The sequence below is a fragment of the Paenibacillus sp. SSG-1 genome (genome assembly GCF_002224835.1).
In the GTDB taxonomy this organism is placed as follows: domain Bacteria; phylum Bacillota; class Bacilli; order Paenibacillales; family Paenibacillaceae; genus Paenibacillus_AQ; species Paenibacillus_AQ favisporus.
This window is the reverse complement of the sequence record NZ_MBRK01000001.1, coordinates 4,530,468-4,645,810: the sequence shown is the minus strand read 5'-3', so window position 1 is coordinate 4,645,810 and position 115,343 is coordinate 4,530,468. Positions and strand designations below refer to the sequence as shown.

General features: G+C 53.9%; 109 protein-coding genes and 3 riboswitches (2 of these 112 cut by a window edge). Of the genes, 77 read left to right on the top strand and 32 right to left on the bottom strand.

All coding sequences use genetic code 11. The features are described 5' to 3' along the window. A protein-coding gene (locus BCV73_RS21555) for a potassium/proton antiporter (protein ID WP_089548475.1) crosses the window boundary here: on the top strand, positions 1-1,092 show its 3' portion. Its footprint begins 459 nt before the window's first position; 1,092 of the gene's 1,551 nt are visible here — the last part of the coding sequence; the start codon falls outside the window, past its left edge; the stop codon is at positions 1,090-1,092. 55 nt (positions 1,093-1,147) lie between these two features. Here the strand turns inward: BCV73_RS21555 and BCV73_RS21550 are convergent, their stop codons facing one another. Continuing rightward, the gene (locus BCV73_RS21550; protein WP_089548474.1) at positions 1,148-1,534 is read right to left on the bottom strand and encodes a DUF1634 domain-containing protein; all 387 of its coding nucleotides are present in this window, start codon (positions 1,532-1,534) and stop codon (positions 1,148-1,150) included. Continuing rightward, a complete protein-coding gene (locus BCV73_RS21545; protein WP_076173677.1) occupies positions 1,531-2,370 on the bottom strand; it encodes a sulfite exporter TauE/SafE family protein in 840 nt (279 codons plus the stop codon). Before BCV73_RS21545 ends, BCV73_RS21550 begins: the two co-directional genes overlap by 4 nt. A 229-nt stretch (positions 2,371-2,599) precedes the next feature. Here BCV73_RS21545 and BCV73_RS21540 point away from each other — a divergent pair, with 229 nt between their 5' ends. Both BCV73_RS21540 and BCV73_RS21535 read left to right on the top strand, forming a co-directional pair. Next, a complete protein-coding gene (locus tag BCV73_RS21540; RefSeq protein ID WP_089548473.1) occupies positions 2,600-3,055 on the top strand; it encodes an Lrp/AsnC family transcriptional regulator in 456 nt (151 codons plus the stop codon). Between the two features lie 138 nt (positions 3,056-3,193). Continuing rightward, positions 3,194-4,072, top strand: coding sequence for an EcsC family protein (locus tag BCV73_RS21535; protein WP_244169372.1), 879 nt, complete (start codon positions 3,194-3,196; stop codon positions 4,070-4,072). Between the two features lie 217 nt (positions 4,073-4,289). On the opposite strand, the gene BCV73_RS21530 is transcribed toward BCV73_RS21535, so the two are convergent. The 3 genes from BCV73_RS21530 to BCV73_RS21520 form a co-directional block, all read right to left on the bottom strand. After that, entirely contained in the window at positions 4,290-5,555 is a 1,266-nt protein-coding gene (locus BCV73_RS21530) for an MFS transporter (protein WP_076173681.1), read from the bottom strand. A gap of 113 nt (positions 5,556-5,668) precedes the next feature. After that, positions 5,669-6,295: an AIM24 family protein gene (locus tag BCV73_RS21525; protein ID WP_089550349.1), complete on the bottom strand. Its 627-nt coding sequence runs from the start codon at positions 6,293-6,295 to the stop codon at positions 5,669-5,671. Positions 6,296-6,409: 114 nt separating this feature from the next. After that, a complete protein-coding gene (locus BCV73_RS21520) occupies positions 6,410-6,832 on the bottom strand; it encodes an MreC domain-containing protein (protein WP_076173685.1) in 423 nt (140 codons plus the stop codon). 274 nt (positions 6,833-7,106) lie between these two features. Here BCV73_RS21520 and BCV73_RS35125 point away from each other — a divergent pair, with 274 nt between their 5' ends. The 8 genes from BCV73_RS35125 (at position 7,107) to BCV73_RS21480 (ending at position 17,346) form a co-directional block, all read left to right on the top strand. Continuing rightward, positions 7,107-7,265: a hypothetical protein gene (locus tag BCV73_RS35125; RefSeq protein ID WP_218828167.1), complete on the top strand. Its 159-nt coding sequence runs from the start codon at positions 7,107-7,109 to the stop codon at positions 7,263-7,265. 389 nt (positions 7,266-7,654) lie between these two features. Next, the gene (locus BCV73_RS21515; protein ID WP_089548472.1) at positions 7,655-8,353 is read left to right on the top strand and encodes a hypothetical protein; all 699 of its coding nucleotides are present in this window, start codon (positions 7,655-7,657) and stop codon (positions 8,351-8,353) included. A 175-nt stretch (positions 8,354-8,528) separates the two neighbouring features. After that, a complete protein-coding gene (locus tag BCV73_RS21510; protein ID WP_076173689.1) occupies positions 8,529-9,488 on the top strand; it encodes a helix-turn-helix transcriptional regulator in 960 nt (319 codons plus the stop codon). Between the two features lie 308 nt (positions 9,489-9,796). After that, the gene (locus BCV73_RS21500) at positions 9,797-11,851 is read left to right on the top strand and encodes a peptidoglycan D,D-transpeptidase FtsI family protein (RefSeq protein ID WP_481855798.1); all 2,055 of its coding nucleotides are present in this window, start codon (positions 9,797-9,799) and stop codon (positions 11,849-11,851) included. 254 nt (positions 11,852-12,105) lie between these two features. Beyond that, a complete protein-coding gene (locus BCV73_RS21495) occupies positions 12,106-14,157 on the top strand; it encodes a peptidoglycan D,D-transpeptidase FtsI family protein (protein WP_256992937.1) in 2,052 nt (683 codons plus the stop codon). 243 nt (positions 14,158-14,400) lie between these two features. After that, positions 14,401-15,147, top strand: coding sequence for a Cof-type HAD-IIB family hydrolase (locus tag BCV73_RS21490; protein WP_076173693.1), 747 nt, complete (start codon positions 14,401-14,403; stop codon positions 15,145-15,147). 9 nt (positions 15,148-15,156) lie between these two features. After that, positions 15,157-15,642 carry a DUF456 domain-containing protein gene (locus BCV73_RS21485; protein WP_076173695.1) on the top strand — a complete coding sequence of 162 codons (486 nt, stop codon included), beginning with the start codon at positions 15,157-15,159 and terminating at the stop codon, positions 15,640-15,642. 69 nt (positions 15,643-15,711) lie between these two features. Continuing rightward, on the top strand, positions 15,712-17,346 hold the full coding sequence (locus BCV73_RS21480; protein WP_089548470.1) for a putative polysaccharide biosynthesis protein: 1,635 nt from the start codon (positions 15,712-15,714) through the stop codon (positions 17,344-17,346). Positions 17,347-17,378: 32 nt separating this feature from the next. On the opposite strand, the gene BCV73_RS21475 is transcribed toward BCV73_RS21480, so the two are convergent. Beyond that, positions 17,379-18,755, bottom strand: a complete 1,377-nt coding sequence (locus BCV73_RS21475) for a DUF2515 family protein (protein ID WP_076173699.1) — start codon at positions 18,753-18,755, stop codon at positions 17,379-17,381. 140 nt (positions 18,756-18,895) lie between these two features. Here BCV73_RS21475 and BCV73_RS21470 point away from each other — a divergent pair, with 140 nt between their 5' ends. From BCV73_RS21470 to BCV73_RS21435, 8 genes are all read left to right on the top strand, one after another. Next, positions 18,896-19,240 (top strand): thioredoxin family protein, encoded by a 345-nt coding sequence (locus tag BCV73_RS21470; protein WP_076173701.1) that lies wholly within the window; start codon positions 18,896-18,898, stop codon positions 19,238-19,240. Positions 19,241-19,550: 310 nt separating this feature from the next. Further along, positions 19,551-20,546 carry a COX15/CtaA family protein gene (locus tag BCV73_RS21465; protein ID WP_089548469.1) on the top strand — a complete coding sequence of 332 codons (996 nt, stop codon included), beginning with the start codon at positions 19,551-19,553 and terminating at the stop codon, positions 20,544-20,546. Between the two features lie 101 nt (positions 20,547-20,647). Beyond that, complete coding sequence (locus BCV73_RS21460) at positions 20,648-22,414, top strand: UbiD family decarboxylase (protein ID WP_089548468.1); 1,767 nt, start codon at positions 20,648-20,650, stop codon at positions 22,412-22,414. A gap of 24 nt (positions 22,415-22,438) precedes the next feature. Then, positions 22,439-23,158: a Cthe_2314 family HEPN domain-containing protein gene (locus BCV73_RS21455; protein WP_076173708.1), complete on the top strand. Its 720-nt coding sequence runs from the start codon at positions 22,439-22,441 to the stop codon at positions 23,156-23,158. A gap of 89 nt (positions 23,159-23,247) precedes the next feature. After that, positions 23,248-23,383, top strand: a riboswitch (SAM riboswitch). A 153-nt stretch (positions 23,384-23,536) separates the two neighbouring features. Then, positions 23,537-24,553: a methionine ABC transporter ATP-binding protein gene (locus BCV73_RS21450; RefSeq protein ID WP_089548467.1), complete on the top strand. Its 1,017-nt coding sequence runs from the start codon at positions 23,537-23,539 to the stop codon at positions 24,551-24,553. Continuing rightward, complete coding sequence (locus BCV73_RS21445) at positions 24,553-25,221, top strand: methionine ABC transporter permease (RefSeq protein ID WP_089548466.1); 669 nt, start codon at positions 24,553-24,555, stop codon at positions 25,219-25,221. Before BCV73_RS21450 ends, BCV73_RS21445 begins: the two co-directional genes overlap by 1 nt. Before the next feature lie 138 nt (positions 25,222-25,359). Beyond that, positions 25,360-26,208 carry a MetQ/NlpA family ABC transporter substrate-binding protein gene (locus BCV73_RS21440; protein ID WP_089548465.1) on the top strand — a complete coding sequence of 283 codons (849 nt, stop codon included), beginning with the start codon at positions 25,360-25,362 and terminating at the stop codon, positions 26,206-26,208. Between the two features lie 286 nt (positions 26,209-26,494). Beyond that, positions 26,495-27,280, top strand: a complete 786-nt coding sequence (locus BCV73_RS21435) for an SDR family oxidoreductase (protein WP_089548464.1) — start codon at positions 26,495-26,497, stop codon at positions 27,278-27,280. A gap of 85 nt (positions 27,281-27,365) precedes the next feature. Here the strand turns inward: BCV73_RS21435 and BCV73_RS21430 are convergent, their stop codons facing one another. Beyond that, a complete protein-coding gene (locus tag BCV73_RS21430; protein WP_076173718.1) occupies positions 27,366-27,611 on the bottom strand; it encodes a NifU family protein in 246 nt (81 codons plus the stop codon). 162 nt (positions 27,612-27,773) lie between these two features. On the opposite strand from BCV73_RS21430, the gene BCV73_RS21425 reads away from it, so the two are divergent. Beyond that, the gene (locus tag BCV73_RS21425; protein WP_076173719.1) at positions 27,774-28,028 is read left to right on the top strand and encodes a YuzB family protein; all 255 of its coding nucleotides are present in this window, start codon (positions 27,774-27,776) and stop codon (positions 28,026-28,028) included. On the opposite strand, the gene BCV73_RS21420 is transcribed toward BCV73_RS21425, so the two are convergent. Together BCV73_RS21420 and mqnE are read right to left on the bottom strand one after the other, a co-directional pair. Then, a complete protein-coding gene (locus BCV73_RS21420) occupies positions 28,025-29,086 on the bottom strand; it encodes an NAD(P)/FAD-dependent oxidoreductase (RefSeq protein WP_089548463.1) in 1,062 nt (353 codons plus the stop codon). The genes BCV73_RS21425 and BCV73_RS21420 overlap by 4 nt on opposite strands. Positions 29,087-29,145: 59 nt before the next feature. Next, positions 29,146-30,252, bottom strand: coding sequence for an aminofutalosine synthase MqnE (gene mqnE, locus BCV73_RS21415; RefSeq protein ID WP_076173721.1), 1,107 nt, complete (start codon positions 30,250-30,252; stop codon positions 29,146-29,148). Between the two features lie 824 nt (positions 30,253-31,076). On the opposite strand from mqnE, the gene BCV73_RS21410 reads away from it, so the two are divergent. Further along, entirely contained in the window at positions 31,077-31,436 is a 360-nt protein-coding gene (locus tag BCV73_RS21410) for a HesB/IscA family protein (protein WP_076173722.1), read from the top strand. 81 nt (positions 31,437-31,517) lie between these two features. Here BCV73_RS21410 and BCV73_RS21405 read toward each other — a convergent pair whose 3' ends face one another. Beyond that, positions 31,518-31,733 carry a hypothetical protein gene (locus BCV73_RS21405; protein WP_076173723.1) on the bottom strand — a complete coding sequence of 72 codons (216 nt, stop codon included), beginning with the start codon at positions 31,731-31,733 and terminating at the stop codon, positions 31,518-31,520. Positions 31,734-31,928: 195 nt separating this feature from the next. Here BCV73_RS21405 and BCV73_RS21400 point away from each other — a divergent pair, with 195 nt between their 5' ends. Both BCV73_RS21400 and sda read left to right on the top strand, forming a co-directional pair. After that, complete coding sequence (locus BCV73_RS21400) at positions 31,929-32,591, top strand: YheC/YheD family protein (protein WP_076173724.1); 663 nt, start codon at positions 31,929-31,931, stop codon at positions 32,589-32,591. Positions 32,592-32,868: 277 nt separating this feature from the next. Continuing rightward, positions 32,869-33,012, top strand: coding sequence for a sporulation histidine kinase inhibitor Sda (gene sda, locus BCV73_RS21395; protein ID WP_089548462.1), 144 nt, complete (start codon positions 32,869-32,871; stop codon positions 33,010-33,012). Positions 33,013-33,209: 197 nt separating this feature from the next. Here the strand turns inward: sda and BCV73_RS21390 are convergent, their stop codons facing one another. Further along, positions 33,210-34,205, bottom strand: coding sequence for an NAD(P)/FAD-dependent oxidoreductase (locus BCV73_RS21390; RefSeq protein WP_076173725.1), 996 nt, complete (start codon positions 34,203-34,205; stop codon positions 33,210-33,212). A gap of 123 nt (positions 34,206-34,328) precedes the next feature. Between BCV73_RS21390 and BCV73_RS35465 the strand changes: the two genes are divergently transcribed. From BCV73_RS35465 to BCV73_RS21380, 3 genes are all read left to right on the top strand, one after another. Continuing rightward, complete coding sequence (locus BCV73_RS35465; protein ID WP_218828166.1) at positions 34,329-34,544, top strand: hypothetical protein; 216 nt, start codon at positions 34,329-34,331, stop codon at positions 34,542-34,544. A gap of 89 nt (positions 34,545-34,633) precedes the next feature. Continuing rightward, positions 34,634-35,827, top strand: a complete 1,194-nt coding sequence (locus BCV73_RS21385; protein WP_076173727.1) for an NAD(P)/FAD-dependent oxidoreductase — start codon at positions 34,634-34,636, stop codon at positions 35,825-35,827. Further along, entirely contained in the window at positions 35,827-36,084 is a 258-nt protein-coding gene (locus BCV73_RS21380; protein ID WP_076173728.1) for a hypothetical protein, read from the top strand. Before BCV73_RS21385 ends, BCV73_RS21380 begins: the two co-directional genes overlap by 1 nt. Before the next feature lie 178 nt (positions 36,085-36,262). Here the strand turns inward: BCV73_RS21380 and hemQ are convergent, their stop codons facing one another. After that, a complete protein-coding gene (hemQ, locus tag BCV73_RS21375) occupies positions 36,263-37,012 on the bottom strand; it encodes a hydrogen peroxide-dependent heme synthase (RefSeq protein ID WP_076174040.1) in 750 nt (249 codons plus the stop codon). 273 nt (positions 37,013-37,285) lie between these two features. Here hemQ and BCV73_RS21370 point away from each other — a divergent pair, with 273 nt between their 5' ends. From BCV73_RS21370 to dnaI, 4 genes are all read left to right on the top strand, one after another. After that, positions 37,286-37,582 (top strand): YuiB family protein, encoded by a 297-nt coding sequence (locus tag BCV73_RS21370; protein WP_076174042.1) that lies wholly within the window; start codon positions 37,286-37,288, stop codon positions 37,580-37,582. A gap of 95 nt (positions 37,583-37,677) precedes the next feature. Continuing rightward, positions 37,678-39,369: an alpha/beta hydrolase family protein gene (locus BCV73_RS21365; protein WP_089548461.1), complete on the top strand. Its 1,692-nt coding sequence runs from the start codon at positions 37,678-37,680 to the stop codon at positions 39,367-39,369. A gap of 36 nt (positions 39,370-39,405) precedes the next feature. Next, the gene (locus BCV73_RS21360; protein ID WP_076174045.1) at positions 39,406-40,926 is read left to right on the top strand and encodes a replication initiation and membrane attachment family protein; all 1,521 of its coding nucleotides are present in this window, start codon (positions 39,406-39,408) and stop codon (positions 40,924-40,926) included. Positions 40,927-40,957: 31 nt separating this feature from the next. Then, positions 40,958-41,914, top strand: a complete 957-nt coding sequence (gene dnaI, locus BCV73_RS21355) for a primosomal protein DnaI (RefSeq protein ID WP_089548460.1) — start codon at positions 40,958-40,960, stop codon at positions 41,912-41,914. Positions 41,915-42,051: 137 nt separating this feature from the next. On the opposite strand, the gene BCV73_RS21350 is transcribed toward dnaI, so the two are convergent. Then, complete coding sequence (locus BCV73_RS21350; RefSeq protein WP_089548459.1) at positions 42,052-42,210, bottom strand: YqzM family protein; 159 nt, start codon at positions 42,208-42,210, stop codon at positions 42,052-42,054. Positions 42,211-42,609: 399 nt separating this feature from the next. Here BCV73_RS21350 and trxA point away from each other — a divergent pair, with 399 nt between their 5' ends. Together trxA and uvrC are read left to right on the top strand one after the other, a co-directional pair. Beyond that, the gene (gene trxA, locus BCV73_RS21345) at positions 42,610-42,927 is read left to right on the top strand and encodes a thioredoxin (protein ID WP_076174051.1); all 318 of its coding nucleotides are present in this window, start codon (positions 42,610-42,612) and stop codon (positions 42,925-42,927) included. A 251-nt stretch (positions 42,928-43,178) separates the two neighbouring features. Then, on the top strand, positions 43,179-45,062 hold the full coding sequence (gene uvrC / locus BCV73_RS21340; RefSeq protein ID WP_089548458.1) for an excinuclease ABC subunit UvrC: 1,884 nt from the start codon (positions 43,179-43,181) through the stop codon (positions 45,060-45,062). On the opposite strand, the gene BCV73_RS21335 is transcribed toward uvrC, so the two are convergent. After that, complete coding sequence (locus BCV73_RS21335) at positions 45,031-46,725, bottom strand: CPBP family intramembrane glutamic endopeptidase (RefSeq protein WP_089548457.1); 1,695 nt, start codon at positions 46,723-46,725, stop codon at positions 45,031-45,033. The genes uvrC and BCV73_RS21335 overlap by 32 nt on opposite strands. 258 nt (positions 46,726-46,983) lie before the next feature. After that, positions 46,984-47,128: riboswitch (cyclic di-AMP (ydaO/yuaA leader) on the top strand. Positions 47,129-47,195: 67 nt separating this feature from the next. On the opposite strand from BCV73_RS21335, the gene BCV73_RS21330 reads away from it, so the two are divergent. From BCV73_RS21330 to BCV73_RS21320, 3 genes are all read left to right on the top strand, one after another. Next, complete coding sequence (locus BCV73_RS21330) at positions 47,196-48,536, top strand: TrkH family potassium uptake protein (RefSeq protein ID WP_256992936.1); 1,341 nt, start codon at positions 47,196-47,198, stop codon at positions 48,534-48,536. A gap of 86 nt (positions 48,537-48,622) precedes the next feature. After that, on the top strand, positions 48,623-49,294 hold the full coding sequence (locus tag BCV73_RS21325; protein WP_076174058.1) for a potassium channel family protein: 672 nt from the start codon (positions 48,623-48,625) through the stop codon (positions 49,292-49,294). A 31-nt stretch (positions 49,295-49,325) separates the two neighbouring features. Further along, on the top strand, positions 49,326-50,576 hold the full coding sequence (locus tag BCV73_RS21320; protein ID WP_256992935.1) for a cation:proton antiporter: 1,251 nt from the start codon (positions 49,326-49,328) through the stop codon (positions 50,574-50,576). Positions 50,577-50,647: 71 nt separating this feature from the next. Here BCV73_RS21320 and BCV73_RS21315 read toward each other — a convergent pair whose 3' ends face one another. Further along, entirely contained in the window at positions 50,648-51,550 is a 903-nt protein-coding gene (locus BCV73_RS21315; protein WP_089548454.1) for a LysR family transcriptional regulator, read from the bottom strand. Positions 51,551-51,902: 352 nt separating this feature from the next. Here BCV73_RS21315 and BCV73_RS21310 point away from each other — a divergent pair, with 352 nt between their 5' ends. The 6 genes from BCV73_RS21310 (at position 51,903) to BCV73_RS21285 (ending at position 57,710) form a co-directional block, all read left to right on the top strand. Continuing rightward, a complete protein-coding gene (locus BCV73_RS21310) occupies positions 51,903-52,571 on the top strand; it encodes a succinate dehydrogenase cytochrome b558 subunit (protein WP_076174065.1) in 669 nt (222 codons plus the stop codon). Positions 52,572-52,587: 16 nt separating this feature from the next. After that, complete coding sequence (gene sdhA / locus BCV73_RS21305; protein WP_076174068.1) at positions 52,588-54,333, top strand: succinate dehydrogenase flavoprotein subunit; 1,746 nt, start codon at positions 52,588-52,590, stop codon at positions 54,331-54,333. Between the two features lie 16 nt (positions 54,334-54,349). After that, positions 54,350-55,114, top strand: coding sequence for a succinate dehydrogenase iron-sulfur subunit (gene sdhB / locus BCV73_RS21300; RefSeq protein WP_076174070.1), 765 nt, complete (start codon positions 54,350-54,352; stop codon positions 55,112-55,114). A 169-nt stretch (positions 55,115-55,283) separates the two neighbouring features. Beyond that, positions 55,284-55,922, top strand: a complete 639-nt coding sequence (locus BCV73_RS21295; protein ID WP_089548453.1) for an ion channel — start codon at positions 55,284-55,286, stop codon at positions 55,920-55,922. Positions 55,923-56,105: 183 nt separating this feature from the next. Then, positions 56,106-57,020: a metallophosphoesterase gene (locus BCV73_RS21290; RefSeq protein ID WP_089548452.1), complete on the top strand. Its 915-nt coding sequence runs from the start codon at positions 56,106-56,108 to the stop codon at positions 57,018-57,020. A 60-nt stretch (positions 57,021-57,080) separates the two neighbouring features. Further along, a complete protein-coding gene (locus BCV73_RS21285) occupies positions 57,081-57,710 on the top strand; it encodes a GNAT family N-acetyltransferase (protein ID WP_076174078.1) in 630 nt (209 codons plus the stop codon). 151 nt (positions 57,711-57,861) lie between these two features. Here BCV73_RS21285 and BCV73_RS21280 read toward each other — a convergent pair whose 3' ends face one another. Beyond that, positions 57,862-58,671 carry a histidinol-phosphatase gene (locus BCV73_RS21280; RefSeq protein WP_089548451.1) on the bottom strand — a complete coding sequence of 270 codons (810 nt, stop codon included), beginning with the start codon at positions 58,669-58,671 and terminating at the stop codon, positions 57,862-57,864. A 51-nt stretch (positions 58,672-58,722) separates the two neighbouring features. Beyond that, the gene (locus BCV73_RS21275; RefSeq protein WP_076174084.1) at positions 58,723-59,625 is read right to left on the bottom strand and encodes a LysR family transcriptional regulator; all 903 of its coding nucleotides are present in this window, start codon (positions 59,623-59,625) and stop codon (positions 58,723-58,725) included. A 384-nt stretch (positions 59,626-60,009) separates the two neighbouring features. On the opposite strand from BCV73_RS21275, the gene BCV73_RS21270 reads away from it, so the two are divergent. The 5 genes from BCV73_RS21270 to BCV73_RS21250 all read left to right on the top strand — a co-directional run bounded on the left by BCV73_RS21270 (position 60,010) and on the right by BCV73_RS21250 (position 65,133). After that, entirely contained in the window at positions 60,010-60,468 is a 459-nt protein-coding gene (locus BCV73_RS21270) for a chemotaxis protein CheX (protein WP_076174086.1), read from the top strand. Positions 60,469-60,662: 194 nt separating this feature from the next. Beyond that, positions 60,663-61,436, top strand: a complete 774-nt coding sequence (locus BCV73_RS21265) for an SDR family NAD(P)-dependent oxidoreductase (RefSeq protein ID WP_089548450.1) — start codon at positions 60,663-60,665, stop codon at positions 61,434-61,436. Between the two features lie 162 nt (positions 61,437-61,598). Beyond that, positions 61,599-63,065, top strand: coding sequence for a DEAD/DEAH box helicase (locus BCV73_RS21260; protein ID WP_089548449.1), 1,467 nt, complete (start codon positions 61,599-61,601; stop codon positions 63,063-63,065). Between the two features lie 91 nt (positions 63,066-63,156). Then, the gene (locus BCV73_RS21255; protein WP_076174092.1) at positions 63,157-63,903 is read left to right on the top strand and encodes an ABC transporter ATP-binding protein; all 747 of its coding nucleotides are present in this window, start codon (positions 63,157-63,159) and stop codon (positions 63,901-63,903) included. A gap of 3 nt (positions 63,904-63,906) precedes the next feature. Beyond that, entirely contained in the window at positions 63,907-65,133 is a 1,227-nt protein-coding gene (locus BCV73_RS21250; protein ID WP_076174445.1) for an ABC transporter permease, read from the top strand. Between the two features lie 109 nt (positions 65,134-65,242). Here the strand turns inward: BCV73_RS21250 and BCV73_RS35460 are convergent, their stop codons facing one another. The 3 genes from BCV73_RS35460 to BCV73_RS21240 form a co-directional block, all read right to left on the bottom strand. Next, a complete protein-coding gene (locus tag BCV73_RS35460) occupies positions 65,243-65,371 on the bottom strand; it encodes a YjcZ family sporulation protein (protein ID WP_208629380.1) in 129 nt (42 codons plus the stop codon). A gap of 140 nt (positions 65,372-65,511) precedes the next feature. After that, the gene (locus tag BCV73_RS21245; protein ID WP_076174093.1) at positions 65,512-66,813 is read right to left on the bottom strand and encodes an aminotransferase class I/II-fold pyridoxal phosphate-dependent enzyme; all 1,302 of its coding nucleotides are present in this window, start codon (positions 66,811-66,813) and stop codon (positions 65,512-65,514) included. 164 nt (positions 66,814-66,977) lie between these two features. Beyond that, complete coding sequence (locus BCV73_RS21240) at positions 66,978-67,631, bottom strand: pyridoxamine 5'-phosphate oxidase family protein (RefSeq protein WP_089548448.1); 654 nt, start codon at positions 67,629-67,631, stop codon at positions 66,978-66,980. A gap of 206 nt (positions 67,632-67,837) precedes the next feature. Between BCV73_RS21240 and pdxR the strand changes: the two genes are divergently transcribed. The 5 genes from pdxR to BCV73_RS21220 all read left to right on the top strand — a co-directional run bounded on the left by pdxR (position 67,838) and on the right by BCV73_RS21220 (position 72,602). Next, positions 67,838-69,301, top strand: coding sequence for a MocR-like pyridoxine biosynthesis transcription factor PdxR (pdxR, locus tag BCV73_RS21235; RefSeq protein WP_089548447.1), 1,464 nt, complete (start codon positions 67,838-67,840; stop codon positions 69,299-69,301). A gap of 189 nt (positions 69,302-69,490) precedes the next feature. Beyond that, complete coding sequence (locus BCV73_RS21230; protein ID WP_076174099.1) at positions 69,491-70,276, top strand: AraC family transcriptional regulator; 786 nt, start codon at positions 69,491-69,493, stop codon at positions 70,274-70,276. A 91-nt stretch (positions 70,277-70,367) separates the two neighbouring features. Further along, on the top strand, positions 70,368-70,490 hold the full coding sequence (locus BCV73_RS35890) for a hypothetical protein (protein WP_256992934.1): 123 nt from the start codon (positions 70,368-70,370) through the stop codon (positions 70,488-70,490). 233 nt (positions 70,491-70,723) lie between these two features. Next, positions 70,724-71,719, top strand: a complete 996-nt coding sequence (locus BCV73_RS21225; protein ID WP_179232042.1) for a phosphotransferase enzyme family protein — start codon at positions 70,724-70,726, stop codon at positions 71,717-71,719. A gap of 25 nt (positions 71,720-71,744) precedes the next feature. Continuing rightward, positions 71,745-72,602 carry an SDR family oxidoreductase gene (locus BCV73_RS21220; protein ID WP_089548445.1) on the top strand — a complete coding sequence of 286 codons (858 nt, stop codon included), beginning with the start codon at positions 71,745-71,747 and terminating at the stop codon, positions 72,600-72,602. Between the two features lie 18 nt (positions 72,603-72,620). Here the strand turns inward: BCV73_RS21220 and asd are convergent, their stop codons facing one another. After that, positions 72,621-73,415, bottom strand: coding sequence for an archaetidylserine decarboxylase (asd, locus tag BCV73_RS21215; protein ID WP_089548444.1), 795 nt, complete (start codon positions 73,413-73,415; stop codon positions 72,621-72,623). Between the two features lie 280 nt (positions 73,416-73,695). After that, positions 73,696-73,809, top strand: a riboswitch (TPP riboswitch). Between the two features lie 79 nt (positions 73,810-73,888). Between asd and BCV73_RS21210 the strand changes: the two genes are divergently transcribed. From BCV73_RS21210 to BCV73_RS21200, 3 genes are read left to right on the top strand one after another with little or no spacing between them, the layout of a single operon-like run. Further along, complete coding sequence (locus tag BCV73_RS21210) at positions 73,889-74,500, top strand: ECF transporter S component (RefSeq protein ID WP_089548443.1); 612 nt, start codon at positions 73,889-73,891, stop codon at positions 74,498-74,500. Then, positions 74,493-76,103 carry an ABC transporter ATP-binding protein gene (locus BCV73_RS21205; protein WP_256992933.1) on the top strand — a complete coding sequence of 537 codons (1,611 nt, stop codon included), beginning with the start codon at positions 74,493-74,495 and terminating at the stop codon, positions 76,101-76,103. Before BCV73_RS21210 ends, BCV73_RS21205 begins: the two co-directional genes overlap by 8 nt. Next, positions 76,100-76,912: an energy-coupling factor transporter transmembrane component T family protein gene (locus BCV73_RS21200; protein ID WP_089548442.1), complete on the top strand. Its 813-nt coding sequence runs from the start codon at positions 76,100-76,102 to the stop codon at positions 76,910-76,912. Before BCV73_RS21205 ends, BCV73_RS21200 begins: the two co-directional genes overlap by 4 nt. A gap of 191 nt (positions 76,913-77,103) precedes the next feature. Here BCV73_RS21200 and BCV73_RS21195 read toward each other — a convergent pair whose 3' ends face one another. Then, positions 77,104-78,207: a YheC/YheD family endospore coat-associated protein gene (locus BCV73_RS21195; protein WP_244169395.1), complete on the bottom strand. Its 1,104-nt coding sequence runs from the start codon at positions 78,205-78,207 to the stop codon at positions 77,104-77,106. A gap of 367 nt (positions 78,208-78,574) precedes the next feature. Here BCV73_RS21195 and BCV73_RS21190 point away from each other — a divergent pair, with 367 nt between their 5' ends. The 23 genes from BCV73_RS21190 to BCV73_RS21080 all read left to right on the top strand — a co-directional run bounded on the left by BCV73_RS21190 (position 78,575) and on the right by BCV73_RS21080 (position 104,775). After that, positions 78,575-85,441 carry a WIAG-tail domain gene (locus BCV73_RS21190; RefSeq protein WP_179232041.1) on the top strand — a complete coding sequence of 2,289 codons (6,867 nt, stop codon included), beginning with the start codon at positions 78,575-78,577 and terminating at the stop codon, positions 85,439-85,441. 44 nt (positions 85,442-85,485) lie between these two features. Next, positions 85,486-85,797: a hypothetical protein gene (locus BCV73_RS35885; RefSeq protein WP_256992932.1), complete on the top strand. Its 312-nt coding sequence runs from the start codon at positions 85,486-85,488 to the stop codon at positions 85,795-85,797. Further along, positions 85,775-86,491: a glycosyltransferase family 2 protein gene (locus tag BCV73_RS21185; RefSeq protein WP_256992931.1), complete on the top strand. Its 717-nt coding sequence runs from the start codon at positions 85,775-85,777 to the stop codon at positions 86,489-86,491. The genes BCV73_RS35885 and BCV73_RS21185 overlap by 23 nt, the downstream gene beginning before the upstream one ends. A gap of 5 nt (positions 86,492-86,496) precedes the next feature. Then, a complete protein-coding gene (locus BCV73_RS21180) occupies positions 86,497-87,615 on the top strand; it encodes a glycosyltransferase (RefSeq protein ID WP_084204104.1) in 1,119 nt (372 codons plus the stop codon). Then, positions 87,615-88,367: a glycosyltransferase family 2 protein gene (locus BCV73_RS21175; protein WP_084204105.1), complete on the top strand. Its 753-nt coding sequence runs from the start codon at positions 87,615-87,617 to the stop codon at positions 88,365-88,367. Before BCV73_RS21180 ends, BCV73_RS21175 begins: the two co-directional genes overlap by 1 nt. Before the next feature lie 32 nt (positions 88,368-88,399). Next, on the top strand, positions 88,400-89,131 hold the full coding sequence (locus BCV73_RS21170) for a sugar phosphate nucleotidyltransferase (protein WP_076174117.1): 732 nt from the start codon (positions 88,400-88,402) through the stop codon (positions 89,129-89,131). Positions 89,132-89,325: 194 nt separating this feature from the next. Further along, complete coding sequence (locus BCV73_RS21165; protein ID WP_256992930.1) at positions 89,326-90,216, top strand: GT-D fold domain-containing protein; 891 nt, start codon at positions 89,326-89,328, stop codon at positions 90,214-90,216. Positions 90,217-90,269: 53 nt separating this feature from the next. Then, positions 90,270-91,649: a glycosyltransferase family 2 protein gene (locus tag BCV73_RS21160; RefSeq protein ID WP_179232040.1), complete on the top strand. Its 1,380-nt coding sequence runs from the start codon at positions 90,270-90,272 to the stop codon at positions 91,647-91,649. 152 nt (positions 91,650-91,801) lie between these two features. Continuing rightward, a complete protein-coding gene (locus tag BCV73_RS21155) occupies positions 91,802-92,089 on the top strand; it encodes a nucleoside-diphosphate sugar epimerase (RefSeq protein ID WP_076174121.1) in 288 nt (95 codons plus the stop codon). A gap of 30 nt (positions 92,090-92,119) precedes the next feature. Then, positions 92,120-92,476 (top strand): alpha-helical endospore appendage domain-containing protein, encoded by a 357-nt coding sequence (locus BCV73_RS21150; RefSeq protein WP_076174457.1) that lies wholly within the window; start codon positions 92,120-92,122, stop codon positions 92,474-92,476. Further along, the gene (locus tag BCV73_RS21145; protein ID WP_076174124.1) at positions 92,473-92,772 is read left to right on the top strand and encodes a hypothetical protein; all 300 of its coding nucleotides are present in this window, start codon (positions 92,473-92,475) and stop codon (positions 92,770-92,772) included. Before BCV73_RS21150 ends, BCV73_RS21145 begins: the two co-directional genes overlap by 4 nt. A 3-nt stretch (positions 92,773-92,775) precedes the next feature. Beyond that, the gene (locus tag BCV73_RS21140) at positions 92,776-93,102 is read left to right on the top strand and encodes a hypothetical protein (protein WP_076174127.1); all 327 of its coding nucleotides are present in this window, start codon (positions 92,776-92,778) and stop codon (positions 93,100-93,102) included. 183 nt (positions 93,103-93,285) lie between these two features. Then, a complete protein-coding gene (locus BCV73_RS21135; RefSeq protein ID WP_481855842.1) occupies positions 93,286-94,371 on the top strand; it encodes a CgeB family protein in 1,086 nt (361 codons plus the stop codon). A 32-nt stretch (positions 94,372-94,403) separates the two neighbouring features. Further along, positions 94,404-95,543: a glycosyltransferase family protein gene (locus BCV73_RS21130; protein WP_076174129.1), complete on the top strand. Its 1,140-nt coding sequence runs from the start codon at positions 94,404-94,406 to the stop codon at positions 95,541-95,543. 147 nt (positions 95,544-95,690) lie between these two features. After that, the gene (locus BCV73_RS21125; RefSeq protein WP_076174131.1) at positions 95,691-97,136 is read left to right on the top strand and encodes a glycosyltransferase family 4 protein; all 1,446 of its coding nucleotides are present in this window, start codon (positions 95,691-95,693) and stop codon (positions 97,134-97,136) included. A 17-nt stretch (positions 97,137-97,153) separates the two neighbouring features. Then, positions 97,154-98,245 (top strand): non-hydrolyzing UDP-N-acetylglucosamine 2-epimerase, encoded by a 1,092-nt coding sequence (gene wecB / locus BCV73_RS21120; protein WP_089548439.1) that lies wholly within the window; start codon positions 97,154-97,156, stop codon positions 98,243-98,245. Then, positions 98,238-99,221: a polysaccharide biosynthesis protein gene (locus tag BCV73_RS21115; protein WP_076174136.1), complete on the top strand. Its 984-nt coding sequence runs from the start codon at positions 98,238-98,240 to the stop codon at positions 99,219-99,221. The genes wecB and BCV73_RS21115 overlap by 8 nt, the downstream gene beginning before the upstream one ends. Beyond that, positions 99,221-100,072 carry a dTDP-4-dehydrorhamnose reductase family protein gene (locus BCV73_RS21110; protein ID WP_089548438.1) on the top strand — a complete coding sequence of 284 codons (852 nt, stop codon included), beginning with the start codon at positions 99,221-99,223 and terminating at the stop codon, positions 100,070-100,072. The genes BCV73_RS21115 and BCV73_RS21110 overlap by 1 nt, the downstream gene beginning before the upstream one ends. Then, on the top strand, positions 100,033-100,965 hold the full coding sequence (locus BCV73_RS21105; RefSeq protein WP_089548437.1) for an NAD-dependent epimerase/dehydratase family protein: 933 nt from the start codon (positions 100,033-100,035) through the stop codon (positions 100,963-100,965). Before BCV73_RS21110 ends, BCV73_RS21105 begins: the two co-directional genes overlap by 40 nt. Continuing rightward, on the top strand, positions 100,962-101,678 hold the full coding sequence (locus tag BCV73_RS21100) for a glycosyltransferase (protein WP_076174141.1): 717 nt from the start codon (positions 100,962-100,964) through the stop codon (positions 101,676-101,678). The genes BCV73_RS21105 and BCV73_RS21100 overlap by 4 nt, the downstream gene beginning before the upstream one ends. Before the next feature lie 153 nt (positions 101,679-101,831). Next, a complete protein-coding gene (locus BCV73_RS21095) occupies positions 101,832-103,046 on the top strand; it encodes a glycosyltransferase family 4 protein (protein WP_089548436.1) in 1,215 nt (404 codons plus the stop codon). Between the two features lie 304 nt (positions 103,047-103,350). Continuing rightward, on the top strand, positions 103,351-103,686 hold the full coding sequence (locus BCV73_RS21085) for a hypothetical protein (RefSeq protein ID WP_076174152.1): 336 nt from the start codon (positions 103,351-103,353) through the stop codon (positions 103,684-103,686). Positions 103,687-103,713: 27 nt separating this feature from the next. After that, complete coding sequence (locus BCV73_RS21080; RefSeq protein WP_076174461.1) at positions 103,714-104,775, top strand: glycosyltransferase family 4 protein; 1,062 nt, start codon at positions 103,714-103,716, stop codon at positions 104,773-104,775. Between the two features lie 140 nt (positions 104,776-104,915). Here BCV73_RS21080 and BCV73_RS35455 read toward each other — a convergent pair whose 3' ends face one another. From BCV73_RS35455 to BCV73_RS21035, 10 genes are all read right to left on the bottom strand, one after another. Then, complete coding sequence (locus BCV73_RS35455) at positions 104,916-105,125, bottom strand: hypothetical protein (protein WP_218828165.1); 210 nt, start codon at positions 105,123-105,125, stop codon at positions 104,916-104,918. A gap of 56 nt (positions 105,126-105,181) precedes the next feature. Next, positions 105,182-106,573 carry a glycosyltransferase family 4 protein gene (locus tag BCV73_RS21075; RefSeq protein WP_076174154.1) on the bottom strand — a complete coding sequence of 464 codons (1,392 nt, stop codon included), beginning with the start codon at positions 106,571-106,573 and terminating at the stop codon, positions 105,182-105,184. A gap of 284 nt (positions 106,574-106,857) precedes the next feature. Further along, the gene (locus BCV73_RS21070) at positions 106,858-107,568 is read right to left on the bottom strand and encodes a glycosyltransferase family 2 protein (RefSeq protein ID WP_076174156.1); all 711 of its coding nucleotides are present in this window, start codon (positions 107,566-107,568) and stop codon (positions 106,858-106,860) included. A 13-nt stretch (positions 107,569-107,581) separates the two neighbouring features. Next, complete coding sequence (locus tag BCV73_RS21065; RefSeq protein ID WP_089548435.1) at positions 107,582-108,700, bottom strand: DegT/DnrJ/EryC1/StrS family aminotransferase; 1,119 nt, start codon at positions 108,698-108,700, stop codon at positions 107,582-107,584. 21 nt (positions 108,701-108,721) lie between these two features. After that, positions 108,722-109,432: an N-acetyltransferase gene (locus tag BCV73_RS21060; RefSeq protein WP_256992928.1), complete on the bottom strand. Its 711-nt coding sequence runs from the start codon at positions 109,430-109,432 to the stop codon at positions 108,722-108,724. Beyond that, the gene (locus BCV73_RS21055) at positions 109,429-110,388 is read right to left on the bottom strand and encodes a Gfo/Idh/MocA family protein (protein ID WP_076174161.1); all 960 of its coding nucleotides are present in this window, start codon (positions 110,386-110,388) and stop codon (positions 109,429-109,431) included. Before BCV73_RS21055 ends, BCV73_RS21060 begins: the two co-directional genes overlap by 4 nt. A 3-nt stretch (positions 110,389-110,391) precedes the next feature. Continuing rightward, the gene (locus tag BCV73_RS21050) at positions 110,392-111,393 is read right to left on the bottom strand and encodes a glycosyltransferase family 4 protein (protein ID WP_076174164.1); all 1,002 of its coding nucleotides are present in this window, start codon (positions 111,391-111,393) and stop codon (positions 110,392-110,394) included. 14 nt (positions 111,394-111,407) lie between these two features. After that, a complete protein-coding gene (locus BCV73_RS21045) occupies positions 111,408-112,382 on the bottom strand; it encodes an NAD-dependent epimerase/dehydratase family protein (RefSeq protein WP_089548434.1) in 975 nt (324 codons plus the stop codon). Between the two features lie 687 nt (positions 112,383-113,069). Continuing rightward, a complete protein-coding gene (locus BCV73_RS21040) occupies positions 113,070-114,347 on the bottom strand; it encodes a nucleotide sugar dehydrogenase (RefSeq protein ID WP_306433710.1) in 1,278 nt (425 codons plus the stop codon). A 556-nt stretch (positions 114,348-114,903) separates the two neighbouring features. Further along, positions 114,904-115,343, bottom strand: the final stretch of a protein-coding gene (locus tag BCV73_RS21035) for an NAD-dependent epimerase/dehydratase family protein (protein ID WP_076174169.1). It continues 481 nt past the right edge of the window; only the last 440 of its 921 coding nucleotides appear in the window; its start codon lies off the right edge, out of view — the gene reads right to left on this strand; the stop codon is at positions 114,904-114,906.

Here is a 115,343-nt window from a genome sequence, read left to right as displayed (position 1 = left end):
GAGTCCGGCAGCAATGACCCGATGGCCGTCTTTCTTACCGTCTCCCTGATCGAATATGTTCAGCATCCCGAGGCGGAAATCTTCCAAATGATCCTGTCGTTTTTCTGGGAAATGGGCATCGGCCTGGTCATGGGGCTGCTCATCGGCAGGCTGGCGGTTTACGTCATCAACAAGATCAATTTCGATTCGTCCGGACTGTATCCCGTGATGGCGCTCGGATTCGCCATTCTTGCGTACAGCGCCACCTCGGTGATCCATGGCAGCGGGCTCCTCGCCGTCTACGTGACGGCTATCGTCATGGGCAATTCCGATTTGGCCTATGGGCGTTCGATTATGCATTTTAACCAGGGGTTCGGCTGGATGATGCAGATCGTCATGTTCGTGCTGCTCGGCCTGCTTGTCTTTCCATCCGAGCTGCCGGGCATCGTCGGGGAAGGTCTGCTGCTCTCCCTGATTCTGATGCTGATTGCAAGGCCCGTTGGCGTCTTCCTCAGCACGCTCGGGATGAAGTATTCTTTCCGGGAAAAGCTCCTCATTTCCTGGGCCGGCCTGCGCGGAGCCGTACCGATCGTGCTGGCGACTTATCCGATGCTGGCGGATATGGAACACGGACGGCTATTTTTTAACGTGGTGTTTTTCGTCGTGCTGACTTCGGCTATTATCCAAGGGGCGACCATTTCCCCGTTTGCCGGGAAGCTGGGGCTGGCGGGAGAAATCAAACCGTCCAACCCTTCGCTCCTGGAGCTGACGGCCTTAGGCAAAGCCAAATCGGAGATCAACCACGTGGACGTCAACGAGACGATGGCGATCGCCGGCAAGGAAATTTCCGAGCTCGACCTGCCGGAGGACATTTTGTTTACAGCGATCATCCGCAACGAACAGATCATCGCTCCGCGCGGGAACACGAGAATCGAGTCGGGCGATACGGTGTATGTGCTGAGCCCGAAGGCGAAACGGAAGCAGGTGAAAGCGATTCTGACCTCGCCGGCGCTTCCGGTAGTTCATCTCAACGAAGAGAAGCAGAAGCCCGAAGAGGCCACTAACATCATACCGCCTAAAGATCCGGACGACCCTCCGGAACAGGAAACTTAATACAAAAGCCCTGCCTTCTTTGCGAAGAAGCAGGGCTTTTTGGAATGCCGAAGTTTCAGGCTTTTCCCAAGATAAAGCTGATGATCAGTATCAGCAGCACCAGGGTGGTAATCCCTGTATACAGCTTGTCGCCTTCGCGCACAAATACCCAGATGGAAATAGCGACGCGCAGTACGGGGGTCAGAATGAGAAGGATCAATCCGGCCGTGATGACGGCATAAGGCTTCAACGACGCGATTCCGCTCACAATATCGGGGAGGCTGTGCGGGTAAGAGCTGCCGGGGTATCCGCTGCTTCCCTCCATAAAAAAGAGCACCAATCCGACGATGATGACGGCTGCGCTCAGCACGACGCCGACCCGGAGCCAGCGGCTGACGGCCAGCTCCACCTCCAAAATATCTTTCTGTTGCCGCTCTTGACGTTGCTCGTTCGTTTCGCTCATTTCGTCAGTCCCACTCCTTCCAGAATCATCTGCACGGCCACGTACGCCAGCACCGGAATGAACAGCAGGCGGATCGTCTTGCTTTTGAGACGCTGCATAATTTGCGCTCCGACGGTCGCTCCGGCCAGAACGCCGAGAGCCACCGGTCCGGCGATATGCGGATCGATATCCCCGCGCAGCAGGTAAACCCCCGCGCTGGCAGCCCCGGTCACGCCCATCATGAAGTTGCTGGTAGCGGTCGAGACTTTCAAAGGAAGCTTCATGAACACGTCCATGGCCAGCACTTTGAAGCTGCCGCTGCCGATGCCGAGCAGGCCGGATACGATGCCCGCGCCGTACATGACGGAGAAGCCTCCGTAGACGTTTCCGGCATGGTAAGGGACGTCCTGCTTGATGGCTTTATCATAATAGCTTCCTTCAAGCCGGAGCTTCTTGGCAGCCGGGCTCATGCTGACCTCACCGGCGGCACCTTCGCTCTTCTTCTTGATCATATTAAACGCGGAGTAGATGAGCAGCAGCCCGAAGATGATATAGAGCAGATTAGGGGCGATGATACCGCCGATGAACGCTCCGGTGATCGCCCCGATGGTCGTGGCGATTTCCAGAAACATCCCGACCCTCATATTGGTGATCCGGTCGCGGATGTATGCGATGGCGGAGCCGCTTGAAGTGGCGATGACGGATATGATGCTGGCGCCGATGGCATGCTCGATGCTGACGCCGAATAGAAGCGTCAGCGCCGGCGTGACGATGATGCCGCCTCCGAGACCCAGCACCGATCCGACGATGCCGGCCAGAACGGAGATGAGCAGAATTTCCAAAGATAACGTAATCACATGAGTACACCTGCCTGTATCAGAAAATAAGAGTCCGGATTGCGCTCTTCCGCCGTGTCCCTGTACACTAAAAACACGGGGCTTATCGCATCCGGATGCCGTAGGACGGATTCATTATACACCGTTTGTATAATATTAACCATACAAACGGACGATATTTATGTAGTTTATTTATACAATGTAAAATACAACGAAGCAATGAAGCTTATGCCGGGAGAGGAAGAAAGCCATGAAATTCAAACACTTGGACGAAAAAGACAATATGATTCTGGATCATCTGCTCGATAACGGCAGGCTCAGCCATGCAGAGCTCGGCCGGTTTGTGAACCTGACGCGGGCTGCCGTGCGGGAACGGGTCAATGGCCTCATGGAGCAGGGAATCATCGATAAATTTACGGTGATTGTCAACCCGCTGAAGGCCGGAAAAAGCATGTCGGTGTACTTCTTGATCGAAGTGGAGTGGAACCTGCTTGAGACCGTTGCCGAAACGCTGCTGGCGGATGATGAAATCACGAGCGTCTACCAGATGAGCGGCGGCCCGCACCTGCATGTCCATGCATTGATGGATGACCAGGAGCATGTGGAAAAATATTTGCGGAAGCTCCAGACGGTGGAAGGCATCACGAACGTGCACAGCGAGTTTCTGATCCGCCGGTTCAAAGAGCGGGAAGGCATACAGATTTAAGATGTCCATCATGCAGCTGCATCCATGCGGTCTTTCTCGTTTATCATGCCTATCTTTGTATGTGGGTAGCCGGATCGCGGGAAAGGCGTATCGGGGCCGTGTTACATGAACAACCAATTTTGGGAGGTGTCTGGACAGATGGAGACCAAAGATCAGCTGGAACAGGAATTAAGGCGGATTGAAAAATGGGAGAAGGATCAGAAAAGCGCGTGGTTTTGGGAAAAATGGAGCCGGCTGCCGTTTATGCTGTTGGACCGGCTGACGCCGAAAGTGATTCAGGACAAGCTGGCCGAAGGGCTTGGCGAGGTCGGACGGTTTCTGCAGACCGGCGGGCAGTATTTGGTGCAGCGCAAATCCATTCTCAAGCGGCTTGAGCGGACGCATTCGCTTTTGGGAAGCGGACCGGAGGGAAGCAGAGCGCCGGAACCGGCGGATGGGCATGACGGCGGGGATGGAGCCGGACTGACGCTCGCCGAGGCGGCGAATCTGCCGCTTGCGGTCATGGACAGCGTGGCGGATGAGCTCACCGCGAGCCGCGCCAAGCTTGCTGCTGCCCAAGGGGCGACAACGGGCATTGGCGGCGTATTGACGCTGGCCATCGACATCCCTGCGGTGCTGGGCCTCTCTTTGAAGGTGCTGCAGGAGATCGCCGTTTGCTACGGATACGATCCGAGGGATGAGAAAGAGCGCCTGTTTATCGTCAAGTGTCTGCAGTTCGCATCGGCCGACATCGTCGGCAAAAAGGCGGTGCTGGACGAGCTTGGGCAGTTTGACGGAGAGCATGCGCCGGCCCAAGTCATGTCGCAGATTCAGGGCTGGCGGGAAGTGGTGCAGACGTACCGTGACAGCTTCGGATGGAAAAAGCTGTTCCAGCTCGTGCCGATTGCCGGGATTTTCTTCGGCTCCATCAGCAACAAGGGTACGATTGAGGATGTGGCCGAAGCCGGAAAAATGCTGTACAGGAAGCGCCGGATTGTGACCAAGCTGCGCTCGGAGCGGCCGGACGGTGAGGCATAGGGAGGCCGCGGCCGGTAAGGTGCAGTAGGACCCGCTGGGAGACGGCCTAACTTGGGTCGGGCAAGGGACTGTTATATTTACTCATGGGCCATAGAGATAACGGCAGTCTGCACACCCGCATATGCCGGCAACCTAAAAGGACCGCCACCAGGCTTATTATAAAGCCCAGGGCGGTCCCTTTTTGCAGATGAATCGCTTGGACGCGCAACAACGCTGATCAGGCTTCCGTTCCCTCGGACCACCGGTTCAGCAGCTTGTCGGACGGAAGCAGATAAGTCAGAATGCCAAGCAGCGGCAGGAAGCTGCAGATCTGCATGACGGTCGTAATGTCTACAATATCGGTCCATTTACCCAGCACGAGTGCGCCAAGGCCTCCCATTCCGAAAGCCAGGCCGGTAATAAGGCCGGAGACGGTTCCGATTTTGCCGGGGAACAGCATTTGCGCATACACGACCGTCACCGAGAAGCTGGAGAAGACGATCAGGCCGATGATCGCCAGCAGCACGCCGGACCAGAACAGATTCGCATAAGGCAGAAGGATGGCCAGCGGAGCAGCAAGGATCATCGAACAGAAGATCATGTTCCGTTTGCCGAACCGGTCGGCCAGCGGACCGCCAAAGAACGTGCCAACGGCGCCGGCTGCAAGGAACAGGAAAATGTAAACCTGCGCGTCGCTCACGGAAAGGTGGAAATTCTCCATGAGATAAAATGAAAAGAACGTGCTGATGGACGAGCTGTACCAGGAACGGACGAACACGAGCAGCACCAGCAGCACGATCGCGAAACGGACGCGGGAGCGCACTTCCGGCCGCAGCTGGCGCGCCTGCGTTTTCTTCTTCTGGTACGCCCCGGTGCGCAGGCGGTTGCCGTACCATCTGGCGATAAAGATTTGGACCGCAATGCCGGCCGCGGCGACGACGGTAAACCAGATCGAGCCGAACAGGCCGAGCGGGATGAAAATCCACATCGTCAGCACGGGAGCCAGGGACTGCCCGGCGTTGCCGCCAACCTGGAAGATCGACTGGGCCAGCCCGCGGCGCGTTCCGGAGGCCATGTGGGATACCCTCGAGCCTTCCGGATGAAAGGCGGCCGAGCCCAGGCCCACAAACACGACGGCCAGCAGCACGGCCGGATAGGTGGTGGCGAAGGCCATCAGCAGCATCCCGGTGAAGGTGAAGCCCATCCCGATCGGGAGCAGCGCGGGCGTCGGCTTGCGGTCGGCGAACCATCCGACCACCGGCTGCATGATGGAGGACGTAAAGTTGATCGCAAAGGAAATGATCCCGATCTGCGTATAGGTCAGGTGCATGGACGACTTCAGAATCGGGAAGATCGCCGGGATGACCGATTGGATCGAGTCATTAAACAGATGCACGAGACTGATGGCGATGAGGATCCGGTAGACCGTGGCCGACATATCCGGCTGCGTCAGCGGCTGCTGTCCACTTGGCGGCGAAGTCTTGGTCATCGTTTGAACGGACATGTTACCTCCTTGTGTTTGAACTCAAGAAGGATCGGCTATGTACATGTCAGGTCCTCTTTCGTTCGGAATGTTTAAGGAGATTATATGTCAGATTCAGGCAAACCGTATACCCCTTACTTGATAAAAACTCCCCCGAACGGAATGATCTCCCGCAGCACCCGCTTGATCAGCCCGTCGTTGTTCAGGTCCTTCTCCAGGTGGCTGCTCCGGTGTCCGGCCTGAAACAGCACCGTTCCCACACCCGTCATTTTAAAATGATAATTCATGTGCTGGCTGGCCAGCGTATTGCCGTAAACCGTCAAGTCGAGCTTAGCATTTTCGGGATAAGCGATCACGCTTCCCGCGTCAACGTACAGCGGCTCGTCCGGATGAAGCTCCGCTTCCAGGACCATGCCTTCGGTCAGGACGCCGATCGTGCCCGTCCCGGCAAATTTCACCTTGACGGCGTCACGGGTAATCAGCATATTCTTCGCGCTCAGAATCCGCGTTTTCATAGTGATGCCGGAGCTGTAAAAAAATAAATGCCGCAGGTCGTACAGCAAATCGCTGCCGCCGGCAAGCTTAATCGGCTTGACGCTGTAGCCGGGAGGCAGCGCTGCGGTAAAACTGCAGCTCCCCCGCATATCCGCCTGAATCAGCTTTTTCTTCCGGTACATCCCCTTGATATTCATAAGCCGGTCGCTCCGCCCGTCGGACGGTCCCCTGTAGGCGATGATCTGCTCCGGATGCAGAAAGTGCATCGCTTCCCCTTGTTCCAGCAGGAAGGTCACGGCTTGTCCGCTGTCCGGGCTTGCATGTTCCAGTATCGACAGATTCAATGGCAATTCCTCCTACTTCGGACTCCGGGTTTGTCGCTAGATCCGGTTGGCTCTGCGCATGAAGTACCGCATAATGCGAATAAAAACAAAATACCCGGCGGCAAGAGCAACCACAGTGACCAGCATGACTTTCAGCTTATGCTCCCTGGCTGCCCTTGCCTGATTGGTTTCCTGCAGCGCCTGAACGGTTTCGGACAGCTCCTTGTTCTGCGCCATCAGCTCGGCGTTCTGCTCCTGGTACTGCTTCGCGTTGGCTTGAGCCCGGTCGAGGTCGTCCAAGGTTTCCCGGTAGCTCTCCTTCAGCCGGTTGACTTCGCTGGGAAGGCCGGAGAACGTCTCCACCCCTTTATAAAAATCGTCGAAATAATTCGCTTTAGCGGAAGTCTTGAACAGCATCGTGCCGCATATGACAATCATCACCGCGCATAATAGGCGGATGAGCGATAAGTTCCGGTTCATAAAGCAACAACCTCCTGCATAGAGTTATAGAAAGTGAGGGTTGTCCATCACGCAGGACAGGCCGGAGCCGTCCATAGAATATACTCGAAAACCGGCGGGAAAGTTCCACTTTCGTCCATTTTTGCCGGACCGGTTTCAAATGGCGCCCAAAGCGGGTAAATGAAAAAGGAAGCCGGATGACGTACCAAAAGGCGGACAGAAGAGCCAGTCCCAGGAATAGATGAAGCCCTCTCAAATATACGAATATATACGACATGAAAAGGAGCAATGAATGATGCGTGACACAGAACAACAATATAAAAAGATTATGATTACCGTTAACGGCGAGCCTTTGGGCAAGGAGCTGTGGATTGACAAAATTACGTATGCACCGGTCCAAATCCGCGAAACGGCCGGTCCAAACGAAACCAAAATGAATGCAATTGTCAGTTAATGTCTAAATAATACCATATTTCAACACGCAAAAGACCTGGAATCCTTCGAGATTCTGGGTCTTTTTTCGCATGGGCGAAATTTATGCCGATAAAAAAAGTTGGCCGCTTCGAATCTACACTACACGTTTCGACATTTATTTCAATTTCGTTCTTTTATACTAGTTTAGGACAAATCGTAGGACTTTTTACATAAAGATGCATTGAAGCGAAAAAGCCGCGGTAAAGGGAGTGGTTTACTCGAAAAAAAGGAAGAATCAGGTAGAAAATAGTGGAATGTTGTGATATTATTTACAAATATATGAATACGAACGTATGTTCCGTGACAAGATGCTGTCAGCCAATATTGGTACGATATAAAGACGATGAATTAAGATAGGGGTGAACATCCATGCAGTCAGGTATACAGGATCAATTTACATGGAACCGCAATCATATTTTTGCCAGCGGAATGAATAAGGCTATTCTACTAGTCGAGTGGTACGGAGGAACGCTGCGTCCTGCCCGGAGGCGAACCTCCCCTAAGCTTATCGCCCGGGATGTGGAGCTGCACTTGTGGCTGGAACCGCATGTGACCTTGCTGCGTATTTACGGGGCAAAGGCAAGAAGAGGACTGAATCATTCATTGATCGTGCCGCTGGGGCATCTGCAGGACGGAGTCAAGCAGTTCTTTGCGATCGAGCTTGCCCTTGAGCCGCAAAGTCCAGGTCTTCATGGCGTTATCTCGGCCCAGTGGCGTTATAAGGAGCGGAACAAGGAGCGGATTAAGGAGCTCCCCGTCAAAGAACTTTATCTGAATTACACGTATCACATGGGGCTTTTGCGTCAGCCGGAGGATTTCCACGTCCATAAGCATGTGAAACTTCTGGAAACACCGGGAGTAGTCAAGGAAGCCATCAGGCTGTTCGAATTCGGCGATATTGAGCATGGGGAATGGGTGCTCCGCCGCAAGGGGGACGAGCTGCTGATCAGCGCGGCCCGGAACGCGGACGGCCGTTTGCTGGCCGAGGCCGACATGCTGTACCAGCTCAGCGAGCACTATGTAGGAACTTACATGAATAGGAATACTTCTTTGGTTAGAAACGGGTAAGGAGTCGCATGTATACCCTGCCATTTCAAGTACATATTTTTCAAGAAAAAATAGCAAAAACGAAGGGGATGGTCTTTGGAACATGAAAGCAGGATTCACTTTGCTACAAGTCGAATGGACTACTTCGGAAGTTGAGATATGAGTCTAATTTACTATACGAGCTAGGAGAATCCACATGACAGACAGACTGATCCGACTAATGCGCATTATCACCCTGGTTCAGGCCAAGCCCGGCATTCTGGCCAGGGAGCTTGCGGAGCGTTGCGGCACCAGCGAGCGGACGATATATCGCGATATGGATGCCCTGAGCGCCATGCACATTCCGATTACCCATCAGGGGCATGGCAAGGGGTACAGGTTCATCGGGGATTTTGCCTTGTATCCGCTGGATTGGACGGAAGAGGAAATGTCCGCTTTCGCGGCGCTTCCTTCCATTATGAATCAGATTAAACCGATCCTGCCCGCGGCGTTTGAAAGTGCATATGAGAAAGTCATGGCGGCGAACCATAAGCGAAGAGCAGATTCCGCGGTAACAGAGCAGCAAGAAGCGATGACATCGGCGGACAAGTCTGCGGCAGCGATACGGGATCAGCCGCCGTTTCTCATCCCGATCCTCATGGCCACCTTGTCCCAGCATACGATCCAGGCGGAATACGTTCTTTCTGACCGCCGGGAGCGAAAGTCCGGAAGAATCGATCCTTACTGGCTCGTACCTTGGAAGCAGCGCTTTTATCTGGTCGGCAGGAGCCATTCGGAAAGGAATATCCAAATTTACGCTCTTAGCAATTTTCAGCAGGTAGAAGTTTTAGATGACGTATTCGTCAAAGTACATATGCATGTTCAGCAAGAGTTGTTGGATCCTTATCATGAGCAGCACGAGCAAGACCAAATACAGTTTAAAATCAGGATCTCTCCCCGGATGGCGAGTATGTTCAGAACTGAGGCGTTTATTCCCCCGATGCGAATGGCGGAGAGCCGGGACGGCAGTCTGATTGTGGAGTTATGTGTAACCAACGTGGTTGAATTTATAAGCTGGCTGTCCCAGTATGGGGCGGAAGCCGAAATCATGGAGCCCGTATTTTACAGGGAAATGATGAAACGAAATTTACGCAAATGGCTTGCTTTATACAAATGATACAGGATCCCCGCACTTTATTGCTCACCCTGCAACAGGGAAATGCCAGCAGTTGACATCCCCCTGCCCGATGGATGCTGGCCCTGTCTTTTCAACTCCTCCGCATGCTTGGCAGCGACTTCAGGTATAGTTTCCCGCCTCATTCGAGAATCCAACGATGAAAGGCCGACTTCGCTTGAGTCATTACGATACAGCCCAGGAAATCGTATATTTATCATTTTCCTATCATTCTCCTCACTGTCAAGATATGTTAAAATTATGGGGAATGTTTTCCAGTATGAGATGAGTGCAAGGAAGTGGGGAGATCGGTGAACAATTTTTTGGGAAGGAACGTGAAAGGCGATAAGGACAATGAGCCCAAGTCCGGGCTTAACTTACGGGTGAATTTGTTTTTTTTCAGCACCTTCGTCATATTTTGCGTCATTATTATCCGGCTGGCCGTCATACAATTCGTCGAAGCGGACACGCTGACGGAGAAAGAAACCGGGCAAAACACGAAAAATATTCCGCTCCCGCCTGCCCGTGGAGATATTTTGGACGCGACCGGAACGAAACTGGCTTTTTCTACGCCGGTACAGTCGCTGTACATAACGCTTCAGAAGGATTACAGCAACGCGACGGAAAAAAGCAGGAAGAACCGTGCGGAAGCGCTGCAGTTGGCTCAGAAAATAGCGGATGTATTTAACGGATTGGGGGACCCGATCAAGAAGGAAGACATCATCGAAGCGATGGACCTGGACTCCAAGAAAGAGCACGGGTATTATCCGCGCCGGATCAAGATGGATTTATCACAGCGGGAGATCGCCTATTTCATGGAGCGGAAATCCGAATTTCCGGGGATCGAAATTATTGAGGAATCGAAGCGGACGTATAACCCGAATACGATCGCGGTGCAAACGGTTGGATACATTAAGAGCTTCAAGCATACGGAGTCGTTAAAAGAGTATGACGAGGCGCGCAAAGACCAGAAGGATCCCGGACTCGTCTATACGCCGGATGAGCTGGTCGGGGTCGACGGTGTCGAGATGTCCTTTCAAAAAGAGTTGCGGGGCAAAAACGGGTATAAAGTAGTCTCGGTAACGCCGGGCAACATCGTTGACGGCGTTGAGGAGATCGTCCCGCCCGAGAAGGGGAACGACGTCTGGCTGACGATCAACAAGCAGGTGCAGCAGACGGCGGAGCAGGCGATCATGGACCAGCTGGACTGGGTGCATCACAATCCCGTGTCTGGTGAGACGCATCCTAATGCGCTGACGGGATACGCCGTTGCCATGGAGGTGGACACCGGCAAAATTGTGGCCATGGCCAGCATGCCTGACTATGACACAAATGTATGGGCGGACGGGGGGATCTCCGATAAGGATTATGAAAAGATCAAGTTCAATTACCAGAATGGGACCATTACTCCCATTTCCTCAGGTAAATCAGGCCACAACATGGAGTCCACGCTGCTGCTCGGTTCCACGATGAAGCCGCTCAGCGTGCTGGTCGGCCTGAAGGAGCATTTGTTCTCGACGACGACACCCTATAACGATGTCGGCATTGCGTATTTCGGCAAAGAGAAGAAAGCTGTACGGAACTCGCAGAACCATGCTTACGGATACCTCCGCACCCCGGCTGAGGCCATCGAGCATTCGTCAAATACCTTTATGGTCGAAATGGTCGGTGACAGGCTGTATTCAAAATATAAAAACAAGGGCGGTACCTACAACAAGGGCATCGACGTCTGGGACAACTATATGAAGCAGTTCGGTTTAGGGGTATCAACGGGCATCGACCTCCCCAATGAATTTCTGGGCAGAAGGGAGTATATGCCCGATAAAAACGGCAAATTTCCGCAAACAGGCAGCGCCCAGGGTTCTCTCGTTTATGCTTCCTTCGGCCAGGAAGGCAAGTATACAACCCTCCAGCTCGCTCAATATACCGCCACACTGGCCAACGAAGGGGAACGCATCAAGCCGCAGATCGTCAGCAAGATTACCGACCAGAACGGCAAGGTGATCAAAACCTTTAAGCGTGAGGTGCTGAACAAGACCGACGAGTTTGACAAATCGTATTGGAATCTTGTGCGGCGAGGGATGAACACCGACGTAAAGTCGGCGTTTGCAGGCTTCCCTTATGATTTTGCTAGAAAAACAGGTACCTCTGAGCAGTGGGCAGATGGAAAAAACCGGGATAACGGTGTCTTTATCGCCTATGCCCCGCGGAACAATCCGAAGCTGGCCGTCGCCGTCGTCATTCCGGAAGGAGGCTTTGGCGCATACAGTGCGGCTCCGATCGCCCGCAAAATTTTCGATGCGTATGACCAGGAATACGGACTCGACGGGGTACCGAAGAAAAACAAGCAGGCTGTGAACCCGTAAGACCGTTCGGAAAAACGGCCATTCGGCTTAGCAGATTTACTGACGTCTGCTCCAATAGAACAATGCTTTCATATGTATATCTTGGATGAAGACCGACCCGATTTTCCGGGCGGTCTTTTTCTGTTGTTCTTAAAAAAGTAACAGCATCCTTATATCCCAACCCAGGGGAAGAGCGAAAGATGTCGAATGCATGCCTTTTATGCTAGAATAATAAAGGTCGTTTTACATAGGTCAGACAGGAAGGAGGAATGCTGGTGAGCGACTATACGACGGACCATGCGCAGGAAGGTCCGAAGAAAGGGAAAAACAGCTTTAACCTGCGGATTAACCTGTTCTTTTTCAGTACGTTTATTATTTTCTGTGTCATCATTATCCGGCTCGCCATTCTGCAGTTTGTGGAGGGGCCGACGCTGACGGAGAAGGAGTCCAGCAACATCGTCAAGGATGTGCCGCTGCCTCCGGTCCGGGGAACAATTTACGACGCTTCGGGCGTGAAGCTGGCCTATTCCACGCCGACCCAGTCGCTGTATCTTACCTTGATGAAGGATTACAGCGAGAAGAACGGGAAGAAGAACCGTCCGGAAGCCGAAAAGATGGCGGAGGATCTGCTGGAAGTGTTCAATAAATACGGCGATCCGAACGGCGAGAAAATGACCAAGCAGGATATCATAGATGCAATGGATCTGGATTACAAGAAATATTCGGGTTATTCACCGCGCCGGATCAAGATGGATTTGTCGGACAAGGAAATCGCCTACTTCTCGGAACATAAGTCCGATTTCCCGGGTATCGCGATCGAAGAGGAAAGCATCCGGCATTATGACCCCGACACCGTGGCGGTGCAGACGATCGGGTACATCCGGACCTTTAAGGGATCCAAAAGTTTGACCAAGTACAAGACGATCGACGAGCAGCAGCGCAGCGGCGATGCTCAGACCGATCCGGGCCTGATTTACACCGAACCCGAGTTTGTCGGTTACGATGGCCTGGAGCTGATGTATCAGGACGATCTGCGCGGCAAGAACGGATACAAGAAGGTGCCGATCGATCCCCGCAACATGCCGGAGGGCGTGGAGGATATCGTGCCTCCGGAGAAGGGGCATAACATCTACAGCACGATCAACAAGGAAGTTCAACTGCAGACGGAGCAGGCCATTACCGAGCAATTGAGCTGGCTCCACTCGCATCCGGTTTCGGGCAAGCTGCATCCGAACGCGACGACGGGATTCGCCGTCGCGATGGAAGTGAAGACGGGCAACATCGTCGCCATGGCCAGCATGCCGGACTACGATACGAACGTGTGGCAGTCAGGCAGCATCTCGCCGGAGAACTGGGATAAGATCCAGAATATTTACCAGAACGGCACGATCCGTTCCTTTAACCCAGGGAAATCCGGCAGCCATCCGGAATCAGTCGTGCTGCTCGGTTCCACGATGAAGCCGCTCAGCGTCCTGATCGGACTGAAGGAAGGCTTGATTCGAACAAACACCTACTATAACGATACGGGTGCGGCATACTTCGGTAAAGAAGGCCACCAGACCCGCGTACAGAACTCCCAGGGCCACGTATACGGCGGGATGGACCCGGCGCGTGCGATCGAGAAGTCGTCCAACGCGTTTATGGTCGACGAGATCGGGAAAAAGCTGTATGAAAAATACGGCTCCAAAGCCATCCAAGTATGGGACAGCTACATGACTTCGTTTGGCCTTGGGGTCAGCACGGGCAGTGGTCTGCCAGGTGAATGGGAGGGCCGCAAGGAGTACATGGATGTTAAAGCAGCTGGTTCAGCCCAGGCGGCCATGGCCTATGCTTCCTTCGGGCAGCAGGGGAAATACACGACGCTGCAGCTCGCCCAATACGCCGCCATGCTGGCTAACGAAGGCAAGCGGCTGAAGCCGCAGCTCGTCAGCAAGATCACCGACGACAAAGGCAACATCCTCAAGACGTTCAAGCCGGAAGTGCTGAACACCGTCAATTTCAGCCAGTCGTACTGGGATGAAATCAAGCGCGGGATGAAGAGTGACGTTTCCTCCTTTGAAGGCTTCCCGTACAGTTTTGCCCGGAAGACGGGGACATCGACCCAGAGCGTCGGCGGCAAGCTGATCGATAACGGGGTGTTTATCGCATTTGCTCCGAAGGAAAATCCGGTTCTGGCCATTGCGGTTATGATCCCGGAAGGGGGCTTCGGCTCGCAGAGCGCCGCGCCGATCGCGCGTAAAATTTTCGACGCGTACGACGAGGTGTACGGACTGGACGGCGTTCCGAAAGGCAAGAAGGAAACGACTGACGGTCAAAGCAACCCATAATAAAGTCAGGCAGTGCCTGCAAGGCCGTGGGATCCATCGGTGCTTGCGGTAAACTGGCTGACCTAGGCAGGCAGTGACACGGGACTTTCCCCGGCTGCCTGCTTTTTTAATGATAGGCCTGTCCAGCGATGTAAGTGCCGCTGCAAATCCTTTTTGTGAGGTCCCGGTCCTTGTGGTAAAATGTCCGTATGTCTGTGTCAAAACGGAAAGAAAAGCGCTGGAACAAGGACAGGGGGAAACGGCATGAGTACGAAATACAAGTTACTCGCACTGGATATGGACGGAACGCTGCTGACCGATGAGCAGAACATTTCAAAGGAAACGGCGCAGTGGATCCGCAAGGCATCGAAGCACGGCGTGCATGTGTGCCTGTCGACAGGACGGGCATTTATGAGCGCCCTGCCTTATGGGGAAGAGCTCGGGCTGACCACGCCCATGATTACGGTAAACGGCAGCGAGGTATGGCGTGCCCCGCATGAGCTTCACCTGCGTTCATTGATGGATGTGGAGCTGGTGAAGGCGATGCACGACATCGCGGTGGAAGAGGACTGCTGGTACTGGGCCTATTCCGTTGAGCAGCTGTACAATAAGGATCATTGGACGGATGACGTCGAAGGCAAGGAATGGCTCAAATTCGGCTATCATACAGAGGATGACGAAGCGAGACACCGTATACTCATGAAGCTGCAGGATATGGGCGGCCTTGAAATTACCAACTCCTCGCCGTTTAATCTGGAGATCAACCCGGAAGGCGTGAACAAGGCTGCGGGCATTGCGGAAGTGTGCAAGCTGCTGGGCCTGACGATGTCTGAAGTCATTGCGGTCGGAGACAGCATGAACGATCTGGCGGCGATCCAGCAGGCCGGACTCGGCGTAGCTATGGGCAACGCGCAGCAGGTCGTGAAAGATACAGCCGATTATATTACGTCAAGCAACAACGATGACGGAATCGCTGAGGTTATCCAAAAATTCATTTTTGACGAGGAGTGAGCATAGGCGATGGCTGTGCTTGGCTGGATTTTGGTCATTGCGCTGTTCGCAATCGGCTTGGCCGGCGCCGTGTACCCGATACTGCCGGGGGCGCTGGCTATCTTTTTTGCCTTTTTTGTGTATGGCTGGTTTTTTACGTTTTCCCATTTCAATACCTGGTTCTGGATCATCCAGGGCCTCATCATCGTGGTGCTGTTCGTAGCCGATTATGCCGTCGGCGCCTGGGGAACGAAGAAATTCGGCGGCTCAAGGCTCTCGGTCATTCTAAGCACCATCGGGGCTATCATCGGGCCGTTCGTCATTCCGGCCTTCGGACTTGTGATCGGACCGTTTGTAGGCGCGTTTGTGGGAGAGCTTATCAACGGATCGTCGCCGTCAAAAGCGGTGAAAGTGGGCTTCGGGACGCTTGTCGGCCTGTTCAGCAGCATGGTGATGAAAGTGATCCTGCAAATCGTCATGATCATCGTATTTTTCGTATGGATCGTGTTTTTCTAATGAGAAGATAACGCACGGGCGGTCACCCGTCCGGGGTTGTGCTTGCTGGGGAAAGAAGGGGAATAGGGTTTGGCGAAGAAAGAATCATTTATTAGAGGCACGCTCATTCTGGCTGCTGCTGCGCTGGTGGCACGCGTGCTCGGACTGGTGCAGCGGGTTCCGCTGGATCACCTGTTTAATGACATAGGCAAGGCCTCGTTTACGATTTCGAACAACGTCTATTTGCTGCTGCTGACCGTAGCAACGGCAGGCATTCCGAGTACGCTGAGCAAAATGGTATCCGAGCGCTATGCGCTGAAGAAGCCGGCGGAAGCGCAGCGCGTGTACCACGCAGCGCTTATTTTCGCCGCGGCGGCGGGCGTCATCATCACCATTCTGCTGTATGTGCTCGCACCGTATTATGCGACCTACGTTTCCAAAGTGCCGGAAGCGTCGCTCGCCATCCGCGCGCTGGCGCCGGCGCTGCTGCTGTTTCCGGCGATCGCGATGATGCGCGGATACTTCCAGGGCCGCGGCAACATGACCGCGGGCGGCATTTCGCAAATCGTCGAGCAGTTCGCCCGGGTCGGCACTGCGATCCTGCTGGCTTACATTCTGCTGAAGAGCGGATATGAGGACAGCTGGGTGGCGGCCGGCGCTTCTTTCGGGGGCGTGCTCGGCAGCATCGGCGCGTTTGCCGTCATGCTGTATTACACCGTCAAGATTCGCAAGCAGGACCGGGCGCTGATGCTGGAAGCCGGTCCGGATTCGCATCTGCCGATGGGCCAGATTTACAAGGATATCTTTACGATCTCGATTCCGATCGTGCTGTCATCGATGACCGTGCCGGTGGTCAACTTTATTGACTCGTCGATCGTCAATCCGCTCCTGATCGGCCGGATCGGCGAAGCGAAAGCGACGCAACTGCTCGGAATTCTCGGACAGCGCGCGCAGAGCGTGGCCGGCATCCCGCCGATTCTGGCCATCGCGCTCAGCACCTCGCTGATTCCGGTCATTTCGGCCGCTTTCGCCCGGAAGGACGAAGCGCATCTGAAGCAGCAGATCACGCTTGCGCTGCGCATCTCGATCCTGACCGGCATGCCGATCGTCATCGCCCTCTGCGTGGCGTCATATTCGATCAACGGCCTGCTGTTCAGCAGCCTGGACGGCAGCGGACTGATTATGCTGCTGACGTTCGGCACGATCTTCCAGATTACGATGATGACGACCAACTCGATCCTGCTGGGCGTCGGCAAAGCGTACCTGACGGTCATCAGCGTGATGATGGGCATAATCATTAAGCTCCTTGGAAGCCTTATTCTCGCTCCATGGCTTGGCATTTACGGCATCATCGCCGCGACGGGACTCTGCTTCCTCGTCATTACGTGGCTGAATCTGCGCGTCATGAAAAAAATCGTGCCGTTCTCCATTCTGGGGAAACGCTGGCGTGGTTTTCTCATTACCGTGATCGTCACCAGCGTCGTTGGATACGGGCTTAACGCCGCGGGCGACCAGCTCGTCCACATTTTGCCGGACAGGCTGGCGTTCCTGATCACCTGCCTGGTGGTTGGCGTCGTGGTCGTGGTGCTGTATCTGGCACTGCTGGTCATGCTCGGCGTGCTGCGCCAGCAGGAGCTGTCCAGCTATCCGCGTATCCTGCAGAAGGCTCTGCGTCCGCTGATGCGCCTGCAGCCGTCCCGGTTGAAATCGCAGGAACGGGGTTAATACGGTCCGTGCCGCATCAGTTTTAAGACAAGCTAATACGTTGAAGTCACAGCCCTCCCGACATCGTGCGTGAGGGCTGTTTTTTGCAGCGCGTTCCGGTGGGCATGCGTCATTTCGATCATCAAGGGCCGTCTCGGCCGGCTTACGTAATGAATCGCATCCTCGTTTTTGAACCAGTCATAACGCGGGATCGGTTCGCTGTACAGGTCATGCCACACATCGTGCAGGAGCGGGCTGTACAGGCGCCGGCCGCCGGGGAGCCATTCCTGCTTCATCAGCTCGACACTTTCCAGCGGGGAGTTCAGCGCGTTTTTCTTGTCATGGGTAAACAGCTGCGGCCAATATTCGCTCCGTGAACCGCGATGCTCGACGACTGAAGCGAACGAGTGCACGCCGGACAATACATCCTCGTAACCGAACAGAGTGGCGTAAAGCGCTTTTCCGAAGGCAATCCTCTCGTTCAGGCTGGAGAACTGCTCCAGAATGAGTCCGACCATGGAATCGGCGGCGTAGCCGGCTGACTCGCGGATCCGGGACTTTTCTTCGGGGGTATGGAACACGTCGGCTTCGAGCTCCGGGATATGCGGCAGCATCGGGAAGACGACTTGATTCATCTGAAATTTGCTGTGCATGGAAAATGCTTTTTTACGGAGGACCCGGCTTTGATAATAACCGTTCTGCACGACGCGGCCCTCAATATAGTTTTGTTCATTGATGATCAGCCCGATGGCAAGCAGGGCACTGTCCCGTTCAATCCAGAAGCGGTCCCAGAACGGGCTCATGAACGCCGATACGCCAAAGCTCGGGAGCAGGTGAAACAAGCTCCGTCCAAGGCGCCGGCTGTGACTGTACAGCAGAAGCTGGGGGTAGGCGTCCTGAAAAATGAGCGCGTTGCACCGCTCCAGCATCCGGTACAGGTCTTCCCGGGCGGAAGGCTCCATCAGATCGGACATGAGTCCGCCCTTCAGGTCGCTCATATTCCAGCCGGCGTTCCGCGACACCATGTGGGCCAAAAAGGACCAATGGAGCTCGGGATACTCCCGGTAGCAATCGTAATAGGCCTTCGTCCGCGTAATGTTGCTGCGGTTCGCCTCCCGGGTGCGGGTCCGGATCGTATGTAGAATGTCCTGCTCTTCCTGGGAGCGGGCATTCGTATCCCGGGGATAAGCCAGATGGTTGCGCATTTCCCGCATCCGGCCGATGTCGCCGGCCATCCGGTCCAGCTGGTCGCGGATACTCTGGGCGGACGTCTCCTTCCAGTCGAGCGGCCGGCGCCGCCGGGTCAACTGCCGGGAGGCTTTCCAGCCGGCGGCTTTGCCGCGGGCGACCTCGGCGGCCGTCTTCGGCAGGGCCGACATGATCCGGATCCAGGCGGGTACAAGGGTGCGCTGTGCAGATGTTACCGGCATGACCGCATCCTCCTTTCTTGTAAACCTCACATTACTTTCAGTATGGCTAAAAAATTTGACTTCCACTCGGTATTTTGATTCACTAAGAGAAGAAATGGACAAGAATTGGACAAGATATGGGATAGAAAGGGCGGATATCCATGCAAAAAATTACTTCTCAAGCCGAATTTCAAGTCGCAATCCAGTCTCCGAGACTGACCGTAGCCGTATTTAAAGCGGATTGGTGCTCGGACTGCAAATTTATGGACCCGTTTATGCCGGACGTGGAAACGAAATTTTCGAACGATCTGACGCTTGTCGAAGTGGACGTGGATCAAGTCGGCGACCTCAGCCAGGAGCTGAACATTTTGGGCATACCAAGCTTTGTGGCCTTTTCGGACGGCCGGGAGCTGGTGCGGCTGGTAAACAAGCTTCGCAAATCGCGCGAAGAAATCGAGGGATTCCTGAATACGGCGCTGGACGTATACAGAACGATTCATAAATAAGCTTATTCGCACCGCTCTTGCCGCACAGAGGCATTTGAGGCGGTGCTTTTCTCTTTAGAGAGCAGCTTCATGGCATGGCTGTACGGAACCGAAGGTATTCGGGTTTCACCACCATTTGGCCGAACCGGCAGCGAAGCAAAGGCCCCACTTCGTGGGGCTGTTTCATTTTTCCGACATTTCTCCGACATTTTGTCACAAAGTGGCCGTGATGTATGTCAAGGAATCAGGTATAATAGATGAGATTGGTAAAATATTGAGGTACCTGTCTTCAGTGGTAAAGTTTTTATTATGAGCAGCAGGTGAGAGAATTTTGAATACCAGACAATTGAAATGGCTCAGTTATTTAACGTTTGTCGTGATGTTTTTTGCGACGTTCGGCGGAACCGTGGTTACCAAGACCGATTCCGGACTCGGATGCGGGCATGAATGGCCGCTGTGTCACGGGGAGTTCGTACCGGCGCATACCATCGCCTCATTAATTGAATATTCGCACCGGCTGGTCAGCGGGCTGGCAGGGCTTACAGCGGTCGCGGTGGTGGTCGCCTTCCATCTGTTCGCCAAGAACCGGCGTGACCTGCGCACGTATTCGGTGTTGACCCTTATTTTCGTATTGGTTCAGGCTGTCATGGGGGCAATGGCCGTCGTGTATGACCAGTCCTCGGCCGTGCTTGCCTTCCACTTCGGTTTCTCGCTGATCGCATTTGCCAGCTCGCTGATGCTGGCCTTAGGCGCCCGCAGGATGGACAAACTGGGCGAGGCTTCGTACCCGTCCGGCGGTACATCGCGCGTCAGTGCGACCTTCCGCGGCTATACATGGGCCGTGACCATCTACTCCTATATCGTCGTTTATATCGGAGCATATGTCAGCCACACCAACTCGGCGGGGGGGTGCCTGGGATGGCCGCTGTGCAACGGGAAGTTCATTCCCGAGCTGTCCGGAGGGGTGACTATCGCGTTTATCCACCGGATCGCGGCACTGCTGCTGCTGATCGCCATCGCCGTACTGGCCGTCTGCGGCTACCGGCTGAACCGGGGGAACCGGGAGCTGCAGGGCCTCGGCATCGCCGCGGTAACGCTGTGCCTGATGCAGGTGTTCAGCGGGGCGGCGATCGTGTCGACGCTGAACAAGCCGGAGGTTTACATCTTTTCTGCGCTGCTGCACAATCTGCTGATTTCGTCTCTGTTCGGCGTGCTCTGTTATTTGAGCGTCCGTGTCTGGCAGACCGGAAGGGCGACGCTTCAGCAGCCGAAGTCCGCTTCGGCCGCCCGGGGAATCGGCTTTGAGCCGCAGGGCGGCAAACGATGAACTGAATACCGCTGCACATCCAAAGTCCGCGAAGTGATTCGAGGGCTTTGTTTGTAAGTTTATTTATTATTTTTTGGCTTATTCTGGAGAGGAATGATCGTGTGAGCTATCAAAATTTACGCCAATGGCTCGAAGCCTTGCGCAAGGAAAATGACCTGAAAGTGATCGAGGCTCCCGTGGATCCGTACCTGGAGCTGGCGGAGATCCACCGCAGGGTCATCGACGAACAGGGGCCGGCGCTGCTGTTTACGAATGTACAGGGGACTCCGTTTCCCGTGGCTACGAATCTGTTCGGTACCAGCCGGCGCGTAGACATGGCGTTCGGACCGCGTCCGGAGGAGCTGATGAAGTCCCTGGTGGGTGCGCTCGATACGATGCTTCCGCCGACGCTGTCGGCGCTGTGGAATGAACGCGGCCTGATCAAGGACATTCTAAAGGTAGGCATGAAAACCGTACCGATGGGCGATGCCCCTGTGCTCGGTGTCTCCCGCAGCGACCAGCCGCTGAAAGACCTGCCGCGGGTCACAAGCTGGCAGGAAGACGGCGGCCCGTTCATTACGCTGCCTCTTGTTTATACGGAGAGCCCATCGCGGCCCAAGGACCACAATCTGGGCATGTACCGCATGCAGATTTATGACAACCAGACGACCGGTATTCACTGGCAGATCCACAAGGGCGGCGGCTTCCATTACCACGAAGCCGAGCAGCGCGGCGAAGCGCTGCGCATGACGACGTTCCTCGGCGGACCGCCGGCCCTGATCGCGTCGGCGATTGCACCGGGCCCGGAAATGCTGCCCGAGCTGCTGCTCACGTCCATGATTCTCGGCGAAAAGCTGCCGATGGTGGAAAATCCGCTCGGCGGGCACCGGATTCCGGCGGAAGCCGAGTTTGCGATCAGCGGCCTCGTCCCGCCGTTCGAACGGCGTCCGGAAGGCCCGTTCGGGGACCATTACGGGTATTACTCCCTGATGCATGACTTTCCGGTCTTTCACGTCAACCATATGTGGCACCGCAAGGACGCCATTTATCCGGCGACGATCGTAGGCAAGCCGCGGCAGGAGGACTATTTCATGGGCGAATTTCTGCAGCGTCTGCTGTCGCCGGCCTTCCCGCTCGTCATGCCTTCGATCAAGTCGCTGTGGACATATGCCGAGACGGGATTCCATGCCCTTGCTTCGGCGATTGTCCGCGTCAGTTACTCCCGCGAGGCGCTCGTATCCGCCTTCCGGATGCTGGGTGAAGGTCAGCTGTCCCTGACCAAATTCCTGATCCTGACCGACCAGCCGGTCGATCTCGAGAACGCCAGCGAACTGCTGGAAACGGTGCTTGCGCGGTTTAACCCGGCCGTCGATCTGTTTATATTTAATAAGACATCCCACGATACGCTCGATTACACCGGACGCAAGCTGAACCACGGCAGCAAAGCCGTGCTGATGGGGATCGGGGAGCCGGTTCGCGAGCTGCCGCGTGCTTATGGAGAGGGGCCGATCGCGGAGATCGAACAGATTGTTCCTTACTGCGGAGGATGCCTCCTTGTCTCAGGCGCAGGGTACGAGGACGAGCCGGAGCTGCCGGAGCGCTTGCTGCAGCGGCTGCAGGAGAAGGGAACCGAATGGCCGCTCGTCCTTCTGGTGGACGATGCCCGCGAGACGGCAGCCGACCAGACGTCCTTCCTGTGGACGGTGTTTACGCGCTTCAACCCGGCTACGGACATCTATGCGGGTGCCGAAGTGCGGAATCACCATCTGTCGTACCGGCTGCCGATTGTAGTGGATGCACGCATGAAAACCGGGTATCCGGACGAACTGATTCCGCGGGAGGATATCGTCAAAAAGGTGGATGAACGCTGGAACAGTTATTTTGCGTAAATACTGATCAGGGAGAGAATGCCGATGCTGCGAACGCTGCTTGGAGAGATGCCCCGCCAAAATAACGGGCTGCTCGAAGATGCCATCGAAACGATGGTGGAGACGATCCATTTGCTCCAGAACGAGATCGAAAAGAATGAGGATCCCAGCCATGATTACCGCAAACTGGAGATATGGACACGCGGTTTGGTGTCTTCCCTGGATGAATTGGAGCAGAGCTGGTATGCCGCTTCCTTTTTCCGTCAATCGGTCAAGGCCGGTTATGTGGATGACATGACGATTGAGGAGCAGGCCGAGTACGCCAGGTACGTATACTTTTATAAAAACGGGTTTATTCGCGTTTTTTCCGTTCTGGACAAGCTCGGAACGGTACTCAATGATCTGTTTGATCTGAACACGCAGAAGAACAAACCGCATTTTTCCTATTTTACGGTGCTCCGGCAGTTTCACTACATGAAAACCCATGAAGGCCTGGCCGGGCAGCTGTCAGAGATCAAGGACGAATACAAGAGCGCTCTGAACGTGCTGCGCAAACGGCGCAATGCAGAGGTTCATTACATGAACTCCGAGATGCAGGATGACTTGTGGCAGCGGCACCAAGGTCTTAAGGATAAGGTCGAGCTGGAGGATCTGGACCAGCATTTGAGCGAGCTGAAGCAGGGGCTGGACATGGTATGCAAGTCGCTCTCGGCATCCTTTCATTACGCCAACAAGCTGTGGAAAAAGGAAGGCATGCATCCATAAAGGGATACAACAAATTTCCTTTTGACAAAGTGCGCAAATATATCTATACTGTAAAAATGAAAACACGTCATCATTAATTTCATAATCTTTTCTTATCGAGAGAGGCGGAGGGACAGGCCCGATGAAGCCCGGCAACCGATTTGAGCACGGCATCCGCCGTTACTTGAATGTCATGGTGCTAATTCCTACAAGCTGCAGCTTAAGCTGCGGGTTGGCAGATGAGAAGGCAGCGACTTTTACAAATAAGGGAGCCCCTTTTCTGATTCTGTCAGAGGGGCTTTTTATTTTGCCTGGATTCGATAGAATAGACTGGTCATTTAGATAGATTATGCGAACCCTATTCGGGTAGGATAGGGGGAAGAGAGGGGGGCCCTTCGGTTGATCGAACTGAAGCAGCTGACGAAAAGGTACGGCCAAGGGGCAAAGGCGACGGAGGCTTTGTCCGGGCTGAACCTCAGCATTCATAAAGGAGAAATTTTCGGCGTGATCGGCCACTCGGGCGCAGGAAAGAGCACCTTGATCCGGTGCATGAACCTGCTGGAACGCCCGACCTCCGGAGAAGTATGGGTAGGCGGCGTTAACCTGACGGGCCTGAGCAAGCAGCGGCTGCAGAACGAACGGCGGAAGATCGGGATGATTTTTCAGCATTTCAATCTGCTGAGCTCGGCGACGGTGTATGACAACATCGCCTTTCCGCTCCGGTTGGCCCGTAAGGGCAAGGCGGAGGTGGAGGCCAAGGTCAACGAGCTGATCGCGCTGGTCGGGCTGGAAGCCCATCGCAATAAATATCCGGCCCAGTTGTCGGGAGGACAGAAGCAGAGGGTGGGCATCGCCCGCGCGCTGGCCAGCGACCCGCAGGTGCTGCTGTGCGACGAAGCGACTTCGGCGCTCGATCCGCAGACGACGGATTCGATTCTGAAGCTTCTGCTGGACATTAACCAGAGGTTTAATCTGACGATTGTCCTGATCACCCATGAGATGCACGTCATCCAGAGCATCTGCGACCGGGTGGCCGTGATCCATCAAGGCGGCATCGTTGAAGAGGGGGCGGTCACGGACGTATTCCTGAAGCCGCAGCACCCCGTGACCAAGGATTTTGTCCGCGGGGAGCAGGGCCAGGGCGAACCGCTTGAGCTGGCTGCCCAGGCTTCCGGAACGGGTTCGGCGCAGGCTGTGAAAATTACGTTTCTCGGCAGCAAAACGTACGAGTCCATCCTGTCCCGGACCGTGCGCGAGACGGGTGCGGATTTCGCCATCCTGCAGGGCACCATTTCCACCATTAAAGATACCCCGTACGGGCAGCTGATCGTCCGCTTCGAGGGCGGACGGGAGCAGATCGATGCGACGCTCGCGAAGCTGAGCGAGCAAGGGCTTGACGTGGAGGTGATGAACTGATGTGGGGTTTGGATTTTTCCTCGGTTGACTGGAACGAGATCGGCGTAGCCACCCTGGATACGCTGAAAATGCTCGGGGCTTCCGCGGTGTTCACCTTTATCCTCGGTCTTCCGATCGGCATCTTGCTGTTTATGGCATCGCGCTCGACGACGGGCTGGGTGCGTGCCGTCTATGCGGTCATTTCCTTTATCGTGAACATCCTCCGTTCGGTCCCGTTTATCATCCTGATCGTCGCCCTGATCCCGGTCACGAAAGCGATCGTCGGCGTTACCTTCGGGGTGCTGGGGACGATTCCGCCGCTGGTGATCGCCGCTGCGCCGTTCTTCGCCAGACTGGTCGAAACATCGCTGCGCGAAGTGGACCGCGGCGTAATCGAGGCGGCGCATTCGATGGGCGCTTCGACCTGGCAGGTCATCACGCGGGTGCTGCTGCCCGAAGCAAGACCAGGCCTGCTGGCCGGAATTACGATTACGGTCGTGACACTCGTATCCTATACGGCGATGTCGGGGATGGTTGGCGGCGGCGGTCTCGGCGATTTGGCCATCCGCTACGGTTATTACCGCTATGAAACGACCGTCATGATTATTTCCGTCATCTTCATGATCGTGCTGGTGCAGCTGCTGCAAATGGCGGGCGACCGGCTGGTGCGTCACTTTACCAGAAAGTAAGGCGTACAACGTGTTTGGCTCACAGTCATGCATCCGGATCACCGGATTTGACCTGGAAAGGCAAGGCAGGTAACATCAAAGCACTGCCTTTCTAATATAAATCATATTATTCTTATGAATTTAAGGGGGATTTATTCAATGAAAAAATGGCTCGTTTCTTTTCTGACCTTGGCCCTGGTTGTCGTGCTCGCCGCGTGCGGCAGCAAGCCGAATAACAGCAGCAGCGATGCTGCGGGCGAATCCACGGACAAACCGGCTGCAGCCGAAACGGTTACACTGACGGTTGGCGCAACGGCGAAGCCTCATGCCGAAATTTTGAAGCATATCCAGCCTGCGCTTGAAAAAGAGGGCGTGAAGCTCGTCATCAAAGAGTTTTCCGATTATGTGCAGCCGAACGTGCAGACGTTCCAGAAACAGCTCGACGCTAACTTTTTCCAGCATCAGCCTTACCTCGACAATGAAAACAAACAGCGCAAGATGGACCTTGTTCCGGTAGTAGGCGTTCACCTCGAGCCGCTTGGTGCTTATTCCAAAAAAGTGAAAAGTGCTGACGAAATTCCGGACGGCGCAACTGTCGGCATTCCGAACGATGCGACAAACGGCGGACGCGCGCTCAGCCTGCTGGCCAAGCAAGGCTTGATTACTTTGAAGGATCCGAATAAAGTGGAATCTACGGTGAAGGACATTACCGCGAATCCGAAAAACCTGAAAATCAAGGAAGTCGATGCAGCAATGCTGCCGCGTCAGCTGAGCGAATTCGACCTGGCCGTCATCAACACCAACTACGCGCTGGAAGCCAGCCTTGATCCAACGAAAGACGCGCTCTTCATCGAAGGCAAAGACAGCCCTTATGTTAACATTCTGGTGGCACGTCCGGACAACAAAGACTCCGACGCCATCAAGAAGCTGGCTGCTGCCCTGACTTCCGACGACGTGAAGAAGTTCATCGAAGACACGTATAAAGGTGCCGTTATCCCGGCATTCTAAAGCCTGCGAAATGCGCAGCACAGCCGCAAGGGGTTCATCCCCTGCGGCTTTTTTATTTGCATCTGCATCGGGCAAACATTTTTTATTTGGCTCGCTTTTCCTCGCGGCCCGGCTGTACAGGGTTTCCAAGTTGCGGCGGTGCCGTGAAATCTTTTATACTATACAGGATCAATGATCTTGCGTGAGGTTTGTACATACATACACCATTATATTTTTAATAGGAATGATGTGTCATCGAATGGATCAAAGGATGGGAAGTTCGGATAGCAGAAAGGAGGGTGGCATTTTGAGGGGAAAGGTTGCCCTGATCACAGGCAGTGCCAAGGGACTTGGCAAAATGACGGCGCTCACGCTGGCACGTTCCGGCTGCGACGTCGCGCTTAACTATGTCCACAGCCGCCGCGAAGCGGAGGAACTGCGGGCGGTCATCGAGGGACTAGGCGTGCGCAGCATCGCCGTGCAAGCTGATGTCTCCGATACGGGCCAGCTGGAGCAGTTGGTGGCTCGCGTCGAGTCCGAGCTCGGCAGTCCGGACATCGTCGTGAACAACGCGGGACCTTTTATCCGCGAGCGTAAACGGTTCTCCGATTATACCCAGACGGAAATTTTGTCGCTCATCCAGGGCAATCTGGTCGGCACGATGCTGTTGGACCATTTGGTGCTGCCTGCGATGCGGACTAAGCGCTGGGGAAGAATCGTCCACTTCGGCTTCGGCCATGCGGCGGAATCGAGAGCGTGGCCGCACCGGGCGGTGTACGCTGCCGCCAAGACCGGACTGGTTTCTTTTACGAAGACGCTGGCGGTCGAGGAAGCCCCGTATGGCATTACGGTGAATATGGTGTGTCCCGGGGACATCCGCGGGGATAACAAAGAGAAGACCATTGCCGAGGTCGCCGGGTTGCAGGACGGCGAGACGCCGCGGGGCAGACCCGGCAGCGGCGAAGATATCGCGCGCGTGATCGAGTACTTGTGCCGCGACGCTTCCGATTTTATCACCGGCAACATTATGGACATCTCCGGCGGGCTGGATCCGATCCGTCCCTGGATTGGTCCGGCCGATCACGGGATGTGAGCGCCTGTTATGGCGCCCCAAGCCACAAAAAAAAGAAGAGACCCGTCTTCGATGAAGTCAGGTCTCTTCTTGCTATTGAATGGGATTAGAATACTTGAATAACGTCGTTGATTCCTTCAACTTCCTCAACGAGGGCGCGTTCGATCCCGGCTTTCAATGTAATGGTGGAGCTTGGGCAGCTGCCGCAGGCACCCATCAGTTTCAACTTCACGATGCCGTCTTCCACGTCAACCAATTCCACGTCGCCGCCATCGCGTTGAAGGAACGGGCGAAGCTTATCAAGCACTTCCGCTACTTCATCATACATGGTGCTCTGTGCGTTTTCGCTCATTGATTTCAACTCCTTTCCTGTAATCTTTATTATATTACAAACCGAGACAAAATAAAATGGCTATATATGCTGAATCGGACAAGGCCGTTGATATTATTCGGCTCACCCGGTAAACTAAGATAAGGCCTACCTAAGAATCAATACCTAAAGCAGGTGATATCATTGAGACCCATCATCGAGTTTTGCACCAACAACATGCATTTCGGAACCGATGAAGTCATGGAGAAGCTGGAGGAGAATCCGGATTATGACGTTATCGAATACGGATGCCTGAGCAATTGCGGCCAATGTGCCATGATGCCCTTCGCCATGGTGAACGGTGAGATTATAGATGCGGACAGCGCCGATGAGCTGTATGAGGCCATTATGGCCAAAATAAAAGAACTCGAGGCTTGGGACAGCCTCGAGCTGGATTAGCCAAAATGGCGTCTGGACTTCCAGAGTACCCCGCTTTTTAACAGGCGGGGTACTCTTCCTTTTACCGAAGTTTTCCCCATCAGGCCAAAGCCCGCCTTGCTGCCAAGCGACCCAAGGGTTCCACGGAGGTGGATCTTGTGGATCTTCGGCGTTTCGCCTTTCCAGAGCGCATGGATCACGTCGGCCACTTGTCTGGCCTGGGCTCCTGCCGCCTGGGCGCTGGGAGCGAACGGAATGCTGGCGCAGTCCCCCACGACGTACACTTCCGGGTAATCCGGAATTTGGGAATACGTGTTGACCACGACCCGGCCTCCCGGATCCTTCGGCACGTTCAAATCCTGAACGACCTTCACCGGCTGAATGCCGCCCGTCCAAACCGCGGCGTCGGTGTAGATTGCTTCATCCCCGTTATAGACGACACCGTCTTCCACCCGGCACACGGATATGTGGGAGCGCGTATTCACTTCATGATCCATGAACCACTGCTCCACGTACAAGGAAACCGTCTGCGGGAAGGAGGAGAGCACCCGGCTGCCCCGGTCCAGAATCGTGATGTTAAGATCCGGACGGCTCTCCCGCAGCTCCGCAGCCGTTTCAACGCCGCTGAGGCCGCCGCCGATAATATGTACGTTTCCGTACGGCTTGACATCATTCAAGCGCTGATAGGTTTGGCGCGTGCTTGAGAACGTCTGGATGCTGTTCGTGAATTGATCCGCGCCAGGTATGCCGTGATAACGGTCGGTACAGCCCAGGGCGATCGTCAGGTAGTCGTATTCGATCGGGTCGTCGCCTTCGAGGTGTACCCGCTTGCCTTCCAGATCGATGGATGTGACTTCGCCGTATTTTTTCGTGAGCTGGGGATGGTTCGGAAACTGGATGCGCAGATCATAGTCGCTTGCCGTCCCTGCCGCAAGCGCGTAATACTCGGTTTTAATGCCTTGGAAAGGCATGCGGTCAATCAAAATCAGCTCCATATCTTGGGGGAAGTGGTTGTTCAGGAGACCTTGAATCAATGCAAGGCCTCCGTAACCTCCACCCAGGATGACGAATTTTCTCATATGTCCGTCTTTCCTTTCTCATACGTCGGGTTTGAGGAAAGGTATAAAATTCCTCTTACTTATTCATAAACTTTTATTTCATTATAAAACGTATCGCGTTCCACAGGAATGCGTCCTGCGCCTTTGACTAGCCAGATCAGCTCATCGCGGGTGAGGCCTTCCGGAGTGAGCGCGCCTGCGGCGTGGCTGATGCGTTCCTTAAGGATGGTGCCATGGACGTCGGAAGCGCCGAAGCTCAGCGCAACCTGGGTCAGCTGCGGCCCGATATTAATGAAGTAAGCCTTCACGTGGTCGATGTTGTCCAGCATCAGACGGCTGATGGCAATGGTCTTCAGATCCTCGTAGGCGGAGTTACGGCGCATGATGCCGGCATTTTTATTTCTTGGCTGCATGGAAAGAGGAATAAATACCATAAATCCGTTCGTTTCGTCCTGAAGGTCGCGAATCTGCATCATGTGGCGGATCCGGTCTTCATGGGACTCGATCGATCCGTACAGCATGGTAGTATGCGTCTTCATGCCCAGGTTATGCGCCGTCCGGTGTACCTCGAGGTATTGCTCGACGTTAGCCTTTTCCACCCGCATTTTTTTGCGGTATTGGTCGGACAAAATTTCCGCACCGCCGCCGGTCAGCGATTTCAGTCCCGCTTTTTGCAGCTCCTGTAGCACTTCCTTGATGCTGAGGCCGCTGATGCGGGTGAAGAAGTCGATTTCGGCCGCTGTATAGGCTTTAAGCGTTACGTCCGGGAAGCGGTCGGTCAGCGCCTGCAGGGAATCCACATAGTATTGGAAAGGCACGTGCGGGTTATGTCCGCCAACGATATGGAATTCCCGGACGCCCGGATGAATGTGCTGCTCAATGTATTCGACCATTTCAGGACCGGAATACGTATAGGAGCCTTCATCACCAAGGTCTTTGCGGAAGTTGCAGAACGCGCAGTGCGCCTCGCAGACATTGGTAAAGTACAGGCTCATGTTTTCGATGAAATATACTTTTTTGCCGTTCTTGCGCAGGTTGGCTTCGTTCGCCAGCTGCCCCAGCGTCAGCAGATCATCGGTTTCATACAGAAATACTCCATCCTCGAGGTTCAGCCGCTCACCCTGGCGGACCTTCTCGATGATTTCCTGCATGCGTCTTTCGGTGTTCGATGTTACAATAGTGGACATTTCCATTCCTCCTGTTCGCATTTTGGTCGTGCGGAAGACACGCCCTGTGCAGGACGCAAGAGTCAACCCGCAGCGCCTGGAAGGAGTCCGGCGTTCAACCCGTCCAGTCGATTTGCCAATTTTATCGGTCAGCGTCTTCCATGTACCGCAGAGGATATGTATTCAGCGGATCATCCAAGCCGTAAGGCCAGACGCTTTGGTAAGCACTCCGGAGAGGCTTTTGGCCGGTAAAGAAAAAGTAGGGGGCCGCCTTTTTTAGATTATAGAATGTATACATTTTTCAATGAAGCCGAAGAATTCTATAATCGCAAGACAAACATCCGCCAAGCGCGGCCTGTCTTCTGTGAATGAATCGATAGACTTTTTTTTATGTGAAAAAAGTTACAACCCAGAGTGACAGACCGTTGTCTTTTCCATGACAAATTACCGACACTTGCTCCCTCATTACCCACCTATTATAAACCGCCTATCCGGGGTCCGCAATACAGTTATACAGAATCGGCATGCGAAGATCCGGAAATCATACCATCTTTAAGGATCCTGCGAAGGGGGCAAATGTGGTATAAATCCTCCGGATGAAGCCTGATTATACCTTTTGGAGGCGCGAATACGGCGTTCCGACCGCCTTTCTGGTACATCATGGGAACGGTGGGGGTGCTGCCGGGCGGAACCTCTCTTGAGGGGAACAACGTTGTGGAGTATACTAAAGGTAAGTGCAATGTACACACAGAGCGGGACTTTTGCTCGGCCGCCTTTCAGGTGCGCTGCTGAAGCCCTGCAATGCAATGAATAAATTCACATCAGTTAACCAAGGAGGGTTACCTATGATCAACATTAGCGATTCCGCTTCCGATAAGCTGAAAGAAATGCTCGCCGAACAGGAAATTCCAGGGATGTTCCTCCGTCTTGGGGTACAGGCCGGCGGATGCAGCGGATTTTCTTACGCCATGGGCTTCGACGATGCCGAAACCGAAGATGATGTATACATGGACGTTAACGACCTGAAGGTGGTCGTGGATAAAGAAAGCCTCCGCCTGATTGACGGGCTGGAAATCGACTTTGAGGAGTCCGGCATGAGCGGCGGATTCACCATGAACAATCCGAACGCTACGGCGACCTGCGGATGCGGCGCTTCGTTCCGTACAGCGCTCGATGCAGGCAAACCGGCTCCTGAGGAGTGCTAACGGGCTCGCACTACGGATGAATAAGACAAAAGGCTCACACCCGCTTCGTACAGAAGCAGGTTGTGAGCCTTTTTTTGTTCGTTAGGAGAGCCCGGGAACGATAAACGTTTTGTTCACCATCATGACGAGCATGGCAGCCGCCACGATTGAAAAGGCGATGCAGCAGGTGCCGAGCCCTTTGCGTCTGTCTTTCAGAAATTTAAAGCCCAAAGCAAAGATTAAAACGGTTGTCACGACCAGAGCAAGGGACATGCCGATCATGCCGACCCAGTATAATACCCCGAAAAATTGAGCCACAGCTGTTATCCTCCTTCGCAGGATATTCCAAATTTACACACTTCATTTCATTATATCCGATTTAGACAGGCACGCCAAGGCTCCGCTATCCCCCGTTTTTTACGCGTTTATCCTTTTCTATGCACAAACATACAGGAGGGAACCTGTAGATACGAGTATGTTAATAACATAGGAGCATAGAAAGGAGGCGACAACATGGGGGGAAGACAGCTGGCAAGCAAATGGCTGAAGACCGAAGCGCTGCTGACGGATCCGGATGTTGCCCCATATATTCCGCAGACCCGGTCTATGAGCCGGGAGAACCTCCAGCAAATGCTGGGGATGTATGACTTTGTCGTCGTAAAACCGGTCGTCGGCGGAGGCGGTTACGGTGTCATGAAAATATCCCGTACCGGCAGCGGTTATAGTATAACCCGCTTCTCTCAAACCTATTATTTTGACAGCTTCTCCGGCATGTACAGCGGTTTTCGGAAGCTGAAGGTGAGAAGGACCTATTTAATTCAGCAGGGGATTAAATTGGCCCAGGTCGATGGGCGTCCGATCGATTACCGTGTCAAATACGTCAAAGTGGACGATCGTTGGGTCATTACTGCAATGGTGGGACGAGTCGCGCGCAGCGGACTATTCGTAACCAATCTGTGCAAGGGCGGTTATTTGCTAAAAGGCCGCGTTGGCCTGAGCCGTTCCCTGCCGCAGATCTCTTCCAAAGCAAAGCTTAAAGAGATGCGTTCCCTTACCCGGCGCTGTACAGCAATTCTGGAGCGGCGTTTTCCCGGCATCGGCGAGCTCGGCTTTGACTACGGTCTGGACCACAGCGGGAGAATTTGGATTTTTGAAGTAAATACGCGCCCTCAATAAATAAAACTGGCAATGTTTAGGAGAATATAGGCGGGGTAATATCATTATATAAGACTATGAAACTGGAAAAAATTTTTTGAAGCCGGGTCGTATGCACAGCACCTGTGTATAACGTTTATCCCCAAAATCCACTGCAATTTTATTGGTATTCCGACACTTGCTAACAAATTATACACAGGATTTCCACAACAGGTTGTGGATAAAGCGAACGCTTGTTCTCTTATGTGAAGTTTGATATGATAGTTTTGAGGAAAATTAAGGAAAGGATGTGAAGATAATGGCTATGTTGTCGGATGAATTGCTGCTCGATTCTTATCATATGGCCGTGGAACTCATGCTGGATCATGATTTCATCGCTTTACTCCTGGCCGAAATCCACAAGAGGAATCTAGAGACTTCATCAGAGAGTTTAGTTCATTAGGACACATCCCGGTACACATCCACAAATGCTGTTGTATTATAAGCTGCATATGACGTGGAAGTTATGGAAGGTGTGGAGGTGTAACATCTATTTTCCAGATTAGCAGCACCGCAACAAAATGAGGGTATCCTATCTGAATCATGACGATCAGATCAGGATACCCTTTTTTTTGTGCCCAATTTGCGCGGTACTTCGGGCTAGAGTTTCATATTGCTGCTGTGGCCGGGAGACAGCTTAGCTTCCGGATCAATGTATACCTTCGCGTTGTTGACCGCGGTCGGCGCCTCGCCGAATCCAACGGCGATAAGCTTCAGTTTGCCCGGATACGTGGTGATGTCTCCGGCGGCGAAGACGCCGGGAATGTTCGTCTCCATGCGGGAATCCACCACGATGGAGTTGCTCTCGATCTGAATGCCCCAATCGGAGATCGGGCCAAGGGAAGATACGAAGCCAAAGTTCACGATGACGTCGTCGACTTCGATCTCCTGTGTTTCTTTGGTCTTCACATGGGACAAGGTCACCTTGGTAATCGTGTCTTCCCCGTGCAGGGCGGTGATTTCCGTCGGCGTCACGACCTGAACCTTGGAAGCCATCAAATTCTCGACGCTGTGCTCATGCGCACGGAATTTGTCGCGGCGGTGAATCAGCGTGACCTGCTCGGCGATCGGCTCCAGCATGAGCGCCCAGTCTACCGCGGAGTCTCCGCCGCCGCTGATCAGCACCTTTTTCCCCTTGAAGCGGTTTAAGTCATTCACAAAGTAGTGCAGATTCGTTTTCTCAAATTTCCTAGCGTCTTCAAGCTCCAGTCTGCGGGGTTCAAAGGCTCCGACCCCGGCCGTAATGATGACGGCTTTGGAGTGGTATTCGCCTTTATCGGTCGTCACCACAAAATGGCGTTCGTCCTGCTTAACGAGGGAAGTAACCTTTTCCTCCAGGCGTACGTTCGGCTGGAACAGGTCCATCTGCTTTTGCAGATTGTCGACCAGCTCCTGTGCCGTTACTTTAGGGAATCCGGCCACGTCATAAATGTATTTCTCGGGATATAAGGCTGCAAGCTGCCCGCCAAGCTGGGGCATACTTTCAATGAGTGTGACTGATGCCTGGCGCATCCCGCAATAGAAAGAAGCGAACATGCCTGCAGGACCTCCTCCGATAATGAGCAGGTCGGTTATGTCAGCCGGCTGCGATGTCATTAGTGTAAGCACCTCCAACAAATATAAATAAGAACGCTAGCGAAATTAAGCACGCTGTATATTCTTCAAATTCCATCTCATTATAATACATCCGGGCTTCGGCTGAAAAGTTTACATCCTATTTTGCAAATTCTCCGTTTAGATAAGAGAATAAACTTAACTGAAAACTGGAATGAAAAGGAAAATGAAAACAGCATGGATGCTCTCATGGAAGGCCAAATAATACTTGATCTTTTATGGGAAAGTGGCTATCATTTTAGTTATGTGCGGGCAGGTTTTGGTAGTATTCCCGCTGTTTTTTTTCTTACACAGGCTGCCTGTGATAAAAAGATTCATTGAAGTTCAAACTAATGTGTAATATTTCACAATAACATTTGTAATGGTTCACAAATATATATAGAGACCGACATTTTGGAAGGAGCAAGATGATGAGCAACATTCCCAAGATAGTAATCCTTGGTGCGGGTTACGGCGGCATCCTGACAGCACAGCGCCTTCAAAAGGAATTGAATTATAATGAAGCGGACGTAACGCTTGTTAACCGTCACGATTACCACTATATTACGACCCATTTGCATATGCCCGCTGCCGGTACGGACAGCGTCGAGAATACACGGGTACCGATTTCGAAGCTGATTGACGAATTCAAGATCGATCTGGTCAAATCCTCCGTTCAGGAAATCCGTCCGCATGAGAAGAAGGTCATCCTGGAGGATGGGACGCTCTCCTACGATTTCCTGGTCATTGCCCTCGGCGGGGAATCCGAAACTTTCGGCATTCCGGGGATGGCCGAATATGCGATGACGATCCGCAGCATCAACTCGGTGCGGCTGATCCGCAAGCATATCGAGTACCAGTTTGCGCTGTATAAAAATGAACGCAGTCCGCAGGAAAGAATCAATTTTGTCGTCGGGGGAGCGGGCTTCAGCGGCATTGAGTTTGTTGCCGAGCTGGCCGACCGCATACCGGCACTGTGCAAGGAATACGATGTCGATCCGAATCTTGTGAATGTCTACAATGTGGAAGCGGCGCCTACGGCGCTGCCGGGTTTTGCTCCGGAACTCGTGGAGTATGCCATGGAAGTGCTCCGCAAGAAAGGCGTAACCTTCAAAATCGGCGTGGCCATCAAAGAATGCAAGCCGGACGGCGTAGTGCTTGCGACCGGTGAAGAGATCAAGGCAGCTACGGTGGTGTGGACCGGAGGAATCCGCGGCAACCATATGATTGAAGCGGCCGGCTTTGAAACGGCAAGAGGCCGGGTGAAGGTTGACGAGTACTTGCGGGCGCCTGGGAGCGACCACATCTATGTCATCGGGGACAACGCCCTGATTATGAATCCGGAGGGGCGTCCATATCCGCCGACGGCGCAGATCGCGATGCAGCAGGGCGTGTGCTGCGCTCATAACATCGTCACGGCAATCCGCGGCCAGCAGCCGAAAAAGTTCGAATTCAGCAACAAGGGCACCGTCGCTTCCCTGGGTAAAGGCGAAGGTATCGCGGTAGTAGGCGACAAGCATATAAAGGGCTGGCGGGCAGCTCAATTGAAGAAGATCGTGGATATGCGCTACCTATTTATTATCGGCGGCATTCCGCTGGTATTGAAGAAAGGAAAATTCCTGTAATGAGGCACTGCAGTGTTCAAGTCCGCGCATTGTTGACCCGGGACGAACTGGACCGTTATAACGCCTTGATGGAAGTGGGATCCTTCCTCGAGGACCAAAACCGGTACGATCTGTCGTATACGGTCCAAAAGGAAGTGGACATCCTCATCCTGCCGGCCATTGAAAGGCTGAAGGAAAAGGGAAGGGACCGTGACCGCGCGACCGCCGAATTTTTGGAGTCGATGAAACAGCAGGATGAACAACAGGAAGAGGATTAAGGAAACAGCAAAAAGGTTTGCCCTGAATTTACTCGGGGCAAACCTTTTTTTAAGAGATCAGAAAAGTATAAGTTTCGGAGCTTCTGCTTCCTGATCTCGCAAGAAAAACTTCCTTTAGACGCGGTCTGTCTTCTTTGAAAGTACGTCGATAGACGTTTTTCTTATATATGAAAGTATTTTAAATTTTCAGCATGTCTTCAAAAGATTCCGGCGTCAGAATCGCTCCTACGAAGAAGCCGCCGAATTCGGCATAGCGGGCGCTGACTTCATCAAAGCGCATTTCATAAACCAGCTTCTTGAATTGAAGCGCGTCCTCTGCGAACAGAGTAACTCCCCATTCCCAATCGTCGAATCCGATGGAGCCGGTAATGATTTGCTTCACTTTGCCTGCATAGCTGCGGCCGATCAGCCCGTGGCTGCGCATCATGTTGCGGCGGTCGTCCATGTCAAGCATGTACCAGTTATCGGCCTGATCGCGCTTTTTGTTCATTGGATAGAAGCAGATGTACTTCGTCTTCGGCAGGATCGGCTTCAGACGGGCGACGACATGCGGATTTTCCATCGGGTCACCTTCACCGGAACCGGCGAGATAGTTGCTGAGCTCGACGACGCTGACATAGGAATAGGACTTCGTCGTATATTGCGCAAACAGCGTTTTGTTAAACGCAGTCTCGATGGCGTTCAGGTCTTCGAGCGTTTCGCGCAGGTGCATGAACACAAAATCGGCCTTCTGTCCGATGATGCTGTACACTGCTGTGCTGCCCTGCTTGCTGGATTCCACCTCGGACCATTCGTTCAGGAACGCCTGGAGCTCGTCCAGCGCCATGGCGCGGTCCTCGTCGTCGGCGGCCTTCCATGCCGCCCAGTTCATGGAACGGAAATCGTGGAGAGCGTACCAGCCCTCCAGAGTTGATGCTGCTTCATTCATCTATGAATCACTCCTATAAATAGTTGCCTGTAAGCGGATCCCAAGGTTACTTGCTGGACCCGAGTATCAGGGTCGTTGACGTTTTTCTTCATTGTAGCTCAACCGCAAGCGCAAGAGCAAATGAAGTCACAATCTATTCACCGATTGTTCGTTGATTCGTGACCGTTTTTTTAGTAAACTAACTACTAGTCCACAAAACGTGGCAAGACTGTGAACGGCCTGTTTGTATCCGTTTTAGCGGGGCGATAGAAAAGAAGAGGTGACTTGGCTGAGATGCAATTTATACCCGTTCTCGTGCTGATGGTGTTATTTTTTGTCATGATGTTCGGCATCGGCTTTATTTTGAATATGTTAATGAAAACGACCTGGTTCCCCTGCTATTTGTTTGTCATCGTTATTTTACCGGTGGTCGTATACTCTTTATGGGACCGCAGCCAAATGTCGCTGCTCAGTCACTTGGAGTCTTTTCGCGTAGTCGACTATTTAACGGGGGTAGCCGGACTGGCAGGCGCGGTCATCAGCGGCTGGTCCATCCAGAAGCTTCGCAGAAGCGGATTTAAAATGTTCTAGGCCGCCAACCGGCCGATTTCGAAACAGCTCTCCACCCGGGGGGCTGTTTTGCGCTATCCCGGCGCTGAAGGGTTGAATGATGGGGGGACGGATGGATGTGGAGAAAAGCATTGGGTCTGGTGCTTGCTACCGGGCTGATGGCGGGAGGTTCGCTACCAAACGCGATGGCGGCGTCCGCAGGAGAGCAGACTATGATCCCGCTCCGGACGGCGGCCGAGGCGCTGGGCGCCAAGGTGCTGTGGGACGGTACGGACAAGCGGGTTCAGGTCTCGCTCGGCAAAACCCGCTGGAAAATCACGCCCGGCAGCAAGCAGTCCTTATTGGACCAAGCGCCGTATGAACTTGCGCGTACCGCGGTGACGGACGGAGGAGGAGCGCTGCTCGTGCCGCTCCAATCGTTTGCCGGGGCTTTGGGCATCCGGGGAACTTGGGCGGACCATCGCTGGTCCCTCGATCCGGATGACTGGAAGGGGAGGGCGATCTACTGGATGACCCTGCTGCGCCATGGGAAATGGGAAGAGGCGGGACGGATGATGGATGCATTCTTATCGGATGCTTATCCGCCTTCGTCGCTTCCAAAGTATGAAGAACGGCTGGAAAAGCTGTACGGCCTCGACTGGAGCCTGCTGCATGCCGAAGCCTATACGGATTCCGTACGCAGCAACGCCCGTCTGGTCTATCAGACGCCAAAAGGAGAGACGTTCGGCATGGAGCTCCGGTTCAGCCCGGAGGGGCTGCTGAACGATATCGCCTGGATCGAAAATGTGACCAGCAGCTATCGGGCGCCCGCCTATGACCACCCGGAAAAGTACACGGAGGAAGAAGTGCAGGTCGGCCAGAGCCCTCTGCTCCTTCCAGGCACACTGACGCTCCCCCGGAACGTTCAGGAGAAGGTTCCCGCGCTTGTGCTCGTTCACGGCTCCGGCCCCAATGACCGGGACGAGTCTTCCGGGGGAGGCAAGCTGTTCAGGGACCTGGCGGTGGGACTGGCCGGCGAAGGGATTGCGGTGCTCCGCTACGAAAAGCGGACGCGGGAATACCCGCTTCGTTCCGCCACCCCGTCCTTTACCGTCCAGGAGGAGACGGTTGACGATGCCGTCAGCGCAGCTGCCCTGCTGGCCGCCGATCCAAGGATCGATCCGCAGCAGATTTATGTGCTCGGCCACAGCCAAGGCGGGATGCTTGTCCCGCGCATCATCGCTTCGGATACGGGCAAGCACATCGCCGGCGCGGTCGTGATGTCCGCCCCATCCGGACCGCTGGAGGACCTGATGCTGATGCAGTACCGGGGAATATTAGGGCGGGCGGAAGAAGAGGGAGCTTCAGATGAGAAGCTGGCCCGTCTGCAAAAGCAGGTGGACACATGGGAAAAAGCCGTCGCGCTGCTGAAGGCCCCCGGTTATTCGAAGGAGCATCTGCCGGAACATTTTCCGCTGCCGAACGCGTATTGGTGGTTCGATTTCAGAAACTACAGCGGGCCGCTGCTCGCCAGAAATCAGAACGTCCCGATGTACATCCTCCAGGGGGAGAATGACGTGCAGGTCCCTCCGCCGAGCCTTAAGGTGTGGAGTAGTGCGCTGAGCCAACGAAAAGACGTAGCCTTTAAGTCATATCCGGGACTAAATCATATGTATATATATTATAGTAAGAACTCGACCGGTGAGGAGTACAAGCTGCCCGGCAATGTGCCTGAGGAGGTCATCACCGATGTCGCAAACTGGATTCATTTGGGGATGAAAGACTTGTCGAAAAACGGAGAAGAAGCGGACCCTTTTGTGATAGAATAGAGAAAGTCTACGAATCGATGGGAGGGAGCATAGATTATGCATATGAAGAGCCTGCTGCATTTTACCGAAAACCACCGGTACTGCGTGTTCCGTGATTTTGGTTTAAGCAGCCTGGACAACCGAATGCTCAGCTCCGTATACCAGCCCATGGTCGGGGCATTTGCCATCAGCTTATACCACCTGCTGTTTCAGCATATCCCGGCAGAGAAGCTGGGCTACTCCCGGGTTGAACAGCAGCGGCGCATTTTCCTGTCGCTTGGGCTTGAGCCGAGCGAGAAGGGACGCAAATATCTGATTGAGCAGGCTTCCCGTCTGGAAGCGGTGGGGCTGCTGCAATCCTGCCGGATTTACGTGCCCGAGCAGGAAGATTACATGTACGAATACGAGCTCCAGGCTCCACTCTCGCCGACGGAGTTCTTTAATACACAGCATTTGACGCTGCTGCTGCGCGATAAGATCGGCAAATTTGCCGTCCTGTCGCTGCGTGAGGAGCTGTGGTCGAAGGAACCGGAAGAGTATGCCGGATCATCGTCCGTCCATAAAGAAAATATTTCATTGGCCTTTTACGATATTTTTGAACTGAACACCCATGTGATCGATTACGAGCTGGAACAGGCGTTGTCTGAGGTATCCACGTCAAGACAGCCTGGACTTCGGGTTCTCGATGAAGAAGGGGCGCTGAATTATTCCGATATCATCCTGCGCTTCCCGCGGGATTCCGCCAACCGCCGGCATGTGGAAGGGCTGCGCTTCAACCATGAGCAGATGGGCGTCATCAATTTTGTCGGACGCAAATACGATCTCAGCGTCCAGGACATTTGCCGCCTGCTCGATGAGGACGGCATCTTTGGGCCCGACGGCGACATTCTGCTCGACGAGTTCCAGCATAAGGCCAGCCTGCAGTTCCGCCAGGACAAGCGGCGCCAGGAACAGCGGGACGTGTATGCAGGAAAGGTCATTTCCTTCCGGCAGGCGGAAACGGAAGAAGAGCAGGCTCCGCTGGAGCATGCCGTGCAGATGGAATATTACGTCGACGTTCCGGTTCAGTTCCAATCCAAATGCGACATTCACCAGTATAATATGATGCTTCGGAATGAGCCGTATACGAAGCTGCTCAGAACTTATTTTCCGGGCTCGGTGCCGGACAATTTTATCGATATATTCGAGAAGATCGACCTCAGCTACAAGCTGCCGGGTGAAGTCATCAATGTGCTGATCCACTACTTGATGTCCCTATTGACCGAAGGCGGGAACGACCAGCGGATCAACCGCAATTTTGTCGAGGCCATCGCCTCCAACATGCTGCTGAAGCAGGTCAACTCCTATGAGAAAGCCGTGGAGTACATCCGCGACCAGTCCAAGGTCAAAGGAAAGCAGGCCGCAGCAGCCGGCGGCGCAAGAACCCGTACATACGGCGGCAAAACGGTGAAGATGAAGCCGGATATCCCGCTGGCCCAGGAAGACGGGCAGGTCGGCGATGTCAGCGAGGAAGAGTTTGAGGAAATGCTGCGTATGGCAGCTGAAATGCAGGCAAGTAAGAAAAAGGGCGGCATATAGAACCGCCTGAAGAGAGGGGAGGACAACCGGCATGGATTCTTTGGGGCAGCTGCTGAAGCAGATGAGAGGGCCTTCCTTTATACAGCGGTCGCAGGAGATCGCGGACGAACTGCTGAGGGATCCGGCGGTACGGGAGCTGCGGCAGGAGCATCCGGAGCTGGAAGAATCGCTGCTGCGGATGAACGTGACCCGGCTGTACCAGTTTGCAACCGACCGGCGGCACTGTGACCGCTGCCCGGGGCTCGAGCGGTGCCCGAACGATTTTCAGGGTCATTACAGCAAGCTGGAGGTGGAGGTCGTCAACGGGATTACGGAGCTGGTGGAACGCAAGGTTCCCTGCACCCTGCAGACGGCCAAGCAGCAAGAGGACCTGATCAAGAAGCGGATCCGCAGCTTTTACGTGGACGAGCGCGCATTAAGCGAAGGATATAACGAGGTTGAGATTATGGGCAAGGACCGGAACCGGGCTCCGGCGGTGAACCAGGTATTCCGGTATATCCGGGAAGTACGCGAGAACGGTCTGCCGAACAAAGGACTGTATCTGTACGGATCGTTCGGGACCGGCAAAACGTTTCTGATGAGCTATCTCCTCCATGAGCTGGCGATTACCGGTCATACCGGGGTTATCGTATACATGCCTGATTTTGTGGAGGATCTGAAGGGGATGCTTAGCGATAACGTGAAGCTGAAGGAGACCGTGGAGCTGATGAAGGCGTGCGATCTGCTCATTTTTGACGATATCGGCGCCGAAAATTTGAGTCCCTGGGTACGCGACCACGTGTTGGGCTCCATCCTGAATTACCGGATGAACCGCAAGCCGACCTTCTATACGTCGAATTATGCTCTGGACGGCCTGGAAAGGCATCTGAGCTTCACGAACAAAGATGGCGAAGAAGGGCATAAGGGTCAGCGGCTGATGGACCGAATCGCGCCGTTCGTCGATGTCGTGCATTTGCACGGGGAGAATCAGCGCCGCAGACAGTCATAAGGGCCATTTCAACAGGACCTGGGCCAAGCGGCATTTTGCATCATTACCAAATTCACTGTTTATAAGCCAAAAAAACCTGGCCAACCTGTCCAAAAGACAGGCGAAGCCAGGTTTTCTTGTAAGCCCTATGGGGCTAATTAGCCGGAAATAACAAATTTAATGATCACCATGACTGCAAACAGAACGGTCATAAACAGCGCCATTCCGCCAAAGCCATTCATCAGATCCATTAAATCATTGCGCGGCTCTTCGTTCACGTGTTTCCGCGGATCGTTAGCGTGCACGTTTGCATCCATTTGAACAAATGCCTCCTCATCATGGTTTCAGCCTGATGTCAATGAGCCTTCTCATGAACAGAGAAACCCGAGTTAACATTAGTATACCCAAACTTCAAAGAATTTGTAAAGAATATATGGTGAATACTTATAGGGGCAGGAAAGGGTGGCTGAGCGGTTAGGTGGCCCGAATTTCGTTTAATCTGTAATTAAGGGTTTCACATTTCTTGACGGAATGTGTTATACTTAAACTGTCCACAAAGACATATCAGTTTAGACGTCCATTTGCGCTCTTGCGATTACGGGGGATACCAAGCCGCATGGCCGTTTTTTCGTCTCCTGCGTACAGCCGCTAAACATGGTCTGTCTTCTGTGAAGCAGAATACACCGAATTTTTTTCTTATAAGGAGGAAACCTATTATGGCAATTGTGAATGTATCCGACCAATCCTTTAACGCTGAAATCGAAGGTCAAGGTACGGTTCTGGTAGATTTTTGGGCACCATGGTGCGGTCCTTGCAAAATGATCGCTCCGATTCTGGAAGACCTGGCTAACGAGCTCGGAGACTCCGTGAAAATTGCCAAACTGAACGTGGATGACAACCCGGAAACGGCGTCCCGTTTCGGCGTGATGAGCATCCCGACTTTGATTTTCTTCAAGGACGGTCAACCGGTTGATAAAGTGGTCGGCCTGAACTCCAAAGAAAACCTGAAAAACATCATCGCTAAACACCAATAATTGGTGCATGGCCGATGACAGGCGCCTCCGGATGATTCCGGGGGCGCTTTATTCGTATGTAGGTACGGATCCCTGGCAGATGGCCGAAAATAGGTTGTCGGGATTTTTTGCATATTTATATGCAGCGCTGGAATGACCCGAAGGTAACCGAATAGGCTATCTTGACGAAACCCCGACTTTTGCCGGGTTATATTGCTGTATTCAGCCGTTTTCTCCTATAATATAAGTACCGGGAGGTGAGCCGATACGGCATGGACGATTTTGCAAAGCAATTACAGGAACAGGAAAAAGCACTGGAGAAGATCCGCAACAAGCTGGCTTTGCTGCCCGATCTGCCCGGTTGTTATTTAATGAAGAATGCCGATGGCAAGATTATTTATGTAGGTAAAGCCAAGGTGCTGAAGAACCGGGTCCGCTCCTATTTTACCGGCAGCCATGACGGCAAGACGCAGCGCCTGGTGGCGGATATCCGGGATTTTGAATATATCGTGACCGGAAGCAACATTGAAGCACTCATTCTTGAATGTAATCTGATCAAAACGCATCAGCCGCGATATAACGTCCTGCTGAAGGACGATAAGACGTTTCCTTATATTAAAATTACCAACGAGCCGCATCCCCGCCTTGAGGTGACCCGCCGCGTGCTCAAGGACAAAGCCAAGTATTTCGGCCCTTATCCGAATGCTTACGCCGCGCAGCAGACGAAAAAGCTGCTGGACCGGATGTACCCGCTTCGCAAATGCGGGGTCATGCCGAAGGAGGTATGCCTGTACTACCATATGGGCCAATGCCTGGCACCGTGCGAGAAGGAAGTTCCTCAGGAGGAATATGACCGTATTACCCAGGAAATTACTTCATTTCTGAGCGGCGGGCACGAGGAGATTAAGAAGGAGCTCCAGCGCAAGATGCAGGAGGCGGCGGAAGAGCTGTATTTTGAACGGGCGAAGGAACTGCGCGACCAGATCCTGAACATTGAAGCGATCATGGAGAAGCAGAAAATTACGACGACGGACACGAAAGACCGCGACGTATTGGGCTTTGCCGTGGATAAAGGCTGGATGTGCGTGCAGATTCTGTATATGCGCCAAGGGAAAATGATCCAGCGCCACGCGTCTGTTTTTCCGTTTTATGGCGAGGCGTACAGCGATTTTATGTCCTTCGTGACGCAGTATTACAGCGACAATCCGGCGCTGCCGAAGGAAATTTTGCTGCCTGACATGCCAAAAGGGGAAGAGGCGGAAGACGGCAGCCGGCCAGAGGATGCCGCGGAATCGATCGATGCCGGCGGCGGTGCTGCATCCCTGCAGGAATGGCTCGGCATCAAGGTGCTGGTGCCCCAGCGGGGAACGAAGCGCCAGCTTGTGGCCATGGCGGAAGAGAATGCCAAGGTCTCACTGGACGAGAAGTTCCGCCTGATCGAACGAGATGAGGAGCGGACGTCCAAGGCCGCCGCGAACCTCGGCCAGTATATCGGCATTGAGTCGCTGCACCGGATCGAGGCGTTCGACAACTCCAACATCCAGGGAACGAATCCGGTATCGGCGATGGTCGTGTTTATCGACGGCAAGCCCGACAAAAAGGAATACCGGAAGTACAAAATCCGTTCGGTTCAGGGACCAGATGATTACGATACGATGCGGGAGGTCGTCCGCAGGCGCTACGAGCGCGTGCTCAAGGAAAATTTGGAGCTGCCTGACCTGATTGTCGTGGACGGCGGCAAAGGCCAAATTTCCGCCGCGATCGACGTGCTGCAGAACGAGCTGGGCCTGTTTATCCCGGTGTGCGGTCTGGTCAAGGACGTCAAGCACCGGACCGCGCAGCTGATGGTGGGCGATCCGCCCGAGCCGATTTCGCTGCCGCGCGACAGCCAGGAGTTCTACCTGCTCCAGCGCATCCAGGATGAGGTGCACCGGTTCGCCATCACCTTCCACCGCGAGCAGCGCGGCAAGTCGATGGTGGCATCCAAGCTCGACGCCATCCCGGGCATCGGCGAGAAGCGGCGCAAGCTGCTGCTGAAGCATTTTGGCTCGCTTAAAAAAATAAAAGAGGCCCGGATTGAAGACTTCCGGCCTCTCTCGATCGGCGACAAGCTCGCCGGACAAATTATAGCAGCCCTTCAGGAGGAGGAGTCGTAGCATACGGCTTCTCCTTCTTTTTGCCGTAAAACAGGTAAATGACCCAGGCGACGATAAACGGCATGACGCAGGTGACCACGCCCGCCAAAATGTTCGTCAGATCCCCCATGCTGAACAAGCTGAAGCTCATCAGGATGCTGTCGAACACGACGTGGGCGAACATGACCGCGATGTAGCCGTGACGCAGGAAGATCAAGCTGAACAGGAGACCGATGAACAGGAGCTCGATCGGACGAGTGTATATCGGGTAGATCGGGTACAGCGTATGGCCGAAGGCCCAAATCAGCGTCGGAATGACGCAGGCGACAAATGTGTTTCTTACGATTTTCTTCAGCATCGGTATGCCGAACAGGCGGTACACGGCTTCCTCGGAGATGCCGGCCATCCAGGCCATGATCGGCAGCATCCACGGATACAGCATGTTATACGGGGACTGCGAGGCGTCCGTCGTGGACCAGCTGTGGATCGTCCGGTCCAGGACGAGATAGATCACCGACTGCGCCCCCATCAGGATAAACGCCCACAAATACCCGGTGAACATGCTGTGGAGCACGTAACGCCCATATCCAGGCTCTTTGGCGCGGGCCCAGGCGTTGTAACCGGCTTTGCGCCATAGTCCGTCCCCGCCGACCAGGGAGAAATACAGGAGCACCGTCATCGCTATGCTCAGGATCACCTGAACGACCATGGCCGCGATGATCCCGAACTGGGAGAAGCCTTCCGCTTCCAGCACTGGCAGCATGTTATAAGTCGTCAGCAATGAGACAACAAAATAAAACAAGGACAAAAACAGCCCGCGTGCAAAGGAGGTGTACCGCCTCGTCAGTGCACTGTAAATGATGGCGAGAATGCCGAGCACGATCGTAAACAGTCCGTATCCCAGCATGGTCAGCATCGTGGCGCTTTTGGTCTGCTTCTCTACATAAGCCGTATGAGCGGATGGGACCGAAAATCCAGGGAGGAAGGAGTGAAGCTCCCCATCCTCAAAGGCAAACTTGAATTCCAGCTGCGATTCCCCGATGTGCGAGGAGGAGTCGGTATAGATCAATCCGGGCTCATCCTTGCCGCTCGATACTTTCAGGGAGCCGGTGTTATAGCCCAGCTTCTGCAGCCAGGACGAGGCGATTTCCTCTTTATCCTCCAGCGTCATGTTCCCTTCCACAATTCTCAGTTTCTGCTTGCGCATAGTTTCGTTCGATTCAGCCATCGCGGCAGCATACTTGGAGTACGGAGGCGTGATAGAGAACCCGACTACCTTGCCCGTGTTCATATGTACGTCTACATTGACATATCCCTGATCGCTCGACTCGGGCAGCCGGACCCGGAACACGTCATAAGGATACTTCGGTTCGTATTTCTTGTTATATTCGTTAAGAAGCTTCTCTCTGGATAAATAACCGTAAAGGTCCGATTCCGACTGGTACGTGACGAGCGGTTCGGCGGCAATGCCTGTTTGAATATTCAACCGGTCCGAGGCAAACGCTTTGGCGGCTGCTTCCGCCTCCGATTTGCTGATGACCTTGGTCGTTTGCCCCTCTAGCGTCTCCGAGCTCGTCTGCGGAAACACTTGTACAAAAAAGAATAAAATAAGGCCGATGACCCCCAAAATGCCCAGCCATTTATAATTGGCCCTGATTTCCAGCGGCTGGTTTAACCGGTCCATGAAATCCCCCCTTGAATGTGATAAAGATACCATTCCCCCCAATACAGTACGGTAAACATAACATAGAAGATTCGCCCAAAACCAGTATACCCTGAAAATAGTGGTGAAAAAACGATGAAAATCAAGGAAAGCCATCGAAAAGAGAAGATAACCGCAGGCCGTGTCCACCTGCATTGCGAATCAGGCTGTTTTCCATCCAATTCATCAGAAAAAGGCCTTTGTGAAGTCCTACAATAAAGATTATAATTTTGATGCAAATGAATAAGAACGCCGAATTTCCAAGTGAAAACGGGGGAACCAATTTTTTGGGGTGAATTTCGTTGGGACGGTTTAGTCCGCGAATAGGGCAACCTGTGCATGCCCGAATCCGTCAGCTAACCTCGTAGGCGTCGTGCATGCAGGAGCCAAACCGAAAGGCATTGGATTTCCGATGCTTTTTTTCTTTTGACTTTTTTAAAGAGGTGAATGTATTGATTGGGAAATGGAAGTGGTTCCGGCTGGCCCCTCCGCAAGTATTAACGCTCGGTTTTGCGGCCATTATTTTGATCGGAGCCATACTGCTCACCTTGCCGATTTCGAACACGACGGGTAAGCCGCTGAATTTTATGGATGCCTTGTTTACGGCAACCTCGGCGACCTGCGTGACCGGTTTGGTTGTCAAAGATACGGGGCTGTATTTCAGCACGTTCGGTCAAGTCGTCATCATGCTGCTGATCCAGATCGGCGGGCTCGGTTTTATGACGATGGCCACGCTGATCGCTCTGGTGTTCAAGCGCCGGATTTCGCTCCGGGACCGGCTCCTGCTGCAGGAAGCGATGAATCAGAACACGATGGAAGGCATCGTCCGCCTGATTCGGAAAGTGATATTTTTTTCGTTGAGTATCGAAGGCTGCGGAGCGTTGTTGCTCGCCATCCGGTGGTCGTTCGATATGCCTCTTGGAAAAGCGATCTATTTTGGAATATTTCATGGCGTGTCCATGTTCAATAATGCGGGATTTGACCTGTTCGGCCATTTTAACAGCCTGACGGGATTTGTATACGACCCGCTCGTCAATTTTGTGGTGATGTTTCTGATCGTATCCGGCGGCATCGGCTTTATCGTCATGTCCGATCTGGTGGATTACCAGGTACACCGGAAACTGTCGCTCCACACCAAAGTGGTGCTGTCCATGACCGGTGCCCTGATTGTGGTCGGAGCAGTTGTCATCTTTATCTTTGAATTCACGAATCCCAAGACGCTCGGTTCGCTGAATTGGGGCGGCAAAATTCTCGCCTCCCTGTTCCAGTCGGTCACGCCGCGGACGGCTGGGGCGAACACGCTGAACTTGGCAGATATGCGCCAGGCATCGCAATTTTTCACGATCATTCTGATGTTTATCGGCGCTTCGCCGGGTTCTACCGGGGGCGGGATCAAGACCACGACGTTCACCATTCTTGTCGGTGCGGTGATCGCGATGATCCGCGGCCGGGACGATATCGTCCTGTATCGCTACCGTTTGGCCCAGGAGCGGATTTTCAAAGCGCTGACCATTACCTTCCTGGCCTTGTTCCTGGTGGTCGGCGTATCCATGGTTCTGTCTACGACAGAAGACAGCAGCTTTTTAATGATCTTGTACGAGACGACTTCGGCTTTCGGCACCGTAGGGTTATCGCTCGGGCTGACGCCGCATTTGTCCTTGATCGGGAAAATCCTGATCTGCCTGACGATGTTTGCCGGCCGTCTTGGGCCGCTGACCTTCGCCTACGCGCTTGGTCCGAAGAAGGGCAAGGAGCTGTACCGCCATCCCGAAGGTAAGATCATTATCGGGTAAGGAATTTGGGTGATTCAAAGTTTCAATATTGTTATAAGAACCATATATAGAACCAACATTAAAGGATAAGGAGCATCTGGAAAGAAATGAAAACACAGCAGTTTGTCGTGATCGGTTTAGGGAGGTTCGGCTCAAGCTTGGCCATGGAGCTTATGGATCTGGGTTATGAAGTGCTTGGGGTAGACATCAATGAAGAAGTGGTCAATGATATGAGCGAGCATCTGACCCACGCCGTGGTGGCGGATGCAACCGATGAGGAGGTTCTCAAATCGCTGGGAATCCGCAATTTTGACTGCGGGATCGTAGCAATCGGGGACGATATCCAGATGAGCATCCTGGCCGCAATCCTGCTGAAGGAACTCGGCGTTCAGACCGTAGTGGCGAAGGCCATCTCCATGCTGCACGGCAAAGCCTTGTCCAAGCTGGGCGTGGACCGGGTCATCTTTCCGGAGCGGGACATGGGCATCCGGGTGGCGCACCAGCTCGTGACGCCGAATTTGCTGGATTACATCGAGCTGTCCAAAGATTACAGCATCGTGGAGATGACCGTACCGCAATGCCTGAACGGGAAGACGCTGAGCGAAGTCAATACGAGAGCCCGGTACGGATGCAGCATTGTTGCGCTCCATCGTACCGAGGGAGTCATCGTCGCGCCGACGGCGATGGACCAGCTGCATGCGGGCGACATCATGGTCATCATTGGCTCCAACAGCAATATCGACCGCTTCGAGAGCGAAGCGGTGAACGTCAAATCGTAAATCCGGAAGTGAGACAGACATGGAATCCCCGATGACCGAAATCATTCATCATATCTTAATACTGCTGCTGTTTATCATTGCTGTCGGCATGCTGTCCGGAAGACTGGCCTCCTGGCTCAGGCTTCCGGACGTTGCTGTGTTTATCGTGGCAGGCATGCTGCTTGGGCAGGGGCTGCATCTGATCAACGAGGCAAGCAGCTCGCTGATCAACCAGCTGATCCTCTCCGTCGGCTCGGCGCTCATTCTGTTTGACGGCGGCCGGAACCTGAAGCTGAGCGGGCTGCGGAAGGTATGGATCACACTTTCCATGCTGAGCGTTCCCGGCGTCATCGTCACGACCTTGATCGTCGGAGCTGCCGTGCATTACCTGTTCGGGCTGGACTGGCTTTTTGCCTTCCTGGCCGCCGCCGTCATTGCCTCGACTGACCCCGCTTCGATCATTCCTGTGTTCAAGCAGGTAAAGATCAAGGAAAGGGTCCGGGAGACGGTGGAGAGCGAGTCTGCCTTCAACGACGCCACAGGTTCGATTCTGACCTTTGCGCTGCTGGCCGCGGTGACGGGCAGCGGTTCTTTACATATCGGGACGATGGCCTGGGATTTCGTAAAAACCGCCGTCGGCGGCATTCTCGTCGGCGCCGTCGTATCTATGATTCTTACGTATCTCGTTGCCCATTTCCGGCTTGGCGTCCTGAAAGACTACACGACGATCACGATGATCGTCGTCGCACTTTCTTCTTATTTAATAGGGGACCTGATTCATGTCAGCGGATTTATGGCGACCTTTGTGGCCGGGCTGATCTGGGGGAACGCGGATACGTTCGGGCTGTCAATGGACGATAAGCTGGAGGAGACCACATCGTTTGCGGACAATACGAGCGTCATGATGCGGATGCTGATTTTCATCCTGCTCGGCAGCCAGGTCAACTTCCGGGTGCTTGGCGATTACTTCTGGCCAAGCCTGGCGGCGGTCCTGGTGCTGATGGTCATCGCCCGGCCCATCACGATTCTGCTCTGCGCCCTGCCCGACCGCAAGGTCAAATGGTCCTGGCGCGAGCTGCTGTTCATGATGTGGGTCCGGGAGACCGGGGTCATTCCCGCCGCCCTTTCGGGCATGATCGCTGGCATGGGCGTAGCCCACGCTGATGTTATCTCGGCCGTGACGTTCATGGCGATCATGCTGACGATTCTGCTGCAGGCCAGCACCACGGGACTTGTCGCCCGCAAGCTGGGCCTTGAGGTTAAGGCGGAGCCGGCGGCTTCCAGGCCCATGGGGCAGAAATAGCCTGTAACATGATACGAGCCGTCAGGAGCGGGGAATCCCGTCTTGACGGCTCGTCATTTGCCGGCACCGCGTCATTCATCCCGGGTGCGGCCGAAAATCTTTTTCGTTTCTTCGATCCAGCGGCGTGCCCCGGCGCTCAGCCCCCCGTTTTCGGAGTAGACAAGCGAGGTGGTGCGCCGCGTTTCCTGCAGATCGGGAATATGAAGAATCGCCAGGTCGTTGTCGTCCAGCAGCTGACTGCGCAAATACGACTTGGGCAGCAGTGCCGCCGCCCTGCAGGCGGGCAGAAGCCGGACGATCGCTTCAAATGAATCCATTTCCATCCGAATGTCCGGCACGACGCCGGCCCGGTGGAACAATTCGTCGGTCAATTTCCGGTACCACGTTCCGGTTGAGAAAATAATCATCGGCAGGCCGTGTAGCATGTCCATGCTCACATTATCCTGGCCGCACAGCCTGTGATTGCGGGGAAGCACCAGCTCCAGGTGGTCGTCGAACAGCGGCGTGCAGCGCAGGCCGGGCTCTTCGATTGAAGAGGCGACGATGCCTGCGTCCAGCTTCTTGTCGCGGACGGCCGACACGATTTCATGCGTTTTCCCGGTAACCAGCTTCAGCTCAGCAGAAGGGTGCTTCTCCATAAACGCGTTCACCAAAGGCGGCAGCGTCGTCTGAAGCGTGGTCAGGCTGGCTCCGAGCGTCACCGAAATTTGATCGTCCCCTTTGTACTTGGCGATCATCTGCATGAACTTCTGCTGCTGCTGCCGCTGCTCCAGAGCAAAGGTGTAGGCCGACTGGCCGAAGGCCGTCAGCTCAAGGCGCTTGCCGCGGCGGTTGAACAGCTGCACGCCGAGCTCGTCCTCCAGCTTGGTAATTTTACGCGAGAGGGCGGGCTGGGACAAATTCAGCAGCTTCGAGGCCTTGTTCAGGCTCGACTGCTCCACCACCGTGGCGAATACATCCAGATCTTCAAACATGTCATTCATCTCCATGAAACTTTTGGACTGCGGCTGCTTGGGGTAAGATGGTTATAGGTGCGGTCTCTCTTCTGTGAAGTTACATCGACAATTGATTTTGTTTAGATATAAGAACGAATATGCTTCAGAGAATGATCTTCCTTATATCGCAAGAAAAACTACAAGCTAAACGTAGGTCTTATGCATTTACATTATAACGTTTAATAATTATATTGCAATTCCATTATAAGAAAAAAAAGAGTAACATGAAAAGTGCCACAAGTTGTTCACAGGTTAGAAAAAGGGTGGCAGAATGATGTCGAATAATGAATTATGAAAACGTTGTACTATGAAGAAAGGGGCACGTCAATTTATGAAAGGTTACTATGCCAGAAAGCTTCATTCGCTTCTTGGGGTCATTCCGCTCGCCTTGTTTTTCATCGAGCATGCCCTGACGAATTTTGGCGCATTTGAGGGAGGGCCTGAGCGATTCAACGCCGGCGTTAAATTGCTGAATGACCTTCCGCTTATTTTCGTCCTGGAGTGGGTGCTGATTTATCTTCCGCTGATCTATCACGGCGTATACGGGCTGTATATCGCGTATCAGGCGAAACCGAACACCGGACGCTTCAATTATGAGCGCAACTGGCGCTATCTATTGCAGCGGATTACCGGCGTTATTACGTTCGTATACATCATCTGGCACGTATTCGAAACCCGGTTCCAGATCACTCTCGGCAACGTGACTCACGAAGGGCTAGGCTCCCTAATGCATGATATCGTGACACAGCCGGTATTCTTCGTCCTCTATCTGATCGGCGTCGTATCCGCGTCCTTCCACTTTGCGAACGGACTCTGGTCGTTCCTGGTCGCATGGGGAATCACGGTCGGGCCGCGCGCACAGCGGGTATCCTCGTATGTGTGCATGACGCTGTTCGTCTTGGTAGCATTGATGTTTATTTTGTCCCTGGTCGCCTTCCGCAGAGCGGAATTCCAGGAAGCTTCGGTATGGATTGATACCGTGAAGTCAGTTTTAAGTTAAGGGAGAGTGAGCAGGCATGGCAACATCTAATATTATTATCGTGGGCGGCGGTCTGGCAGGTCTGATGGCCACCATCAAGGCAGCGGAAGCAGGCGTCCATGTTCACTTGTTTTCTTTGGTTCCGGTCAAAAGATCGCACTCCGTGTGCGCACAGGGCGGCATCAACGGTGCCGTCAATACAAAGGGCGAGGGCGACTCGCCATGGGTTCACTTCGACGATACGGTGTACGGCGGGGACTTCCTGGCCAACCAGCCGCCAGTCAAAGCGATGTGCGAGGCGGCGCCTGGCATCATCCACTTGATGGACCGGATGGGCGTTATGTTCAACCGTACGCCGGAAGGACTGCTCGATTTCCGCCGTTTCGGGGGAACGAAGCATCACCGTACGGCGTTTGCCGGCGCAACGACCGGACAGCAGCTGCTGTACGCGCTCGACGAGCAGGTGCGCCGCCACGAAACGGAAGGCCTCGTCACGAAGCATGAGCACTGGGAATTCCTGCAGGCGGTCATCGACGACGAAGGCATCTGCCGCGGCATCTGCGCGCAGGATTTACGCACGATGGAGATTCATACATTCCAGGCTGACGCGGTTATTCTCGCCAGCGGCGGACCGGGGATCATTTTCGGCAAAACGACCAACTCGGTCATCAATACCGGCACCGCGGCCAGCGCCGTGTACCAGCAGGGCGTTCATTACGCCAACGGTGAATTCATCCAGATTCACCCGACAGCGATTCCGGGCGACGACAAGCTGCGCCTCATGTCCGAATCGGCCCGCGGTGAAGGCGGACGGATCTGGACATACAAAGACGGCAAGCCTTGGTACTTCCTTGAAGAGAAGTATCCGGCCTACGGCAACCTGGTGCCGCGTGACATCGCGACCCGAGAAATTTTCGACGTGTGCGTCAATCAGGGGCTTGGCGTCAACGGGGAGAACATGGTGTACCTCGACCTGTCCCATAAAGATCCGAAAGAGCTGGACGTCAAGCTTGGCGGCATTATCGAAATCTATGAAAAATTCGTCGGCGACGATCCGCGCAAGCTTCCGATGAAGATCTTCCCGGCGGTTCACTATTCCATGGGCGGCATGTGGGTCGATTACAACCAAATGACCAACATTCCAGGCCTGTTCGCAGCCGGCGAATGCGATTACCAATACCATGGGGCCAACCGTCTTGGAGCCAACTCGCTCGTATCAGCGATCTTCGGCGGCATGGTGGCCGGACCGAAAGCCGTGGAATACATTAAGGGAATGAAAAAATCCTCAGCTGATGTACCTTCAAGCGTATATGAACGCTACAAGAAGCAGCAGACGGACAAATACGAAGGCATCCTGAAAATGAACGGCACGGAAAATGCGTACGGGCTGCATAAGGAGCTCGGCGATATCATGACCGCCAATATGACCGTGGTGCGTTACAATAAAAAGCTGGAAGAAACGATCGCCAAAATCAAGGAACTGAAGCAGCGCTACAAAAACATCAACGTCAACGACACGTCGCGCTGGAACAATCCGGGCGCTTCGTTTACCCGCCAGCTGTGGAACATGCTGGAGCTGGCCGAAGCGATGACGCTGGGAGCACTGCTCCGCAACGAGAGCCGCGGGGCTCACTACAAGCCGGAATTCCCGGACCGCAACGACGAGGAGTTCCTCAAGACGACCAAAGCAGCGTGGACACCGGATGGCCCGCAAATTTCTTATGAAGCAGTGGATGTATCGCTGATCCCTCCACGGATCCGCGACTACTCCAAAGACAAGTAAAGAAGGGGGATTTGACATGGCGGAAGCAACTGCATCTTCCAAAAAAGTGAAGTTTATCATAACCCGTCAGGACGGCCCGGACGCTGCTGCCTATACCGAGGAGTTCGAGCTTCCGTACCGCCCGGGAATGAACGTGATCAGCGCGCTGATGGAAATTCAGCGCAACCCGGTCAACGCCAAAGGCGAAAAGATCGCCCCGGTATGTTGGGAATCCAACTGTCTGGAAGAGGTGTGCGGCGCGTGCTCGATGGTGATCAACGGCAAGCCGCGCCAAGCGTGTGCGGCGCTGATCGATAAGCTGGAACAGCCGATCCGGATTCAACCGATGAAGACGTTCCCGGTCGTGCGCGACCTTGTTATCGACCGCAGCCGGATGTTCACCGCGCTCAAGCGGGTGAAAGCCTGGATTCCGATCGACGGCACGTACGATCTTGGCCCTGGACCACGGATGCCGGAGAAGAAGCGTCAGTGGGCTTATGAGCTGTCCAAGTGCATGACCTGCGGCGTCTGCCTAGAGTCCTGCCCGAACGTAAACGACAAGACCGACTTTATCGGTCCGGCGGCGATCTCCCAGGTTCGCCTGTTCAACTCCCATCCAACGGGTGAATTGAACAAGGAAGAACGCCTGGAAGCGCTGATGCAGGACGGCGGCATCGAAGGCTGCGGCAACTCGCAGAACTGCGTGCGCTCCTGTCCGAAAGGCATTCCGTTGACCACGTCGATCGCGGAAATGAACAAGCAAACCACCAAGCACATGTTCAAGCAGTGGCTGGGTGTATAAATCAACGTTAACCATCATCCCCTTGTCAGCGGAGAGCTTTTCGCCGGCGAGGGGATTTTTGGTATATGTCAGGATGCGTCCAACCCTTGTGGCGGGGGTAATCTAACGATAAAGACTTCTAAAACTTTACAGGCAGAAGATGTGCAGGGAGAATGGAGGAGGATGGCTCATGTCTTGGTGGATGTGGGTGCTCAATATTACCGGTTTGATTGTCCTGATTGCGGTGTTTTACGGGTTGGAGAAAAAATGGACGAGCAAGGCGATCCTGCTTGGGCCAATTCTCATTTATGTTCTGGTCTCCCTGGAAGACCTGATCGGCTGGATCGACCTTTCCCGGGTCGTACCGGGAACAGGCGGGATGCGGGCCTTGATTCTGATCTTCTGCCTGAGCTCGGTCATCTTCTACGTGCTGTATATTTTCAACCGGATTGCCGAGTCGGCCCTGAAAAAAGAAGTGCAGCTCAAAACCGTCATTACGCGCATCAGCATGGCTACGTTAACATGCATCCTCTTTTTTACCGTTATCTACACGTCGATTTACAAGCTCTTCGGCCATAACAGCTTCGACGGCAAAAATATCGGCAACGATTTGCTGAGCCAGGTGATTTCCTTCTTGTATTTTAGCGTTGCAACCTTTGCTACCGTCGGCTACGGGGATATCACTCCTGTCGATAACACCTCCAGAGGAGTCGTCGTGATGGAGATTGCCTTTAGCTTTATTACGGTTGCTTATGCGCTGTCGCTGCTGAGCGTGTTCCGTAAAATTTTTAAAGAGGGCCCGGAGGGTGCAGGTCAGGAGGAGGGGTAAACTTTCCGGCATCATGCCCGGACTTTGCGCAATAACCGTTGAGTGTATCCCTTTGAACAGCAGCGTATGTCCCGGGCCAGTGCACCGCCTCCGGCGGAATGATCCGCACTGCTGGAAGAGCGGCGGCCTGAAGGATATAATAGGGGAAAGTCCTATTCTATTCCAATACAGGAGGCCGCCTGCATGAAAAATACGCCGCATCCGGGAACGGGAAGTCGGCAGGATGCAGCCCAGCCGGAGCTGCCCGGCAGCCGGCTCACCCGCAGGCAATTTTTGAAGCGCGGCGTCGCCCTAGCGGCCGGAGCGGGATTGCTGACAGGCGCTTACGCCTGGTTATGGGAGCCGCAGCTGCTGGATACTGTGTACCAGACCCTGGTATGTCCGCGGCTGCCGGCGGCTTTTCACAACTTGAAAGTCGTCCATTTCAGCGATGTCCACCTCGGGTTTCACACCCGAAAGAAGCACATCGAGCATCTGATTGCGGCCATTCGCAGGGAAGCTCCCGAGCTGATCTGCTTTACCGGCGATATCATTGATTCGAGTGCGGAGGCGATGAACGAGTATATTCCGCTGCTCGCTTCGATCGAAGCCCCTCTTGGTAAATTTGCGGTGCTGGGCAATCACGATTTTTGGGGAGGGAGCGGCAAGGATGTGAGCCACAAGCTGCAGGTGGCCGGCTTTAGGGTTCTGCAGAACAGCAGCCAGCTCCTGAACCGCGGCGGACAGTCTATCGCGGTGGTCGGCTTGGATGACTGGCTGCATGGATTTCCCGATCCGCAGAAGGCAAGAGCCGGCATTCCGGATGATATGTTCAGCTTGCTCTTGATGCATGAGCCGGATTACGCCGGTAACGCGGCCCTGTTTCCTTTCGATCTGCAGCTGTCCGGACACAGCCATGGCGGACAGGTGCGTCTGCCCCTGCTCGGTGCGCTGATGACGCCTCCGGGATCCAAACGGTACGTCATGGGCATGTACGAAGTGGGAGAACGCCGAATGCCGCTGTATGTCAACCGGGGGATCGGGGAGACCCACCTTCCCGTCCGCTTGTTATGCAAGCCGGAGCTTACCGTCTTCACCCTGCAGTCTGGCGCTCGTTAGACAAGCTGGTAACGATTCGAATCAAATGAAGGGAATCAAGCGAAGGAAGGGGAGAAGAGCGTGCTGAATGAGGACACACGAACGCCGATGCCCCTGCTTACGGGCAGCCGTCTGATGATGAAACCGATCGAACCGCAGGACGCGCCGAGGCTGCTGGATATCCTGGCAGACCCCCAGGTGATCAAATACGTGACCCAGAGCTCCTTCTTCAGCTTTGCCCGCTCGCGGCGCATCGCCTCGGAGCTGCTGAGCACCGGCCGCAGGGACTCGCTGCACATGGGCATTTGGCTTCATGGCGAGCGCGAGCTGGCCGGCGTGGTGTCGATGCAGCATTGGCGTGAGGAGAAGCGCGATGCCATGATCGGCTATATGCTCGCCAAAGCGTACTGGGGCAGGGGAATCGCCACCGAAGCGCTCGGCTTGATGCTGCACTATGCCTTCACCGAGCTGAAACTGCTGCACATCGAAGGCAGATGCCATGCGGTCAACACGGCGTCGGCCAGGGTCATGCAAAAAAACGGGATGCAGCTCAGCCGTACCTTTCAGCATAGACGCATGTTTTTCGCCGCGCCGGTCGAGATGATGGTGTACGCTCATACCGACCGTACCTATGATGAATACCGGAAGGGGCTGCAGCTTCAGGCAAACCAGGAGAATGCGCCAAATCTGCAATCATATGAAATCAGGTAAGATTTGTAACATAAATGAAATATTGCTGTTATGGGACTCTAACAGAGACCGGGTAAACTTATTCACATGACCCCCTTTTTGAAAATATAAATGATGTTCTGGGACCCGGATCGTGCGGGTTCATTTTTTTTGCCCAAAAAAAGAGGCTCCCTCAGAGGGGAACCGCCTTTTTGTCTTTGCCCTTGAAATACACCCATTCCCGGAATCCGATGTCCTTCAGGCGCCGGGCTACTTCGTCCCGCTCGTCTCCAACCCTTCCAGGAACATGAGCGTCCGAGCCGAAAGTGACGTCCACGCCGAAGTGGAGCGCCCGCTCAAGGATGGCGTCCGCCGGGTACCAGCCGCCGCTGAGCTTCGTTTTGCCCGATGTATTGATTTCGATCGCGATTCCGCACTCGGCAATGGTCTGCAGCGTTTCGTCAATGATCTCATCGGCGGGAATGTCGGAGAAGGCCGGGAAGTTGCCTTTCATCGCGTCAATATGCCCAAGGATTTGGAACATGCCGCTTCGGGCGGAGTCCTGGATCAGCCGGTAATACTCCTCCTTGACGCGGATGCGCTCCTGTTCGGACAGCCCCTTCCAGCGGTTTTTGTTAAAGATGCTGACGCCGCCCACGCTATGTACCGAGCCGATGATGTAGTCAAACGGAACATCGGCAAGAAACTTCCTGTATGTTTCGGCATGCTCCGGAAAAAAGTCGGATTCGATGCCGAGCAGCACGTCGATGCGCCCCTCGTATTCCTTTTTCAAATCAAGCACTTCCCGCACATAATGCTGAAGCTCCGATTTGCCCATGGCGATGCGCGGAAACGCCCGGTCCTCTTTCTCGCCAAAATAGGGGGTGTGGTCCGAAATGCCGATGACTTGAAGTCCGGCCTCCAGCGCCGCTTCCACGTAATCCCGGATATTGCCGTCGGCGTGCCCGCAGCGGAAGTGATGGGTATGCAGATCGAATTTCATATCGTACTCCTCCTTGTCAATAATCGTTGGAATCAAAGGTCTGCGGCGGGGTTACTCCGAGCTGATGAAGTTCGTTTCCGGCATGCCTTTCAGGTCGCTCAGAAACTGCTGCATGGCCGAGTTCAGGTATTTGCCGGACTTGTAAATGACGCCGACGGGATGGCTCACTTCCAGTTCGGTCAGCGGTATGATCTTCAGTGTGCCGAGGCGGAGCTCGCTCGCGACCGACTGTTTGGACATGATCGCCGCGCCGAGGTCGATTTCGACCATCCGCTTGATTTCTTCACTGCTGGACAATTCCATGACGACATTGGGCTCGATTCCGTGCTTTTTTAAAATATCATCGGCAAACCGTCTGCCCACCGTATCGGGTGACAGCAGGATGAGGGGCGTTTCCCGGAGGACATCGATCGTGACGGCCGTCTTCCGGGCAAGCGGATGGCGCGGGGAGACGATCAGCTCGAACGTGTCATAGTACAGAACCGACGTCATCAAATTGGGGTTGCGCTCGATCAGATAACCCAGGCCCACATCGATCTGTCCGTTCTCCACGCTGGTGTAAATCTGGGATGAAGCCATGGACATGATGGAGGTTTTGATGAGTGGAAACTGGTTCTGGAAGTAAGAAAGGACTCTGGGTAAAATTTGTATGGCTATCGAAGTGGTGGTTCCGAGCACGATGTGTCCCTGCGGTGTTTGATCCAGGTCGTACAGGCGCTCTTTCAGCTCTTCCACAATCGCTAGAATCCGTTCGGCATGGCTGAGAAACACTTCTCCGCGGTCGGTCAGCGTGACGGGCTGATTCCGGTCCACGAGCACCGTCTTGAACTCGTCCTCCAGACTTTTGATCTGGGCAGACACAGCCGGCTGGGTTAAGTTGAGCAGTTCTCCGGCTTTGCGGAAGCTCATGGTTTTCGAGATGGTAATCAGGGTCTCCAATTGGCTAATGTTCATGCATTTCCTCCTTCGGCGTTGATGCCTGCCGTCAAGCAGATCAGTTCGAACAAGTGTATCCTTTCATTATATGGGATTCCGGAAGTCAGGGCAACGCGGGCGGGGCAGCCGGTGATTCGTTTTATTTTTGGAAAAAGCAATCTACAAAATTCGCCACGGTCTTCAAAATTGCTCCGGAAGTACCGATATAGATAAAGGGAATCATCCCGGTTTTCTTTCTTAAATAGGAAAGCCGGTGGATATATAAGGGTATTTATACCCTGGATTGAAGACGTTTCATGAATTTTTCGTGATTTATTCCAGGGTTTAAAGTATAATTATTCCAATGGTAATGGGACTTTTGGGACATGTCCCAACCCGTTGTGAAAGGGGCAGTAATTACATATGAAGGCTGAAGTCATTAATCCTTTTCTGGAGTCCGCCCGGACCGTCATTGAACAAGTGATTCAGGTTACCCCTTCTACAGGCAGCCTCGGGGTGAAGAATATGGAGATCATCGAGGATCACATCTGGATTCAAATCGGGATGACAGGACAGCTTACCGGCAACATCGTGTTCGGAATTCAAGAGCATGTAGCGCTGCGGATGGTGTCCGTGATGATGGGCGGTTACATTCTTACGGAAATGGACGAAATGGGCCAGAGCGCCATATCCGAACTTGGTAATATGATCAGCGGCAATGCCAGCACGATTTTGTCCAACCAAGGGGTCACGGTCGACATTACGCCTCCGAGAGTGATGAAGAGCGAGCACATCGAGTCGTTCCTTCCGCAAAAGGCGCTCAGCATTCCGCTGCTTATGGACGGAATCGGCGAACTGGATATTCAGGTCATGATATCTTAAAATATCAGCAAGGAATAACGGCAGGAAGCACAAGCGTTACGTTTGCTGATCCCTGGGCATGATGCTGGTCCGCTGTGAGCATGCGGGCGACGTTATCCTACAGAAGTGGGAAAGGGCGGGAACAAACTCTGGACGGCGCTGCTGCGCTGATTCGGGGTGTTCCGGCTTGCTTTCCTATAGGAGGACGAGAAGCCATGTTAAAGGACAAAGTCGTCGTGATCACCGGGGCGTCGAGCGGGATCGGGGCCTTGACGGCGAAGCTGGCCGCAGCGGAAGGCGCGGTGACGGTGCTGACCGCCAGGTCGGAGCAGCGCTTGCAGGAAGCAGCTGAAGGCATGACGGGATCCTTTGAATTGCGGGCCATGGATGTGACCCGGGAGGACCAGGTGAGCACCACGATGCAAGACATTATACATAAGTACGGCCATATTGACATTTTGCTGAACAATGCGGGCTACGGCAAGTTTGAGACGATTATGGACATGCCTGCCCAAGAGTTCGGACAGATGATGGACGTCAACTATATGGGCACGGTCCGGTGCACCAAGGCGGTGCTGCCGTCAATGCTCCAGCGCGAAGCGGGACATATCATCAATGTGGCGTCGATGGCGGGGAAAATCGGAACGGCCAAATCCACGGCGTACACGGCCACGAAGCATGCCGTTCTCGGCTTCAGCAACGCTCTCCGGCAGGAGTTGCGGGAATCGGGCATTCGGGTGTCGACGATCAATCCAGGTCCGATCGATACGCCGTTTTTTGACATTGCAGATCCGTCGGGTGGATATATCAGCAACGTGAAATGGCTGATGATGACGCCGGAACATGTAGCCCGCAAAATCGTCAAGGTGATGCATACCGGGAAGGAAGAAATGAACCTGCCGGGGAAAGCGGCGGTCGCCATGCGCCTGTACCAGATGTTTCCTAGACTGGCGGACCGGCTGACCTACCGGATCATGAACCGGAAGTGATACGCCTTCTGATCTCTATAAATAAGCTGGCTCCCATGAGGGGCCGGCTTATTTTTTACGCCTGCAGAATTTTGCGGTGAGTCCTATACTTGCATTTGGTGGGATGGCGCTTTTGGCATATAATGATAAAGAATGACTTAAACATAAAGGATGAACGATTTCATGAACCCGACTTCTTTTGAAGCAACAGGTATTGACCGAGTATGGATAGACAAGCTGGCCGAGTACGGCATAACGGAGCCTTCGCCGGTCCAGGCGCAGGCCATTCCTGCGGTGCTGCGCGGAGCGGATGTGCTCGCCCGCTCGCAGACGGGAACCGGCAAAACGCTGGCCTACCTTCTGCCCGTACTGCAGACCATCGATCCGGAGCTGAAGGCGACCCAGAAGCTTATTCTTGCGCCGACCCAGGAACTGGCGATGCAGATTGTACGCGAAGGCGAAAAATACGGGGAAGCCCGCGGCATCGGTGTGCTTGGGCTGATCGGCGGGGCCGCGGTCAAACGCCAGGTGGAGAAGCTGCGGCTGCATCCCCAGCTTGTGGTCGGAACTCCCGGCAGAGTCCGCGAGCTGATCGAGATGCGCAAGCTGAAGATGCATCACGTCTCGACCATCGTGGTGGACGAGGTCGACCAGGTATTTCAGCTCGGCGGTGCCGGCGACGTCGACCGGATATTGAGCAGCGCACTGCGTGACCGGCAGCTGGTATTCCTGTCGGCCACGGTCAGCGAGAGCACGGCGGCGCTGGTCAAACGGGAGATGCGCAGCCCGGTCGAAATCGGCATCGACCCGGACCAGACGACCGCGCCGGGGCTGGAGCATTTGTATGTGGTGGCCGAGGAACGCGACCGGGTCGACATGCTGCGGCGCCTTATCCGCCAGTACAACCCGCAGCGGGCGATCGTCTTCGTCAATCAGACCGAATCGATCGCCGAGGTGGAGGCGAAGCTGACCCATTTGGGCATCGCGGCGGAGGGATTGTACGGAGACGCGGACAAACTGGCGCGCAGCCGGGTGCTGGGCGGCTTCCGCCACGGCAGGTTCAAAGTGCTCGTGGCAAGCGACGTGGCGGCGCGCGGGCTCGATATCGAAGGGCTCGAGCTCGTCATCAACTTCGACCCGGCGCCTGACGCCGAGCACTATGTGCACCGTGCCGGACGGACGGGCCGGATGGGGCGCAGCGGGCGCGTCATCTCGATTGTGACGGACCGCCAGACCTTTATTATGCGGAAGTTTGCAGGAGAGCTCGGCATCTCTCTCGAGCCGCGCGTGCTGTACGGCGGCAAAGTGCTGACGCCGGAGCAGTTTGCAGCCCGGAAGGGGGAGCCGTCAGGCCAGCCCCATCAGCGCCAGGTTCGGCCATCCGGGAGCCAGGCAGGCATGGCGGAAGTGCGCGGCAGCCGGCAAGGAGACTTGAAGCCGGCTAAGGGGAGCGCCAGCGGCCCATCCAGCCCGGGCGAACCGCGGGAAGGCAGCAGCGGACGCCGCGACGGCCGGGATACGACCCGGCAGGGCGGTGAGCCTTTCAAGGGCGGCAAACCGGCGGCCCGCCAGAGCCAAAGCGAACGGGAGCGTATCCGCAAGAACAAGGGCGCCCCGAAATGGTTGAAAAATAAACCTCCCCGGGCTTAATCGGCGAACGGGGAGGCAAGTACGGATGGATTCTCCCGTGCGGACACGCCCCTGGCTGTTCCGCCCGGGAATTGAATGAGGTGAAGAGTTGATGAGTGATACGGCTGTGCTGGATATTCAAGGCCTCATCGGTGGTTACAGCCTGAACCGCCCAGTGCTGCACGATATTTCGTTTCAGGTCGGGTCCGGCGAGATGGTCGGCCTGATCGGATTGAACGGGGCCGGCAAAAGCACGACAATGAAGCATATTCTCGGATTAATGCATCCGCAAAAGGGTGACATCCGCGTGAAGGGCAAGAAGCGGGAGGAAGACGCCGGGACCTACCACGGGGCGCTTGCCTTCGTTCCGGAATCTCCGCTGCTCTATGACGAGATGACCGTCAGGGAGCATTTGGAGTTTACCGCAAGAGCGTACGGCGTTGACCGCCAGGACTACGAAGAGCGGGCGGACCGGTTGTCACGCATCTTTCGGATGCAGGACAAGATGGACAGCTTGTCCACGCACTTATCCAAGGGGATGCGGCAGAAAGTCATGATCATGTGCGCGTTTGTGGCCCGGCCTTCCCTGTACATTATCGACGAGCCGTTCCTTGGCCTGGATCCGCTCGGCATCCGCTCCCTTCTTGATTTTATGGTCGAGCTCAAAGAAGGCGGGTCGTCGATCCTGCTGAGTTCCCATATTTTATCGACGATCGAGAATTACTGTGACCGCTTTATCGTTCTCCACCAGGGACGCGTGATCGCGCAGGGGACGCTGGAGGACATCGCCGCGCAGGCCGGCAGACCGGGACTGCCGCTGGAGGAGCTGTTCTATACTCTCGTGCAGGGCAGGGATTGAATGATGGACTTGAAAAAACTTCGGATGGAGCGGCGCGGCCGCTTCTGGGGGGAGGTCACCCCTTATCTCGGCTACGTGATCCAAAGCGGTGTGGCCGTGCTGCTGCTGTTTATGCTGATTGCTTTTGCGGCGTGGTACACGTCGCTCGTTCAGCATATTCCAGCCGGGCTGCCGATTCGCTGGATTATGCTGATCCTGTTCGTGCCGCTGACGGTAAACAGCAGCTTCCGGACGTACTTGCAGCCGGCGGACACGGTGTTTCTGCTGCCGCAGGAGTCCAGGATGAACGATTATTTCAAGGCAGGCTGGACCAGCGGCGTCGTTTATAAACTTATCGGCCTTGCCCTGGTCTTCATCCTGTCCTGGCCGCTGTATGTACGCAGTGATGCGGATCCCAAGTCCTTCTGGCCGTTCCTGCTCCTCCTGTTTGCCTTGAAGATTCTGGCTGCCTACGGCTGTTGGAAGGAGCTGCGGATGGTTTCCCGCCGGGCATCGGCAGGTTACCGTCTGCTGCGTTACGTCGTGCTGATCCTTGCGGTTGCCGCCTGGCTGTGGCAGCCGGAGTGGCGGAGCCTTCTGTTTATCGTGCTGCTGGCGCTGACCTATATCGCCGCCCTGCGCATTCCGGCCAAGCACTTGGTGGCCTGGGAGCGGCTGATTGCCGTGGAGAAAACGCACAGCGCCCGCGTTATGCAGATCCTCGGCTGGTTCGTGAACGTTCCAGGCAGGCAGCAGCGCGTCTATCCGCGCAGGTGGATGTCCTGGGCGGGGAACCGGGTTCCCTGGAAGCCGGAGGCAGCGTACCGCTATTTAATTACGAAGAGCTTTGTCCGCAGTGATGTATTCAGCATCGTGATCCGGGCAGGCATCCTCGCAGCGCTCCTCGTTTGGTGGACCCGGCAAGGGCTGCTCGGCAGCGGGATTTACCTGTTTTTCGTATTCGTGATCGGCGTTCAGCTGTCCTCGCTGCTGCGCTACCACCAGGAATCCTTCTGGCTGCACATTTATCCGGTGCCGCCAGCATCGCGCAAGCAGAACGCCGTTAACCTGGCTTTTCAAATTCAGCTGGTTGTAGCTGTATTGATCTGGCTGCCCATGCTGGGTGCGGGGAGCGGCCGAATCGGACCGATGCTGCTGACGCTGCTTGGCGGGGTCGTGATCAGCGTGCTGTTCCGTTATTTTCAGTCCCGGAAGGGCAAGAGTGATGATGATGACGATGACGATGAATAGACAAGCGAAAAAAGACCGGGAATAGGCTCCCGGTCTTTTGGTGCATCCGTCCAAACTGCCGAGAGCTCAGCAGTCGGCTTGGATGCGATTTGCCTGTTTACTTTTTCGATTATAACCAGAAAGAACGAGTGATGATAACCAAGAGGATGAAGAGAACCAGGATAGCGCCTGTGTTGCCAAACAATCCGTGGCAATGTCCATATCCGTATCCATATCCGCCTCTTACTTCTTCGCTCATTGTGCATTCCCCTTTACAGTGGTTTGTTTTTCGTTACACCGTATCCTATGTCTAGGGGGGCTGCTGTGCTTGGGCAATCACCCGTTCTTTCCTAAAAAAATAGGTTGTTGATGGTTGCCCGCTAAATGGTACTTCCGTGCTTATTTCCGCTGCAGATCCTGAACGCCCTGATAGATCAAATCGAACAGGTCTTCGAGATATTCCTCGTCGATGCAGGAAAACGCGATGCGCAGGTCATGCTCGCCGAGAGCGATCGTGCCGACTCCGTATTGGTGGATCAAGTGGCTGCGCAGCTCCTCGGCCGACACGCCTTTCAGCTTCAGGCACATGAAATATCCCGAATTAAACGGATAGTACTCCCACACATCACCGTACTTGCCGCTGTCCAGCAGCGATTTCACTTTGTTGGCTCGGCCTTTCATGATGTGGAATTTCTCTTCTTTCTGAGCCGCGAAATCAGGCGACTTCAGCGCGTCCAGCACGAAGGTCTGGGAAGGATGGGGGCCGCTGGAAATCGTCGCGCGAATGATGCCAAGTGTCTTTTGCTCGAGGGCGGCGAGCACGTTGGTATCTTGGGAAGCGTAGGTGATGAAGCCGACGCGGAATCCCCAGACGAACTCCTCTTTGGTGGCACCGTCGACTTTAACGGCCAGTACGCGCGGATGGATATCCGCCAATTTGCCGAACAGCGACTCTTTGAGGGAGTCCTCAAAGAAAAGGCCGAAATAGGCATCGTCCGTAACCGCCACGACATTGATGCCGGCTTCGGCGGCTTCCTTGATGGCAGCGACGATGGCTTCGCCTTCCGCCGGACCCGGCGTGTAGCCCGTCGGATTGTTCGGGAAGTTGAGCAGCACGACGGCTTTGCCTTTGTCCTTCTGGGCCAGCAGGGCTTCGCGAAGTCCGTCGCTGTTGAAGGTCATGTCCCCGGTGAACAGCGGATAATTGACCAGTTCGCCATGGCGGCGGATGCCGAAGGTCAGCTCGTAGTTCTCCCAGTTTTTGTCCGGATAAATCACGGCGTCCCCTTCGTCCACGAACAGATCGGCCACGATACTAAGCCCGTGGGTCAGGGCGTTTGTCACAATCGGGCTGCTGACCGTTTTGCCCGCGAGCGACGGGTTTTCTTCGATCATTTTTGCCAGCCAGGCAGCGCGCAAGTCGGGTTTGCCTGCGGGCGGTGCGTATGGGTACAGGTCCTTCGGCGCGAATGCGGACAGCTTCTCCTGGATAGCAGCCAGATGCATCGGGATGCCCTGTTCGGTCGCAATGCCGATCGTTGCGTTATATTTTTTGGCATGGCTGGTCGCTTCCGCGGATTGGCTCAGGATGCCTTCCTTCGGAAAATAGATTTCCTGGCCGAGCTTGGACAACATTTCGTACACATGCGCGTTGCCGGCTTTCAAACTTTCGTTCAACTGTGCAGCGAGTGGGTTTAACATGGTTTCCATCCTTCCAAATCTGTGTAATGATAGGCTTTTGCAAGGTATATGCCATTTTAACTGCCTAACATTATATCACCTGCGATGAGAGCCGTCACGGAAAAAGGAAAAGGATGGTTGTGCTGTGAAAAAGGCTCTCTAAGGCGCTTGGTGAATCATGCCGCTTACTCTTCTTCGGAATAAGGATCCGGGGCCAAGGTTTGCTGCATATGAGGGCAAGCGCTGCTGCGAATCAGCTCCATCGTCTCCCGGTCCTTGCCGCGGCCTCTGGCGTCCAGCCCCTGCAGCACCTGTTCCCTTTTGTCCTCCGTCAAATTTTGCCCAAACTTGAACTTCGCAGTAATTCGGTCGGGAACGATCCGCAGAACGGCGACCCCGCGCAGCCTGGAAGCGTATTTGGGATTGGCCGCGTCAATGGGGGCGTATCCGCCCTCGGGCTGGAGCTTGTTCATAAACAGGGTAAAGGCGGCTGCTTTCTCTTCCAGGTCCTGTACGATTTCGACCCGTCCCGATGCGGTCACGCTCTTGAAATACGAAGTGGCGGGGCAGGCCATCAGAGGGTCGGTGAAGTAGGAAGGAATGATCGCATATTCCTCCGCGACGCTGAAGTTCACCGCGGGATTGGCGGCGAGGTGGTCCATTTTTTCGCCGAAACGGCTGCCATGCATGTAGAACATGCCTTGATGATACACATAGTTAATCGGGGTCACCCGGGGATGTCCGTCTTCTCCGAGGGTTCCCAGGAAGCCAAAGCTCATCTCCGACAAAAACGCCTCGATTTCTTCCTCACGCGTCACTTCAAATTCATTTCTTCTCATTGGTTTTCTCCTCCTTGATGCATCGCTTGCCGATCGGCGGTTATCGCTGCGGTGACAACAGCATAACGGGAATATTGACAAGGAAAAAGGTCCAATTTAGAGTATTTTTTATAGTCCATTTTGCTGGCGATTGAGACGATAAGGGGTCACGGGAGGAAAAATACGTTTGTTGCATCTGGTTCCGCAGCAATGGAAGGGAGGACGGCATGGAGATATCCCTGCATCTGGAAACTTATATTGAGAAACACCGCTACAAATACCTGGCGCTGTATCACGCTTTGAGGGACGCCATTATGGAGGGGAGGCTGCCTGGAGGAACGAAGCTGCCTTCGACCCGCGAGCTGGCGGATCAATACGGCTTGTCGAGAGGATCGGCCGCCTTAGGTTACGATATGCTGGTGTCGGAAGGCTATGTCCACAGTGAAGTGGGCCGGGGGACCTTCGTGGCTCAAGCGGGACCTGCGCCAACAGCAGGGGGGGATGCGGCTGCCGCACCGCTTGCCCTATCCCGCTGGGGAGAGCGGCTGCTAGAGCCCCCGCCAATCTCGAGATCCGGCGACGGCAAGGCTCCCGCCGGCATCGACTTGGGGGGAGGCGGGATGAGCATGGAGCTGTTTCCCTATGCGGAGTGGCGCAGCGCCATGGCCTATGCAGGAGGCCGGGGCGGAGAGGATATGCAGCGCGGCGCTGATCCCGCCGGGGACCTTGGCCTCCGGCAGGCGCTCGCCGCCCATCTGCGCGTCACGCGGGGAATTCATACCGATCCGGAGCAAATCGTGCTCTTCAGCGGATCAATGCAGGGTATTACCCTTCTCTTTCAGCTGCTGCTGAATGAAGGCGAGGCGGCCGTGCTTGAAGATCCGTGCTATTCGGGAATCATCCGGGCGGCGGCTGCCTGCGGAGCGGAAGTGATTCCGGCTGAGGTCGATGTCCACGGCATCCGTCTGTCCGATTGGGACGCCCGCCTTGTACTGGTGACGCCGAGCCGCCAGTACCCGACCGGCGCCGTCCTGACGCTGGAGCGGCGCCGGCAGCTGCTGGACTGGGCGGAGCGGCACGAGGCGGTCATCCTGGAGGACGATTACGACAGCGAGTTCCGCTTCGGCGGCAGGCCGATCGAGCCGCTAAAGACGCTGGATACGCGGGATCGGGTCATTTATATCGGCTCCTTCTCGAAGACGATGTTTGCCGGGCTGCGCCTGGGTTACGCCATCGTCCCCCAATCGCTCGTGGATGCGGTGCTGCGGGCCAAAACGCTGTACGAGCCGCTGACGACAGGGCTGCTCGAGCAGCGGGCGCTTGCCCGGTTTATGGCCCGCGGCGATTATGGCCGGCATCTCCGCCGGCTTACGCGGATCTATGGTGCCCGCCATCGCCGTTTCTGCACCCGGATGCGGGAGAAGGCGGGGCATCTGTTCTCACTGATGCCGGGAGATTCCGGCCTGCATGTGTATGCCTATTGGTTGCAACCGCCGGAAGCTTTTGCAGCCTTTACAGCCGCAGCAGCGGCTCGTGGCGTAACGTTCAGGGACGCGTCCGGCTACAGGATCCAGCCGGGACCGCCGGCCGCCTTTTTCAGCTATGCCCGATGGGATGAGCGGCAGCTGGAGGAGGGGGTTGACCGGCTGGCTGCGGCATGGGAGGATATCCGGCATCGTATGAACGAATAGTCGAAGGCAGATCCTGTAGATTGTGTGCGGTTATTTACGGCATTGGGAGAAGGCGCGATTTTGGACAGGCCTACAGGGGCGTAAACCCGTCGGAATCCCAGGGGGATGGGCCGGATGTGCAAAAACCGCGCCGAAATAGTATCATAGGGAGGAAAGATATGAGTCTATGATATAGGGGGGAATGACGACATGCTGCACGCATCGCCGTCATCTTTTGAAATATTGCCGTCCCTCGCCAAAATTGTGTGCGAGCCCGGCTGGAAATGGCAGAAGCGCGAGAAGGCGCTGGAAAATTACGATTTATTTTACGTATGGAGCGGGGAAGGGACCGTCATCCGGAATGACGAACCGTATGAGGTCGGCAAGGGGAGCTGCTTCCTGTTCAGGCCCGGAGACCACACGAGCGCCACGCACAATCCGCAGAAGCCGCTCGTTCTGACTTACAGCCATTTTCGGGTGTCCGAGCCTGTGACGGATATTCCGCTGCCGTACCGGAAGCTGACGGAAACCGTTGACTTTGAATACATGCTTGCCCGTTACGTCAGGCTGTTTCTTGTGAACACCTTCGCCGCCCAGGAAGAGGGGCAGCTCATCCTGAAGCAGCTGATGATCCATCTGCTCCGGCACGACCGGCAGCAGCCGGAGGAGAAGAAGGTCAGCAACCAGCTGACCGAGGTGATCCACGAGATCGCCAATTACATTCAGCAGCATCCCGGCTTACCGCACCGGGTCGAGGATCTGGCCGCCCGCGCCGGGTTGTCGCCGCGGTATTTCTCGATCAAATTCAAGGAGCTGATCGGCTCACCTGTTCAATCTTACATTATCCGGACGCGGATCGACCGGGCGCAGCATCTGCTCCTGCATGCCGGTATGAACGTCACGGAGGTGGCCGATGCGCTCGGATACCGCGACATTTTTTTCTTCAGCCGGCAATTCAAGCAGTATACGGGCAAGAATCCGTCCGAAATCCGGTAATTGTTTCCTGCTGTTTCGCGGTCTTCCCCTTTCGGGTAATAAGCTTCATGCTTGCAAATGCACCGAATAAACGAAGGGAGGAAAGAGTCGGATGAGCAGACGGCGGATTCGCAGGCGTGACGGGTATGCCGCAGCTGCGGCGGCGCGGGGGAACGGCCGTAACCGGATGCGCCGGTTCAGACCGGTCAGCATCATGAGCGACGTATGGTTTTAACCCCACTCGTTAACCTTTTTTATGAACTTCATCACACCTGATATAAATGATGTCTAAGAGCAGCGCGGGATGCCAGCCCGCCGCTGCTTTTTTGTGCGCGCATCATTAGATTGAAATGGTCAGTAGTACCGATTACGCGGAGAATACGGTTCGCGGTTGCGCCCTCCCCTGGCCTGCCGGCTTATGGTATGCTGTGGGAGCAAGGTGTTAAGCAGAGGATGGAGGATAGCGAAATGAATGAAGCATTCGGAGCAAATTCGGAGGACAGCCTGCGCCTCCTGCTGGTTCAGGCGGAGCAGGTGCTGATGTCCGCACTGGAGAAGTTTGGCATTAAGGAGGAGCAAGCGGAATTTATTCAAATTTCAGACCATATTACGTACCGGGTGAGCGCGCGGTCCGGCGGCAAATTTTTGCTGCGGATCCATCCGGTGTCGGCCGACGTACCGGCCATCCGTTCGGAAATGATGTGGCTGAATTGGCTTTCTTCCCAAGGCCTGCCGGTTCCGGAAGGCGTAGCGGACCAGGAAGGGAATACCGTGGCGATCTGCGAGGCGGACCGAAGCCAGGGCTGGCCGGTGACGCTGCTGCGCTGGATCGAAGGGGAGCAGGCGGAGGGCGGCCTCGATGACAGGCAGGTGTACCGGATGGGCGTGCTTATGGCCAGGCTCCATCAGGCTGCGCAGAGCTTTGTTCCGCCGGAAGGGTTCGTCAGACCCGAATGGGGGGCTGCGAGCCTGACAGAAGATATGCAGCGGCTGGAACGGCGGCACCGCGCCTTTCTGAGTTCCGATGAATGGGCGCTTTATGTACAGGCGGCGGACCTCATCAGAGGGCGGATCGCCGCATGGCCTCCGGGCCCTTCCCGGTACGGTATGATCCATGCGGATCTCCACGAAGGGAACGTTGTATTCACGGACGGGGAACCTTGCCCGATCGATTTTGGCCGCTGCGGGTTCGGTTATTATGCATACGACTTGGCGCAGGCGCTCATCGGTCTGTACCCGGCACAGCGAAGCATGCTGCTGGACGGGTACGAAAGCATGCGACTTCTTCCGAAGGAGAGCGTGTCCATGCTGGAAACCTTTTTCCTGCAGGCGGTCCTGGAGAATCAGGCGTTTCACGCCGGCAACCCGCAGGAAATTCCGTCGCTGAAGGAACAGAAGGGGTATATTCTGTCCGCGATCCGCAGCTACTTGGCGGAAGAGCCGTTTTTGTTTCCGGCGAAATAACATCTGAACGGGGAGTGGAGCGCAATTGGGAGGACATGATGAGCGGCCGGTCGCGCTGGTCACGGGCGGTTCCAGCGGCTTCGGGCTGCTGGCCAGCGTGGAGCTGGCCGCCTCCGGATACACGGTTTTTGCCGGCATGCGAAGGCCGGAAGCGAGCGGGGAGCTGATGGACGCTGCGCAGACGGCGGGGGTAATACAGCATATTCACGTGGTTAGGCTGGATGTGACGGACGGGGGACAGGTGCTTGAGGCGGTATCGGGCATCCTGAAATCCCACCGACGCATTGACGTGCTTGTGAACAATGCAGGTACCGCATACGGAGGAATGATCGAGGAGATTCCGATGGACGTGTGGAAGGCGCAGCTGGAAACGAATTTCTTCGGGATGGTTGCGGTCACCCAGGCTGTTCTTCCCGCGATGAGGGAGGCACATCAGGGAACAATCATTCAGATCAGCAGCGTCAGCGGGGCTGTCGGATTTCCCGGTTTTGGCCCCTATGTCTCGTCGAAGTTTGCTGTGGAGGGATTTAGCGAATGCCTTGCCCTGGAAATGCGGCCATTCGGCGTCGATGTCGTTGTGGTGGAGCCGGGTTCGTACGGAACGGCCATTTGGGACAAAGGATTTGCGCAGATGAGCGCCGCCGAGCGGTCACCCTACGAGCGGATGCTGAGCCAGGTGATGGCCTTTTCCCGTGACAACGCCGGCCAGCGCGGCGATCCGGCCGATGTGGCCCGGCTGATCGCGAGAATCGCACGTATGAACAAGCCGGCATTCCGTTATGCGCTGCCTGCCGGCACACGCTGGACGATGAAGGCCAAGCAGCTGCTTCCGGGCCGGTGGTTTCAGCGGATTATGCTCGCGCTCCTAAGCAAAAAAGGCTGAGCCGGATTCGCTTCCGGTTCAGCCTTTATGCGGGTGCAGCTGACCGAGCAGCTGGCCCATGCGGACATGATCTCCGGTCCGGAGGTCTGTCCGCGGGGTGAATGCGCCGTCCTGGATCAGCAGCACGACGGTCGAACCGAACTCAAAATAGGCGAGCGGGTCGCCGTTACGCCAGGAATTGGCGGTTTCGTCGTCGTAGCGGATGCTGCTGACATTCATGGCGCCGACTTTGACGACCGCGACTTCTCCCAGGGCTCCCTTGATATACGTTATCAGCCTCTCATTGCGGCACAGCACGGATTTCATCTGGGTCATGCCAAAATCATTGACCGGGTAGCACCGGCCCTTGATATGCTCGCTCTCCACTTTCACGCCTGTGATTGGAGAGTGGATCCGGTGATAGTCGGTAGGGCTGAGGTACAGCACAAAGACATAGCCATGTTTATATAACTCCAGGTGGGGAGAGAAATTAAGCAGCTCCGCCACCGAATAATCCTGCCCTTTCACGTTCAGAATCGTGCCTGAGGTGATTTCACCCATTGCGGTGATCTTGGCGTCGACGGGGCTCGTGAGTACGTGCTCGCCTTCGTGAATTGGACGCATGCCGGGCTTCAGCCGCCGCGAAAAAAATTCGTTGAGCGTGCGGTATTCATAGATTTCTTTCTCCGCTTCATGCGCCGGGATCTGATAGCTTTTGATAAACGTAGGGATGATCCCTCTGCTGAGTCGGCTGTGCGAGAAGCGTCCCATCATGGAAGAGAGCCACTTTCGCGAGGAGAGCTCTGTCATGAGCCGCAGTAATTTCTTTGTCATGCCTAATCTCCCTTCCATACGTGCCTGTAGCACTCTGAATATATTGACATAGAACGGCTACCAAATCAATATGCAACAAATCCTGAAAACCGCCCCGGAGAAAAATGGTATTGCCAATCCTTCGAGGATCATGTATTTTGGAATCAATACGGGCCCGACGTCGACTCATCGCGGCGAGGTGCCTGTTACACGGAATCGAACCCAAGCATCTATCGCTTTGGACGGCGATGGCTCCGGGACCAGGAGGCGGCGATGCCGCGCCTTGCGTTCATCTGTGTACATATGGGAATACGGGAGCTCGAGCGAATCGGGCTGAGAGTGCAGCTAATGAACCGCTGCTGACCGGGAATCTGATCTGGATAATGCCAGCGTAGAGAATTCAAGTCCTTTTATGGGCTTATTTGACGATCTCCCTCGCTTATCCAGGGGGTTTTTTTATTGCCCAATTTTGGAAAAAGAAAGGATGTTGTCAAATGAACAGCAGTACGATGCAGATGGATCGGCCGAAGGGGCTCAAGCTCAGCGACCTGCTCGTGACGATTCTGCTCTCCCTCGTGATCGGGGTGGTGTACCATTTTTGGGGTTCGGTGAACGACTTGTTCAAGCCGTTGTTTTTCCAAGCGGATGAGCTGATGTACGGCATGTGGTTCCTCGCTTCGACGCTTGCCGCGCTTCTGATCCGCAAGCCCGGCGTAGCCCTCCTGGCCGAGGTTGCCGCGGCTCACGTAGAAATTCTGTTCGGCAGTGAATGGGGCCTTCAGCTGGCGATTTACGGCGTGGCGCAAGGTCTAGCCGCGGAGCTGATCTTCGCCCTGTTCCGTTACCGCAAATTCTCTATGGGGGTAGCAGCGCTGGCCGGCATGGCTTCGGGATTGGGATCATTCCTGGTGGATGTGTACTACGGCTACGTCACGGACTATACGACATGGATGATTGTGTTGAAGTACGTGATGCGGTTAATCAGCTCGGCGGTACTCGCAGGGTACCTCGCGTATGCCCTGACCAAAGCTTTGGAAGCAACCGGAGTAACCCAGCTGCTCCGGCCGGTGACAGCCAAGGATTATGAAGCGCTCGATCATGACTGAGACTAACCGGGGTATCGCGACGATGCAGCATTCGGCGGTGCATGAGACGGGTCAAGGAGCGGATCAAAGGACGGATCAAGGGAGCGGGCAAATTGCCGTTTCGGTAACGGACCTGCGCCTGAAGTTTCCGGGTGAGAAGGCGTTCGTGTTCAAGGATGTTTCCCTGTCCGTGCCGGCCGGGGAAAAGGTGCTTCTGCTCGGCCCAAGCGGATGCGGGAAATCGACGCTGCTGCAGGTGCTCGGCGGGTTGATTCCGGCGGTCATTGACGTTCCGCTCAAATATGCGGACATTCGGAAGCCCCGCTCGTGCGGGTATGTATTTCAGGACCCGGATACTCAGTTCTGCATGCCGTATGTCGATGAGGAGCTGGCGTTTGTGCTGGAGAACCGCCAAGTAGCCAGGGAGGATATGGTGCCGCGGATGCGGGAGGCGCTCGGACGGGTCGGCCTGGACCTCGAAGAGCTGCACACTCCGATTGAACGGCTGTCCCTGGGGATGAAGCAGCGGCTCGCGCTCGCTTCGGTCCTTCTGCTGGAACCGGAAGTGCTCCTGCTGGATGAGCCCTCGGCGCTGCTGGACCCCGAGGGGAGACAGCAAATTTGGGAGGCGGTTCGCGGTGTATCGGCCGGACGGACCGTGCTGATCGTCGAGCACCGGATCGAAGAAATCGTGAACTGGGTCGACCGGATCGTTCTGTTCGCGCCGGACGGAAGCATTCTGGCCGACGGCAAGCCGTCCGAAATCTTCACGGCGTACCGCCGGACCCTTCAGGAAAATGGCATTTGGTATCCCGGCGTTTGGGAGGATTATATCCGTCACCGGGATACATGGAACAGCGGCCTGGTGCAATCCCCGCAGCAAGGTGCGGACTTGGCGGCGCCGGTCCTCTCCTTGCGGGGGTTTGTCGGTCTCCGCGGAGATGCGCCGGCGATTATGGTGGAAGAGGCGGAGGTATATGCCGGCGATTTTGTCGCCGTTGTCGGTCCTAACGGGGCGGGAAAAAGCTCCTTGCTGCTGAGCCTGATGCAGCTTCTTCCGACCGCCGGCAGCTACGTGCTGGAAGGCAGGCTGCTGCAGGGAAGGGGCAGGAAGCGGACCTGCCCTTCGGACCGGATCGGGTTCGTGTTTCAGAACCCGGAGTTTCAGTTTGTGGCCCAGACAGTACTGGAGGAGACGGCCTTTTCCCTTCACATGCAGGGCGGCATGTCGCGGGCTGAGGTGGAGCGTAAAGCCGAAGACTGCCTGAAGACGTTTCATTTGCACGGCTTGGAGAACCGGCATCCGTATCAGCTCTCGACCGGACAGAAACGCAGGCTGAGCGTTGCCACCGCGGCGGTCCGCCGCCAGGCGGTGCTGCTGCTGGATGAACCGACGTTCGGGCAGGATGCCCGCAACGCCTTTGCCATCCTGGAATACTGCGAAGCGCTTCGCCGCAGCGGCACGGCGATCGTTATGGTGACGCATGAGCGAGAAATCGCTGAGCTGGCCGCTACCCAGGTATGGGAAATCCAAGGCGGAAGCCTGATGGCGATAAAGTCCGGGAGGCGGAGGCTTGAGGGAGAAGGCGCAGCTTCGGATGCGCAGGAGGAGGTGAGCGGATGAACCGGTTTTTGACTCCGAGCCGTCATACCTGGCTGCACCGGGCGAATCCCTCGCTGAAGCTCGCCGTGCTGATCATGTTGTTTATCGTTACGATTCAGACGCGAAGCATTGATTTTGCCGTCTATCAGGCAGCGGTCTACATCGCCCTCCTGTTTCTGCTCAGCGGTTATCCGGCATGGAAGGTGGGGCTGCTCGTTCTCTCCTTCAGCCTCGTATTCGTCTCTTCATCCCTGACGATGATCCTTTTCGGGAAAGGGGATCACGTCTGGTGGCAGTGGGGGCTGTTCCGCGTATCCGAGGAAAGCTTCTACCGCGGGCTGCACCTGGGATTCCGGGCGATTGCCTTTGCGGCAGAAGGACTGCTCTTCGTCATGACCACGCCGTCCGTCAAGCTGTTCTATTCGCTGATGCAAAATTTTCGCCTTCCCCCCAAATTCGCATACAGCTTCATGGCGTCGATCCGGCTGCTGTCCATCGTATGGGAGGAGTTTCTCATCCGCAGGCAGGCGCTGCGGATCCGCGGCGTACGGACAGGCCGGGGGCCGAGTGGCCTCCTTCAGCATGTCCGGCTGTATGCGGTGCCGCTGCTGTCGCAGAGCATCCGCCGGGCGCACCGCGTTGCCGTGGCGATGGAAGCGAAGCAGTTCAGCGGGTCGGGGCGCAGAACGTACTATTATCCGTCGGCTTTCAGCAGGTATGACGGGCTGGCAATTCTCATGTTCGTCATTGCCCTAGCGGCTGCGTACTATGCGGCCGCTGCCGTTCCCTGGTTCGGCATCGAAGATGTCAGGTACCATGGACAAGGTTAAGCCGTATGATAACTATTAGCCGATGCAGAACAGACCGAAAAAGCAGCATGACGCATTTTCGGTCTTTCGTTTAAGCATCTTTTTGTCCGGCATCCGTTGTTTTCCCGGTTTCCCGTTCTGCGTTTTTACCTGCTTTATCGGATTTCCGGAGGTTGCGCACAATTTATGGCAGACTAACCCGGGATCCGTGCTCAAAGTCCTATGCCGGCGTGCTGCCGATTTACCAGGTACCGGGCATAGGCCATGGGCTCACGATAGGTTTTTTTCCAATACTGGGGCATATTGGCGTTTCGGAAGCCGTAACGCTGATCCCGTCCGTTGCATTCAATAAAATACGGCTTGCCGCCCTTCGTGACGCCGATATCCAGGCCAAGGTCCGCCGCAAAAGGCAAATGCTGCTCCAGCTGCCGGACCACGCCGAAGGCGAGCTGATGTACGCTATCCGAGATTCTGTCCGCAGATAACCCCGGCAGGCTTTCGGCCAGAATTCGTTCGGCCGGGAAGGCCTTGCCGCCTTGAGCGACATTGGAGACGAACATTCGGGATGCGGCGACTTTGGCATACATTCCCGTCAGGCTCCAGCTGCCGCTGATGCCTCGCTGGATGGAGACGCGAAGGTCATAAGGCCGCTGTTTATATTCCGCCAGTGCGATGCGTTCCTGGACAAGAAAGGGCGCCTGGGAGATCCGGCGCAGCAGGATGCCCGGAAGTTGTTGTCTATTCAAGCGAACCGTCGTCCATCCCAGGGATCGCCCGGTTCGGGCATAAGTAAGATACCAGTGCTGGCCGTGGGCGTGAAGGCGCATAATTCCTCTGCCGACGCTGCCGACGCAAGGCTTTAATATCAGATCACGATATCGCCGCATCATTTCCTGGACAGAGGAAGGGGCGGCGATCGTCGTATCGGGAAGATGCTGCGAAAGCAGCGGGTTACTTTCGAGCAAGTGATGAATTTCATCTTTCCCGTACCGATTGTGGGCGTTGAATATCATATATCCGCCGTCTATAAGACGTTGAATTCTATTTTTTGACCGCCCGTCAAAGTAGATGGCCCGGTTATGAATGACCCTTGGCAGCGGAAGCCTGGTGTAAACGTATTTTCCCTCTCTGAGAACAAACGCCGAACATTCATGGCGTTCAATATCGATATCCTGTAGTTTCATATAGCACGGCCTTAAGCCGAACATCCGGGCCGCCTCTTCATAATTGACGAGGGATTCCGCTCCCGTCTTTCCGCCGGGAATTCCCCGGTGCACCGCTGCATTCAGCAGAATTCCAACATCAGAAATCCACACGTTCATCCCTCCCTGGCATTCCGTCATCCCACTTTTTATATATCCTATGCCATAGATTGCTATAAGCAAGGGTCTTTGTCCGTAACGTGCCGCCTATTTTCTCAAACGGTGAAAGGATGAATGCACAGAGTAGTTATTGGTGGGCAGGTGACGCTCATGTCCCTCAGGATGTCCCTCGATCATCCCCCGAACTTCAACCTTTTATCCCTGAATATTTGTGATCCCGTCCTCCCGGATTGTTCTGCCGGAAGCACTCATCCGATTGGCTAGTTCAAAATCGTTACAAAAACCGGGAAATCAGTGACAACGGCCTATTTGTTCGCATATGATGCCCAAGATGCATCCGGTCAGGAAGGAGCGAGGTCTTTTGAAGAAGAAAAATAAAAGCCGGACGGTTAAACAACCGAACAAGAACCTCTATTTCGTGGATAATCCTGAAATTCAGGAGTTGGAACTGATCCGTAAAAGCAAAGTAACGGCGCCAAAGACAAACCAACTTGATTCATATGCGGAAATCCGATCCATTGCCCCTGATGCAGTCCTTGAAAAGGAAGATGTCCAGCAAACAACGACTTTGGAGACAGTTGAACCGATACAAGAGCACCAAATGGAGGACACTGCAGAGAGCAAGCCTGAGGCAATAGAAGAGCCCGAGGAGGAGGCGGTATCCGAGGAAGCGGTACCCGAGGAGCCTGTTATTGAAGAAGCTATACCTGAGGAGACGGTGCCGGTTCGGGACCGTGAGGAGCTGGAGGAGATCATTGAAGAAAAAAGGATGCCGAACTCCCCGGAGCCAATCATTTATACGGATGATCTGAGCGACGGTTCGGTCACGACGTCCAAAATTGCGCTCCGGGCCATTGACTCGTCCAGACTTCAGCCCGGCTCGGTAGGCAGCGAGGCCATTGCCGATTATGCTGTCTCTCATATTCACTTAGCCGACGGCTCCGTGGTCTCCTCCAAAATTGCCTCTGAATCCATTTTGGAGGAGCATCTGACCGACGGCGCGATCAGCGGCAGCAAAATTCGGGATCGCTCCATCAGCGGGGAAAAAATCCGCGACGGAAGTATTACATCCGCCAAGCTGGGCGACCAGGTGATCGATTCCACCAAAATCGCCGACGGTTCCATCACGTCACGCCATTTGAGCAATTTGGTCGTAAACACAGATCTGCTGCAAGACCAAGCCGTAACGGCAAGCAAAATTGCTGGGGCCAGCATCCAGTCCATGCATTTGACCAATGAAGTGATCGACACGTCGAAACTGGCCGAAGGCGCCGTTACCGGCTCGAAGATCCGGACCGGCGAAATTACGGGCGACAAGCTAAAGGAGCGCTCCATCGAAAGCGTTCATATACGGGAAGGATCACTGACCGGGGAACTTCTTCAGAACGGCTCCGTTGGCGGAAATCAAATCGCGACGGGGAGCGTGTCAAGCGAGCATGTCGCCAAAAAATCAGTCGGCACCCAACATCTGCAGGATGGAGCCGTGACCGGACCAATATTGGCACCCTTTGCGGTAACGTCCGCGCATTTGGCGGATGCGACCATTCGCGGCAAGCATATCGCCCCCGGCGAGATCACTGCAGCGCACTTGGCCGACCACAGCGTCGGGGCGAACAAATTGGCAGAGCAGTCGGTCGGAACGGTGCATATTGTCGAGCAGACGGTCACCTCATCTAAAATTGCCGATCAAAGCATTCTGCCCCAGAAAATTGCAGACGAAGCCGTGCAGACCCGGCATCTGGCACAAGGTGCCGTCCAGAAAGCACAGATTGCGCCGAATTCCATCCAGACGTCCCACATTCAGCAGGGGGCTGTTAACGGCAGCCATATTGCGGCAAACGTCGTGGAAGGCTCTCATGTCAGACACGGGTCGATCACCACGGGACACATTACCCGCAGCGCCATTGTCGAGCAGCATATCTCGGATGGAGCGGTAGCTTCCCGTCATCTGCAGAACAAATCTGTCATTGGTGAAAAGCTCGCAGGCGGCAGCGTGACGAGCGGCATACTGGCAGACGGCGCGGTCGGCGGCCGCAATATAGCCGAAGGCGGCATCAGCGCGGAGCATATCCGCCCGGCTTCGATTCAGGATCGGCATTTGTCCGACAAAAGCGTGCGAGCGTCCGCGATTCAGGATCAGGCCGTCACAACCCAGCATATAGCCAAAGGTTCGGTGAACGCAGATCATCTGACGCCCGGAATCGTACACAACGCAATCATTAGGAATGAAGCGGTAACTGCAGAAAAGCTTTCAGCAGGAAGCGTTCAATCCGGTCATCTCAATCACGGCATTATCTATCCGGCTCACTTAGCAGACCATGCGGTCACCTCCCTGAAGCTTTCACCCGAAAGCGTGGCGACCGACAAAATTCAGGATCTGGCGGTGACGTCTGCCAAACTGGCTGATGGGAGTGTGAGCAGCCCCAAGCTGGCCTCCGCGTCCGTAAGCAGTGAGCATTTGTCCGACAACGCCGTCACTTCCCGCTCGATCAACGTGGGTGCGGTAACCCAGCGGCATCTCTCGGAAGAATCAGTCGGCGGAGTACAGCTTCAGCCCGGCTCGGTTTCCAGCGTGCATTTGCACAGTGGAGCGGTCGAAGAAAAGCATCTGGCTGAAGGCATCGTCAGCGAGCGCCATCTAACGGCCGGCTCGGTCGGAGGAACCCAGCTTCAGGCCGATTCCGTCACCGGAGCGCACCTGCAAAACCATTCAGTAGAAGAGAAGCATCTGGCCGAAGGTATCGTCAGTGAGCGCCACCTTACGGCCGGCTCGGTCGGAGGAACCCAGCTTCAGGCCGACTCTGTCTCCGGAATACACCTGCAAAACCAAGCGGTGGAAGAGAAGCATCTGGCTGACAATATCATCAGTGAGCGCCATCTTACAGCCGGTTCGGTCGGAGGAACCCAGCTTCAGGCCGACTCTGTCTCCGGAATACACCTGCAAAACCAAGCGGTGGAAGAGAAGCATCTGGCTGACAATATCATCAGTGAGCGTCACCTTACGTTCGGTTCGATCGGCGGAAATCAGCTTCAGGACGATTCCGTATCCGGGGTGCACCTGCAGAACCAAGCGGTGGAAGAGAAGCATCTGGCTGATAATATCATCAGTGAGCGTCATCTCACGGCAGGCTCAGTCGGAGGGAATCAGCTCCAGGCCGGTTCTGTTTCCGGCGAGCATCTGCAAGACCGTACTGTCGAGGAAAGACATTTAGCTGAAGGCATTGTCGGCGAGCGTCATCTCACACCCGGCTCGGTCAGCGAAGGGCATCTGCAGTCCGCATTGATCCAGGAACGCCATTTGAGTCAGTTATCGGTTAACACAGAAGCCATCAAGGACGGCGCAATAACCGCATCGAAGCTCGGACCGGAATCGGTCGGCAGCGTCAATATCAAACAGGATGCCGTCCGCTCCATTCATCTCCATGAGAAAAGCGTACAGCAGCGGCATCTTGCTCCGGGGGCGGTCGGTTTCCGGCATCTTGCTCCGGATTCCGTGGGAGAAGAGCAGCTTCAGTCAGGCAGCATCAAAGCCCAGCATTTGGCTGAAGGTGCCGTATATTCGGAGGCACTGCAGGATGGTGCGGTGGGCGCCTCCAAGCTGGCACCGGCATCCGTCGACAGCGCTCATCTGAAACCGGCCTCCATCGGTTTTGAGCATCTTCAGGAGGGGATTATCCGCATCGGCCACCTGGGTGAAGAAGCTGTAGGCTCTAAGCAGTTAGCGCCGGCATCCGTCACAGCGGCCCATCTGACGAACGGCAGCATACAATCCGGCCATCTTGCCCCGGATGCGGTATCCGAAGTTGCCCTCCAGGGCGGATCAGTAACCGGTGACAAGATCGCGCCGGATTCGATCGGAACCCGCCATATCGAGGCGAAATCGATCGGCTCGGCTCAGCTTCAGGAAAAGAGCGTGGAGAAGCAGCATATTGCCCCTGGTGCGGTGGACTTCAGGCATTTAGCCCCCGAATCGGTCGGAGAGGAACAGCTGCAGGCAGGCAGTGTCGGTATGCAGCATCTGGCCACAAGTTCGGTGCATACCGAAGCGCTGCATCCCGGTGCGGTCACAGCCGATAAGCTGGCGGACACGTCGATCGGAAGCCATCACATCCAGACAGGGGCCGTAACGGCGGAGCACCTGGCCTTTGGGGCTGTTCACGAGCATGCGCTGAAGGATGGATCCGTAAGCTCGGCTAAATTGGCCACGGGTGCGATAGGAAGTGTCCACATCCAGCCGGAATCGATCCTCCCGCTTCACCTTCAGGCCGAGAGCATCCAGGATTGGCATCTGCAGCCAGGACTCATTCAGGGCCAGCATATTACAGAAGGGGCCGTCGGTCCGGATCATCTGGCCCCCGAATCGGTCACCTCGGATCATCTGCAGCGGAGCAGCATCCAGCCGCATCACCTGGATCGGAGTTCCGTAACGACTGATTCTCTGAAGGACGAAGCCGTTACGGGGAATAAAATCGCTCCAGGCTCGGTTAGCAGCAGCCATGTCCAGCCGGAATCAATTCAGCCGTCCCATCTGCAGCCCGGCCTCATTCATGAAGAACATCTTGCAGTGGGAGCGGTCGGCGCGGAACATCTGGCAGCTGAATCCGTCACCTCGGATCACCTGCAGCAGGGCAGCATCCAGCCGCACCACCTGGCACGGAATTCGGTCATGACGGATTCACTCGAAGACGAAGCAGTGACGGGGGATAAAATCGCTTCCAACGCGGTTGGCAGCAGCCATATTCAGCCGGAATCGGTTCAGCCGTCCCATCTGCAGCCCGGCCTCATTCATGGGGAACATCTGGCAGAAGGAGCGGTCGGCGCGGAACATCTGGCAGCCGAATCCGTCACCTCGGATCACCTGCAGCAGGGCAGCATCCAGCCGCATCACCTGGCACGGAATTCGGTCACGACAGATGCTCTGAAGAATGAAGCCGTCACGGGAGATAAAATCGCTTCTCGCGCCGTAGGCAGCAGCCATATTCAGCCGGAATCGATCCAGCCGCACCATCTGCAGTCCGGCATTGTACAGGAATGGCATCTGCAGCCGGGTATCGTCCAGGGCCAGCATCTTGCCGAAGGTACGATCGGTCCGGATCATCTGGCGGCCGATTCCGTCACCTCGAATCATCTGCAGTCGGGCAGCATCCAGCCGCATCACCTTGCGCCGGATTCGGTTACGACCGGTTCACTGGAAGATGATGCCGTGACTGGGGATAAGATTGCCTCTAATACATTGGATGGCAGCCATATCCAGCCCAAATCGATCCGGTCTTACCATCTGCAACCCGGCCTTATTCGCGGAGAACATCTTGCAGAAGGAGGGGTTGGCCCGGAGCATTTGGCGTCCGGATCCGTCACCTCGGGTCATCTGCAGCCAGGCAGCATCCAACCGCATCACCTTGCGCCGGATACCGTCACGACCGAATCGTTGGAAGATGAGGCCGTTACGGGCGACAAGATTGCTCCTCATGCGGTCGACGGCAGCCATATCCAGCCCGAGTCGATCCAGCCGTACCACCTTCACGCTGAGACGATTCAGGAATGGCATCTGCAGCCAGGCCTTATCCAGCCGCATCATCTGGCGGCGGATTCGGTTACGACCGAATCACTGAAGAAGGAAGCCGTAACAGGGGATAAGATTGCTTCCCAAACGGTTGACGGCAGCCATATCCAGCCGGAATCCATCGGGCCTTACCACCTGCAGCCCGGCCTCATTCAGGGCGAACATCTGGCAGAGGGAGCAGTCGGTCCGGATCATCTAGCCCCTGAATCCGTATCCTCGGACCATCTGCAGCCGGGCAGCATCCAACCGCATCACCTGGCGCCGGAGTCCGTCACGGCCGATTCGTTGGAAAAGGATGCTGTAACGGGGGATAAGATCGCTTCCCGTGCGGTCGACGGCGGCCATATCCAGCCGGAATCCATCGGGCCGTACCACCTGCAGCCCGGCCTCATTCAGGGCGAACATCTGGGAGAGGGAGCGGTCGGTCCGGATCATCTGGCCCCTGAATCCGTATCCTCGGACCATCTGCAGCCGGGCAGCGTACAACCGCATCACCTAGCGCCGGAGTCCGTCACCACCGGTCTGCTCGAAGATGAAGCCGTCACGGGGAAAAAAATTGCCCGGAACACAATTGACGGCAGCCATATCCAGCCCGAATCGATTCAGCCGCACCATCTGCAGTCCGGCATTGTGCAGGAATGGCACCTGCAGCCTGGCCTCATTCAGGGCGAACATCTTACAGAAGGAGCGGTCGGTTCGGATCATCTGGCCTCTGAATCCGTATCCTCGGAACACCTCCAGCCGGGCAGCGTCCAGGCGCATCACCTGGCGCCGGAGTCCGTCACCACCGGTCTGCTGGAAGATGAAGCCGTCACGGGGGAAAAGATTGCCCCGAACACGATTGAAGGCAGCCACATCCAGCCGGAAACGATTCAGCCGCACCATCTGCAGTCCGGCATTGTGCAGGAATGGCACCTGCAGCCCGGCCTCATCCAAGGTGAACATCTTGCAGAGGGAGCGGTCGGTCCGGATCATCTGGCCCCTGAATCCGTATCCTCGGACCATCTGCAGCCGGGCAGCGTTCAGGCGCATCACCTGGCACCGGAGTCCGTTACCACCGGTCTGCTGGAAGATGAAGCCGTTACGGGCGATAAAATTGCCCCGAACACGATCGACGGCAGCCACATCCAGCCGGAAACGATTCAGCCTCTTCACCTTCAGGCGAGAAGCATCCAGGAATGGCATCTTCAATCCGGGGCGGTCCATTCGGACCATATCCAGAACGGGGCGATCCAGAACAGACACATCGCCGCTAGGTCGGTCACCGGTGAACAGCTTGCTTTTGCACCCGTTCAGAGTGCTTCGGGACAGCCGGCCCTTCAACAGTACGGCATCACTTCTTTCCGGATCGGCGAAGGCCAGCTGCAGGTTGAAGTACCGGTGACGCTGCCGGAACCGTATCCAAACACCCATTATGTGATCGTGGCGATGTGCAATCATCCCGATTTCTATGCTGTATTGAACACGCAGCGGGAAGATATCGCCTTTATCGAAGTGGTGAGAAGACGGGTGGGCCCGGAAACCTTCGGTTTCCTGTCCTGGATCGCGATCGGCTCGGTCTCTCCATCAGGAAAAGGAACCACGGGCTATGCACAGCGCAGCATGAGGCAGCGAAGCGCGTTCAGGACTGAGGCAGAACCAAAAGAGAATAAAGATAAGGAATAAGTAACCAGCGCGGGGCAGAGTCCCCGCGCTTTTTTGTTATGCTCTTGATCATCAGCAAGTATCGTGATGAAATCCGTGAACGATACCTAAATACATTGCACAAACGCCGCTTCCACGGCATTCCCCATGGCATAGGATGTGATGAGATACGTGCTGATATGACAGGGAGGGATATGTCGAATGATGAGGCGGATAAGATACAGACGAACCTATCGACCAACCCGCCGAAAGTACCGACAAGCATCGAAGACGGGCGTATGGTCAAGAACCAGGCATCGAACCAAGCCGCAGGCAAGGCGGATGCCCCATACCGACCTTCCTCCGGTCTTATCGGTGATCATCCCTGCGATGAATGAACAGAAGACGATCGCTGCCGTGGTCCGGGAAGCGCTGCGGGTACATCCTTCCTGCGAGGTTATTGTCGTAGCCAACGGCTGCCGCGACCGAACGGCAGAAGCGGCCGAGTCTGCGGGGGCTCGTGTGCTGAGGTATGAGCATCCGCTTGGGCATGATGTGGGAAGAAGCGCAGGGACGCAGGCCGCCCGGGGTCAGGTAATGCTGTACCTGGACGGAGACATGCCGATCGGTGCCGGGCAGCTTCGTCCCTTCGTCACGGCGGTTATTGGCGGGGTAGATGTCGCGCTGAACCGGTATAGAGGCCCGGTTCGCCGGCGTCAGACGCATCCGGTCGTTCAGGCCAAGCATGTTCTAAATACGATGCTGCGCCGCGCCGATCTGCTTGGAGCCTCTCTGACCGCCGTCCCGCATGCATTAAGCCGCCGCGCCGTCGACATGCTTGGAGCCGAATGCCTGTCGGTCCCTCCCCTTGCTTTAGCGAAGGCAGTCACCGCCGGGCTCAGGGTCGAAGCGGTTCATGAAGTACCCGTAGGACGGTTAAATAAGCGGAGAGCCAAAGTGGACGGAAAAGATCCACTGCAGGAGGTGGTTCTTGCGGATCATATTCAGGCAGTGAAGTGGTATTTGTCGGTAACGGATCCGAGGGGGCTTCGAAGCGATCTGGGACGGGAACGAAAGCGGGTGAGAAGGTGAGCCTGATGAGAAGAAGAACAAGAAGAAGTGTAACGGCTCGGTCTCGAATAAACTGGGCCGGGAGGAAGCGGCGGCAGGAAAGGCGCACCATTCCGAAGCGGAGCCGTGCGGCCCTACCGTCAATCTACCGGGCGGGGGAAGGCAAGCTGGCGGATGCCGCTTATCAGGCAGGACTCCTTGCAGGAGGCAAAGCCGACGCCGAAGAAGGAGAAGGGGATGTTCTCCTCTATGAATCGCCGCTTCAGCGGGCGTTTTCCGATTGGTGCGCGGCATATGTGAAGAAGCGTCCGGGTATTCGTACGATGCTCCGGCTGTCAAAAAGCTACGCCGACGGTTATGCTAAAGGTTCCGGGCGAAAGGACAACCGTATTCCGCTGCCGCTGGCAAGGACGGCCGCAGCCGTCGTCTGTGCCAGCAATGAACAGGATACGCTGGGCAAGGTGCTTCAGCAATTGGAACGGCTGCCGCTCCAGGAAGTAATCGTCGTACTGAACGGCTGCCGGGATCAAAGCTACTCGGCTGCACGCAATCACCGGATCGCCAGCATCCTCCATGTTCCGGGCCGGCTCGGACATGACGTGGGCCGGAGCATGGGGGCCGCCATGACCTCGGCGGATATCGTGTTGTTTACGGACGGGGATGTCGTGATCTCCGCCGAGGAACTGGCTCCTTTTATATATAAGGTGGATGAAGGGATAGACGCTGCGCTGAATGACCTGAATCCGTATTTGCCGCCATATATGCATCAGGATGAGGTAACGCGGTGCAAAAGCTTTTTAAATACGGTGCTAGGGCACCCGGAACTGGGGGCAAATTCGCTAACGGCCGTTCCACATGCACTGGCAAGACGTTTGATTGATGATATCGGCAGCGAGCAGTTGATGGTTCCCCCCAAGGCCCAAGCACTGGCCCTTGCGAAGGGGCACCGCTTCGCGCTGGTGCAGCCGGTTGACGTGATCAGCGCAAACCGGAAGCGTCCCGGGAATACGGGCACCGGCAATGCGGTGGCAGACCTGATTATCGGTGACCATGCGGAAGCGTTCCATGCGCTGATTGATGCCGGCTGGATGCCCCAGTCTTCTACAGTCTCCCGGACGGAAGTCGCCTTGCGGAGGAATGCCTGATGAGTCTGAATCAGCGAATGACGAGCATTATCATCCCCACGCATAACGGCCTGCATCTGCTTGTCCCTTGCATCGAGGCGATCCGCAAATACACCGATACGCCGTACGAAATCATCGTTGTCGACAACGCCTCGACTGACGGTACCGACGGCTACTGCATCAAGGAGGGAATTCCATTTATCTCCCTTCCGGTGAACCGCGGGTTTCCAGTCGCCTGCAACATCGGTCTGGCGGCGGCCGGAGGGGACGATCTGCTCCTGCTCAACAACGATGTGACGGTTACGACGAACTGGTTATCCAATATGCTCGCCGCCCTGCACAGCCGGCCGGATGTCGGCTTGGTCGGGCCTGTTACCAATGCAGCCTCGGGTAGACAAAAGGTGGATGTTTCTTTTAACAATACAGAAGAATTCCAGCTGACAGCTGCCCGAAACAATCAGCCAGATCCGTCCCGCTGGGTGGAAGTGAACCGGGTTATCGGCATGTGTCTGCTTATAAAACGGGAAGTGTTGAACAGGATCGGATTTCTGGATGAAGCATTCTCACCAGGTCATTATGAGGATGACGATTACTGCTACAGGGCTCGGTTGGCCGGCTTTCATCTGCTGATTTGCGGGGATGCGCTCGTTCACCATCAGGGCAGCGCCAGCTTTAAACAGGCATCCTCCGAACAGATTCAACAGCTGATTGACCGGAATCACCGCTTGTTTATAGAGAAGTGGCAGATTGATCCCCGCCAGTTTATAGAGTAAGCAGGCAGCATATCTGAAGGAGGAGTGGTGCAGTGAGAGGTATTATCTTGGCGGGCGGGACAGGTACCCGATTGTATCCGCTGACCCGGCTGATCAACAAGCATTTGCTACCTGTCGGAAAGTATCCCATGATCGTATACGGCATCGACAGATTGCGTCAGGCAGGAATCAAGGAAATTCTTATTGTCATGGGCAAACAGTCCGCAGGTTTGTATACGGAATTTTTGGGAAGCGGTCAGGATTTTGGTGTGCAGCTAACCTACCGGATTCAGGAGTCTGCGGGAGGAATCGCCGAGGCACTGGATCGAGGAAGAAGCTTTATTATGAAGGACGAAAAATTCGTCGTTCTGCTTGGAGATAATCTGTTTATGGATGATTTGAGCACGTATGTAAATAAATTTGCGCAGCAGCCTGCCGGGACGGCGCGGGTTCTCCTGAAACAGGTTCAGGATGCCAGAAGGTATGGTGTCCCGGTGTTTGACCGGGCGCGCCCGGAGCTCATCAGCCGGATTGAAGAAAAGCCAGCGAAGCCTAAATCTTCTTACAGCGTCACCGGTTTTTATATGTATGACACTTCCGTGTTCGATATCATTTCCGGGATCCGTCCATCGGACCGGGGAGAACTCGAAATAACCGACGTCAACAACGTCTATGCGGCAGACGGGCGGCTGGAGTACGATATCCTGCAGCATTGGTGGGGCGACGCGGGAACCTTTGAATCTCTGCAAGAAGCTGGCAAAAAAATGAAGGGAATTCTCCCATGAGCCGCCCTCGGATCCGAAACAGAGCCTTCATTCCTCCATGGAAGAGGGCTCTTCGTGTCAAATTGGCCAAGCGACGTTTAATACTCCGTCGGCGGCATGCTCCCCTGAACCGAAAGGAGAAAAGAAAGCACAAGTACGGCCAGCGGGGAAATGGTATAAAGCATCCGAACCTGCTGGGGCTTACTCCCCTCGCGGTGCATCCTCTTCCCCAAGAGAGGCCCAGTGAACCCAGTACGGAGCCCTCGATCGATATCCAAAAGGTGCAGGACGCTGCTTACCAGGCCGGATATGCAGAAGGGGTGGAGGAGACAGTCGCCTCCCAGCTTCCACCGTATACGGTACTGCCGGATATAGGTGCCAATGAGGTAATCGCCGCGGGAGTATCGGCATACCGGGAACATTGGCTCCAGCTATTGCGCCCCGAAGAGGTCCATGGCCGCATGGCGCATGCCTTGGCCGTTGGCCAGCCCCTGTCGGTTGTCCGACTGGGAGACGGAGAATTGCTGGCCCTGGCCCATGACACCGTGCTTCCGCTGGAGGAAGTCCGACAAAAGGGGCGCTTTCTCTCGACAGCAGGAATGCAGCTGCCTGATCCGCAGGCACGAGATATGCTGGCCGATTCGCTCCGCATGGCCGGGATCATCGGCATTCCGCATTCCCGTCTGCCGACGTTCCAGGGCCTTTTGTTCCCGGTGCTCCGGTATTACGGGCTATCTTACCGCAGCCTGACACTGACGACATCCACGATGAATTATGCGCTGCATGAGCATGGTCTGCTGCAGCAGCTTCTCCCGGGGAAACGGCTGCTTCTGATCGGAAACCGGGCTCCCGAGCTTGCGAATACGCTGCTGGCTTCGGCTTCGCTGACCATAGCCGGTGTAATCAGCCCGGTGCGGGGATTTTCGGACATTCCAAGGGTGATGCAGGAGGCGGCCATATGCGAATTTGACCTGGCTCTCGTGGCCAGCGGCATTCCCGCGGTCGTGATCTGCGAGCGTATCGCGAGCCAGCTGGGCAAAGTTGCGCTGGATTTTGGACATTTGGCGGATAAGCTCGTTTCCGGTGAGATTCCTTATGCCAGATAGTAAGGTGTATAGCGGAGAGAAATATCATGTGTGCAAAACGGGGAGGGATTGAAATGATAAAGTGGTTCAGGAGTGCAAGGGGCCGCCGGCCAATCCGGCAGTCTCCTCCCTCATCCTCTGGAAGCGACCGATATAACGAGGGTTACGAACGCGGGTACACGGAAGGGCTGGTAAAGGGAAGGGACACATTCCATATTCCGTTTCAAGGCACCAGCATCATCATTCCGACCTATAACCAGGCGGAATATCTGATCCAGTGTATAGGGAGCATCGAGGCCCATACGCCGGAACCGCATGAGATTATTGTCGTTGACAATGCGTCTACGGACGATATTGCCTCCTGCCTCAAGCCGTTTGGCGGGAAAATCAGGTTTGCAAGGCTGGAGCAGAACCGCGGATTTGCCGGCGGCGTCAATTACGGCATCATGATGGCCAAGGGAGAAACAGTTGTCATCCTGAACAATGATATTCTTGTCACGCCGAATTGGCTGACCCACATGCTCCGCTGCCTGGACAGCGACCCTCAGATCGGTGCCGTGGGGCCTGTGACGAACTATATTAGCGGCGAACAGCAAATTCCGGTTCCTTACGAAGATGTGAAGGAGATGTGGGAATTTGCAGCCGGTCATAATGTGCCGGACGAAGGGAAGTGGCGTGAAGCCGACCGATTGGTCGGCTTTTGCCTGCTGCTCCACAGAGATGTTTTGCACCACATCGGTTATTTGGATGAGGGGTACCGGATCGGCAACTATGAAGACGACGACTGGATCATCCGGCTCCGGCTGACCGGCCGGAAATTGTTTATTGCCGGGGATTCGTTTATCCACCATTTCGGAAGCGTAAGCATGAAACAGTTGGGCCAGCAGTTTGAGTCGGTCCATCATCATAACGAGTTGTATTACACGAATAAGTGGGATAATCCTTACGCTTGGGTGACAAACATGAAGGAAGGCGCGCTGGCTCGGTTTCCCGGATTGCGAAGCGGGCATGATTTTTACCCGTCACATGTACTGGTACGGGACCAGTCTGGCCTTGTGTATTTTCTGCTGAACGGGCGCAAGTACGCCCTTAGCGGCGGGGCGGAACAAGTGGGTGCAGAAGCCGTACTGCTGTCAAGGTTAGATATCCGGCAAATTCCAGACGGTGAGTATTCTCTGACAAGCGAGCAGATCCGGGAAATGCTGGATTCGGCAGCAATGGATGAGTCCTTATCGGCCGGGGAGGCCGGCGCCGGTCAGCTGGTGGAGGGCCCCGGTGGACGGGTGTACCAATGGTCCCGCGGAACGATGAGGCCGTTTGCATCGCTGCATACCCTGGAACGATGGCATATGGCGTTGAGAAAACGATCGGTGTGGCCGCTCGAGCGGTTAAATTCTGTGCCGGAAGGGGATCTGATCATCGCCCCCCCACACCTGGATAATCCCGTGCTTTGACGGTTTTCTAAAAAAAGATGAGAAAAAAACGGATGCTGCCCCCAATCGCGTAACTGACTTCAGGATGGCGGCATAGGATATAGCAGGCAGATGCGGATCAGGCGGACCGCCTATTCGCAGAAGGCGTGACCTATCACCAGGGAGGGACCGGAATGCAGAGCAAAATTGACGAAATGCTCACCCATATGTCACATTCCAAGCAGCAAATGGCCAGGGTTCTGGATGCCGAGCGCCAAGTGGCGGTCCGGATGGCCCAGATTATTCATGATTTGCCCGATGAACATCCGGAATTTGACGGTGTGAGCGGGTTGATTGAAAATTCCAGCCAGATCAACAAGAGCATTATTTCTTACCTTAGCAGCATTGCTGACCTGCAGGAAGCGCTGGCGGAAACGTTGAATCATGTGGTGAAAGAGATGGGCAGCAATGAAGAGGAATAATTTCGGGAGAAACGTAAGGGAGTGCTGGATATGAGCAGAGAACAGGCCTTTTTGCATATGCTGGACGCCGCCTCCAAAATCCAGTGGAACATCGCCATGATTCTGGAAGCCAAAGCGGTCGAAGCCGAAAAAATGCGGAACTGGACGCTGAATCATTTGAACTCGGATGCGTTTGCAAGCCATGAAAATCAACTGAGCGAGCCTCTGCAGATTCACGGTCAGATCGTGGAGCTTTTGGAGGGGCTCACGAAGATGGAGAATGGATTGTGCAGCAACTTGAAAGCATTGCTCGTACAGGAAGAAGAAGAGTACGGCGGCGGTGGTGGTGGTGGTGAAGGCATGTTTGGCGGCGGTGATTACGGCGGCCTCGGAGACATGGGCAAATGAGTTTGCTCCTTCGTGAGCAAGAAACGAAGCTGGAGCTGATTCAATCCATCGCGCTCAGCCAAAAGGCGCTGGCTCGGATTCTCGGGAGCATCGCCGACATTTCTTCCGAGTCGGACCTCTCTGCCCGGGCACTTCTTGAAAATATCCGGCTCCTGACGCAGCATCAAGACGCATTATGCCGGATGCTCACGGGCATCAGCCTGTGCCAGCCCCGAAGCGGGAATTCCGCGCCGCCCTGGTTAAACGCATCTCTATCCGCCCATTTCGCAGTCACCCGAGAATTACAGGAGGATTAACGGATGATAACGAAGAAAAAACGTCATCGGAGGCCAAAATCCGTGAAGCGCCTGCTGCTTAGCCGTAAGGCGCGAGTCATCAAGTTGAAAAAGCGGCGAAAACACCTGCTACCCAAAAAAAGAAAGCATCGGATCAAAAGCATTCGCAGAAAACGGAAACGGGTCGTAAAGCCGGTGCTGCCTGTGCCTGTGGCTCAAGGTGTAGAGCCTCATACCAGTCCGGACTCGGCGTACAGCCAAGGATTTGACGAAGCTTACAATGAAGGGTTTAACGCGGGTTTTGCCAAAGGCTATGAAGATGGTCATTTGCTAGCCTACCAATCCAAGTAATAACGTGAGGGAACGGGACACAGTCAAGCCTTTCGCTCCATGGGACAGCCATGGGGCGAAAGGCTTTTTGCCGTTTTTCGGCAGGGCATCCGCCAATTTATCCGCGCGAAGGCAGTCGTCCATGATGCAATTGCCTCTTCCGCATATATTTATATTGTTCTTTCACAATTCAAGACAGACAGGGTGAAGACTGTGGAAAATGTGGCTAAAACGGCGGCAAGCGCCAGTTACCTGCAGGGCTACGAGGACGGCTTGCGCCTTGGTGTCTGTCAGGCTGTCATGGAACGGATACCCGCTCCGGAGCCTTATTTCCGGGACATGAAAGTATTTTATATTCCGCAGGGCTTTCATGCCATTGATCAGGGTATATCTGCCGCGCTTAGCAGCCTGGTCAGAGAATGTATCGTCGTAGAGGCTCCAAAGATGCTGGAGCTTGCTCAAAAGGAGCGTCCGCATCTCATCCTCGTATTGAACGGACTGCATGTATTTCCCGAAAATCATTTGGAGGATATCCGGCGGGTTCGCGCGATGGGGATCAAGACGGCCGTCTGGTTTGTCGATGATCCCTATTTTAGCGAGGATACCGCGGCCGCATGCACCGCGTACGACGTCGTGTTTACCCACGAGCTGGGATGCGTACCTTTTTACAGTGCTCTTGGGGTCAAAAGAGTCCACTATTTGCCGCTGGCCGTGAACGCTGACATGTTCAAGCCTCTGCGCTGCGGACCGGAGCACCTGTACGACATTTGCTTTATAGGCAATGCCTTTTGGAACCGTGTCGCTATTTTTGACGAAATGGCACCGTTTCTGAAGGATAAAAAAGTGTTGATTGCCGGGGGGTTCTGGGAGCGCTTGTCCCGGCAGGATTTGCTGGGCCGCTCGGTACAGCTTGGGTTCATTCCGCCGGAGGAAACAGTCCGCTATTACAATGGGGCGAAAGTGGTCATCAATATCCATCGTCCCGACGAATGGGGGCAGGACAACCGCAACAGTCATCGGATCAGCGGCAAATCGATCAACCCCAGGACCTATGAAATCAGTGCTTGCGGAGCGATGCAGATCACAGATATCCGCGAAGATCTCACCAATTATTACAGACCAGGCTATGACATCGAAACCTATACATCCACTGAGGAACTTAAAAACAAGATCATCTATTACCTGGAGCATGAAGAGGAGCGGAGAATCATGGCGGCCCGCGGGCTGTACACGACTCGGCAGGAGCATACGTTTATTTCCCGGATGAGAACGTTTCTGGAACAGTTCTGACACCGGACAATATCAAACAAGGGAGTGTCGATATGTCGAAGGTTAAATGGCCCTCAAGGGTCCCTGAGCTGACCCTGAGTTACGATTCCGCCCAAGCGAGAGCCAGGGGACGACAGGACGGCTATCGCCGCGGATATGACGAAGGTTATTTGCGAGGCCGTGCGGACGTGATCGCCAGCCGGCCGCCTGAATCCGTCCCGTTCCGTCAAATTCGCGTCTTGTATATCGCTTCGGGCAAGGGGTACCCGTATTCGCCGCTGGACGAGGCCATCTCTTCCACGCTCCGGACGATGGTCGCCGAGGTGGTTATTATCGAACCGGGGCAGATCACCGTCGAAGCAGTTTTGCAGGCGGCTCCAGATCTGGTGCTCGCTTTGGACGGCATGTTCGTAAACAACGAAATGATGGATATCATTCGGCAGCTTGGAATCCGTACGGCCGTCTGGCTTACGGACGATCCCTACTATACCGACATGACGACGGAGAACGTCAAACATTACGACTACATCTTCACGTTGGAGTCCAACTGCGTACCTTTTTATCAGCAGTTGGGATGCACGCATGTCTATCATTTGCCTTTTGCTGCACACACCGAATACTACCGGCCATCCAGGAATATATCTCCGCTTCGCCGGGATGTCAGCTTTATCGGCTCGGCGTACTGGAACCGCATCGGCTTTTTTGATCCGATCATCGACCGGCTTATGCAGCATAATACCGTATTCAACGGGATCTGGTGGGACCGTCTGCCTCAATATACAGCCTATCAGGACCGCATCGAGCTCAACAAATGGATGGGCCCGGCCGAGACCGCGGAGGCTTATAACGGTTCCAAGATCGTCATCAATCTGCACCGATCCCATGAAGACGATACCGTCAACAACAACGCTATTAAAATTCCCGCAGCTTCCCCCAACCCCCGCACCTTTGAAATTGCCGCCTGCGCGACGCTTCAGCTAAGCGACAGCCGGAGCGACCTGGCCAAATTTTATACGCCTGGCGTGGAGATCGAAACTTACAGTTCACCGGAGGAGTTATTGTACAAAATTGAATACTATCTTGCCCACGAGGAAGAACGCAGACAGATCGCCTTGAATGCCTTGGAGAGAACGTTCAGAGACCATACGTACGGCAAACGCCTGAACGAGATGCTCACGATCATTTACCCGTAGTCTCTATACGTTTGGAGGCTTTTTTGTACGAATGACGGGTAGCATGTGTCAGTGCCGGCAAGTGTCGCCTCTCATATCTTGTATTATCTGGGTGAAAGGAGGTGTGATTCGCACCCCTGTACGGATTTTTGCAGGTGGGCCTAAAACATGGATATGACTAAACCCAAATTGATGCTGTTCTCGCATGTCAGCAACACCAAAAGCATTACAGGAGCCGAGAAGCTGCTGCTCCTGTTCTGCCGATGCATGGCGTCTTATTTCAATTGCATCTTGGTGGCTCCAGGTGAAGGTAAGCTGACAGACCACGCCCGAAAGCAGGGAACGGTGGTCATGATTCAGACCTTTCCCTTGCTATACGGGATGTATACTCCGGATTCCCGGCTGCCGCTGAATGCCGATGAGCTACGCAGCCATCCCGATTATGCTTCTGTCGTCAGGCTCATCGGAGAGACCGCGCCTGATTTGGTGCTGACGAACACGATCGTCAACGCGCTGCCCGCGTTCGCCGCTAAACAGCTGGGAATCCCCGTCATTTGGAAAGTGACGGAGGTGATTCAGGAGAACGAATTCACGTCGGAAGTGCTAACCATTGTAGACAATTACAGCGATTGGATCATTGCGATTTCGGAGTCTGCCGCCCGTGTGTTTTACGGGCGAATTAGCAGTCCGATCAGCCTGCTCCCTCCATCGACGGACAGCGAGCGGCTTCACTCCTTTGGTAATCTCGTAAGGCAGAGCGAACGAAAGGGGATCGGGCTAAAAGAGGAACATAAGTGCATCGGCTACATTTCCGCTTTTATTCATCCGGAAAAGGGCCTTAGAGAGTTTATTCGTATGGCGTTGTCACTATGCCCGGGCCATCCCGATTGCCGTTTTGTGATCATCGGCCGGGCTGCGGATCACCGTTATTACGATGCCTGTTTGGCGGATGTCAGATTTTCGGGTTATAGATCAAGATTCCAATTTATCCCGTTCGTGGAATCGGTTCAGTCGGTTTACAGCGCGATGGACATTCTGGTCGTACCGAGCATGGTGTCCGAGGGTTTTGGCATGACCGCGCTGGAAGGCATGTTGTGCGGAAAACCGGTTGTGGCCTTTGCATCCGGGGGGCTCGGTGAGCTGATGGAAAGTACAGGCAATGGACATTTGGCGGTACCCGTCGGGGACGCCCAAGGGCTCGCCGATAAGGTTGCCATGCTGCTGAGCGATCCGGATGCCTTGAAGAATATCGGCATACACAATGAAGCGGCGGCGAGGGCGTTGTACGGAATTGAAGCCTACCAATGGAGGCTGGATCAAATCATCAGTCAATGGCGCGAATACCATCCTCATTGGCTGACAGCCGGAAACCGAGCCCCCCTCCTGGTGGAGGGACCCCAGGTACAAGCGGAGCCCCCGGTTGACAAGGCACAGGCCCCCCGCAAAGTGCGGAGGTCCAGTCGAAGAAGATTCTATTATATACGGATTACCCGCAAAAGGAAGTTGAAGAAGCTCGCGAAAAGGCCACGAAGATCCGCGCGAGGAAAAACCTTCCGAAGATCGAGGAGCAAGAAGCGTAAATCCGTCGGGCGACGGAGGGCAGCGAAACGATAGATTAGGAGACGGAAGATATGAGAATTATGACCATTTTGGGTACAAGGCCAGAAATCATCCGCCTCAGTCTCGTACTTCCGAAGCTGGACCGGTATGCGGAGCGCCACGTGCTGGTGCATACCGGACAGAATTTTGCAGAAAGGCTGAGCGGGATCTTTTTTAGCCAACTGGGATTGCGAAAGCCCGATTACGTGCTGCAGGACTCGGCAGCTTCCCTGGGAATGCAGCTGTCGGCGATGTTCTCCCAAATGGAAGAAATCCTGAAGCGGGAGCAGCCCGACAAAATTTTGCTTCTTGGGGACACCAACAGCGCTCTTTGCGCGATTTTGGCCGAAAGGCTCGGATATCCCGTGGTACACATGGAGGCCGGAAACCGCTGCTTCGACCTGAACGTTCCGGAGGAGAAGAACCGGCGTATCATCGATACGATTTCTTCTATTAATATGCCGTATACAGAACAGAGCAAGAAGCATTTGATTGCCGAGGGTTTTCCGAGCAATCGGATCGTTCTTACAGGAAACCCCATTTATGAAGTGATGAAGTATTACGAACCCCAGACCCGGAGCAGCAATATTCTGAAAACCCTGGGTCTTAAGCCGAAGGAGTATTTTCTTGTCACCGCGCACCGTGCGGAGAATGTGGACCGGCCAGAGCATCTGGAGCAGATTATGCAGGGGCTCAACCTGATCGCTGAAAATCACGGCCGTCGTATCATCTGCAGCATTCATCCCCGGACCGCTTCACGGATTGCCGAGCACTCCGGATTTTCCATGAACCCTCTGGTGGAATTTCATGAACCCTTTGGATTTTTCGACTTTGTCCAATTGGAGCGATCTGCCTGCTGTGCACTAACGGACAGCGGAACCGTGCAGGAAGAGTGCTGCATTATGCAGGTACCGACTGTCACGATGAGGCGAACGACGGAGCGGCCGGAAACGGTGGATTGCGGGAGCAACATCGTATCAGGCGTCGATGCGAAGCGGATTGCCGATTCAGCTGCCCTGATGCTTGAGTTGAACACGATGTGGCAGTGTCCCCAGGGATACCTGGCCGAAGATGTATCGGATAAGGTTGTCAAATTTCTGCTTGGAGGGAATGTGCATGTTTGAAAATCAGCGTATATTGGTGACCGGTGGCACCGGATCATGGGGCTATGAGTTAATTGCCCAATTGCTGCCGCTCATTCCAAAGGAAGTGGTGGTTTTCTCGCGGAATGAATCCTCTCAAGTCGCCATGAGCCGGGAATTCGAAAATGACCGGCTGCATTTCCGGATCGGAGACATTCGTGACAAAGAAGCTTTGATGGCGGCATGCCAAAATATCGATTACGTGTTTCATCTGGCGGCCCTTAAGCATGTTCCGGTATGCGAGGATCAGCCTTATGAAGCACTGAAAACGAACGTGATCGGCACACAGAACGTCATCGAGGCCGCAATTGAAAATAAAGTTAAGAAAGTGTTCTATATTTCGACTGACAAGGCTGCAAATCCCTCCAACTTTTATGGGATGACGAAGGCCATCGGGGAGAAATTGATCGTATACGCGAATCTGCTTCACACCGATACCCGATTCGTCACCGTGCGTGGGGGCAATGTGCTTGGAACCAACGGCAGCGTCGTGCATGTGTTCAAAGAACAGATACGTAATAAGGGCTATGTGTCTATCACCGACATGAAAATGACACGTTTCTTCTTAACGCTTCGCGATGCGATCGCCGTGCTGTTCAAAGCGGCGGAAGAAAGCGTCGGCGGCGAAATTTTCGTCATGATGATGCCGGCCTGCCGGATCGTAGATTTGGCGGAGGTGTTGATCGAGGCTTCCGGACGGGAGGATGTTCAAATTGTTGAATCCGGCGTTCGTCCGGGTGAAAAAATTCATGAAATTTTGATGAGCGACTATGAGAGTCTTTCGACCGTCGTGTTTGACGAAGAATATCTGGTCATTTTGCCGACACTCAACATACCTGGCCTGAAATATCGGTACAGTCACTGCCAGCCGGTCTCGTTCAGCAGCTTCTCTTCAAACACCCACCTGATGAGCAAAGAGGAAATCCGCAATATTTTGGAGCGCGGGGGGTTCTTATAATGAAGCTGTTGATCCTGGGAGCAAGCGGGATGGCAGGCCATATGCTGGTCGATTATTTCAAGCTGCAAAGCAAGCACCAGGTCTTCTACACGACCCGGGATCCCCGCAACAGCGGTGGACTAATCATGGATGCTTCCGATATCGGGACAGTGGATAAATTGGTCGAGATCGTGAGACCCGATTGCATCATCAATGCCATCGGCGTACTCAACCATTTTGCGGAAGAGGACAAAATCAATGCCTACCATATCAACGGCTTTCTGCCGCATCGTCTCCGCCGGGCGGCGGATTCGGTCGGGGCCAGATTGATTCATATCAGCACCGACTGCGTGTTCGAAGGAACGCGCGGAGGTTACCGGGAGAGCGACGTACCCGATGGAACGAGCGTCTACGCAATGACCAAAGCGCTGGGGGAAGTCCAAGCCCCGGGACATTTGACGATCCGTACCTCCATCATCGGCCCGGAGATCCGCTCGCACGGAATCGGGCTGATGCACTGGTTCATGCACCAGCGGGGAATCGTGACAGGGTACTGCAACGTGTTCTGGAACGGGGTAACCACGCTGGAACTGGCAAAAGCGATCGATACTGCATTATTTACGCCATCATTATCTGGGCTGATTCATCTGGCTCATCCGGAACCGATCAGCAAGCACGATCTTCTTCTCTTGTTCCAAGAGATTTGGAACCTGGAGGATGTGACCGTGGTTGCGGGTCATACCCCCGTTCAGGACCGGACGCTGGTTTCGACTCGAGGCGACTGGACTTACAAGGTTCCGCCTTATCGAGACATGCTGAAGGAGCTGAAACAATGGATGCGAGAAACGACTCCCTACAGCGCATCATTCTAATCACCGGAGCTTCGGGGTTTACCGGCAGCCATGCCTGCCGGTATTTTGCCGGGGAGGGTATGCAGGTTGCCGCTTTGGTTCGTCATATCAGCGAAGACGATAAGGTTGAGGGCGTCCAATACTATACATGCGATCTCCTTGACAAGAAGGGCATTGAAGAGCTTGTCGGGACCATTGCTCCGGATTATGTCCTGCATCTGGCCGGCAAGAACTCGGTGCCCGAGTCTTGGACGGAACCGGTGCTCTATATGGAAACCAACGTGCTCCCAACGCTCTATCTCCTGAATGCCCTCCGTCCTTATCCTTTCTGTCGGATATTGATCACCGGTTCAATGCTGGTTTTTCCTCTGTATCCGCCGTTTAGGCCGCCTCACCCCTACGGCCTGAGCAAAAGTTTGCAGAAGGCAGCGGCCCTATCATGGAAAGAGCTGTTCGGCCAGGCTATCATTCTGGCAGAGCCGTCTAATCTTATAGGCCCGGGTCCGTCGAGAGGCTTCTGCAGTTTGCTGGGGCAGCATATCTCAGCCTGGGAACGGGGGGAAACGGATGAAGCTTTCCACATTCCCTCACGCATCATACGCAGAGACTTTTTAGACGTCCGTGATGCGGTTATAGCTTATAAGATTTTGCTGGAGCAAGGACTCCCCGGAGAGATCTACTCCGTCCGGTCAGGAAAAGAATATACACTCGGCGAAATTACAGATCTTTATATGGACATTTTTGAGAAGCCATTCCCTATCGAGTGGCGCGAAGGAGAGAATTCCAGCCAGGGGAATCCAAAGAATACGGCCCCCAGGATGAAGGGACTGGACTGGGAACCTTCCATTCCTCTCCGCACATCCCTTACCGATGTTCTCGAATACTTTCGTACCTGTGGAGGTGATTCCAAATGAGACCTTTAGTCACGATCGTCATCCCTTTTTACAACGATCCATATGTAGGGCAGGCGGTTGAAAGCGCCCTGTCGCAGTCCTACAGCCCCATAGAGATCATTGTGGTCGATGACGGATCGACACAGCATGCCGAACGATTGGCACCTTACAGGCCCTACATTCATTATCTGGGAAAAGCTAACGGAGGCACTGCCAGTGCACTCAACCACGGAATCCGCCATGCGTCGGGAGAATATATCGCGTGGCTGAGCTCAGACGATTTGTTTTACAGGGACAAAATCAATAACCAGGTGTTATTCATGCTGGAGAGGAATGCGTGGATCTCCCATACCAATTTCAATAATATCGACAAGAACAGTCAAGTTGTGAAGTACCATGCGGGCGTATCATATGAACGGATGATTGATTTCTACCGGTACTTTCTGAGCCATGCCAACCCAGTTAACGGGTGCACGGTCATGATGAGAAAAGAATTATTTTGTTACATCGGGCTGTTCGATGAGTCCCTTCCATACACGCATGACCTGGAGATGTGGGGCAGGGCGATTCAAGCCGGCTTTTCGTTTCATTACTTAAACGAAGCGCTGGTCGGCTACCGCTGGCATGAGGCGATGGGAACCCTGCGGCATCAGGAAGTCATTAAACGGGAGAGTGCGGTCACTTGGCAGAAGGTCAGTTACGCGATTGGCCGAATCTCAGCCATGATGGAATAATAGGCAGTCTGCCCGGTGATCTTCGCCAGATTCACTGAAAGCACCGGAACCCTTGGTTTTGGTGCTTTCTTTCATCAATTTGATATAAGCTGACGGCACAGAAGTGAGATCGGTGAATCCAGTATCCCACCGGACTCATAGGAAGGAGAAGAGATGAAGATTTTACTGGCAACCTACTGGCTGATTCCCCATGTTGGCGGAGTATGGAAGTATATGACACAACTCCAACAGAGGCTAGAAGCGATGGGACATCAGGTGGATCTTTTTGGAAACAGCCCGGATTATTCTAAATTCCACATCGTAAACCGCGGCCGGGAGCTCCCCAAGGACCGAATTCGCCCGTTTCTGTCCGCCAAGCTGGCACAGGAATATGCACCTCAGCTGCATGCTGATCGGATCATTTATTTCTACGAAGAGGACCGATATCATTTGGAACTTTCCGCCGCATACTTCGGTCTTGATCAATATGATATTATACACACCCAAGATATTTTTGCGGCTAGAGCGATCAGCCGCGTGAAGCCGGCTCACGTGCCCCTGGTAGCGCAGGTACACGGCTCGGTTTCCGGGGAGCTCCACAATCATTTTCGATTGAATCCTCACCTTGGCATCACAGAGGGATCGCCTGCATGGAAGTATCTGAAGTCTATCGAGTACTATGGGGCTACCTCCGGTGCCGTTACGATTACGTCAACCCATTGGCAGAAAAACGAACTGATACGTGATTTCGGGGTCCCTGAGAACAGAGTTTGCGTATTCCAGTACGGTTTGGATACCCTCGATTTTTGGAGGAAGGCCCAGGCTGGAACCAACATGCAGCGCCCTGTGGATAAAAAGGTGATCATCTTCCCGGCCCGATTGTCTTTTGTCAAAGGAATCGATGTGCTTATATCGGCGCTTGGCATGCTGAAATATATTCGGCAGGATTGGGTATGCTGGATCGTCGGGAACGGGGAGAAGATGGAAGAACTGCAGCGGCAGGTTGACGGGTTGGCCTTGAGCAATGACGTTTTGTTCCTAGGCGAACGCCATGACATCCCAGCTCTTCTCATGCAGTCGGATATATTCGTGCACTCCTGCATCCAGGACAATCAGCCGTTCTCGGTCATGGAAGCACAGATTGCCGGGCTCCCTGCGTGCGTATCGAATGCCGGCGGCCTGCCGGAGATGGTTGAACATGGCCGGACGGGTCTTGTTTCGCCGATAAAAGATCCGGTATCCTTGACGCAGCATTTGCATCAGCTTCTGGAGGATGAGAAGTTACGCAAACAACTCGGCCGCAATGCTTCCGCCTGGGGAGAGGAGCACTGGTCCTTGGATCGGATGGTTGGGCGGCTGTTGGAACTGTATCGTCAGGTTATTGGCTAGGCTTGAATCAAGAGCCCAGGAAAGGATTGAGAGGCTTATGTCTGAAGAACCTTTTAAGGTCATAGGTGATTTATATAACCGTATTTTCACGGTCCAGTCTTCCCATTTGGAAATAAAGGTAGATTATTTGGTCTGGAATCAGATTTTTGCGAATCTCCCGAAGGATTACAAGCTGCCGGATATCCCTGTTCTGCAATTAGACCGCCCCTTTGATATAGGAGAGCGATAATCTATCCCACGTACCGTCCCCAGGGCGGTACCTCATATGGCAAAAACGTCCAAATAAATCACAGGGGGAATAAATATGTCCATATTGCGACTGGTGTCGAATGCCGACGGGCCCATAAACAGCCGCTGTATTCAATCTGTTGATTTGGAGATAAACAATTCCGGGGAAGTTCCCTTTGAAATGCTGATCCACGGGTATGGCATTGAGGGACTATTTTATATCGGCCTGATCCATGCGGGGGCGGATGAGTGGGTTGGTGTTCACGATATTATGACTAACTATTCACCGTTTGAGCTAGTACTTGTTACCAACATCAATAACCTGGCGCATACGGGTGTCGTTTTCAAGATAAAGAATCAGGGCATGTTGATTGCTGAGTACACACAGGAGGACACGATGAGAGAAAACTAAATGGCTGCAGGACGGGAGGAGGAGTCAATGAAGGTCTTATTTGTATTTTACGTGCCGAGCGGCGGGATGGATACGATCAATCGTTTGCGCTGCCATGAACTGAGGAATCATGGAATCGAGGCTTCCTGCTTGTATTATTTCTGGGGGGCGGGCATGCAGAACAGGGCGGATTTTCCGATCTATATTACCAATGATGACGCGGAAATCAAACAAATACTGGATGCGGGCGGTTATGACGTGATCGTAGTTACGACAGATCATGAGAGCTTCCCCCGGTTCCGCCAACTTGGATATACCGGCAAGCTGGTGCTTGAAATTCAGGGTTACGGGCCACAAGAGGTAGCCCGAAGCAAGCTGACCGAGGCCGTTCCCTATGTGAATGCTTACGCATCCGCCTTAATGAACCCCAGCACACCGCATATCACTGCTTTATTCCAGGAACTGTTTCCGTACATCCCCTGTTATATCATTCCTAACAGTATTAATTCGGAGACGTTTACCTATCGCCAAACGACCAAGCTTTCCTACCCGGTCATCGCCTGGCTGGGAAGGATAGACGATAATAAAAACTGGCGGGAATTTTTGTATATCGGCCATCAACTAACGCATTTTGTGCCCGATTTGCAGCTGTGGATGTTTGAGGATCCCAATCTTGGTGACCCCGATCAACGCCAGCAGTTTTTAAAAGTTGTGGACGACTTGCAGCTGGGCCCCCGGCTAACCATGCATGCTAATATCCCGAATCAAGAAATGCAGTACTATTATTCTTCGATTGGAGATTCGGGCGGATTTATGTGCTCCACTTCGAAAGTGGAGGGTGGGCCACTATCGGTATTGGAAGCGATGAGCTGCAGATGCCCTATTTTAGCAACCAATTCCGATGGAGTAACGATCACCATCAAGCATAATGTTACAGGAAAGAACTATAATCTGGGAAATGTTCACCAGGCTGTCATTGAGGGATTGAACCTCATGCAAGATGTTGGACTGAGGGAAAGCATTAGGGATGCTGCTCAGCACTTAGTTAAGACAGAATTTACTCCGTATAGGTATAGCGTAAATTTCATTGATATGTTGAACAACATCTAAATTTTAAAACGGACAGTGACTTGATGTTTTAAACAAAATGTATAACCACAAACAAATAAGGGCCTGCCGTTGGGTAACGGTAAGCCCTTATTTGTTAAGACTGCGCCGGTTTCGACAAGGGTGATTCCCTGGCATCGCTGCTAACTCACCCCGCTAAGCGGCTGGATGATGCTCATATCAGGAATTTTATAATCTATAGAATTAGCTTGAAGTGATCTAAGAATTGGATTCCAAATTTCTTCTTCATAAGGAGGGAGTCCCGGTAATGAAAATATGGAAGCGAGTGTGAGCGGTGGATCATCTTTAGTCTTGTTTTTTTTCTTGTTTCTAATAGATAAGCTCCTTAGCATGTACCTCCATTTTTTGCGCTTCCGTCTTTGATAAAGTTTTTTTTGGCGGATTCGCTTTATGGCTGTTTTTTTCTTAGCAGTCTTCTTCTTTTCAGGAAGCGTACTTTTCTTTTTCTTCTGAGTAATAGGCGCCTTCTTCTTTGACTGCTCCATTTTCCATCTCCTCCTTCTGAAGTGTTTTGATTTTGCAGATCATGATCTGGAGCAATTTCGTTACCTTGATCGAGATGCTTGCTGCGTGCGAGCTCATACAACTCATGTAGGCGGGAGGTTAATGCAGGTAAAGACCAGTATATTTCTCCTTGTTCTCTGGCTTGATTTGCGACGGAAAGGAACATTGCGGGGTTCTCTAAAGCAGATCGCAGTAAAATATATAACTGATCGCTATCTCCGCTGCGAAATACAAATCCATTTGATGCACTTTTTATCATTTCAGGAATGCCACCGGCATTAGAAGTGATAATCGGTTTACCAGCAACTTGGGCTTCAATAATGGCGAAAGGCTGGTTGTCTTGGATGCTCGGGAGGACAATGAGGTCTGCTTGGTGTAACAATTCCGGGATATCATCACGATTTCCCAAAAAGGTAACGTGGTCCGTGAGACCAAGTTCCTGCACGGCTCGCTTTAATTTATCTCGGAGTGATCCGTCACCAACAAGCCAGCAAACCCAATCTGTGCGTTCTTCTTTCAGCTTAGATAGAGCATGAAGCAGATAGATGTGCCCTTTTACAGCATCGAAGCGTGCAGGACACATAAACACTTTTTTTGCGGTAGGTTTCGGTATGGTGGCTACACGCATCATGTTTTGTTGAAATTCATCCACATCTATACCGTAAGGGCTAACCACAACATGGTGTTCGGGAACAGAAAATTCTTGAACCAATATATCTTTGAGCCATTGTGATGGAGTAATGGTCACATCGCTAACGGTTGCACCCAGATATTCGCGCAAGGAGCAATAGCGCCATAGGGGAGAGCTTTGATCTTGCTCGGGCAATCCCATTTCCGTCCATTCAACAAACACTTCCTTGGCGAGACATCCGTGAATTGTCGTTACTAAGGGGGTATGTGGCGGTTTAACACGTGACATGGCATGGGCGCTCACGATGTCCTGCGCATGAATCAGATCGTATTCTGCCAAACCGAAATACATGATAGCGGCTTCCAAGCAGTATCGATCGATCTCGGATTGCTTAATCCATGGATGAATTCCTGGTAGATGTTGATCCATATACTGGTGTGTCTGGTCGGCGATCAAGGATTGCAGCCTTCCTCTTTCTATATACAAGTCTTTATTGGAGATCCGAAATCCCTGGCCGTCCGGCGTCGGGGAGAAGATATCAGTGGTATGCCCCGCGCGTTGTAATGCTTTGGTCAGTTGATTGACATAAGTGTTCACGCCACCAGCATTAGGCAGCGCCCAACTGCAGGCGATTAATATTCTCATCTGTTCATCTCCCGATTGACTAATCTGTCGTCCCCATATCATATGAGCTGTTCATACCATTGCTCACGTACATATACCCATTTGCCCCGCAGCAAATTTACGTTTTTATCGGGAGGTACGCCTGCATCATTTAAAAAAGCGGCCACCAATCTACAGCACCCATGACAGACACGGAGATAATAATTATGTAAAAATAAAATGATCCGGCCGCCTGTTTTTCAAGACGACCGGATCCTATTTCTATAATGGTCTGTTTGAGGAAGTCCTCCCCATTGCAAATACGATCAAAATCCTTGCTGCGACCGCTGCTCCGGATAAATCCGATAGTAGTACAATATTTCAGGCAGGTTCTCAACCGAATAGCCCCTAAGCACATATCTTGTAATAAAATACACGTCTTCGGTCGTTGTCTCCGTTCCTGCCGGATAACGCTCCAACCCGCCAAGCAGATCGAACAAAGAACCGCGCATCATTAGCGCGCCATGGCATACACAATGACCGCCTGACAAATAAATGCCGGCAATATTCTCATAACCATACTTTACGAAGTCGGTGACAAACTGCTGCTCAAAGTTTCCATCTACGAAGCAAGCTATTCCTGATCCACAAAGACAGAAGTTTGTATTTGCCTGTAAAAATGCGACCTGTTTTGCGATCCGCTCCGGGTGCGAGAGGTCATCTGCCGCCATTGTGGCAATAAACTCGCCTCTTGCTAAAAAATAGCCTGTGGTAAACGCACCGGAAAATCCGATATTATAAGGCAGCGGATGGTAGACAAATCTGTTTTCTCTTATTACGGGATGATCTCTATGCTTCTGCACCCATTGTTGAATGATTAGGTCTGTATTATCTGTAGAACCGTCATTGACAACAACAATTTCAATAAAAGGGTAGGTTTGATGAATCAGGCTATCCAGTGTTTCCTCGATATGTCGAGAAGCATTATACGCACCTACTACAATACTGGCCAGGTTAGGAATTCTTTGGAATTTCACGTATTGACCTCCTTTATTTAACGTGGCTGAAAGCCACAAGCGTATCAATGATATACTGCTGCTGATCATCGGTAAGAAAGGGATGCACGGGAAGTGCGAGCGCATGCTCGGCTGCCTTTTCAGAAACAGGGAAGTCTCCGACGTTATACCCTAAAGAGGAGAATGCTTGCTGTAAATGAAGCGGACATGGATAATAGCGGGCAGTAGTAATTCCATGCTGATCCATGTGGAGTAATAATTTGTCTGGATCCGGAACCTGTATGACGTATAAATGATAGACATGGCTGCAAGCTGAATCGCAGTATGGTAGAATCACGTCGTTCAGCTGCACGAGTTGATTCGTGTAGCGCTGTGCCAGTTCCTGGCGGCGTTTCGTCCATGCGCTTAATTTTTGCATTTTGATTCTCAGCATCAAGGCCTGAATCTCGTCCAGCCGGCTGTTAAGTCCCACGGCCTCGTGATAATATTTAAGCTTTCCCATCCCGTGGAAAGCGAGTACCCGGATACGATCAGCCATTTCGTCATCATTACTCGTAACCATGCCTCCGTCGCCGAAGCCGCCTAGATTTTTAGTGGGATAAAAGGAGAGGCAAGCCGCATGGCCTAAGCTGCCTACCTGTTTGCCTTTATATTCTGCACCTATGGCCTGACATGCATCTTCAATAATGATCAGAGAATACCGATGTGCCAGTTCGGCAAATGCGTCCATATCTGCTGGCTGCCCGAATAGATGTACGGGGATGATCGCTTTGGTACGCGCCGTTATCTTTGCTTCCGCGTGTGCTGGAGAAAGGTTATACGTTCGCTCATCGATGTCGGCAAAAACAGGCGTTGCTCCTACGCGTACAATAGCTTCGGCTGTCGCAAAGAATGTAAAGGGGGAAGTAATCACTTCGTCTCCAGGTCCGATCCCGTTTGCCAATAAGGTGAGGATGAGAGAGTCCGTTCCATTGGCCGTCGATACGGCATGTTTCGTTCGAGTAAGCAGCGCTATCTCCGCTTCAAACCGCTTCACCTCAGGTCCTGCGACAAAAATACCTTTATCCAGAACCTCGGACAATGCATCCAGAATATGCTCATTTCGTAAGACCCGATATTCTGATTGTGGATCAAATAAAGGAATGGGTTGCATGGGTGAGACCCTCCTTCCAAGTCACTTAGCCGCGACGCCTTTGACAGTCATTCCGTCCGCGACGTCCTTCGTAACGATGGCCCCTGCACCGATTATCGCATTTTCTCCGATAACGATACCTGGCAGCAGCGTCGCGTTATTGCCGATTCTGGCTCCTTTCTTAATATGTGGCCCTTTCAGAGGGACCTTTGTAGGCTCCATGTATTTGTCATTCGAAGTAGAAGCTTCCGGACCAATAAATACGTTGTCTTCGATGATCATGTCCGCGGTAATATACGCCCCGGTCTGGATGACGCATTGATTTCCGATTTCTGTCCGGCACTCCACCTTTGCATTGCGCCCTACTACCGTCGAATGGCCAATGTTTGTTTGTTCCCTGATGCTGGCCAAATCGCCGACCATGACGTCTTCCCCCAGTTGGCTGCCTGCATAAATAACGGTTCCGTTGCCAATGTTTGATCCTTTGCCGATGACCAGTCCTTTTTGATCTGTGATATGATGAATGACTTTGGAATTTTTAAAGGGTTGACAGCCGAGGAAGCTGCCGTTTCCAATAGATACGCCATCTCCAATGACTGTGTTTTGAAGGATGACGGAGTGATGGCCAATCCGGACCCGGTCTCCAATCGTGACTCCCGATTCAATTACGATATGATGGCCGAGCACGACATCTTTGCCGATCATCGCTTTCGTCGAGATCACGTTCGTCGAATCATCGTTTCGCTCACTCATCTGGATTCCTCCGCTTGTAAAATCTTCTTCGTGATTTCTCCGGTGATTTCCATGACCAGAAGTCCACCTTCACCGGGTACATTGGGCTGCGTTCCTTTTTTGATGCATGTAATAAAATCAAGCAGCTGCAGCCACAAGGGCTCCTGTATGGGAACGGCAATTTTCTCAACGATATTTTGTTGGGCGTAATTCATGTTTAACGAGGTTTGATAAAAGCGAGTCGAACGGGTGATAAGCACCTGTTTATCCAATAAGTCGGCTTGAATGAAAGCGGTCTTGGTCACAATTCGAATGGTTCGAATCTTTTCCTCTGTAATATAACTCGCCGTTACCTGTGCGATGATCCCATTGTCCATTCGAAGGAGCGCCGCCGCATGGCGAATGATGCCATGATCGACATATCCGACCGCCTGGGTTGCCTCGGTTCTTGTCTTAAACAGATGGTTCATAATGTAAATATCGTGAATCATCAGATCATCGACAACATTGACGTTTTGCCATCTGGCTTCGAATGGACTCATACGGTGAACGTCTACCGCAACGACCTCTTCCTGCTCAATGATTTGACGCAATACCCGAATGACGGGATTATACAGTTCGATATGCCCGACTTGCAGCTTCACGCCGGCCTCAGCAGCTCGCTTAATTAAATCCGTACCTTCCTTCATATTTTGAGCGAGCGGTTTTTCCATCAGCATGTGAACACCTTTGGCTATACATGCCAGGCCGACTTGGTAATGATGAAAAGTGGGAACTGCAATCGACACCGCGTCAACCTGCCCAAGAAGCTCATCTAAACTTTTGAAGGCCATTGTCTGGTACTTAGCGGAGATGTGCTGTGCCCGCTCTTGATCAGCGTCATATATCCCTATCAGTTCGCAGTCATTTGGCAACGCAGTATATACCCGAACGTGATTTTCACCCATGACTCCTGCACCAATGACACCTACCCTCATGGTTTATTCTCCTCTTTCTACGATTTCACGGCATAAATACATAAAGTCATACCACTTCTTGCATACTTCTTGGGGTGAAAATCGTTTACTATCATTTATAGCCTTTATCGAGAGGCTATCACGGTAGGCCGCGCTGGAAATAACTTCGTGAAGAGCGGTGGCGTATTTCTCCAGCGCCTCAGGCAGCCACCAATATGGAGGCGAACCCCAATTGACGTCGAAAATCAAGCGCTGACTAGGTGCGGTATGATAGATGGCGCCCATTGCGGCTGCAATAACCGGTACACCACAAGACATAGCCTCCGCAATCTGATTGGAGAAGGTTTCGCTTTTACTTCCGCATACGAGAACGTGCCAGCGGCTAATGATGTCAGCCATTTGGTTATGAGGCACATTCGTTCGAATTAATAGATTTGGAGGGTGATCATTTAACCAGCCTTCCTGATTCGTTGGTGGGGGGGCCATAATCATCTCGAACCGGATATGCGGGAACCGGCGTGCAAGGAATGGCATAACTTCCGGTCCTTTCAGCAAACCATTTAAATCGTGACCGATCCAGCCAACTATAATCTCATTACCTTTTGGCCTGGGGTAAAAAATCTCACTGTCAACCATGTTTGGAATGATATGAATGAGATGCTCAGGGTAATTTAAATCCTTCATATACTGCTTCTGAAATTCCGAATACACGACTAGCGGAACATAGCGTTCGACTGGCCGGTATTGGTCGAAATTAGGACCCGTGCTCCAATATCTTCCCTTATAAACCTGAAAATCCTCGGTATAGTTTTGTACATAATGGTTCCACCAGCCAATATCCTCTTTACCGACAATCAGGGCGTTACTCGGGTAGATCGGAAATTGTCCCGGATTTGGGGCAAATCCGATCTGTATATCAGGCGGACAATAATAAGGAAGCCATTTGGCCCTCATATTGGCTTCTGTGAATGGCCCCGACATGGCTGAGGCGTGGAAATTATCCATAACAAACTTGAAATGAAACATGATGCGTCCCTCCTTCATCGGTGTATCCCAAGCTCCTGCCGGTACCATTCGATCGTGCGTTCTAACCCGAGATCAATACCGACTTGCGGATCATATCCCAGTATCCCTTTGGATCGAGTTAAATCCGGTTTGCGCGCTGGCATATCCTCATACCCGGGTCCATATGCCTCATCATAAGGCTTAATCAAAATCTCCGACGGGGACCCGGTCATCCGAATCACGAGCTCGGCTAACTGCTTGATCGTAATCGATTGTTCAGAACCAATATTGAAAATGAGGCCATCGGCCTTAGAGCTTAATGCCTGCACTGTCCCCTGTACTGTATCGTCAATAAACGTAAAGCATCGGGATTGTGACCCATCCCCATAAACCTCCAGCGGCCGGCCTTCCAAGGCAGCCATAATAAAACGTGGTACGACCATGCCATATTGGGAATTCGTTTGACCGGGGCCATAGGCATTAAAATAACGCAGAATCGTAACAGGAAGGCCTTTCTGAGAATAGCCTAAGCACATATGCTCATCTAACGATTTTGCAGTCGCATAACACCATCGATGAATGGACGTTGATCCATAAACACGGTCCGAATCTTCACGAAACGGCAGATCACGATTCTTGCCGTATACTTCAGAGGTTGAGGCAAAGATAACCTTTCTCCCCATTTCATAAGCGAGCTCCAGTACGTTTCTTGTACCGTCTATGTTGCCTTCTATAACTTTCAGCGGATTTTCCACCGTGTTCTTAACGCCAAGTACTGCGGATAAGTGAAAAACAACATCTGTTTGTTGGATCAGTGTTTTCATGAGATCACGGTTCAAGACGGTACCCTCAATAAAGCGATGATTCGGGTGATGCAAAACCTCGTTAAGGAATGTAAGAGAGCCGGTAGACAGATTATCAAGTGACCACACCCTGTGATTCATGGACAGCAATTTCTTCACCAGGTTGGATCCAATGAATCCTGCGCCGCCTGTAACTAAAATATCCATAAGGTACACTCCTTGTAATCAAGATCCTTCCTTTTAGAGCAGAATGAATTGCGAAGGTCTGGACAGGCCGCCTCATAACAAGGTGAATGCTAGATTATCGAGGCCTATGGTACGTTTGGCATAATTTGTTATTGCTTTGTTGAATGAACGGAAGGTTGATATCATTTTGTGGTTTGTCACAGCTGACAAACTCCGCTAGTGTCAAGAAACAACAGGTCCAGGATACCGGGATATCCAACGCCGATGATGGCGATCCTTCTTCACGTCGTCATCTCCTTTTGCGTTAAACTTTGACATATCTTACGGTCACCCGTGTAAGAAAGTACTGGTCTATAATCTAAATTTCCGAGAAATGGTAGAGTATCTTGATGTCTAGAAGAGCGAGAGAAGAAAAGCTGCGATATGAACCGAGACTGGGTTATCTTCTAGATCTCAGAAAATGGATGGGGGGTTAGACTCTCTTCCAAAATAGGCTATTGCAGTACATTCGTTGACAGCGAGGATGCACTTAAGTCTATGGCAGAACATTGACGGGTTCGGAATTTACAATGTACAACTGTGAGATAGGTAATCTGAAGAGGAAGGGAGTGGGTCTTTTTCTATAATTATCTTTCTTAACTTAGAACGTGGGATTTAGGGGGCGCTGGACCCGATAAGGCCGTCTGTAGGCTGAGGAAACTCCCTTTCTTAGAGTAAAATGATATTTTTGCGATCTGTTATATTTTTTGTGGCGTTACGTGTATCAACTACGATAGGGGTATGCGCTACTAGGGTCTCATAAGGGATATTGGAATGATCCGTTAATATTAAGGTGCAATCGAAGTGTTTCATGTTTCGGGCTGTGAGCTCAATCGAATGAAGTTTGGTTTCGCCAACTTTTAGTTCATCTACATAAGGATCAAAATATTCTACTTGGGCTCCAGACATTAATAGCTGCTCTATGATATGAATGGCAACAGATTCTCGAATATCATTCACATCTTTCTTATACGTTACGCCGATAACAAGGATATGACTCCCAAGAAGCTCTTTTGGAAGCAGAGCCTTTGTTACCCGTTCTACAATATATCCAGGCATATCCTTGTTTACCTGATGGCTAAGCTCAATGAAAGGCAAATCGTTGTCGTGTTCTCTTGCCTTCCATAATAAATACAGGGGATCGACGGGGATGCAGTGTCCACCTACCCCTGGACCCGGGTAATACTTCGTAAAACCATATGGTTTAGTTCCGGCAGCTTCAATGGCCTCCCAAAGGCTAATATCCAGTTTCTCGCACAATCTCAGTAAGCTGTTCATAAACGAGATGTTTACGTAACGCTGAGAGTTCTCCAAAATTTTTGTCATTTCAGCAACCCTTGGTGAGGATACCACAACGATTTGATCAAATACGGCTCCATACACTTGTTTGGCAAAAGTTGTACATGATGGGGTGACTCCCCCTACAACCTTAGGGATTTTCTCCAACTCCCATTTTGATCCTGGGTCGATTCGCTCTGGCGAATAAGCGAGTGAAATATCTCTTCCGACCAGGAATCCGGTTGACTCCAGAATAGGTTGAATTCGCTCCTCGCTTGTTCCTGGAAAAGTGGAGCTTTCGAGCACGACGAGCTGGCCCCGCCGGAGATACGGAAGCGTGCTTTGCAATGCCCCGATGACATACTTCAAATCAGGCTGATCGTCATCTCCAAGCGGTGTTGGAACGCAAATAATGATAACATCAACTTTTTCGATCACATCAAACGAACTGCCGACATAGAATCTATTTTTACTGAACAGTTCCCGGATGTCGCCTTTCTCATAATCCGAAAGATAGGGTTGACGCTTGTGTAACATATTAATCTTTTGTTCATCTACATCAATGCCGTATACAATGTGCCCTTTCTCGAGAAATAACCGGGCCAATGGTAATCCGACATATCCCAGCCCGATTACGCCGATTTTATACTTCGGAATATCCACCATCATTCTTCCAACTCCCTTTGATCGATCTCGTAGCATAGTACGCGGAATAACTAAAACTGCGTTAGTTGATTGTCCAAATTAGCAAAAATAGTGGAGTATCACGAATTTTCATAGATTCCGTGACAAATGATTTGCAGTTTAGAGGATCGGAGGTGAACGGTTCAGATCCGGATTTTCCAGGAAAGGGGAAGTTGAATGGATCCTTGTCGTCTTTTCGTAGCCATAGCTGTGGTTGAGACGAATTTTTTCTTTCGTTACTACTGAGAAGATTAAGGAAGATTCATAGGCCATGACATATCATGATAAACATTGACAGGTATGACGGCGAGTGGGATGAAGCCTGGAATTACTATAAACTTAAACGAATGTAGTGCTTGACCGGTATGGCTGCGTAGGTGGCTGTCCAACCCGTTAATGTGTCGCTTAAACAGCGGGCGTAGTTAAAAATAATCAGATAAGCAAAAAATCCGCCCTAATTGGACGGCTCTTTTTGAGAAAGGTCTTCGCTTGTTTGTCCTATTCATGGAGTAGAAAGATGTAATGTACGATATAGAAAATGTTACATGAGATCAGCGAAACTTCGATACGTCTCTTGAAGCCCCTGTTCCAGCGAATAGACGGGTTTCCAAAGCAGCTTTCGCTGAATCGCTTGATTCGATAAGCAGCTGTGACGGATATCTCCAGACTTGTCTGGGCCGTGCTGCACATGAATTTCACGGGAATGAAACTTACGGAGGAACGACACCAAATCGTTAACCGTAGCCGCTTTTCCGGTGCTGACATGCAGCGTCAAATCCTCCGGATGGCTGCTTGCCGCGATGAGTGCTTCGACGACATCCTTGACATAAATAAAGTCCCGCGTCTGATTTCCGTCGCCGTTGACAACCAGCTGCCGGTCATGGTGGATCCGGTCCATAAAGATGGCCACGACGCCGCCTTCTCCCTTCGCGGTCTGACCCGGTCCGTACACGTTGGCGAAGCGGAGAATGGCATGGGACA

Coding starts and splice junctions, on each gene's coding strand:
- BCV73_RS21280 (WP_089548451.1), bottom strand. CDS start 58,671: ATGAAATTCGATCTGCATACCCATCACTTCCGCTGCGGGCACGCCGAC.
- BCV73_RS21115 (WP_076174136.1), top strand. CDS start 98,238: ATGTTTGAAAATCAGCGTATATTGGTGACCGGTGGCACCGGATCATGG.
- BCV73_RS21335 (WP_089548457.1), bottom strand. CDS start 46,725: ATGGACCGGTTAAACCAGCCGCTGGAAATCAGGGCCAATTATAAATGG.
- BCV73_RS21230 (WP_076174099.1), top strand. CDS start 69,491: ATGCTGCACGCATCGCCGTCATCTTTTGAAATATTGCCGTCCCTCGCC.
- BCV73_RS21045 (WP_089548434.1), bottom strand. CDS start 112,382: ATGGATATTTTAGTTACAGGCGGCGCAGGATTCATTGGATCCAACCTG.
- BCV73_RS21510 (WP_076173689.1), top strand. CDS start 8,529: ATGACAGACAGACTGATCCGACTAATGCGCATTATCACCCTGGTTCAG.
- BCV73_RS21475 (WP_076173699.1), bottom strand. CDS start 18,755: ATGCCGGTAACATCTGCACAGCGCACCCTTGTACCCGCCTGGATCCGG.
- BCV73_RS21490 (WP_076173693.1), top strand. CDS start 14,401: ATGAGTACGAAATACAAGTTACTCGCACTGGATATGGACGGAACGCTG.
- BCV73_RS21080 (WP_076174461.1), top strand. CDS start 103,714: ATGAAGGTCTTATTTGTATTTTACGTGCCGAGCGGCGGGATGGATACG.
- BCV73_RS21430 (WP_076173718.1), bottom strand. CDS start 27,611: ATGAGCGAAAACGCACAGAGCACCATGTATGATGAAGTAGCGGAAGTG.
- sdhB (WP_076174070.1), top strand. CDS start 54,350: ATGGCGGAAGCAACTGCATCTTCCAAAAAAGTGAAGTTTATCATAACC.
- BCV73_RS35890 (WP_256992934.1), top strand. CDS start 70,368: ATGAGCAGACGGCGGATTCGCAGGCGTGACGGGTATGCCGCAGCTGCG.
- BCV73_RS21105 (WP_089548437.1), top strand. CDS start 100,033: ATGGATGCGAGAAACGACTCCCTACAGCGCATCATTCTAATCACCGGA.
- BCV73_RS21160 (WP_179232040.1), top strand. CDS start 90,270: ATGATAAAGTGGTTCAGGAGTGCAAGGGGCCGCCGGCCAATCCGGCAG.
- BCV73_RS21325 (WP_076174058.1), top strand. CDS start 48,623: ATGAAAACACAGCAGTTTGTCGTGATCGGTTTAGGGAGGTTCGGCTCA.
- pdxR (WP_089548447.1), top strand. CDS start 67,838: ATGGAGATATCCCTGCATCTGGAAACTTATATTGAGAAACACCGCTAC.
- BCV73_RS21535 (WP_244169372.1), top strand. CDS start 3,194: ATGGAGACCAAAGATCAGCTGGAACAGGAATTAAGGCGGATTGAAAAA.
- BCV73_RS21470 (WP_076173701.1), top strand. CDS start 18,896: ATGCAAAAAATTACTTCTCAAGCCGAATTTCAAGTCGCAATCCAGTCT.
- BCV73_RS21295 (WP_089548453.1), top strand. CDS start 55,284: ATGTCTTGGTGGATGTGGGTGCTCAATATTACCGGTTTGATTGTCCTG.
- BCV73_RS21515 (WP_089548472.1), top strand. CDS start 7,655: ATGCAGTCAGGTATACAGGATCAATTTACATGGAACCGCAATCATATT.
- BCV73_RS21360 (WP_076174045.1), top strand. CDS start 39,406: ATGCATATGAAGAGCCTGCTGCATTTTACCGAAAACCACCGGTACTGC.
- BCV73_RS21110 (WP_089548438.1), top strand. CDS start 99,221: ATGAAGCTGTTGATCCTGGGAGCAAGCGGGATGGCAGGCCATATGCTG.
- BCV73_RS21455 (WP_076173708.1), top strand. CDS start 22,439: ATGCTGCGAACGCTGCTTGGAGAGATGCCCCGCCAAAATAACGGGCTG.
- BCV73_RS21320 (WP_256992935.1), top strand. CDS start 49,326: ATGACCGAAATCATTCATCATATCTTAATACTGCTGCTGTTTATCATT.
- BCV73_RS21550 (WP_089548474.1), bottom strand. CDS start 1,534: ATGAGCGAAACGAACGAGCAACGTCAAGAGCGGCAACAGAAAGATATT.
- BCV73_RS21365 (WP_089548461.1), top strand. CDS start 37,678: ATGTGGAGAAAAGCATTGGGTCTGGTGCTTGCTACCGGGCTGATGGCG.
- sdhA (WP_076174068.1), top strand. CDS start 52,588: ATGGCAACATCTAATATTATTATCGTGGGCGGCGGTCTGGCAGGTCTG.
- BCV73_RS21420 (WP_089548463.1), bottom strand. CDS start 29,086: ATGAGAAAATTCGTCATCCTGGGTGGAGGTTACGGAGGCCTTGCATTG.
- BCV73_RS21370 (WP_076174042.1), top strand. CDS start 37,286: ATGCAATTTATACCCGTTCTCGTGCTGATGGTGTTATTTTTTGTCATG.
- BCV73_RS21145 (WP_076174124.1), top strand. CDS start 92,473: ATGAGTTTGCTCCTTCGTGAGCAAGAAACGAAGCTGGAGCTGATTCAA.
- BCV73_RS21520 (WP_076173685.1), bottom strand. CDS start 6,832: ATGAACCGGAACTTATCGCTCATCCGCCTATTATGCGCGGTGATGATT.
- BCV73_RS21310 (WP_076174065.1), top strand. CDS start 51,903: ATGAAAGGTTACTATGCCAGAAAGCTTCATTCGCTTCTTGGGGTCATT.
- BCV73_RS21380 (WP_076173728.1), top strand. CDS start 35,827: ATGAGGCACTGCAGTGTTCAAGTCCGCGCATTGTTGACCCGGGACGAA.
- BCV73_RS35125 (WP_218828167.1), top strand. CDS start 7,107: ATGCGTGACACAGAACAACAATATAAAAAGATTATGATTACCGTTAAC.
- BCV73_RS21410 (WP_076173722.1), top strand. CDS start 31,077: ATGATCAACATTAGCGATTCCGCTTCCGATAAGCTGAAAGAAATGCTC.
- BCV73_RS21260 (WP_089548449.1), top strand. CDS start 61,599: ATGAACCCGACTTCTTTTGAAGCAACAGGTATTGACCGAGTATGGATA.
- BCV73_RS21180 (WP_084204104.1), top strand. CDS start 86,497: ATGAGAAGAAGAACAAGAAGAAGTGTAACGGCTCGGTCTCGAATAAAC.
- BCV73_RS21040 (WP_306433710.1), bottom strand. CDS start 114,347: ATGATGGTGGATATTCCGAAGTATAAAATCGGCGTAATCGGGCTGGGA.
- BCV73_RS21075 (WP_076174154.1), bottom strand. CDS start 106,573: ATGAGAATATTAATCGCCTGCAGTTGGGCGCTGCCTAATGCTGGTGGC.
- BCV73_RS21150 (WP_076174457.1), top strand. CDS start 92,120: ATGAGCAGAGAACAGGCCTTTTTGCATATGCTGGACGCCGCCTCCAAA.
- BCV73_RS21270 (WP_076174086.1), top strand. CDS start 60,010: ATGAAGGCTGAAGTCATTAATCCTTTTCTGGAGTCCGCCCGGACCGTC.
- BCV73_RS21485 (WP_076173695.1), top strand. CDS start 15,157: ATGGCTGTGCTTGGCTGGATTTTGGTCATTGCGCTGTTCGCAATCGGC.
- BCV73_RS21175 (WP_084204105.1), top strand. CDS start 87,615: ATGAGTCTGAATCAGCGAATGACGAGCATTATCATCCCCACGCATAAC.
- uvrC (WP_089548458.1), top strand. CDS start 43,179: ATGGACGATTTTGCAAAGCAATTACAGGAACAGGAAAAAGCACTGGAG.
- BCV73_RS21540 (WP_089548473.1), top strand. CDS start 2,600: ATGAAATTCAAACACTTGGACGAAAAAGACAATATGATTCTGGATCAT.
- BCV73_RS21130 (WP_076174129.1), top strand. CDS start 94,404: ATGTCGAAGGTTAAATGGCCCTCAAGGGTCCCTGAGCTGACCCTGAGT.
- BCV73_RS21245 (WP_076174093.1), bottom strand. CDS start 66,813: ATGTTAAACCCACTCGCTGCACAGTTGAACGAAAGTTTGAAAGCCGGC.
- wecB (WP_089548439.1), top strand. CDS start 97,154: ATGAGAATTATGACCATTTTGGGTACAAGGCCAGAAATCATCCGCCTC.
- BCV73_RS21390 (WP_076173725.1), bottom strand. CDS start 34,205: ATGACATCGCAGCCGGCTGACATAACCGACCTGCTCATTATCGGAGGA.
- BCV73_RS21065 (WP_089548435.1), bottom strand. CDS start 108,700: ATGCAACCCATTCCTTTATTTGATCCACAATCAGAATATCGGGTCTTA.
- BCV73_RS21095 (WP_089548436.1), top strand. CDS start 101,832: ATGAAGATTTTACTGGCAACCTACTGGCTGATTCCCCATGTTGGCGGA.
- BCV73_RS21155 (WP_076174121.1), top strand. CDS start 91,802: ATGCAGAGCAAAATTGACGAAATGCTCACCCATATGTCACATTCCAAG.
- trxA (WP_076174051.1), top strand. CDS start 42,610: ATGGCAATTGTGAATGTATCCGACCAATCCTTTAACGCTGAAATCGAA.
- BCV73_RS21200 (WP_089548442.1), top strand. CDS start 76,100: ATGAACCGGTTTTTGACTCCGAGCCGTCATACCTGGCTGCACCGGGCG.
- BCV73_RS21125 (WP_076174131.1), top strand. CDS start 95,691: ATGGATATGACTAAACCCAAATTGATGCTGTTCTCGCATGTCAGCAAC.
- BCV73_RS21085 (WP_076174152.1), top strand. CDS start 103,351: ATGTCCATATTGCGACTGGTGTCGAATGCCGACGGGCCCATAAACAGC.
- BCV73_RS21275 (WP_076174084.1), bottom strand. CDS start 59,625: ATGAACATTAGCCAATTGGAGACCCTGATTACCATCTCGAAAACCATG.
- BCV73_RS21530 (WP_076173681.1), bottom strand. CDS start 5,555: ATGTCCGTTCAAACGATGACCAAGACTTCGCCGCCAAGTGGACAGCAG.
- BCV73_RS21140 (WP_076174127.1), top strand. CDS start 92,776: ATGATAACGAAGAAAAAACGTCATCGGAGGCCAAAATCCGTGAAGCGC.
- sda (WP_089548462.1), top strand. CDS start 32,869: ATGGCTATGTTGTCGGATGAATTGCTGCTCGATTCTTATCATATGGCC.
- BCV73_RS21385 (WP_076173727.1), top strand. CDS start 34,634: ATGAGCAACATTCCCAAGATAGTAATCCTTGGTGCGGGTTACGGCGGC.
- BCV73_RS35460 (WP_208629380.1), bottom strand. CDS start 65,371: ATGAGCGAAGAAGTAAGAGGCGGATATGGATACGGATATGGACATTGC.
- BCV73_RS21100 (WP_076174141.1), top strand. CDS start 100,962: ATGAGACCTTTAGTCACGATCGTCATCCCTTTTTACAACGATCCATAT.
- BCV73_RS21055 (WP_076174161.1), bottom strand. CDS start 110,388: ATGAGGGTAGGTGTCATTGGTGCAGGAGTCATGGGTGAAAATCACGTT.
- BCV73_RS21525 (WP_089550349.1), bottom strand. CDS start 6,295: ATGCACTTTCTGCATCCGGAGCAGATCATCGCCTACAGGGGACCGTCC.
- mqnE (WP_076173721.1), bottom strand. CDS start 30,252: ATGTCCACTATTGTAACATCGAACACCGAAAGACGCATGCAGGAAATC.
- BCV73_RS21050 (WP_076174164.1), bottom strand. CDS start 111,393: ATGTTTCATTTCAAGTTTGTTATGGATAATTTCCACGCCTCAGCCATG.
- BCV73_RS21210 (WP_089548443.1), top strand. CDS start 73,889: ATGAACAGCAGTACGATGCAGATGGATCGGCCGAAGGGGCTCAAGCTC.
- BCV73_RS21440 (WP_089548465.1), top strand. CDS start 25,360: ATGAAAAAATGGCTCGTTTCTTTTCTGACCTTGGCCCTGGTTGTCGTG.
- hemQ (WP_076174040.1), bottom strand. CDS start 37,012: ATGAATGAAGCAGCATCAACTCTGGAGGGCTGGTACGCTCTCCACGAT.
- BCV73_RS21265 (WP_089548450.1), top strand. CDS start 60,663: ATGTTAAAGGACAAAGTCGTCGTGATCACCGGGGCGTCGAGCGGGATC.
- BCV73_RS21060 (WP_256992928.1), bottom strand. CDS start 109,432: ATGAGTGAGCGAAACGATGATTCGACGAACGTGATCTCGACGAAAGCG.
- BCV73_RS21250 (WP_076174445.1), top strand. CDS start 63,907: ATGGACTTGAAAAAACTTCGGATGGAGCGGCGCGGCCGCTTCTGGGGG.
- BCV73_RS21350 (WP_089548459.1), bottom strand. CDS start 42,210: ATGGATGCAAACGTGCACGCTAACGATCCGCGGAAACACGTGAACGAA.
- BCV73_RS21225 (WP_179232042.1), top strand. CDS start 70,724: ATGAATGAAGCATTCGGAGCAAATTCGGAGGACAGCCTGCGCCTCCTG.
- BCV73_RS35455 (WP_218828165.1), bottom strand. CDS start 105,125: ATGCTAAGGAGCTTATCTATTAGAAACAAGAAAAAAAACAAGACTAAA.
- BCV73_RS21255 (WP_076174092.1), top strand. CDS start 63,157: ATGAGTGATACGGCTGTGCTGGATATTCAAGGCCTCATCGGTGGTTAC.
- BCV73_RS21315 (WP_089548454.1), bottom strand. CDS start 51,550: ATGTTTGAAGATCTGGATGTATTCGCCACGGTGGTGGAGCAGTCGAGC.
- BCV73_RS21290 (WP_089548452.1), top strand. CDS start 56,106: ATGAAAAATACGCCGCATCCGGGAACGGGAAGTCGGCAGGATGCAGCC.
- BCV73_RS21240 (WP_089548448.1), bottom strand. CDS start 67,631: ATGAGAAGAAATGAATTTGAAGTGACGCGTGAGGAAGAAATCGAGGCG.
- BCV73_RS21445 (WP_089548466.1), top strand. CDS start 24,553: ATGTGGGGTTTGGATTTTTCCTCGGTTGACTGGAACGAGATCGGCGTA.
- dnaI (WP_089548460.1), top strand. CDS start 40,958: ATGGATTCTTTGGGGCAGCTGCTGAAGCAGATGAGAGGGCCTTCCTTT.
- BCV73_RS21400 (WP_076173724.1), top strand. CDS start 31,929: ATGGGGGGAAGACAGCTGGCAAGCAAATGGCTGAAGACCGAAGCGCTG.
- BCV73_RS21205 (WP_256992933.1), top strand. CDS start 74,493: ATGACTGAGACTAACCGGGGTATCGCGACGATGCAGCATTCGGCGGTG.
- asd (WP_089548444.1), bottom strand. CDS start 73,415: ATGACAAAGAAATTACTGCGGCTCATGACAGAGCTCTCCTCGCGAAAG.